Consider the following 115,343-nt stretch of genomic DNA (forward strand, 5'->3'; position numbering starts at 1 on the left):
GCATGGCCAGGTCAGCCTTGCCGGTTTCTGGAAAAAAAGTAAATTCACCGACAAATGGATAGGGGTTTTTATCGACGAAAACCCACATCTTTTTGATATACCGCTCAGGTGTTTGCGGAATTTTACTGATGATTTTTACTGGAACCAGCGCCGGATCTTCTGCCCGGTACGGAGCTTCTATTGCCAACAAATCCGATTCTTTAATCACTTTATCGGCAAAATACTGCGGTTTGATTTCGTTTTCCCAGCGCAATTCATCCTTTGCCGCCAGAGTGACAAGCGGTAATAACAATAAAAAGATAAAGGTAGGTCGTTTTTTCATCATGACTCCAGTTAAAAAGAGTAAAAGTTATTCATCTTCCCATTCCAATTCAGCAAATGCCGACATGACATTACGCTGATGATAGGCATCGAATAATTGCCAATGCGGTTTTTCAGACAAACCGACGGTTTTGACCGCATCTTCAAGATACTTGCCTTGTTTGATTTGTTCCCGGATTTCAGTCAACAGTATTTGTAAATAACGTTTTTCCGGTTGTATCGCCTGCGGCCAGTCAGTTGCCAGCGGCCCGTGGCCTGGCACGACAAACCGATAAGTCTGTTTTTCCAGTTTACTGATTTCATTCAGCCAGCCTTTTAAACTGCCATCTAAGGTCGGAATATGGTCGATAAACAGCAAATCGGCCAGCCAAGCGGTATTGGTTTTTTCATCCCATATGGATAAATCATTATCCGTATGGGCTGTAGGATGCGCGGTTAACAGTAAATACCTTTGTCCTAAATCGATACGCATCTGTTTATGGATATTGAAATCAGGTGGAACAATATCTTCAGCCCTTAATTCGACATCCCACTGCGCTTTAGCCCGGTCGATATCAAACGGCGCGCGTGCCGCCATGGCCCGGGACAGTCTGTAATGGCCAATAAATTTGACACCCGGTTGCTTAAATACACGATTACCATAAATATGATCAGGATGAACATGTGTATTGATGACATAACATACCGGTTTATCGGTCGTGTTCTCGATTGCTTTTTTCAAGGCCTGACCTTGTAGCGGACTGCCACCGGTGTCGATGACAGCGACACAACGCTGCCCGACAATAAAACCTATATTGGCGATATGGTCGTGGTTATGAGGATTGGGAAATTCCTGCCTGGCAAAATGCACAAAAATGCCCGGCGCCACCTCTGTTACCGGTAGAGCCGGTTGCGCCAGCAATAGGGCGGGCCATAATAAAAACAGTATAAAAAGTCTCATCTTATTTCTCATCACAACATAAGGCCAAAAAGGCTTTGGCAACCCGAGATTGCATTACCGCATCCGGACGAATGATATTCAATTCCCATAAAATACCTTGCTCAGAGCCTAGACGTCTAGCGACCAGTCCTTCCAGTTTATGCGCCAAGGCCTGAGCTGAGGCAAAACCGATACCGAGTCCGGCCCGTACAGATTCCATCACCGCCGTCACCCCCATCACCTCAATGCTGACCGGAGCATTGATATCAGCTTGTCGCAAAGCATCTTCAACCGCCTGCCTGGCACCAGAGCCTGGTTCACGCCAGATAATCGGGTATTCGGCAAACACGTCCAAGGGGACAATGTCGGCATACCGCTCGGCAAGCGCATGCCGTTCCGGTAATATCAAAACAATTTCATCAGTTTTCCATTTTACAAGCTGATAATTTATTGGCAAATCACAGGTTTCGACCGGCCCTTCGACAAACCCCAGATCATAGTCATACATTTTATCCAGAATTTCCCGCGTATCACCGGTTTCCATGCTGACATGAACACCTTTATATTGGGTTTGCATCTGCACCAGATATTTTGGCAAAAAATAACTGGTCATGGTCATAGTGGCGCCAATACGCAGATTACCGGTATTAACCTGTTTCAAACAGCGGATATATTCTTTAGCCTGTTTAAAATCCTGTTGCATTTTTTCAGCATACTCGAGCAAGCCTTGCCCTGCCGGCGTCAATTCCAATTTATGGCCACGCCGTTCATACAAAGCCTCACCGACCGCAGCCTGCAATAATTTCAACTGACCTGAAACTGCCGGTTGACCTAAATTCAAATATTGTGCGGCTTTGGTGATGCTTTGCAAGCGTGCAACAATGGCAAAGGTCAACAAATGAGTTGGATTCATGCAGAATTCCTGATATTTTTACTCTGAAATAGTTCCAGTTTTATCATCAAATCTGATGATAAACCAACAAATAATGATTTGAAATATATATTACAATTCGCTAAAGTGGTCAATTGCTAATCGTTGGCAAAGCTTATAACCTGGAGGAGATACGTGTGGCGGTCATAAAAATATCACCCGAACAGATAAAAACCAAAAAACGTCGTGGCCCTAAAGGCCATGCAGTCGATTTATCTGCTCTGGAGGATGTCAGGAACTTACTCGGCGATGAGTCACGGCAACGGGATTTGTTAATCGAACATTTACACAAAATCCAAGATCATTATCACCACATTTCAGCCAAGCATTTAGTCGCTCTAGCTCATGAAATGAATCTTTCTCCGGCTGAAGTCTATGAAGTGGCCTCTTTTTATCATCATTTCGATGTTGTTCCCGAAGGTCAAGCCGCCCCACCAGAACTCACCGTACGTGTCTGTGAATCATTAAGTTGCAGCATGGCTGGCGCCGAAGATCTGATCCAATCGCTTGAGGATGGCCTCGATGGGAAAGTGCGGGTGCAGCGCGTACCCTGTGTCGGTCGATGTCAACATGCACCGGTCGCAGTCGTCGGACAAAATCCAGTCGATCAGGCCACCTGCAACAGTGTTATTGAAACTGTACAAAAAAAGGCCGTGACGGCGCCAGTCAGCGATTATATCAGTATCGAGCAATACAAGGCCGATCAGGGGTATCAAACCCTGAAGAAACTGATGGAAGGCCAAATTAGCGAAGAATCCATTATCAAAAAAATGGAAGATTCAGGTTTGCGTGGCCTCGGCGGCGCAGGTTTTCCAGCCGGTCGTAAATGGCGTATCGTCAAAGGCTTTAAAGGCCCTCGCCTGATGGCGGTGAATATTGATGAAGGCGAACCGGGTACCTTCAAAGATCGACATTATCTGGAACGTGATCCACACCGTTTTCTGGAAGGCATGCTGATTGCGGCATTAACCGTCGGTTGTGACGAAATCTATATCTACTTGCGCGACGAATATGCCGGTTGCCGACAAATTCTGCAACGGGAACTGGCCGCTTTAGCCGCTAACCCGCCTACCGATAAATATCGCTTACCGCCTATTCATTTACGTCGTGGTGCCGGTGCTTATATTTGCGGAGAAGAGTCGGCTATGGTCGAATCGATTGAGGGTAAACGCGGTATGCCACGCCTGCGTCCACCCTTCCTAGCTGAAGTCGGCTTATTCGGCCGCCCCACGCTAGAACATAATATGGAATCGGTTTATTGGGTACGCGATATTGTCGAAAAAGGCCCCGACTGGTTTTCCTCCCATGGTCGTAATGGCAGAAAAGGACTACGCTCTTTTTCAGTTTCCGGCCGCGTCAAAAAGCCAGGTGTTCATCTGGCACCGGCGGGCATTACCGTGAAAGAACTGATTGATGAATATTGTGGCGGTATGCTGGATGGCCACAGCTTTTACGGCTATTTTCCAGGCGGTGCATCGGGCGGTATTCTGCCCGCATCAATGGGCGACATTCCGCTGGATTTCGACACATTGAATCCGCATGGCTGTTTTATCGGCTCAGCAGCGGTCATTATCTTTTCCGACCAAGATAAAGCGCGCAATCTCGCTCTGAATGCGATGAAGTTTTTTGAAGAAGAATCCTGTGGTCAATGTACCCCTTGTCGCGTCGGCACCGCGAAAGCCGCTGAATTGATGCAACAAAAAAACTGGAACCAATCCCTGCTTGAAGAACTCTCCAGTGTGATGGTAGATGCCTCTATTTGTGGTCTTGGACAAGCGGCGCCGAATCCCTTGCGTTGCGTGATCAAATATTTTCCAGAAGAATTGAAATAACACCGAACAGAGAGTAATCATGGCTGCAAATCCTGAATTTATGAACGAAGCGACCGTCAGCTTTAACCTGGACGGTGAATCGGTAACGGCCTATCCGGGCGAAACCATCCTGCAAACGGCACAACGCCTGGGCAAAGAAATTCCCCATTTATGTTACAAAGAAGGACTACGCCCGGATGGCAACTGTCGTGCCTGTGTGGTTGAAATCGAAGGCGAAAGAACCCTGGCTCCATCATGCTGCCGCATGCCAACCGAAGGCATGACTATTCAGACGCAAAGTGAACGTGCCGTAAAATCCCAGAAAATGGTGCTGGAGTTGCTCAAATCTGATATGCCTCAACAAGGAAAGTCACCCTATAAACGTGATTCCGAACTGGATATCTGGGCTGATAAACTCGATGTGGGTACACCTCGCTTTCCGTCACGCAAACAACCGGAAAGTGATCTGAGTCATCCAGCTATCGCTGTCAACTTAGATGCCTGTATTCAATGTACCCGTTGCGTCCGCGCCTGTCGCGAAGAGCAAATGAATGATGTCATTGGTTATGCCAATCGCGGTGCCCATTCTGAAATTGTTTTCGATATGGGCGACCCAATGGGCGCTAGCAGCTGTGTCGCCTGTGGTGAATGTGTTCAGGCTTGTCCAACCGGAGCTTTGATGCCCGCAGGCGGCGTGGGACTGGAAGTGCCGGAAAAAACCGTAGATTCAACCTGTCCTTATTGCGGTGTTGGTTGTCTGATTCGTTACCATGTCAAAGACAATAAAATTCTCTATACCGAAGGCCGCGATGGTGACACCAACCATTTCCGTATGTGTGTCAAAGGCCGCTATGGCTTCAACTACATTCATAATCCATTACGCCTGACCAAACCTTTGATTCGTCGCGAAGGCGTAGCTAAAACTACCGAATTACTAGACCCCAATGATTTGGACAAAGTGTTTCGCGAAGCGAGCTGGGAAGAGGCACTGGAATTTGCCGCTAATGGCCTGAAAAATATCCGCGACAACAAAGGCAAAAAAGCCTTAGCGGGGTTAGGCTCAGCTAAAGGCAGTAACGAAGAAGCGTATTTATTTCAGAAACTGGTTCGTACCGGTTTTGGTTCAAACAATGTCGACCACTGCACCCGCCTGTGTCATGCTTCATCCGTTGTTGCCTTGCTTGAATGCTTAGGCTCGGGGGCAGTATCTAATCCCGTTGAGGATGTTAAAAAGGCCGAAGTGATTATCATCATTGGCTCCAACCCGACCGTCAACCATCCAGTTGCCGCTACGTTTATGAAAAATGCGGCGGCCAATGGCACTAAAATCATTCTGATCGACCCAAACAGAACGGCGATTGCAAAATACGCTACACACGTCTTGCAATTTCGCCCAGACACCGATGTCGCGCTGTTAAACGGCATCATGCATGTCATTCTGGATGAGAATCTACAAAATGACGACTATATCGCCAAGCATACCGAAGACTTCGAAGCCTTACGGATACACTTAAAGCAATACAGCCCAGAAAAAGTAGCACCAATTTGTGGTATTGATCCTGACACCATTCGCGAAGTCGCACGGCTATATGCTACGTCCAAAGCCTCGATGATTTTATGGGGCATGGGCGTTTCCCAGCATATTCATGGCACCGACAATGCACGCTGCTTGATTTCTCTGGCTTTGATGACAGGACAAATCGGTCGTCCCGGTACCGGCTTGCATCCTCTGCGTGGACAGAACAATGTACAGGGCGCATCCGATGTCGGTTTGATTCCAATGGTCTACCCGGATTACGAACCGGTTGACAACCCTGATTATCAAAAGAAATATGAACAGCTTTGGAAGACAACGCTGGATCCAGAGCGCGGTTTGACTACAGTCGAAATGCTGCACGCTATTTTGAATGGCGAGGTTTTTGGCATGTATATCGAAGGCGAAAACCCAGCCATGTCTGACCCAAACCAGAATCATGCGCGCGAAGCGTTGGCAAAACTCGAACACCTGGTGGTGCAGGATATCTTTCTGACGGAAACCGCAGGTTTTGCCGATGTCATTCTGCCCGCATCCGCCTTCTATGAAAAAACCGGTACATTTTCCAATACCGACCGCCGCGTACAAATGGGGCGCCAAGCTGTGACACCGCCCGGAGACGCCAAACAAGACCTGTGGATTATTCAGGAAATAGCCAAACGCTTAGGCTGTGACTGGAATTACTCGGGGCCTAAAGATGTTTTCAACGAAATGCGTCAAGCCATGTCCAGTATTGCTGGCATGACCTGGGAACGGCTGGAGCAGGAAGATTCATTGACCTATCCGCTGGAAAAAGAGGGTGATCCGGGACAACCGATTATTTTTACCGATGGCTTCCCAACTGCATCGGGCCGAGGAAAATTTGTGCCGGCACCGTATATCCATGCCGATGAGATGCCTGATGATGAATTTCCGTGGATTTTCATTACCGGCCGTCAACTGGAACATTGGCATACCGGCAGCATGACCCGCCACTCCCCTACTCTCGATGCCATCGAGCCTGATCCGGTCGTGACGGTACATCCTGATGATCTGGAAAAGATGGGGGTCAAAGCGGGCGAATTGATTACCATTGAATCAAGACGAGGGAAAATTTCTGCCTATGCGCGTGCAGATTTAGGTATTCAACCCGGTTGTCTGTTTATGGCTTTCTGTTATAACGAAGCCAGCGCTAACCTGATCACCAATGAAGCTTTGGATCCGGCGGCTAAAATCCCGGAATTCAAGTTCTGCGCCGTAAAAACCCAGCCCGGTGGACAACTACCACCTAGAATAAATTAAAAAACCTCATCACGGCAACCTGTTCCAGGTTGCCGTGATTTTATTATGATCTGATGTTACGCAGTAACTCTTCCCTCATTCCCATACTCCTGCGTAGGGCCCCATATAGACACAGAGACCACTGAGAACACAGAGAATGAAACCGTGCAGCAAGGATAAACAACAGATATTTCAACAGAGTCGTTGATAACATCATGAATCCAGACCATTCAAGGGCATTAAACGATACAAACGATAACTCTGTGCGCTCTGTGGTCTCTGTGTCGATAAAAGATAGAGACCAGAGATGACTTTTTTCACGGTAATGCTGAACGGCGAATCATGGAAATGAAATTAAAGAGCCACCGCGTAACATAAGTTATGATTACTGAAGAAAAAACCATGAATCATTGCTTATCTGGTATCATATAATATATGGTTATACATATATTACTATCTAATGTTCCGCCTGGAATGACGATTCCTCAGAAACCGCATCCCAATGGGCCGAAAATTTTCGGTCAGTGGTGTTCGAATGGGTCTAATGAATAGACACAGAGAATGGAACCGTGCAGCCAGGATGAACAACAGATATTTCGACATAACCTCATGAATCCAGATTAGTCAATGGAATTTGAATGATACAAACTATAACTCTGTGTACTCTGTAGTCTCTGTGTCGATAAAAACAGAAGCCAGAGATGACTTTTTTCACGGTAATGCTGAATGGAGGATCATGGGAATGAAATTGAAGAATCGCTGCGCAACAACAGTTACTATTTATTACTTATGACACCTGTACAATTTTTTAAATGTTTATCCGATGATACGCGCTTGCATTGTGTCGCGTTGTTACAAAAAGAAGGCAAACTCTGTGTTTGCGAATTGACTGCAGCAATGGCTTTGCCCCAGCCTAAAATATCCCGCCACCTGGCATTATTGAGGCAATGCGGTTTGTTACAAGATAGCCGCGAAGGCCAATGGGTGTTTTATCAAATCAGCGATACTTTACCGGACTGGAGCAAGCCGCTGCTCGACAATGTGCTGAATTCAGTTGAACAAAGCGATGCCTTTAAAAATGCACAGCAGCGCCTGCATCATATGGCCAACCGTCCTGAGAAACTGCTTTGCGGCTAATTTTTTAACCATTTCCAGCTTCTCGTTTCTACACGAATACTGGATGATATATATGTTTATTCATATATAACACTAACCCTATAGGAAAACCATGAAACGCTTACATATCCATCTCGCTGTCGAAGACCTTGAACAAAATATCGAGTTCTACAGCACCCTGTTCGGCTGTCAACCTATCGTCGTTCATGACGATTATGCCAAATGGATGCTTGATGACCCTCGTGTCAATTTCGCCATTTCAAATCGCAGTCAACAAACTGGACTCGATCATCTCGGTATCCAGGCGGAAAACAAGGCTGAATTGCGGGATATAAAACAACATCTCGATGCCACTCAAGCACCGATTGAAGCCCAGCAAGGCGCCGCCTGTTGCTATACCCGTTCTGACAAATACTGGATTACAGACCCACAAGGCATTGCCTGGGAATCTTTCCATTCACTTAACGAAATCCCAACGTTTAACGATGCTAAAGCCCGCTCTGATGGCGAAAACCCATATGCCTGTCGTCCACAGGATGAAAAAAAATCATCGTGTTGTGGCTGATTCCTTTCTACAATTTTAGAGATGCTATCAATGACTCAAAAACCTTATAATGTTTTAGTGGTATGTACCGGCAATTCCTGTCGCAGTGTGATGACCGAAGCCTTGCTGAACCATTATGGCCAAGGGCGTATTAAAGCCTACTCTGCGGGCAGTCATCCTATCGGCAAAATCAATGAAGGTGCCCTGGCTACGTTAAAAAGACATGGTTTACCGACCGAAGGTTATCAAAGCCAATCCTGGGAAGACTTTGAAGCGATTCCGATGGATATTGTCATTACCGTTTGTGACAACGCCGCCGGAGAAACCTGCCCCGCTTATTTAGGCCAGGCAGTGCGTGCCCATTGGGGCGTATCCGACCCAGGCCATGTGGAAGGAACGGAAATGGAAAAAATTACCGCCTTTGAAAAAACCTTTGCCATTCTCGAGCAACGTGTCAAACACATGATGACATTACCCTTTGAGGAAATGTCCGAGCAGGCCCTGACTGAAAAACACAATGACATCGGAAAAATTCAATAGGCATCCCGCCATGAGTTCACAACATAGCAACATCGCAACAGCTGAGCCTAAGCGTTTGAGTTTGTTTGAGCGTTATCTATCCCTCTGGGTCGTATTATGCATGGGCATTGGTATTTTCTTAGGTAAACAATTCCCCGAGATTACAGACGGCCTGCGCAAACTGGAATTTGGCCAGGACAGTCATATCAACATACCGATTGCTGTCCTGATCTGGCTAATGATTTATCCGATGATGCTGAAAATTGACCTTTCCAGTGTGTTGGATGTACGTAAACGACCGCGCGGAATTTTGATTACCCTGTTTGTCAATTGGCTGATCAAACCCTTTTCAATGGCGCTGATTGCCTGGCTGTTTTTTAAACACCTGTGGTTACCATTCATCGGTGCCGAATTGGCCGATCAATATATTGCCGGATGTATTATCCTGGCGGCCGCACCCTGTACAGCAATGGTTTTTGTCTGGTCGTATCTGAGCGATGGCGACCCCGCCTACACCCTGGTTCAGGTCTCACTGAATGATTTACTGATGTTAATCTTGTTCGCCCCGATTGTTGCCTTTCTGATCAATGGTGCAAGTGATCTGACTGTACCTTATGATGTATTGTTTTACAGTGTCATAGCGTTTATTGTTATTCCATTGGCTATGGGCAGCTTAAGTCGGGTTATATTGATCCGTTTGAAAGGCCTGGACTGGTTTGAAAAACGCTTTATCGCTTTTTTTCATCCGATCACTGTACTGGCTTTATTATTAACGCTGATTTTTATCTTCGCCTTTCAGGCCGATAATATCACCGGAAAATTTATACACGTCGTCTTGATTGCGATCCCGATTCTGCTTCAAGTCTATTTTAATTCTTCGTTAGCCTATGGTCTGATGAAGATATTTAAAGTCCCCTTTAATATCGCAGCTCCCGGTGCTCTGATCGGTGCCAGTAATTTCTTTGAACTAGCCGTAGCGACGGCAATTGCCTTGTATGGCCCAGAATCAGGTGCCGCACTGGCAACCGTGGTCGGTGTCCTAGTGGAAGTCCCCGTTATGCTATCGGTCGTTGCTTTTTGTAACCGTACTCGACATTGGTTTCCTGAACAACCCGTAAATGTTGAAAAATAATGCGCCTAGCCCGATGATATTGAAAATAGAAACAGGTAAAAACGCACATAAAAAAACCATGCCTGATTCAGACATGGTTTTTTATGAGACTTTGAGTCTATTCGTTACAAACTCGTGGCATCAGCCTATAGCCGATGAATACGCAAAATCAAATGTTGGGATATGCTTATCTAGCCAGTCTTTTACCATTTCACCCACTTCTGCAGTCACATCCGCCTCACCGGCATGGAATTTCTTTTGTAAATCAGCGCAAATGCCGACTAACGCATCATGTTCTGCTTTATGCGCCGCCAGACCATCGAAGCCTGCTGCTTCCATTTCGCGTTCTTCGTGCGCAAAATGGTCAACGACATATGCGATCAATGCATCCAATGAGGCACCGATAGTCGCACGATCTGCACCACTTGCCACATCATCATAAAGCTTGTTCAACAACCGAAATATTTCTTTATGCTCTTCATCTGCAAAGCCTACTTTAGTGCCGTATTGTTCTTCTGTCCACGTCATTAATGGCATAACGTTCCTCCAGGTTTTTGATTGTTATAATGGAGTGGCCATTATCTCCGCCAGCAAAAAATACGATTTGATCTGGGTCAATTTTTTATTAAAAACCCTTTAAATAGTGTGCCATTTTTTCGGCATCTATTCTTTCCATATAGGGTATAACGCCTAAAAGCGGCGATGCTTTGATAGTCTGCTGAATGTATTGGATATTTTCTTTAGCCAATTGCATTTCCCGATCATTTAAAACCGCAATCCAGCCGATACATTCTGCACCTGATGACTGAATCGCCCGCCAGCTCAGCAATGCCTGATTGATACAACCTAAGCGAATGGCGACCACGAGAATGACTGGAATCCCCAAAGCATGAGCCAACTGACAATTATCCAGCGTTTCCGACAAAGGCGAATACCAGCCTCCTGCGCCTTCAACCAGGATACGGTCAGCCTGTTGTTGAATGCTGTTAAAGCACTCTTCGATTAAGGATAATTCAACATTTTCTCCACAGCAGGCCAGATGCGGCGATACCGGCTGTTTGAATGCGTACGGATTGATAACAGAATAAGGCAACTTAATCGATGCTTGTTGTTGAATCAGTATGGCGTCTTCATTCTGCCATTGTCCCTGTCGCCATTCACAGCCTGCGGCAATCGGCTTCATGCCGGCCACATTAAAACCCTGTTGTTTAAAATAGGCCATCAGCCCTAGTGTAACCCAGGTTTTTCCGACCCCGGTATCCGTTCCGGTTATAAAATAGCTTGATTTCATAGCTGCGCCTGTACGAAAAAAATTTCATAACTGGCGATAATGTCGCCATTGAATTGTTTAGGATAAGCGGCAATCATCTGATTAATGTGTTTACGCGTTATCAACCTTTGTGATTGCCGGCCGTTGACATGCTGCGCACCAATCCCTTTCAGCTCTCGCATCAATGCCCAGACATCCCGATATGACAGCGTATAAAGCCGGCTGTTTAAATGGATTGATGTAAACCCTGTACGTTGCAAGGCCATTTCGATATGATCGGATGGATAAAAATCATTCACATGCACAGCATCATCCACATGCTTCCAGGCCGTTTTAAGTTCCTTTAAGGTGGCAGGGCCAAACGTCGCAAAAGCCAGTTTTCCTGATGCTTTCAAACACTGCTGAACACCCTTAAAGACAGCACTTAAATCGGAACACCATTGCAGAGCCAGGCTGGAATAAATCCAATCGAATTGATTATTGACAAATGGCAAGGCTTCGGCATCCGCACAGATGTGATGACAACGGGTCAATGCCGGCCTTTGCCGCGCTCGATGCAACATGGGCAAGGCTATATCCAGTGCAAACAGGTTTTCAACGGCAACATGATCTGCCAGTTTTTCAGTTAAAAAACCGGTACCACAGCCTAAATCCAAAACCGTTTGTTGAGACGTCGGCATCTCGGATTGATGCAATAAATCAACTGCAACCTGTTTTTGAAGTCGTGCCATGGCATCATAACTTGCGGCAGCGGCTGAAAAGGATTGGCGAATTTTGGATTTGTTATGCGTCATCGACAAATTGAATAATAGCCTGTTGAATGTGTTCGCTATGGGTTAAAAAAGGCGCATGCCCTGCGCCTGCCAACAAACTTATCTGGCAATCGGGTCGCCTTTGTTTAATCACCTTAGCTAATACTGGCGGAATCAGTTTATCGTGATCGCCAAATATGGCTAGAACAGGCTGTGACAGTGCTGCCAATTCGTCCCTTAAATCACAGGTTTGCAGGATTTTCAGCCCGCCTTGTAAGGCTTCAACGGTGGGAGGTGGACAGCTTTCGATAGCGGTTTTGAGTTGTCTCAACAAATGCTTACCCTCTGGCAGACCATTGACTTGCAAGGCCAAAAACCGTACTAAAGTTTGATGGCTATCATGCATCAGATTTTCACTGAAACGCATCAAAACATTGGGATGCACCCCGGGCCAATCGTTTTGTTCAACAAAACATGGATTTCCCGCTAGTGTTATCACACGGCTGACCCGCTTTGGATAGCGCCAAGCCATATCCAGCGCGATACTTGCGCCTAATGACCATCCTAATACCATAAACTGCTCAGTCGGAATCGCCTGCAATAGTATATCTGTCACTGTTTCCAACTGATATGGCGCACATAACCCACTTAAACCATGCCCCGGCAAGTCCAGACAAATGACTCGAAAATGTTGTGCTAGCTGTTCAGCCAAAGTCTGCCAGAGGCCTGAATGCATTGACCAGCCATGTAACATCACTAACGCAGGCTTAGTTTGACCTAATACAGCCTCGTTTTTGTCCGGCTGCGTTAGGGGATATTCTTTGAGATATATGCTCATAAATAGTTAATGAAAGATGGATGTTGTGCAGGCCTAGTGCCACACCTGACTCATTGCAGACAATGAGCAAGCGCATCGAGCAAGGTGTCGATGTGTTGCGTCTGATGTAATGCCGATAAGGTAATGCGTAAACGTGCTTGTCCTTTCGGCACCGTAGGTGGGCGAATGGCGCTGACCCACAAGCCGCGCGCCCATAATTGCTGACTAATCGCCAAAGCCTGCTGGCTATCGCCAATCAAAAGCGGTTGAATCGCCGTATCAGATGGCATGAGTGACAAACCGATCTGCCGGGCAGACTGTTTAAAATAAGCGATATTCTGCTGTAATATCGCCCGTTTATCGGCCCCGATTTCGCCCTGAACAAGACGCAGACTGACTCGGGTTGCCTCACACACGGTTGGCGGCAAGGCGGTTGTATAGATATAACTGCGCGCTTTCTGGATCAGAAGCTCGATCAATGCTTCGGAACCGGCTACAAAGGCGCCAAAGCAGCCAAACCCTTTTCCCAATGTCCCCATTAAAATCGGTACATCTTGTTGTGCCAGTTCAAAATGCTCCACGACACCCGCGCCAGTGCGACCTAAAACGGCCATACCATGCGCGTCATCGATCATCAGCAGACTATTGCGCGTATTTGTCAAGCCTACCATCTCTGGCAATGGTGCTAAATCGCCATCCATGCTGAACACCCCATCGCTAACCAGCAATACATCACCTGGCGCTTTGCTCAATTTAGCCTTCAAATCGGCCATATTCCGATGCCGATAACGTTGCAGCCGAGCCTTAGATAATAACGCACCATCCAGTAATGAGGCATGATTCAGGCGATCTTGCAATACCCAATCGCCACGCTCACACAAGGCCGAAATAACACCCACATTCGCCATGTAGCCGGTGGAGAACAATACGGCTTTTTCACGGCCGGTAAATGCCGCCAGCTCTTCTTCCAAGGCATGATGTGCATGGCTATGCCCACAAATCAAATGCGCCGAACCACTCCCCAAGGGATATTGACTCACTGCGTGCTGCAATGCTGCTTTAAGCTGTGGATGTTGCGACAGGCCCAAATAATCATTACTGCAAAAATTCAGGCAGGGTTTACCATCGACGATAAGTTCCACACCACTGACAGCCTCGACAATACGCCGCCGCCGATACAAGCCTTGTTGCTGCTGCAATGCCAATTCGGCATTAAAATCGGTCAACATCAAATTATGCTTTAGCTGGCGTAACTGGAACCACCCTGATGCAAGCCTAAACGTTCAAACAATTGTAAATCCCGATTGGTCATCGGGTTATCGGTGGTCAGCAATTTTTCGCCATAAAAAATGGAATTGGCACCGGCCAGAAAACACAGTGCCTGCATTTCATCTGTCATTTCATTACGTCCTGCTGACAAGCGCACTCGCGACTCCGGCATCATGATGCGCGCCACAGCGACAGTCCTCACAAATTCCAATGGATCCAGCTTTTCAGTCCCGGCCAATGGTGTACCTTCCACTTGTACCAACATGTTAATCGGCACACTCTCCGGATGTTTCGGCAAATTCGCCAGTTGTTGCAAGAGTTTGGCACGATCATCATCGCTTTCGCCCATACCGATGATACCGCCACAACAAACATTGATGCCAGCGTCACGCACACGCGCCAGCGTATCCAGCCTGTCCTGGTAGGTGCGGGTAGTGATAACCTCAGAATAATACTCTTCCGAAGTATCCAGATTATGATTGTAATAATCCAGTCCACCATCTTTAAGGCGCTTGGTTTGCTCATCGGTTAACATACCTAAAGTCACACACGTTTCCATGCCTAAAGCCTTGACCCCTTGCACCATTTCCACCACCCGTTCGATATCGCGGTCTTTTGGCGCACGCCAGGCCGCTCCCATGCAAAAACGCGATGCGCCTTGTTCCTTCGCACGTTTGGCTGTTTCCAAAACTTCTTCAATCGGCAACAAGGCTTCCGGTTGTAAATCCGCATCATAGCGTGCGCTCTGTGGACAATAGCCACAATCCTCAGAACAGGAACCTGTTTTAATGCTCAGCAAACTGCTGATTTGGATTTCGTTAGGATCAAAATACTGCCGATGTAGGCTTTGCGCCTGAAAGATCAAATCGTTAAACGGCAGATTAAATAAAGCCTTAATCTCATCGAGTTGCCAATCATGGCGGATAACCGACACATCGGCCGGGAATGAAGGGCGCGCGGACATACGAGCAATCTCCTGCAAAAAGGTTAAACTAAGAGCAGCAATATTCAACAAATTTTATCGACTTGTCAACCTACCCTACATCAAATGGCAGGGCAATCGGGTTTAAAAAAGGGTTGAAATTATAATTTAGATAAGGTATTGGTTTTATCATTTTGATTATAAATGACAGTTACCCCAACGGCCTCAATTATCCACCATTTTTCAACGATTGCTGATCCAAGAGTAGATCGGCGAAAGAAGCATCAACTCACTGATATATTTTTCATCACCTTGTGTGCGACTATTTGTGGAGCCGATAACTGGGTGGCCATTGAAAAATTTGGAAAGGCTAAAGAAAGCTGGTTCACTGAACAGCTTGGTTTAGAAAATGGAATCCCTTCACATGATACGTTGGGTGCTGTTTTTGCCGCCATAGATACGGAACAATTTAGTCAATGCTTCTCAAACTGGGTGGCCGATCTAGCGGACTTGGTTGAAGAAGATATTATTGCAATGGATGGCAAATGCTTAAGGCGCAGTATTGATAAAGCCTCAAATAAGTCAGCCATCTATATGGTGAGCGCCTGGTCGCGGAAAAACAGTTTGGTTTTAGGTCAGGCGAAAGTGGATGATAAATCCAATGAAATTACGGCCATACCCAAACTTCTGTCGCGTTTGGATATTGCAGGCGCTTTGATTACAATTGATGCAATGGGGTGCCAAAAGAAAATAGCCAAACAGATTATCGACCAAGGCGGTGACTATGTTTTGAGTTTAAAAGGAAATCATGGCACCTTACATGAGGATGTAAAGGCCTATTTTACATCCGCTTTATCGCCAGAAATTGCCACAAAAACCGTCAATGGTGAGCATGGGCGAATTGAAACGCGTTCTGTTCGTGTCACGGATGAGATTGAATGGTTAAAAAAGGAGCATTCCTGGTCAGGATTAAAAAGTATTATTGCCGTCACAGCAGCACAAGAGAAGTGGATGAAAAAATAACCGAGGAAACACGCTATTTTATAAGCAGTTTAAGCGCAAACGATCCAAACAAGTTAGAGCATGCTGTTCGCGCTCATTGGGCGATTGAAAATAACTTGCATTGGGTTCTTGATCTTGCTTTTGATGAGGATAGCAACCGAACCCGCAAAGGATATAGTGCTTCAAACTTAGCTGTCATTCGACACATGGCCTTAAATTTAATAAAAGCCGAGGAAACGGCCAAAGTCGGTGTAAAAACCAAGCGAATGATGGCAGGGTGGGATAATGATTATTTACTCAAGATTCTTGGTGTAATTTAAACCCGATTGCCCTGCATCAAATGGTAAACAACTGGCTTAAATTTATACAGCACAAGCTGTTTCCACCGAGCTGCATCGTCTGCGATCATGCAGGCTTTGACCATAAAGATATATGCGCCGCCTGTTATGCTGATTTAATATTAAACCTATGTCATTGTCGCCTTTGTGCAACGCCGTTAACCAGTGAGACTAATCATATGCAGTTATGTGGCCAATGCTTAAAAAAACCACCGCGCTATCAACAGGTGAGTGCCCCTTTTTTATATCAACACAGTATACGCTGGCTGATTACCGGCCTGAAATTTCATCGACAAGTCAAAAATGCGCGCTTGTTGGGCCAACTCTTTATCGATTACTTACCTAGCGAACATCCCTGGCCTGATTTTATCGTTCCCGTTCCACTACATCCTAAACGCTATCGTCAAAGGGGCTTTAATCAATCACAGGAAATTGCCACAACGGTCGCTCGTCAGCTCGAGATTCCGCTGCGCCCCAATCTCTGTCAGCGCATCAAATACACCCCACCACAAAGTCTTTTACAAGCTAAACAACGGCATAAAAACATTCGCCATGCCTTTAACGTCAGCGCATTTCCGCAAGGTTCCAATATCGTTATTTTCGATGATGTGATGACAACAGGTGCCACAGTTTCTGAGCTAGCGAAAGTTTTAAAACAAGCCGGAGCCGGCCAGGTCTGGGTCTGGGTTTGTGCGCGAGCTTGATAAAAAGCTTGCATGCACTACTAGGAGGCTGTCGGATTTAGAAAAATTCTACTGCGACAGTGGGAAATCGGTCCATTTTTCCAATCTTTTTCGTTGCGTAGCATCACTATGCGCCTCAAAAGATCGAAAAACTGTCCTCGATTTTCCACTCGTCTCGTTACGAATCCCTAAACCCGACAGCCTCCTAGGAGTCAATGTCCGGTTAAATGATATTTTTGCACTCGATAACGCAAAGTTTCGCGGGTTGTGCCCAGCATTCGAGCGGCTGCGGTGACATTATGGTCGGTTTTCTCCAATACCTTCTGGATAATAAATTTCTCCATGTCCTGTAAACTCAAACTGCCATCTAGCGGTAATAAAATACCCGCATCGCCAGTCGGTTCGACAACCGGCGTATCAGCCGGTAACGCCAGTTGTAGCCACTGCTCCGGAAACTCTTCATCCGTTGCCAATAACACACAACGTTCGATAATATTGCGTAATTCCCGAACATTACCTGGCCAATCATAATTTTCCAGTTTGTACCAGACGCGATCTGGAATATGTCGTACCTGTTTACCTGACTTGGTATTGTTTTCAGCGATAAACTGATGAACCAGGTCGGGTAAATCTTCCATTCTGTCGCGTAAAGGGGGTATCTGTATATTGATGACATTCAGTCGATGGTATAAATCTTCTCTGAACCGGCCTTCTTTTACGCGCTGCCGCAAATCCTGGTGAGTGGCCGCGATAATTTGTACATCGACATCAATTTCCTGTTCGCCGCCAAGCCTACGGATACGCAACTCTTCCACGGCCTTGAGCAACTTACCTTGCAACTCTAAATCCATTTCCCCGATTTCATCGAGAAACAAGGTGCCAGAATGCGCCAGTTCAAACATACCACGACGGCGTTTTTTAGCGCCGGTAAATGCCCCCGCCTCATAGCCGAATAATTCCGCTTCCAGCAATTCATGTGGTAATGCTGCGCAATTGATTTCAATCAACGGCATGTTAGCGCGGCGCCCAGAATAATGTAGTACTTTGGCAATTAGCCCCTTACCGGTTCCGGTTTCACCGGTAATAATCAAACTTGAAAATGGCACTTTTGCCATTTGCTGAACCATTTCTCGTAATCGTTGCATGGCTGGGCTTTTACCGCTCAAAGCACTGAGGGTATAACGGCTGTTTTGACGTTGTGTTTCATTCTCCAATCGGCGCTGAATACGGGCGCTACGCGCTGCACCCTCTACCAGCATATTCAATCGTTCCAGATCACACGGCTTTTCGATAAAATCATAGGCGCCCAGCCGCACGGCACGAACCGAGTCGGAAACACTGCCAAAACCGGTTAAAAAAAGCCATTCGCAACGCGGCAGTCCATCTTTACAGTGCGCCATAAAATCCAGCGCATTACCATCCGGCAAATTCATATCGGACACTATCACCAGCGGATCAAACTGTTGATTTTCCAACATTGATTTAGCCGTCGCCAAATCACGGGCAATCTGAACCTCCCAGCCTTTCTTCTGAAAATAGCGGGCGATTTCATTGCCCAGAAGAATTTCATCTTCAATCAATAGCAAACTGTTTTTCATTGCAAATAGCTTAAGGTCAGGCGCACACAGGCCAAGCCCTGCTCTGTGTTCCACACGCTTAAATCACCGCCATGCGCTCTGGCGAATCGTAATACCATCGGTAACCCCAACCCCGTACCGTGTTTTTTATGACTGGCAAATGGACGAATTCCCTGTTGCAAAAATTCATCAGAAAAACCGGCACCAGTATCGAGTACATCAATAATAAGCTGCTTGTTTTCGATGTTTACCCGCACGGTGACCGTTCCGGCCTGGCTGCCAATTGACTGTATTGCATTCAAAATCAAGTTTAATAATGCCTGGCGCAATTCATTTTTAGGTAAAAACACGTCAATGTCTGGATCGCATTCAAGCTTAATATGGATTTTTTCATCAATTTGATAGTTTAACAAGGTAATTAGATCCTTAATCCAGTCATATAAAATGAAGTGAGTGGGTTGTTCGGGCTGCTGCCTGGAATAGACCAGTAAATCATTCAAACGCCCGGTTAAGCGCTTGATTTCATTATGTACTAATTGCAAGCGTTCACACATATCCCTGTCCTGACAATCTTGACACATATTTTCCAGCGCAACTTGTATACCCGCTAACGGGTTGCGTAATTCATGTGCCGCACTGGCCGCTAACTCGCCAACGGCCGCTAAACGTTCTGCGCGTGCCAGACTATGACTTTGTTCCAATAGGCTATGGGTGGCCTGGCGGACTTCCTGCTCCAGCGAGGCGGTATGTTGCCGATGTTCCTGCTCCAGTTCACGCAAGCGATTGACCAGACGGTTATAGCTATCGAACAAGGCTTTTATGGCCGGATCAGTCTTACCCGGCTCCACAGGTTGCCGACTGCCTTCGGCCAGACGGGTCAACAAGCGCTCCAGGTTATTGATCGGCTCTGTCACGAAACGCTTGAAATAAAACCGTCCCACTAATAAAAACAACAAAACGACACCCGTCGGCACTAAAATAGCCAGCTTCAGTTCCAGTTCGTTATTGGCATAAATCTTGTCGAGCAGGCTTTCTTCAGCTTTGAGTTGAGCCGATAAGGTTTTGTGTAAAACCGGCAGAATGGTGTTTTTATCAATACGACCTGCCTGATGCGACAAGATGTTCTGAAGCTGCTCCAGCAATATTCGGGTTTCGTCCGGTATTTGAGGCTGATTATGCAAAAATGCCTGCAATAATTTTTGTTTGTCGGGCTTACTGGGTGTTTGGTCTTGCAAAATAAACAATAATTGCTCTAATTGATGACTTTGAACAATCTCTTGTTTAAGGCGATCGATACGCTGAAGATTTTTCCAGCTCATTCCACTTAAGGCGACTAATTCACTTAAGGCCAGAACACCCAGTAACAGGCCAATCACGACAACTGGCCTGTAAATTAAACGATTCATCGTTATTTTTGACTGGCAGCCAACGGCTGTGACTGGGTTTTTACGCCGTTTATCAAGCCCAATATGCCTTTGAGCAGCATCTTAGGCGTCGGCGGGCAACCTGGTATGGTCACATCCACAGGAATTACCTTATCGACACCCCCACAGCAGGCGTAACTCTCACCAAATTCACCTCCACACACCGCACAATCACCTGCGGCAATCACCCATTTAGGTTCGGGCGTAGCCTGCCAAGTTCTCAACAAAGCGGTCTGCATATGACGCGACACCGGCCCTGTCACCAATAACACATCGGCATGACGTGGCGAGGCAACAAAATGGACACCAAAGCGTTCAACGTCATATATTGGGTTGTTCAAAGCATGGATTTCCAATTCACAGCCATTGCAGGAACCGGCATCAACCTCACGAATTGCCAAACTGCCTTTAAAATGACGGTCAATCTGCTGTTTAACTTCAATACCTAATTGTTCCAGATCATCAGATGTGGGTTTTTTAACCCGTTCTGTCACAACACCCGTTTTCAGCGTTTTACTAAACAGTCTTAACATGATAATTCCTTATAAATCATGGCCGGAATACGAGCCATTCAATGATTTATTACAAACCGGAAAATCCGGCACGATGTTGTTCAACACAATTTTTTCCAATGCTGGCCAATTCACACAGCTTGGATCCCGCGTATAAAATCGACTGATACAATTATTTTCATCAAAACGAACATAGCTGATAATCTCACCGCGCCAGCCATCAATCATCGCCAGTCCTTCAGCCTGCGCCTGGGGTCTTTTCCAGTCCGCTTTGATCGCACCTTCAGGTAACTGACTCAGCATTTGCCTAAGTAATTTGATAGATGCAAAAATCTCCTTCACTCTGACCCAAACACGCGAAGCCACATCGCCCTGATCTTCCAACACGGCATTAAATTGCAAGGCATGGTACGGGGCATAAGGCTTATCCCGGCGCACATCAAAATCCTGGCCACTAGCGCGGCCAACATATCCCACCACACCAAAATCTTGTGCGGTTTGTGGCGACAAATAACCTGCAGTGTAAAGCCTGTCTTCCAATGAGGAGTTCATATCGATGGCCGGCACAATAACATCCAATTCCTGTCGCAATGTTTTTAATGCCTGTAATTGCTGCTCACAAGCATCAGGGGTAATATCAAGACTAACGCCACCCGGAACGATATAGTCCATCATTAAACGATGTCCAAAATCTTTTAACTGTGGTCTAAGCCACTGTTCCCTGAGTCGTGAGAATTGCATTTGGGCAAAGGCAAAACCAACATCGTTACAAATTGCACCAATATCCCCTAGATGATTTGCTATCCGCTCCCGTTCACAGGCAATGCCACGCAACCAAGCCGCACGCTCTGGAATTTCGACAGATGCCGCCTGCTCCATCGCCTGACAGGCTGCCCAACCATGGGCTACCGTACTATCACCCGAAATCCGCGCCGCCAGTCGCGCCAGTTTTTCAGGACTACGGCCAACGGCCAGCTTTTCAATGCCTTTATGCACATAGCCTAAGCGTTCTTCCAGATTCAAAATGGTTTCACCCACCGCTTGAAAGCGAAAATGTCCAGGCTCAATAATACCCGCATGAACCGGGCCTACCGGAATTTCATACACGCCATGCCCACGGGCTTTGACAAAGGCATAATCCATATCAGGCGGTGTAATGGACTGAGGCTGACCACTTAAAGGAAAGTCCTTTCTCAGTGGATACTCATGTTTGTGCCAGGCTTGATGTTTAATCCAGGGTCTGTGGTCGGGACAATCTGTAAAATGAATCCCTAACAAATCCTGCGTATGCCGCTCACTGCGGTTAGCTGCCGCATAAACGGTTGATTGTGAGGGTAGTTGCGGATGCATTTCAGGAACCGTTGTTCTCAACAACACATAATCACCGTTTTTTTCCAGCAAGGCATTAACATTAAACCCTGCTTCAACCTGCTCAGCCCAACCGGCTACCCAGCGTGCAGACAAGTCCTTAGCTAATCTGGCAGCTTGTTGCCATTGGGATGATTCAATTTGCCATAGCGTTGTATCCTGAATCAAAGATGGCTTATGGCTTATCTGATTGCTCGATAGCATCTGTGAAAACATATCGCGCCATGACTGACTCATAATGGTGCACTCCCTGAAATTAAAATTGTAGCCTGATTAAACCAGTCCGATAACGATTGTGGAATAGAAAGACCTAACCATAAAACCAATACCAAGTGAATAATAACTGGCCATAAATTAGCTTCAACCGCCTGTTGACCTTCCGGACGTTTACCATAAACCATCGGTTGGATATTGCGAAATAAACCGGCACAGGCCAAACCGATACCTAGCAGTAGAAATGGCGTTAACCAGGGATAGCTTTGCATCGTTGCCAACAAAACCAAAAACTCACTGGTGAATACGCCAAAAGGCGGAAAACCGGCAATGGTCAGGGTTCCAATCAACAACCCCCACCCCACACTGGGCTGAGTTTTAATCAATCCGCGGATTTTTTCGATACGCTGAGTGCCTGCAATCTGGGCAGCATGACCGACAGTGACAAAAATAGCCGATTTGGTTAATGAATGCACCGTCATATGCAATAAAGCAGCAAATGTTGCAAATGGCGTACCCATACCAAATGCAAATGTCATCAAACCCATATGTTCGATTGATGAATAACTGAACAATCGTTTGATATCCTGCTGCCGATGCAAAAAAATGGCTGCCACAAGAAATGACATCAAACCGAAGCCCATCATCAAATAGCCTGCGATATGGCTTTGCGTTGCACCATCGACCAACATTTTATTCCGTACAACCGCATACAAGGCATCATTCAACAACAATCCTGACAACACGGCCGACATTGGTGTAGGACCTTCCGAATGCGCATCGGGTAACCAGTTATGCAGTGGTACCAAACCAATTTTGGTGCCATAACCAACCAACATGAAAACAAATGATATTTCCAGAATTTCAGGGTCTAGCTGGCTGGCATTTTGAATCAGTACCGTCCAGGCTAGCGCATTTTCAGCATCGCTGATCTGCATCGCCGCATAATACAGTAAAACTGTACCAAACATGGCCTGGGCGATGCCAACACCGCATAGAATAAAATATTTCCAGGCGGCCTCAATCGATTCTGGTGTCCGATACAAGCTCACCAATAACACGGTAGCCAGTGTTGCCGCTTCCATGGCCACCCATAATATCCCCATATTATTGGTGGTTAGTACTAGGTACATGGCAAACATGAAGCCTTGGTACATCGAATAATACAAGCGTAAACGTTTTTCAGTCAGACGTCCTTTTTGTTGCTCATGCCGCATATAAGGTGCGGAAAAAATCGATGTCGTCAAACCAACAAAAGCGGTCAAAACAATCAAATACACATTGAAAGAGTCAACCAGAAAATAAAGCCCTTCAGATACCAGAGTGCCTGATTCATGCACATTTAACGCCAGCCATAAAGACATCAATAAGGCAAAAGCATTAAATTTTATATTGATCCGGCCAATACGAGGCCTGTGGCCGAACAGGGCGAAAAAAACGACGCCAGCCAAGGGCATCAATAACAATAAATACGCCGCAATCATTGGTCCACCTCATTTAATCGATTCATTTGATCCACATCCAGACTGTCGATACTGCGGCTGATATGCAAAAAGAAAATCCCAAATAAAATAGCCGCCACTAACACATCAAAAGCAATACCTAACTCTACAACCATCGGCATGCCGCGGGTCGATACAATGGCAGCAAAAAACAAACCATTTTCTATCGACATAAACCCCACCACATGGGCAATCGCATGACGATGGGAAATCATCAGCAACATGCCTAACAACACCACAGACAACCCTACGGCCAAGGCGTTTACCAACACGACAGAGGTGTTTTGAATAACCGGGTGCAAAACATAATAGCTGAATACAACAAGCGTCGCGCCGCCCAACATCACGGCCGTATTGTTTTTCAAGGCCTCGACATCACGATGCAGGTTCAATTTGTAAACCTGCTTATGTAGCATCCAGGGAATCAAAAAAACCTTCAACACCAGAGTGATTGAGGCCGAAATATATAAGTGAAAGTTTCCCATGCTATAACCGGCCAGCGCTGTGGCTAACACCAATAACAAGCCTTGTAGTGCGAAAACAAAAATCAACCGCAACAGACGTCCCTGCCCTAACATCAAAAATGAGGTCAGGCCAATCAGAGCTGCTATCGATAAAACGCCTTGTGTATAAAAATCCAGTTTAATGAGTTCCATTAGCGTGATGCCTCCAAAATAATATGACTCAACAAGCCCAACAGCCCCAATAAATAAGCGAAGCTTAGAAATTCCTGGACCCGAAATAAACGCATTTTAGCCAGAGCCGTTTCAGCAATCGCCAGAAATACAGCCAGCACCGCCAGTTTTAACAGCAGCCATAACAGCGCCGCGCCTAATGCTGAGGGCGCAAAATCAACGGCAATACCCCACGGAAAAAAGATATTGCTGATAAGCACGCCATACAACATTAGCTTGATGGCGCTGGCCCATTCAATCAAGGCCAAATGGCGACCGCTATATTCCAGAATCATCGCTTCATGGATCATGGTCAATTCCAAATGCGTTGCCGGGTTATCGACCGGGATACGACCTGTCTCGGCAATAGCTACCAAAATCATTGCAAACAGTGCAAAAACAAACGATGGCCGCAAGACAATGCCCTGATCCAATACATAACCAATGGCACTGGCTAGATTGGTGCTGGAGGCCGTCATGGTCAGGGTAAAAATAGCCATTAACATAGCCGGTTCCGCCAATGTTGAAATAGTCATTTCGCGGGATGCTCCCATGCCACCAAACGCGGTGCCGACATCCATACCGGCCAATGCCTGAAAAAAACGCGCGAAGGCGAAAAAACCAACCAATACAATCACGTCGGCACTGGCCGCAGTAGGTAAATCAATACTGATTAAGGGCACCACGGAAGCGGCCAAAATCATCGCCGAAAACACGATGTAAGGCGTTGCGATAAACAGCCATGATGCGGTATGTGAAACCAAAGGTTGTTTATGGGTTAATTTCAACAAATCTCGGTAAGGCTGTAGTAACGACGGAGCCTTGCGATTTTGTAAGCGACATTTCCACCATTTGACCCATCCCACCAGCAACGGCGCCAATGCAATAAATAACAGTGTTTGTATAAAAGCAAAAATCCAATTCATCAGCTGACCACCCAAAGCAGAAAAATTAAGGTTACAAAGGAATATGCCAAATAAATCCGGATATTTCCGGTCTGAAGTCGGCCGACCATACGCGCTAGCCCATACACCAAGCGTTCAATCGGGTTATAAATCCGTCGCCAGCTATGATCATGTACTTGGAGCTGATAATGGATGTCACTCACTTGCTGGGGAACAGCGCTGGATTTTTTATCAATTTTTTCATCTAATTCCCAAACATTGGCGAAAATACGGCGAAATGGCATCATAAAGGCCACCGAGTTATATTGCATACGATGGTTTAATCCCCCATAACCACAATCCCAGGTTTCGGTACGCTTAAATGCCACCGCAGGATCTCGGCGTAAATACCAAAAACTGACACCACCGGCCAATAGCACACCCAACAAGACCAAAGGTGCGGCATAAGACGCCTGCTCGGCCGAAACGGGTGCCAACCAGAACCAGTTGATGGCGGCTTCATTCGGCAAGGCATGGCCGATAATCTGAACAGAAACATGATTTAGCATGCTGATGACCATACCGGGAATAATTCCCACCAAAAAACACAAACCCGCCAATAATGACAATGCTGCCAGCATCCCTTTATCCTTGATCTCTTCGGCTTTTTCGGCATGACGACTGCGTGGCAAGCCTAAAAACATAACGCCGTAAACATTGACAAAACAGGCTGCCGCCAATGCCGCTGTCAGCGCTAATGCAGCGGCGGCCACTGGAATTAAACTACGCAATACTGCATTATCAATTACATCAACCCGTAAGGCGGTTTGAAATGCCAGCCATTCAGAGACGAAACCATTGAATAACGGTAATGAGGCAATACTCATGCAAGCGACCAAAAACAGTTTGCTGGTATGCGGCATGCGTTTGATTAAGCCACCCATCTCATCAATATTGAGGCTATGCACCTGATGTTGAATAACGCCCGCACCGAGAAACAACAGATTTTTAAACAAGGCGTGATTAAAGGCATGAAATAATGCTGCCATAAACCCTAACGCAGCTATTTCAGGATGTCCCTGGTCGAGAAAAATCATCGACAAACCTAACACCATAAAAATGACACCAATATTTTCAACCGAACTGTACGCTAACAAACGTTTCAGATTATTTTGCATCATGGCATAAAAAATACCGCCCAATGCTGATAAGGCACCAATAATGAGTAACACCACCCCCCATTCCCATTGAATATCGCCCAACAATTCAAAACAAAAGCGAATCAGGCCATATAGGGCAACCTTCAACATCACACCACTCATCAAGGCAGAAATATGTGATGGTGCAACCGGGTGCGCTTCGGGTAACCATACATGGATAGGTACTAAACCGGCTTTCATGCCAAACCCAAGCAATGCTAAAACAAAGGCAACAGACGCCCAGGTGACCGATAAATCAGTATCTCGAAAAGCGTCAAACGTAAAACTGTAATTGGAAGAAAAACCGGCAATGACACCAAACCCCAAAATGATGGCAATCGCCCCGACTTCAGCCATGATCAGATAGAGAAAAGCCGCGCGTCGATTGGCCGCCTCCTGGTGCTGAAAAGATACCAGAAAATAACTGGCTACCGACATCAATTCCCAGGCAATCATAAAAAAGAATGCATCATCTGCCAGCAGCACCATAAATATGCCAGCCACGAAAATGCCGGTAAACAGCCCGAGTATGGCAAATGAATCCTCTTGTTCATCATAGTCCTTAACATACCCTGGCCCAAACAAACTCACAGCCGCTACAGCCAACCCGATAATCAGATAAAAAAAGCCGGATAAACTATCCAAGCGCACATGCCAGGGCAGCCAGGGCAATCCCAAGCTCATCTGATCCCGGATGATGGTTTCTGTGAGTAATACACTAACACCAGCTAAAATTGCCGAGACGCCCGCTAGTCCCAAACACAGAAAAACCAATTGTTGCAACCGTGATTGAAAGCATGTTGGCGACAACGCATCGGCAATAAACTTCTCGGCGGCGGGCGGCAAACTAACCCCTTTGTCCAGTGCCTTGGCAAAACCCGTTGCCAAAACAGCCTGCTGCCGGATCAGCAATGCCAATAGTGCAGAACCCAAGCTCAACACGATGGCCAAATAAGCTAAAAATAAAATCATATGTCCACTCAATACCCTTTAGTTAAAAATAGGAATGAATCAGAACCCCCAACCAGGCGCACATCATCAAGACGAAAAAAACCTGCATCAAACGATAGATACCTGCTTCATCAGACGGGTCGGTATCAGGCATAAAATATTCCACAATACCCATCAATTTTTCGCAGCCTTTCAAGCGTTTATGCTGTTGCGAGATCAAACGACTTAAATATTCAGCTAACGTCCAACCTAACCCGCTTAGCACCACCCCATAAGCTGCAATTTCCCGTCCCCAGGCCCAGTCGCTCATAAACATGCCGATACCTAAAACCAGCATCAAACATAAAAAGCAAAAAATAACCGCAAACAAAACACGTACAAACAACCTGCGGTCACAGGCTGCCTGCCGGTAAATTTCCAGCAAAATCGTTAAATCATTTTTATCGGTGCATTTCATCTGTTATTCCATCGCCAATCGTTTGTACGCTCAACACAAACCTCATTAGCTATTTTCATGCCAGATTTGATGTTACTTGGTTCACCCCGTATAAACCGGGATATTTTTTGTTTTTATCACTCAACACATACGATAAAAAGTGGTGCAAAAAAATAAAAGTGGTTGAAATAAACCAATGGTCATGGTTTATTTCAACCATTTGGACGTATAGAGCGTTAATACAGATGCAGGAGGTAGAGCAACGGCTTTTTGCAACCATACAGCCGTACCCATCCGACAAAACAACATATTTAACCCATTAGCATGATACAAATAGGATGGTTCTGCAAAACATCAAAATTAAATATTGGGTAGCCAGTTTCTTATCGGTTTCAGAAGCGACCGAGTTGGATGAATATCTGCAGAAACATAATCCTGTAATGGCTTGTGGTTGGATTAAGCGTGGTGTGGAATTCACGATTCAGAGTAATACCGGGCGTCAACGTCTCAATGTCAACGGTGCAGTCAATATCGATTCTCTGGATACTGTCTGCCGCTTCTATGACACCATCAATGGCGAGGCAACGATTGATCTTTGTAAGGCGATTGAAGAACGTTACCCGAAGGCTGGGACTATTTACATCATTTGCGATAATGCCACAGCTAACCAATCTGGCACAATTTTTGTTTATAAAATAACGATTGTTTTTAATGGAGATACATAATGACTGAACAAACACTTCCAAAAACCGGCCTGGCAGGCTTGCGCGAAAATTGGCGCAGTGATCTACTCTCCGGTTTTCTGGTTTTTCTGATTGCTCTTCCGCTTTGCTTAGGAATCGCCATGGCTTCAGGGGTTCCACCTATGGCTGGCATCATTAGCGCTGTTATTGGCGGCCTGTTGGTTTCTCGTATCAGTGGTTCCTATGTCACCATCAATGGCCCTGCCGCCGGCCTTATCGTGGTTATCTATGATGCCGTTTATACCTTAGGTAATGGGGATATGATGGCCGGCTACCGTTATGCACTAGCCGCCATTGTCGTCGCCAGTTTGTTTCAGGTCGCCATGGGGCTTATGAAAGCCGGCAAACTGAGTGCATTTTTCCCGGCTTCCGTTGTACATGGCATGCTCGCCGCCATTGGCATCATCATCATGGCAAAACAAATTCATACCGTCTTTGGCGTAAAACCAGACGCTGATTCTCTGTTCGCTACGATTGGCCAGATTCCATCGTCCATCTGGAACATGAACCCGGAAATCGCCATGATTGGCTTATTTGGCTTAATTTTACTGATCATCTGGGATGTGGTGGATAATAAATGGATTAAAATGATTCCTGCACCGATTATTGTCGTGATTGTCGGCATGGCGCTGGGGCAATATTTTGATCTTGACTTGAAGCATCATTATATGGTGTTACCGGATGCTGAATGGTTGCCGCATCATGATTTTACAGTCGGCCCAAAATATCTGGTGGAAGTACCAGCAAACTTTATGGATAGCTTTTATTTTCCGGATTTTGGTAAATTCTTTACCGTTGAATTCTGGGTTGCCGTTGTCAGTATTTGCCTGGTTGGTAGCCTGGAAAGCTTACTCAGTGCCGCCGCTGTGGATAAACTTGACCCTTACAAACGTTGCTCTGATTTAAATAAAGATTTGACGGCTGTTGGCATTGGCAATACAACCGCTGGCCTGATTGGCGGCACCCCTATGATCGCTGAAATCGTGCGGAGTTCGGCTAATGTCAATAATGGTGCTAAGACTGGCTGGGCCAACTTTTTCCACGGCGCATTCTTATTATTATCTGTTGCCTTGTTTCCTCGTCTGATTCACGAAATCCCGATGGCCTCATTGGCAGCACTGCTGGTATACACGGGCTATCGTCTGGCTGCGCCTCGGGAGTTTTACAAGACACTGGAAATTGGGAAAGATAACTTCATTGTCTTTATTGTGACAATTCTCAGTGTTCTGGCTACAGACCTTTTAATCGGTGTGGCTATTGGAATTGTCGTCAAAACCTTGATTCATCTATCGCGCGGCGTCAAGCTGAAAAACTTTTTTTCAATGGCGTTTCATATCAAGCAAACCGATGAAAACACCTACCATGTCCAAATCTCCGGCGCGGCTATTTTTTCTAATTTACTGGGATTAAAAAGCGAATTGGCTGAACTGCCAAAAGGAAAAACCATTTATTTTGACCTCAGCGAAAGCGAGCTGGTCGATCATACCGTCATGGAGTTTTTGCATGATTTTTCTGAAGATTATCAACGCAGTGGCGGTCATTGTGAAATCACAGGACTCGATGAACACGAACCGTTTTCCGACCATCCTCAGGCTGCACGAAAAAAACCTTCGAAACAAAAATAAGCCTATTCCTTTATATCTGGAGAAAGCTGGACACTCCAGCTTTCTTTTCATCTATAGTGAGGTATACATGAAATTTCTGTTACGCATCAGCATCCTTTTTTGTTGTAGCTTAACGGCTGCCTATGCTCAAACAAATGATATATTTGGCGTATGGGGGTCGTTTACGTTAAAAGGTGATTATTCCAAACTATCCCGTTCATTAGATGGCTTTCATTGGCAGATCATGAATCAGGCGCGTACCCGTGATGATTCGGCATCCGGTTCACGCTTGACCGAAAACTTGTTGTTTGTCCAAAGCGGTTATCAACTCAATAAAAATTTCGCCATTGAAATTGGCTATGTTCACGACTGGATTCATCCACTCCATGCTCAGGCATTTCAGGAAAGCCGGGTTTATGAAGACTTGATCTGGAAACAGGCTCTGGGAGAGTTTAAATTCCTGTCTCGCACCCGCATTGATCAGCGCATCAACCAAACCACAGGCAATACCGGTTACCGTGCCCGGCAATTTTTCAAACTCAGTCATTCGGTTCCGCAAATCAAAAACCTGAGTGCTTACCTGGGGGATGAAGTTTTGTTTTATGTGAATAAAAATAATTTTGGCAAACGCGGTTTTTCCGAAAACCGCGTATTAGCAGGCCTGCATTACCAACTGCAACCTGCCCTCGGTATCGACATCGGTTATCTTGGCCAGTACATCGATACAAAAAGTGGTAATAATATATTCACGCACAATCTAACTGCCGGAATAACCTATCGGTTTTAATCCAGCCTATGTGCGAGGCTATGGTATTAGTTTGCGCAATCACTATAGCCTCGTACAATACTAACTAATTTCCAATTATCGTATAATTTCATCAGCCACATTGATGATTTTTCTGCGTTCGGAACGCGCATGTTGCTGCAGCTTTTCAAATGCGGCCTGTAGCCAATAAAATTTCCACCGCCAGACAAATATTCCAACTCTGCGGTAAGCTGTTGTACTAATCTCGACGCGCCGTAAAAATGGCTCTTACCGGCGCGGGCAGCCCTTCTAGTGTTAGATGGGTGTTTTTAGGGTCAAGAAAGTTTTTTAATGAATAAGATGGCATCCAATCAGTGCTGCGTTGTTCCTCAAAACTCGTTTTATTGACATCACATAGCTTGATGTCGTGGAAACCGCTGCGTTTAAGCCAAACTTCCAACGCGGCACAACTGGGAATAAACCAGACATTACGCATATTGGCATAACGCCCGGGCGGTACCAGTACAGTGTTTTCATCACCATTGATGACCAAAGTTTCCAAAACCAGTTCACCGCCTGGGCGCAAGCAGGCTTTCAGTTTCAATAAATGATCAATCGGCGAGCGTCTGTGATACAAAACCCCCATTGAAAACACGGTATCGAACAATTCCAGGCCTGTCGGTAACTGCTCTAGGCCCATCGGCAATACATAGAGCGGTGCTGTGCCATATAGTTTGGCAATGGCCTGAAACTGCATGACATTGAGCAAATAAGGATCGACACCGATCACAAAACGTGCACCCTCACCCAGCATCCGCCAGCAATGGTAGCCATTACCGCAGCCCACATCCAGTACGCGCCGGTTTTTTAAATTTGTGATATGCGGCAATACACGCTGCCATTTCCAGTCTGATCGCCATTCGGTATCGACATGCAGACCGTAAAGAAAATAAGGCCCTTTACGCCACGGGCCAATTTTTTGCAACTGTTGTTTTAACTGCCCCTGCTGCGATTCGGATATATCTTCCATCCGCCCAATCGTAACGCTATCGACAATGTTCTTGTAAGATACCGGAAAAGTAGGCAATTGCTCGACCGTGTGTTTCCACTGCGCCAGATTGCCATGCCGAGCATTGTCCAAGGCATAATCTAATTGATCGGGAAGTTGTTTTAACCAATAGTCAGCACCTTCCTGACGTAAAAACTGATACAGGGCCTGATAATCCATTTATTTCAATGCCAACATAGAGGCGAAATTAAAATATTGAAACCAAACTTCGACGCTGCTGAAACCTGCGTTCAGTAAGCGCTGTTGATGGCTGGAAAAGGTTTCGGCAATCAATACATTTTCCAGTGCAGAGCGTTTTTGGCTAATTTCAAGGTCGCTGTAGCCCTGTGCCTTTTTGAACAAATGGTGCATATCGGTTTGCAACGCGTGTTGCCGAGGATCAGCGTATTTTAATTTTTCTGATAAAATCAAAATTCCACCGGGCAACATACCTTGATATATTTTATGCAAAAAAGCCGCCCGATCAGCAACCGGAATAAATTGTAGTGTAAAGTTGAGTACCACAACCGAGGCTGATTTAATCTCAATATCCCGAATATCCTGACAATGCAGCTCAACCGGGACGGTTGCCGAATCTTGCGCCAGGTTTTGTTGCAAGCCTTCAATCATGGCATCGGAATTATCGACCGCGATTATTTTACAATCGGGCGCACTGATTCGATGCCGCATAGATAAGGTCGCAGCCCCTAAAGAGCAGCCCAAATCATAACAACGGCTGCCTGGTTGCGCAAAACGTTCGGCCAGTAAACCAATTGCCGAGATAATCGTACTGTACCCTGGCACCGACCGTTGAATCATATCCGGGAAAACCGAAACGACAGCTTGGTCGAATTTAAACGCCTCTATTTTTCTTAGAGGCGTAGCATAAAGAGAGTCTTTACGGTCAGACATTCGCTATGAACTTACGCTGACTTTTCTGCATTTGCGCTTTTTTCAAAGGCTTCTTTATTCCGCTTGGCCAAATTTTCGATGATTTTTTTCAACGACCCGGTTTGTTTATATTCATTTTTGAATGTCGTGCGATAATTGGTAACCAAGCTGACGCCGCCAATAATGATGTCATAGACTTTCCAATCGCCGCCTTCTTCTTTATACATCCGGTAATCGACCGGGATTGGCTGTTGTCCAGGCTGTAAAATCTGAGTTCTAACAACCACCTTCTGAATCGTTTTACCGGTTCTGCGACTGGTAAATGTTTTGACTTCTTTTTTCAGATCCAGCGGTAAAAAGTCAATGGACCAGTCTTTAAATTCTACAAATGCGCGGGAGTAGGTTCTGACCAGCAAGGTTTTGAATTGTTCGGTAAAAGCCGCTTTTTCTTCAGGTGTCGCCTTACGCCACAGCTTACCTAAAACACCTCGGGAAATTTTTTCAAAATCCATATGTGGATAAATGACCTCATCCACAAATTCGGTAATCTTTTTAAAATCCTGGGTAAAAGTTTTATCTTGAATACGCTGTTTTAATTTTTTAGACGCATCTTCAATAATTTTCTGCGGCTCGGCCAATGCTTGTGCCTGGCTTGAGTTAACTGTCAGAAAAACAATGCTGAAAACAAAAAATAAAAAATGCGTGTACGACTTGATTTTCATAACCACTCCTAAAACGGTCCTGTTAATTCTTTAAACGTTAATTAAAATACCCTGTTAAAATGACTAACCCGTTAAATCATTTTTAATTATTATATACTTATTTTCTAATATAAGCACCATGGGAAATTTCGACAATAATAACATGCTTTTTCCGCACCTTCGCCTGCGCCGTATGCGCTACCAGTCTTTTTCACGCCGCTTGATGCAAGAAAATAAGCTCACAACAGATGACTTGATCTACCCGATGTTTGTTATCGAAGGCGAAAACCAAAAACAAAGTATTGCTTCAATGCCCGATATCTATCGAATGTCGATAGATTTAGTTCTGAAAGAAGCGCAACAACTGATCGCGTTAGGCATTCCGGCAATCGCCTTGTTTCCGGTAGTTAATGATAGTAGAAAATCAGAAACTGCGGAAGAAGCCTGGAATCCGGAAGGATTAGCCCAACGCTGCGTGCGTGCATTAAAGCAAGACTTCCCGCAATTAGGAGTCATCACCGATGTCGCCTTAGACCCATTTACCTCTCATGGCCAGGATGGCTTATTAAATGAATCGGGTTATGTCATCAATGATGAAACGGTTACAGCATTATGTAAACAGGCCTTATCACATGCTAAAGCCGGAGCCGATATTGTTGCACCCTCCGATATGATGGATGGCCGAGTCGGTGCAATCCGACGTGTGCTGGAGGAAAATGGCTATCTCAATACACGTATTCTAGCTTATTCGGCCAAATATGCCTCTTCATTTTACGGTCCATTCAGAGACGCGGTCGGATCAGCGGCTAACTTAGCCGGTGCCGACAAATACAGTTATCAGATGGATCCGGCTAATTCTGACGAAGCCCTGCGTGAAATCGAATTAGACCTACAAGAAGGCGCCGACATGATCATGATAAAACCAGGTATGCCTTATCTGGACATTATTCGACGCGCAAAAGACCAATTTGGGGTCCCTACATTTGCCTATCAGGTTAGTGGCGAATACGCTATGTTAAAGGCGGCCAGCCAAAATGGCTGGTTGGATGAAAAAAACGTTGTGTTAGAATCTTTAGTTGGATTTAAACGTGCCGGTTGTGATGCAATTTTGACTTATTACGCTAAAAAAGCCGCTGAATGGCTATCAAAATAAGAAGGAGTAATCCATGGGATTTTTAAGCTTAGGCGATGAACGAAAATTTCAAATTGAAGACGCCATTTTAATCTTGCTGCTGCTATTGTCACTCGGTGGCATCATTATCACTGATTTCTCGCCATTAGATGGTTATACCTATTGGATGGTGATGGTCATTGTTTTTGCACTACTCGCCATCCTGATTGCCTGGTTGCAAGACAAGGAACAGGTCGAGGACGAATTCACCTCGATTGTAAAAGAACAAGCCCTGCACTGGCTGTCTTCAATGGCGACGATTGGCGGTGTTTTCCTGCTTGAAAAAGCCGACGTTTTAACCGAAACAACCAGCTCCCCCGTTATGCTGTTAATCCTTGCGCTGGCTACTATTCTCGATGGCATACGAATAGGCTGGCGTTTTAGTCTGGTCGGGGTATATTTAGGAATTGCTGCAATTATTATTGCTTATAGCGATCACTTTTTATTAGTTAACAGCTTGTTAGCGATTCTTATTGTGGCCTTCACTATTGGTCTCGAGATATGGCTAGCCAAAAGAGCGATTTAATCATGTCTATTGATCGCTATGCTGTTTTTGGCCACCCTATCAATCATAGCCAGTCGCCATTTATTCATCGCTGCTTTGCTAAGCAAACCGGACAAACGCTCACCTATGAAGCCATCGATGTCCCACCGGAAAATTTTGACCGCGCTTTGGCAGATTTTCTGGCACACAAAGGTCGTGGCTTAAACTGCACCGTCCCACTTAAAGAACTGGCTTTCCAGAAAATGGACCAATTAACCGAACGTGCCCGTTTCAGCAAAGCCGTCAATACAATTATTGTGCAGCTGGATGGCACACTATTAGGCGACAATACTGACGGAGTCGGTCTTGTAACAGACCTAGTCAATAATCATCAAGTCACACTACACAACGCGCGGATTCTTATACTCGGAGCAGGTGGTGCGGCACGCGGCATTATTGGCCCTATCATGGCACAATTGCCCGCCTCGCTTTATATCGCCAATCGAACGGTAAGCAAGGCTGAGAAATTAGCTCTAGAATTCGCACAGACTGGTTCAATCATAGGGTGCGGCTTTGATGATTTAGCAGGTTTTTCGTTTGACATTATTTTAAATGCCACTTCAGCCAGCTTATCCAACCAACTTCCCCCTTTGCCGGATGACCTGGTTCATTCGGCGAGCTGTTGTTATGATCTGGCGTATGCTAATACTGCCACTGCCTTTGTAAAATGGGCTAAAGCACAAGGTGCGGCACAATGCTTAGATGGCTTAGGGATGCTGGTTGAACAAGCCGCAGAAGCCTTTTATCAATGGCGTCAAATTCGCCCGGATACTCAGAAAGTTATTGCTCAATTAGAAGCTAAACGCAAAATCGGATGACGATATTAAAAGGCTTTGTTGCATAAATCATAAGGATCCCCATATTATAGGGCATGGACAAGAAAAAGAAACAACGCTACAAACTAAAGAATTGGTCGAATTACAATCAAGCCTTGATCAATCGAGGTTCATTAACGCTATGGTTCGAAGAATCCATGATCAAGCAATGGCATCAGCCTGAAAAGACAGGCTATAGAGGAAGCCCGATGACGTATTCTGATACTGCTATTCAATGCGCATTGACCCTGAGAGAACTCTTTAAGCTGCCGTTGAGAGCGACACAGGGATGTTTGTTGTCGTTAGTCCAGTTATTAAAGCTGTCTATCCAGATTCCTCATTACAGTACATTAAGTCGCCGCCAGCAAACTCTGGAGGTTCGGCTGCCTCGTTCAAGCAGTCGAACGCCAAGACACTTAGTCGTCGATTCGACCGGCTTAAAAGTCTACGGTGAAGGCGAGTGGAAAGTTCGCAAACATGGTGCCAGCAAGCGCAGAACCTGGCGTAAACTCCATATCATGGTTGATGCACAAACGCAGGAAGTCGTGGCAGTTGAGATGACGGCTAATTTTGTTGGTGATTCCGAAGTCTTGCCGGATTTATTAGAGCAGCTGGATGAACACGACCAAGTTGCCAGTGTGGCGGCGGATGGCGCTTATGATACGATCCAGTGTCATCAGGCGATTCGTAACAAAGGCGCCGATGCATTGATACCGCCGCGGGAAGGGGCGGTGGAATGGCCGAGTGATGAAGATGGGAGAACTCATCCAAGAACAGCGATTGTTCAACGTTGCGCTGAAATCGGGAGAAAGGCATGGAAACAAGAAAGTGGTTATCATCAACGCAGCCTGGCTGAAACGGCTATGTTTCGCATCAAAACGCTCTTTAGTGGCCAATTAAAAAACCGGACCTTTGCGGCTCAGATGGTTGAGGCGTATCTCCGCGTCGGCGCAATGAATAAAATGACAGGCCTGGGTATGCCTGAAAGTTATTCTGTTTCATGAATAAAGACTGGAATTTAAGAAAAGAGTACGCTGTGGATTATTTATGCAACAAAGCCATATTAAAATAACGTCTATACTGTGTAACATAAACGACTAAAAAAGTTACAACTACTCAACGTATATATACATTTAATTACGCTAAATAGTTACAAAAAGGTAACTAAACACCTTTACCTCATCCGTTTAAATCAATTGACATGGAAATTCTCAAATCCTTTTTTAAAGACCCTAAAAAATCGGCTCCTTCGCAACAAGTTGCGCAAAAGATTTCGCTTGAGAAGTTAAAAAAGCTTATCCCTATCCGAAATTTGAACGACGATATTCTTCAGGCCTTTGCAGATGAAAACCACAGTGAACTGATTAAAGCCAACGAAACCCTGTTCACCTATAACCAACCGGCTGACAGTGCAATTTATTTATTAGAAGGAACTGTCACCATTTCGGACAAAAATGGTTTCAGCCATGATATTGACAGTGAAAGTACTCACTCGCATTTCCCGCTTTGCAGTGGAAAAGCTTATACCACCACAGCAGTTGCCAAAACCGATGTTCGTATTTTGCGGGTTTCACATAAAATCATGTCGATTGACCCTCAAGCGAAACACAACGAACTCATTATTCCCGAACACTTAAAAAACAACCAGATATTACAATTATTCTCGCAACACGTCAGTGAAGAAAAACTCGAGCTTCCAATCTTGCCTCATGTTGCTGTCCGTTTACGTGAAGCCATGCAAGATGATATTTCCATCGCCGATGCGGTTAAAATAATCCAGGTTGACCCGGTGATTACCGCTAAACTGATTGAAGTCGCTAACTGTCCCTTATATCTCACGCTAAACCCAGCCAAAACCTGCCTGGACGCCGTCAACAGAATCGGCTTGAACGCCACCCGCAATCTGGTTATCAGCTTCAGTCTTAGGCAAGTCTTTTCCTGCCAATGCAAACATATTATCAAATATATGGATTATATTTGGAAAGAGAGTCTATTGTTATCATGCTTGAGTTTCATTCTGGCTGAAGACAGCAAACAGCTAAATCCTGAACAGGCTTTACTCGGGGGATTGGTTGCCGACATCGGCAGCATTCCCTTTTTAAATTTTGTCGCAAAACTCCCCAAAGAATTTCATAACACCGATGAGGTGCGTCAGGCCATTCCGGCCATTCGTAGTGTGACTGGCGCAATAGTCTTAAAAAACTGGAATTTTGATAAAGAATTCATTGAGACGGCTCAATTTTCTCATGACTGGTTTTACGATCATGAAGGTGACTTAAACCTGACCGACATTGTCATTCTGTCGCGATTACATTATAGATTAGGGCAAAAAAAACACGCTTCATTACTCCCTCCCATTACATCGATTCCTGCCGCCAGCAAACTGAAAAATATTGCCTTATCACCTGAAAATACCCTTCATACGCTACATAATGCCAAAAGTAGAGTAAGAGAAATCTTCCAGGCTTTCAATCATTAACCGGTACTCGCTACATCGATATAGGCTTGAAATTTTTTAACGTCCGAAAGGCTGCTATTATATATACACTTCACACATAGAGTTTCGTCATCTTAGTCGTTCATTTTCCACATTATCCTTGACAAAAACGACTCCACATATGCCGGAATTTTATATCCAAAGATCATAAAATACTTTTTTACTATCATCGTCGAATAATGAGCAATCCACTTTTAGAAAATCATACACTTCCCCCTTTTTCACGCATCAAACCTGAACATATTAAACCCGCCATTGACCATTTACTGGCCGAGGCCCGTAAAACAGTGGAACATTGCCTTAAAAATAACACAGTCTATGACTGGGAAAACCTTGTCGATCCGATTGATGATGCCGAGGATCATTTGCATAAGACCTGGTCGCCGGTCAGTCATATGAATTCAGTGGTGAACAGCGCAGAATTGCGCGATGCCTATAATGCCTGCTTACCCGCATTATCAGAATATTCAACCGAGATGGGACAAAATAAGGCGTTGTACCAAGCCTATCGTAGCCTGGCTGACAACGAAAATGCACACAAACTGGAAGCAGCACAGAAAAAAGTCATCGACAATACCTTACGAGACTTCCATTTGTCCGGAATTGACCTGCCTGAGGACAAACAACAACATTATAAGGAAATCAGTCAACAGCTTTCCAAACTAGCCAGTCAATATGAAGAAAATGTACTGGACGCCACCAACGCCTGGAGTAAATTGATTGATGATGAATCTGAACTGGAAGGCCTGCCAGAATCAGCGCTGGCTCAAGCTAGACAAAGCGCCGAACAGGTGGGAAAAAAGGGTTGGTTGATCACCCTGCAATTCCCCTCCTATATTGCGGTAATGACCTATGCCAATAACCGCGAACTGCGCCGCGAACATTATCACGCTTTCGCGACACGAGCCTCCGACCAGGGCCCCCATGCAGGCCGCTGGGATAATACTGAAGTCATGGAACAGATTTTAGCCTTACGCCATGAAAAAGCGCAATTATTAGGATTTTCCAATTACGCTGAATTATCACTCGCCACTAAAATGGCTGAATCGACCGATCAGGTCATTGATTTTTTGGAAGAATTGGCAGATAAATCCTGGCGACAAGCCCGTAAAGACCTGGCTGAACTGCGTGAGTTTGCTCGTAGTGAATATGGTATTAAAAATCTCCAAGCCTGGGATATCAGTTATTTTTCAGAGAAAATGCGCCAGCATCTCTATCAACTATCCCAAGAAGAAGTCAAAGCTTACTTCCCTGACCAGCGCGTGATTGAAGGGCTGTTTGCCGTCGTTGAAAAACTTTACGGTATCCATATCACAGAAAAATACGATATTGACAGTTGGCATCCGGATGTACGTTTTTTTGAAATAACGGACTCTCAAGGTCAGTTACGCGGTCAGTTTTACCTGGACTTATACGCCCGACCACACAAACGCGGCGGTGCCTGGATGGATAACTGCGTTGACCGGCGCAAAACCAAACAAGGCATCCAAACACCCGTGGCCTTTTTGACTTGCAATTTTACACCACCGGCTGGTAACCAACCCGCTTTATTGACACATGATGAAGTTCAGACGCTATTCCATGAATTCGGTCATGGCCTGCATCATTTACTCACCCAGGTCGATTATTTGGGCGTTTCCGGCATTAACGGTGTCGAATGGGATGCTGTAGAGTTACCCAGTCAGTTTATGGAAAACTGGTGTTGGGACAAACAAGCGCTGGATTTGATTTCCGGCCATTATGAAACCGGCGAAAAATTACCGGATGAATTATTCAACAAAATGCTGGCAGCGAAAAACTTTCAGGCTGGCATGCTCATGGTCCGGCAACTGGAGTTCAGCCTGTTTGATTTTCTCATTCATCAACAATATGACCCCAACAAAGGCGGGCGCATTTATCAAACGTTGGAAAAAGTGCGTGAACAAGTCGCCGTCATCCGGCCGCCTGAATTCAATCGCTTCGCACATAGTTTCTCGCATATTTTTGCCGGTGGTTATGCTGCAGGTTACTACAGTTATAAATGGGCCGAAGTGCTATCTAGCGATGCCTTTTCCTTATTCGAAGAAAACGGCATTTTTGATCGACAAACCGGTGAGTCTTTTTTACACAATATTCTGGAAAAAGGCGGCAGCGACAATGCGATGAACCTGTTCAAAAAATTCCGTGGACGAGAACCTAAAATTGACGCTCTCCTCAGACACACAGGAATTGGTGTATGAAATATAACGACCTGCGCGACTTTATCAAGCAACTGGAAAAACAGGGTGAACTAAAACGCATTACCACGGAAGTTGACCCTTATCTGGAAATGACCGAAATTTCCAACCGGGTCCTCAAACAACAAGGCCCTACCCTGCTGTTTGAAAACCCCAAAGGTGGCAATATTCCGGTACTGACGAATTTATTTGGCACGCCACATCGCGTCGCTATGGGCATGGGGGCAGATTCTGTCACCGAACTTCGTGGTATCGGCGAATTACTGGCTTATTTGAAAGAACCAGAACCGCCCAAAGGCATGAAAGACGCCATGGAAAAAATTCCGGTTTTCAAACAGGTCTTGAATATGGCCCCCAAGGTGATCAAAAACCCGCCCTGCCAGGAAATTATACGGCGAGGCGATGAAATTGACCTGAGTGATTACCCAATCCAAACTTGCTGGCCAGACGACGTTGCCCCCTTAATTACCTGGCCTTTGGTCATTACCAAAGGCCCGAATAAAGACCGGCAAAACTTAGGTATCTACCGGCAACAAGTGATCGGCAAAAACAAGGTCATTATGCGCTGGCTGGCGCACCGGGGCGGCGCTTTGGATTTCAAAGAATTTCAACAAAAATATCCTGATAAACCTTATCCGGTTGCCGTTGCACTTGGTGCAGATCCCGCCACTATTTTAGGCGCGGTAACGCCGGTTCCCGATGCCTTGTCTGAATATGCTTTCGCCGGATTATTGCGCGGTAGTAAAACCGAAGTGGCCGATTGCATTCTGCATGATCTGCAAGTCCCGGCCAGCGCGGAAATCGTGCTGGAAGGCTATATCTATCCTGGCGAAACCGCCCCGGAAGGCCCTTACGGTGACCACACCGGCTATTATAATGAAGTCGATGAATTTCCGGTATTCACTATCGAATGCATCACGCAACGTCAGGCGCCTATTTATCACAGCACCTACACCGGGCGCCCGCCCGATGAACCCGCCATTTTAGGCGTTGCGTTGAATGAAGTGTTTGTGCCGATTTTACAAAAACAATTTCCTGAAATTGTCGATTTTTATTTACCGCCAGAAGGCTGTTCCTATCGCATGGCGGTGATCAGCATGAAAAAACAATACGCCGGTCATGCCAAGCGCGTCATGCTGGGTACCTGGTCCTATCTGCGTCAGTTTATGTACACCAAATTCGTCATTGTTGTTGATGAGGATGTCAATGTCAGAGACTGGCAGGATGTTATCTGGGCCATGACCACTCGAATGGATCCGGCCCGCGATTGCACCATTTTAGAAAATACACCGATCGATTATCTGGATTTCGCCTCACCCGTTTCCGGTTTAGGCTCAAAAATAGGCTTCGATGCCACTAATAAATGGCCCGGCGAAACCAGCCGGGAATGGGGCCGCATCATCACCATGTCCGATGATATTATTGAAAAAGTCGATCAGATGTGGGCGAGTCTCGGATTGTAAAGAAAAGGCTTTGTTGTATAAAGACAAAAAAACTCTAAATCACTATTTTTGAAATCATTTTTTTGCAAACAAGTGGTTGAAAAAAATTATGCTGTGTTAGTCAAATTTCATAATCCATGTCATTAAGGCAGACAGGAATTGTGAATGAATTTAATGCAACGTGACTTTCTGCTGACCACTTAATTATGCAACAAAGCCTAAAGAAAATAGCCAATAACTTCCGTATTTTTCACTCCAAAAAATAATCCCCCGCTATACTTAAGCTATCCGATTTAACTGATATATCGGTTATTAGATTTCACATATAAAGGTAGCATGCATGACAATCCGTAATAAACTCATTGCTGGCTTTTCCAGCCAAGTTTTTATTTTATTAACCTTTGGGTTTCTGACCTGGCAGTCGATCAATTGGCTGCATAAAGACATCGACACTATCGTCAACTGGAAAATACCTGCTGTTAAATTAGCCGTAGATGTCCATGCTGGCGCTTATGATGCCACGATAGAACAATTAAATTATCTATTATATGAAAAACCTGAAACCTACCAACGGGCCAAACAAGTTTTAGACGAAATGGATCATGACCTTGATGCGGTCGATCAACTGGCCCGACAATTCAACGATCAACCCTTATTGGCTCAATCAGCTTCAGTTCGAAAAAATGTCGCTGACTTCCGCACCTTATATGATCAAGGCGTTGCTAGCCTAAAAGATAACCAACGTGCAGCTCAAGTTATGGCCAATACCGGCAAACAGGTTCTTGCCGAAGCCGACGCATTCGCCTTAGAGCAAGAACGGCAATATACCATGCTGTTAAGAAACAACGCTCCGGCTGAAACATTGAATGACAAAGTACAAAAATATATTTTGGTTAACAAAATAAAATCGTTGGCCTATACCATCATTCAACATGAAAAACAGGAACGTTTGCATAAAAACCGACAGTTTTACAAACAAATGCAAACAGAACTGCCGGCTTTAATGACGCTGTATGACAAACTCGAACGCATCACCCGAAAACAATCGAATCTCAACCGAATTGCAATTGCGCGTGAGGCTACGAAAAAATATGCTCAAGCTGCCGCACAATGGATACATAACGACGACCAACTCAAAAGCATTATCAGCCAAATGGATTCGATTGCGGCACAAGCACGAGAATCTGCAGCCGCTGCCGAAAACGATGGCTGGACAAAAGCGCGTGAAGTCGGACAGCAAACCATAGCATTAGTCAACAAAGCCAATATCACTATTTTAATTGCCCTGCTATTTGGCTCTCTCATTGGCGGTGCCCTAGCTATTACCTTACCTAAAAACATTATTGCTTCCATTAATGCGCTATCTGATTTTTCAAAACGCTTAGGTGCGGGAGATTTAACGGCTCGAACTCACTTCAAACCCACTGATGAAATTGGCATCATGGCACAGAATTTTGACCAAGCCTCATCAAGCCTGCAAAACCTATTACAACAAGTGAATATTAATGCGGATGCCCTGACGCAGTATTCAACAACATTAGATGAAGCTGTCAACAAAACAACCACAAACATCCAAAAACAAAAAGAAAACACGGAACAAGTGGCAACCGCCATGACTGAAATGGCAGCGACGGTTGTAGAAGTGTCAAAAAATGCAGCGCAGGCGGCTGAATCGGCAACAGAAGCCGATCGACAAGCCCAGGAAGGTGGGCGAGTGGTTTCTGAAGCCGTAAATTTTATCCATTCGTTGGATAATGAGATCACGCAAGCTTCCCAAGTCATCGCCCAACTGGAAAATGATGTCGGTGATATCAGCAGTATCCTGGAAGTGATTCGGAATGTCTCCGAGCAAACCAATCTGCTGGCGCTCAATGCTGCAATTGAAGCGGCCAGAGCCGGTGAACACGGACGCGGATTTGCTGTTGTTGCCGATGAAGTCAGAACACTGGCCAGCAGAACCCAAAAATCGACCGATGAAATCCAGAATATGATTGAAAAACTGCAATGCGGTGCCAAACAAGCGGTTAAAGCAATGCAAAGTAGCCAGGAAACGGCCGCTAAAAGTGTCGATCAGGCCACTAAATCAGGTAACGCACTTACCGCGATCACGACTGCCATTTCAACCATCAATGAAATGAATATGCAGATTGCAACCGCCTCAAAAGAACAAACGGCGGTTGCCGAAGAAATCAATCAACGCATCATCACCATCAACCAAATTACCGAGGAAGGTGTTGTCGATGCCGATAAGACAGCTTCTGCAACCCATAAGCTCAATCAAATGGCTAAAGAATTGAAACAAGCGATAGAGCGCTTCAGAGTTTAAACAATTTGATCAGTAGCTTATTACAATAAACAACCGCCATTCGATTTGAATGGCGGTTGTTTATCAATAGTTATCCGGAAACTTAGGTGCCGAAATTCCTGGAATACCGGGTAATACAGGTTTATCTTTAGTACCGGAGCCTACTACCAGCTGTGCCTTCATGCCTTTTTCAGTATGTTGTGCAATATCGCAATGCACAAGGTAGGTAAAGGGTGTGCTGGGAACGATAAAGGTGCCTGTTTTACTAAATTTCCCATTGACCTCAATATGAAACATGCCTTCAGGGTATAAATACTTCGGCAAACCATGCACCATCCATTGATGACGAATTTCATCGGTGTTTTCAAAAGTTACCCTGATTCGGCTACACGGCTTCACTTTCCATTCGTGTGCATCATAGCCAAATACCGTACCAGGATACGCCTTGGCAAACTGGGTGCCCGCTTTCACTGTGATTGTCACATCCTCACTGATCTTTGGGCAATCTTTGGGCAATTGGTCCTTGTTTTCATTCATCACCATCCCTTCCATATCCATGTGCATCGCCATCCCATGATGATGGGCGTGCATCGAATTTTCCGCCACGGCGAATGAAGAAAACATAAGCGGTAACAGCTTAATCCATAGTTTTTTCATGTTGTTTTTTCTGTAAGCGTTTTAACAGCACAATCATATAAATCAGCACCAAGATCTGGAGTGCTAAAATACTCAGTTGTAACGGATCGAGTTTTGGCCAGGAAAAGCCTGATTTTTTCGCTGCGTTGTTGTGCTTTATCGCCGCGTAAAAGCCGTTTTTATCCGATTGCATCCAGACAGGATATTTTTTCTGATAAAACTCTTGAGTAAAAAACGGCGATACATCCACGCCCTGCAACTTCGGCATGCCGTTTTCGCCTAGAAACGATCTGAACACTACACTACTGATGTGGCCACCGGGATAAATGCCATTGGTCGTCACCGCTTTTTCATGGTGATCATGATAGGTCCAGATGCCGGCCCCCATATTGTTCAGCCCATCATTATGTGCATACAGCGATAAATCTGCCCGTTGCGCCGCGCCTAGCGTAAAAACATCACGCTGGATACGTTGCTTTTCTGTTAGCTTCACACCATCGAGATGCGTGATAGTCGGTTTAAATCCGTGCATATGCAATGCCAACGGCTCTTCACCGGCGTTAAAAACTCTAAGTTTTACTTTTTCATCCGGTTCCAGCACGACTAACGATTCACGCAAGGTATAGGGAAACGAACGACCATTCAAAATAAAAAACTCTGCCGTTCTTTGGGTAATGTTGTAATCGCGATTAATCGATTTTGCCAGCAAACGTGTATCATTGTGTTGCTGAATCCGCTCATTAAGCTGCTGATCCAAATCTTGATAGACCAGATCGTATTCCTGGCTGTATTCTTCACGCACAGCTTTTGATGGATGCCGCACTTTACCGGCACCGATATTGAAGGTTTGCACCCAATTATTAGGTTTGTTCTCCTCCACCACAAACAGACCGATCAAGCCCATCAAAATATGTGTATGCGCCTGAACATGACAATGATAAATCATACTGCCCGATTGCCTTGGTTGCAGTTCATAGCTAAAAATATGCCCCGGCATTATCAGTTTGTTACTGGTTTGTGGCACACCATCATTTCCTTGGCCATCGGCACGTTGAAACGGATGATCCACGCCATGAAAATGAATGCTGTGTGGAAAATAATGCGAATTTTCCAGCGTGACGATCACTTTATCCCCCTGCTCCACCCGAATCGTCGGCGAGGGTGCGCGTAATAACGGATTGGCGACGATACTGGCAAAACTTAAGGTCGACATGCCTCGGCTTTTGGGCGCAAACACCCACAGGCCTGGCTGAATGCCTGGCGCAATGTCAAAGGTTGCCACAGGCTTGCCTAGATCCGGCGAATAACCATTCAGTTCGATGACTTCTAAGCGAATATGAATTTCATCCGGGTCGCCGTCACCATCGATGTCGTTTTTTTTAATTAACGCATCTTCTGCGAGATGTGTTTTCATCAAGGTCGCCATGGAAATATTGTTGGTACCTTTAACAAATGTGGCTACCGCATAAGGATTATCGGCCTGACATACCGGCGATGCCGCAATCTCGACACCTTCGATAGTAAAACTCTTACGCCATTCTGCATTGGCTGATTCTGGACAAAAAGGCTCGACCTTACCCAGAAATGTTTCCGCATTTTCAGGGGGGGCGGTATAGCCGGCCTGTGCGACAGAAACCAGGCTCAGCAATCCCGTTAATCCGAATACGGCACCGAATCGTTTAAAAATCAATGCCAGCCTCCATATTGCTTGGTCGGATCACCGCGAAAACCGGTTGATGTTTTATTCGCGTCAGGTACATGCACCATACTTTCCGAAGCTAATACTATATTGCGGTGGCTATAACCCCCTAATTCCTTAGCTTTTTTAGCAATGCGGGTGGTTAAATCATTGATGTCGTAGCCTGTCATCGAAGCATAGGCGACAACTGAGATCATTTCCTCTGCATCCTGGGTATTTACATCGGGATAATATTTCAATTCAATCGGTAATACCGTACCCGCAGGAATATCAATCGTATATTGGCCATCATTCTTGACCTCGGTACTGGCCAGTACATTGCCTTTTAAATCAACTGCCTTAATGGTGCCAGATTTTATCAAGCCTTTTTCATTGCTGACTTTGCCGGATAATGTAGCTTTTTGTTTAAAAACCTGTGCTTTTGTCTGCGTGTAGGCTTTCATAGCGCTGGATTTTTCATCACCACCACAGGCCGCAAGCACAAATACCATCAAACTAAGTAAAAAAAATGTGGATTGTTTTTTCATTGTCCTTCCTCTTTATTTTTATAGACTAAAACGATGCGTTTAAGTCTTTACAAGTTAAGATGGGTTTCGCTGTCGCGCCCATCCTAGTATTTTTATTATATTCTAATATTCTTTATCATAAATCTGAAATTTCCGCTTCGGTTAAATAACAGCCTGGATCTTCCTGCCACGGGTCACCATAAACCTGCTCCGCACGTACTCGGGTATTACCATTACAAATGGCTTGCCAGGCGCACGTGCTACAACGACCTTTAAGTGGGCGGGGTGAGGCTTTCAAACCGGCTATCAAAGGATCGGACAAATCTTGCCAGATTTCAGAAAATGGCCGTTGTTTGACATTGCCCAGATCATAATGCCACCAAAATGTATCGGGGTGCACATGTCCTAGATTATCGATATTGGCCACATTGACACCGGAGGCATTGCCGCCCCACTGCTGCAAACGTTGTTGCATAACTTGTGCCTGCTGTGGAAATTTTCGGTGCACCCAATGTAAAAAATAAACCGCATCCGCATCATTATTACCAGTCACAATCTCCTTGTGTAGGCCCTGCTGTTCCCAGCGTAAACCTGTTTCAAACAACAGATCCATCACCTCGCGGGTCATATTGAAAAAGGCATCATCCTTACGGTTTCGATTACCCCGTCCCCCATAATTTAAATGTGATAAATAAAATTTATCAATCTGTTCCTGTTCAACCAACTGCAAAATGGCCTGAAAGTCATCCGCATTATCCTGTGTCAAGGTAAACCGAACGCCTGCTTTAATACCGTGTTCACGACACAAGCGAATACCCGCCATGGCCGCCTTGAATGAACCTTCCTTCTGGCGAAACTGATCATGGGTAGCACCGATACCATCGAGACTGATACCGATATATTGATAACCTATCTCGGCAATACGTTCAATATTCTGCGTATTGATCAATGTGCCATTGCTGGATAAGGCAACATAAAAGCCCATGGATTTGGCGCGTTTGGAAATGGCAAAAATATGCGGATGTAACAGCGGCTCACCCCCGGATAAAATCAGTACCGGCACCTGAAAATCGTGCAAGTCATCCATGACCTGATAAATTTCGTCAAGACTCAGTTCGCCGGGAAAATCAATATCGGCCGAGGTGGTGTAGCAATGTTTGCAGGTTAAATTACAACGCCGGATCAGATTCCAGATAACGACAGGCGCTTTGGGTTTACGGGCAGGTTTTAGTGGCGTTGGCTGCAACAATTCGCGTATATAATGGCTTAACCGAAACATCAGCGTATCCTCAGCCCGGTTTTTTTCAAGATGCGCGTACTATAAAGGATTTCATGTCCACGATTATAATCCCCCAGTAAGGCGGCGATTTCAGCGACTTGTCGTTCAACGCCGGATTGTTCGGTGCTATGCACCATGGCGAAAAAATTATACGGCCATTCCGGTAAATGGCGAGGGCGTTGATAACAATGACTGACAAAGTCCAGTCGCCCGATACGCTCACCTAAGCGATCGATATGCGCATCCTCGATATTCCAAACCGACATACCATTGAAACGATAGCCCAATTTATAATGATTCGGCACAGCGGCGATACGGCGAATAATGCCATCGTTTTTCATCTTTTCAAGCCGTCGCATCAGCTGTTCGGCTGAAATATCCAGTTGCTGAGCCAGCCATTGATAAGGCTCTGGCATCAAGGGTAAACCGGCCTGAGTCAATTTGATGATTTGTCTGTCCAAACTATCCATTACACGGGAAGCCTGAGGCCGACGAAATATTCTTTCTTCTTAGGCATGTCATACACCTTAAGCCCTGTTTTTTCACTGATTTCCTCTAATATGCGCTGAATCTGTTCAGGACTTTCCGTAGCCAGGACAAACCACATATTAAAGTGGTGTTGACGGGCGTAATTATGTGCGACTTCAGGAAAGGCATTGACCATTTCGGCAACCTCATCGAAACGCTGCTCGGGAACCTGCATGGCCGCCAAGGTCAAACCGCCGCCCATTTTTTCAGCATGAAACATCGGCCCGAATCGACTCAGCACACCTGTTTGCAGCAGGCTTTCCAAGCGTTGCAATAGCTCATCCACACCGATGCCCAGCCGTTCCGCCACTTTTTTGTACGGTGCATCACAAATTGGAAAATCGTCCTGTAACAAATTGATGATCGCTTTATCCTGTTTATCCATCAGTCTTTTCCGTTTGCAAAACAGGATATAAGGCACCCCGTTGCTTAAAACAGCGCGTACTAAACAAAATCTGATAAGAAAAATCCTCTAATTGACAGCGCCCGATCAATTCATCAATCTGCTGCAATACCGTACTCCGATCTTTACCATATACCATACAATAGAGATTATAAGGCCAGATGCCCGGTTTACGCGGCCTTTGATAGCATAAAGAAACATACTGAATCTGACTGAGCGCCTGCCCTATCGTCTCGACTTTTGCATCCGGTACATTCCAGACAATCATCGCATTAGCACGATAGCCCAGTAAACGATGGTTGACGATAACCCCAAAGCGCTTGATAACGCCAATCTGCTTCAAATGCTGAATACGTTCGAGCAAAGCCTGTTCGGAAAGCGCCAAAGTTTCGGCCAATTGCGCATAAGGCTCAGGGCATACCGGCAAGCCTTGTTGTAACAACTCCAGTAATTGATAATCCTGCTCATCCATCGCTCAAGTCCAATTCAAAGCCCAGGTCGATAAAATAGTCTTTCAGCAGCGGAAATTGCAGCACAGGGAAACCCGTTTGCTGTTCAATATCCGCAATAACCGCATCCAGGTGAGCCTGATTTTCACCAATCAACACAAACCACAGATTCAGCTTGTTTTCCCGTTCATAATTATGATTGACTTCCTGAAACTGATTGATTGTTTCAGCGACCTCCGTTAATACCGATGTTGGCACGGCCATTGCGGCCAGCATGCTTTTGCCGATTTTATTGACTTGAATCACGCTGCCGATACGATGAATCAGTTTTTGATCATCCAATGCCTGCATTGCCTCCAACACAGCTTGCTCACTGACACCTAGCCGCTCGGCAATGGCTCGGTATGGTCGGGGTTCCAAGGGAAAATCATGCTGAAAATCATTCAGCAGTTGTTTTTCGAGTGGGGTTAAGGCCATTACAAGCCCATCTGATAAGCGCGTGAGGTAAAAAAAATGCCACTTGGCTTTGCAGCCGGCAAGCGGACTAATTCTTTAAAACTGGCTGTATCATAAACGACCAACTGATTATCATCACGGACAGATATCCAAACCTGCTCTCCTCGTGGGGTAAACTCCATATGCAAAACAGCCTTGCCCGGCTGTAAATGTTTAATAATGGAAAAATCCTTAACATCAATCACCTGAATATGTGCATTATCCGGAAACGCAAAATTAACCCAAATATGTCGCCCATCGGGGCGCGCCATGACAAAAACAGGCTGTCCCAGGACTGGAATAGTTTTAATCAACTGCCAGCTTTGCTTATCAACCACCCAAACTTCATGCTGACCAATTGCTGGTAAAAACAACAGATTGCCAGTATCGGCCCAACCTTCCAGGTGCGGCATTTTATACACCGGCAGCTTGTCGTCATTTTTAGCAAAATCCGGCAGCAAGCGTTTAACGCCCTGCTCTGTCTGCCATAAATCTAGTAACGCCAAACCCGGCTCGCCAAACAAACCGGCAATATAGTAACGACCATTTTCCGATAACAAGGCATCATAAGGTTTACGACCGATGCCTTTGAATTTGTGTACAACAGGGTGTTTGATATCCTGCACATTCAATAGCCATATTTCTCCCGCATCAAACAGGCTGAAGGCAAACCCCTGCCCCGGTATATCGACTAACCCAACCACACGTGACGACTTACCCTGTTCATCTATAGCTGGAATATCGGCCAACAATTCCAAGGTTTCGCTGGAAAAAACCTTGACGCCACCAGGCGCATAATTAGACACCGCAATCAAGTGACCATCCTGCGAAATAGCCCCGCCAATACTGTTTTTGGCCTGTACAATGCGTTTTTTGATTTTATTTTGCAATAAATCGATTTTGGTCAACCCGCCATCGCGCCCAAACACATAGGCATAGCGTTGATCTCGGGAGAAAACGACCGATGCATGGGATAAATCGCCTAGACCCTCAATTTTCGCCAGAATTTCCCGGCGACTCGTATTGACCAGTAACACGCTGCCCTGCGCCCTTTCGATAACGACGCCCAAATCGCCCGTCGCACGAAGCTCAGCAACAGCAGATAAAGAAAAAGCGATCAGAATAAAAAAGACGCTGCGGATAAACATTTTCAGTCAACGTAAAATCAAAACATTTATCCTATCATAAAGATAAAACATTCTATTCAGCAATCATGTCAAGCGACAGAAACCGAAAACCCCAAGCGTTCGATTTTTTGGGCAAACGCATTCATTTCAGTTGGCGTTAAAGCGCGTAACTTTTTTGCTTCAGGCTGTAAAGAAGGCCTGGCCAGGGTGTAAAGCATTACCTCCCGGATATTGCATTGTGTCTTGATCTGCTGAAAAAATCGCACAAAATCCTGCTGCGCCTGTTCATCCCAGGGGAATCTCGAATAATCGAACAAACAGGTTTGAATCTTACTATGACAAAGCTGACTGCTACGCTGTAATTTTTCAATAATCCGATCATTATCATCCCGGCAATCATTGATTTGTTTCCGTCCTTGCAGACTAGCGCTATCAATCTTGAACCAGACTTCCCCGCCATAATGCTGCAGACGCTGCAAACCCTGCTGAACATTTTTTTGATGTACGAGACTACCGTTAGTAATTAACACAAAATGACAATCGGGCAGAATCTGATAACTCAGCGCTGTTTCAGCAACCAGGTCAATTGCTCGCGCGAATTCCTGCACACTAGTCGGCTCACCATTCCCCGACAAGGCAATATCTTTAATCTGTTGCAAAGCTTGCGGCACATTGAATTGTGTGTAAAACGCACCGGCCTGCAGATGTTGAAAGAAATAATGCAATTCGTTTTCTAACAATGTGAAATCAATCAATGGCGCAACACCACGTTGTAAATCGGGTACCTGACAATAAACACAATGCCAGTTGCAGGCATTATTGGTATTGAAGTTGATGCCGATCGACACACCTCCAGCGCGCCGGGAAAGTACAGGATAAATATATTTAAGCCCAGCAATATCGCGACTATGATCGGTTGTAGATAATTGTTTCATATTTTTGATAAAAGTTTTTCTCAATACAGCATACATTTTTTAGCATGATGTCTAAAGTCTAAACAACACATACAAATCACACTTCAAAGACTTTTAGAACGGACTCAAAACATGATATTCTTAAAGCTTCGAGTGGTTACTCACTAGTTTTAGATTTTTTGGAGTTTAAAAATGAGCGAAAGAATTGTTATGAGAACGGGTGAAGCATTAGTTGCCGGCGGCCCTCCTGGAACTGCGGCGGAACCTGAAATTGTTATCGGCGAACTGGATGGCCCAGTAGGCACGGCACTGGCAACGCTGACGGGTGATCAAGCAAAAGGCCACTCCAAGGTTTTTGCTATTTTAAATACCGACATTCAGGTGCGACCTGTGACCTTGATGGTCAGCAAAGTCACGGTCAACAATAACCGCTATACCAATATCTTGATGGGTACCGTGCAAGCCGCAATCGCCAATGGTGTTCTCGATGCCGTTCGCGCTGGTGATATTCCAAAAGAAAAAGCCAATGATTTGGGGATTATCTGTTCGGTTTGGTTAAACCCCAGCGTTGCTACCGATGACAACTTAGATCACCAAATCCTGTTCGACATCCATCGTAAAGCGATGGCCCAGGCCATTCATAAAGCGATGACCAATACACCGGATATCAACTGGTTATTGGAAAACCAGGACAAGATTACCCATAAGTATTTTCAAATGGGTCTGGATGGAAAGATCTAAACCTTTGCTTTACTAAAAGCACAAAAAACCCCGCTTCTGCGGGGTTTTTTTGTGGCAGACGTCTATACCTTATCCATTCTATTTTTCTGATATTTACGGTAATTTATCGATATTTTCAAACCGGCAAAACGTCCTGCCATCTTGATCATTTCATGCGTTTTTTTATCAAATGTCAGTTTTAATTCACTTAACGCCCGGTCTTCATAACCTTCTTCGATATCATGCGCCTCAAGTTGAAAATGATAGAGATATATCTCCTGGTCGCCCTGATCTTCAATACTCAATGGCTCACCTAAATGGGCCACGACAGTTTGTTTTAAAGGCAATGGTGCAGCTATTTTTTTGATTTTACTGGTATCGACTTTTAACTGTTTATCCCCGGTATTGATATCGGCGCTGCCTAAAGAGCGAAACGACATTTCCAGAAAAGCAGGTGGTGCGATTTGTAAAAACAAAGACGAAAATACCCAGTGACTGATTCTGTCGTCCTTATTGAAAATTAAATCAAAATAAAAGCTAACTTCGGGTTTGATGACATGGCCTTTAGCATCAATTTTTCGAAAGATATAGCGAAATATCTTGCCATCTTCAGTCATTATTTCCTGACTGGGTCGAAGCTTGGCTAATTGTACAAAGTCATCGCTATAAAGAATTGGATCTTTAAAATCGACAACAAAGTTTTTATCGGCGTGAATGGCAAAATAATCATCAAACTCGTCCATTTGCAGATAAGTTTGATAGGCGCGCACCCAGTAAAAACATCCGGTCATGGACATTAACAGGCTAAAGACTAAAATCAGACGCAGCAAACGCCCTGCCCGGTTTTTCATTATGGTTTCCTAATGGCGTGTTTCAGGGTTTTCGAGTGTTGCCGAAACTTTCTCTAATAAAGATTCCAGCGCCTGTCGATCAAAATGATAGGTCTGCCCGCAAAATTGACAGCCCACCGTCACCTCGCCCTGCTCTTTCAACAGACGTTGCAATTCATCCTGGCCTAAAGTCACCAGGGTTTCAGCGGTTTTATCTTTAGAACAGGAGCAATAAAACTGCACAGGTTCAGGCTCGAACACTCTGACTTGTTCCTCATGGAACAAACGATGTAATATTTCTTCAGAATCCAGCGACAGCATTTCCTGTTCAGTAATGGTATGCGCCAGCACCGAAATCCGTTCCCAATCTTTCTGATAGTTTTCCTGGTCAGGAAGTTCCTGAATCATTAACCCCGCCGCATGGGTGTCGTTGGCAAACAGCCACAATCGCGTTTCGAGTTGTTCGGATTGTTTAAAATAGGTTTCCAGCAAGCCGGCCAATGTCGGTTGTTCCAGCGGTACGATGCCTTGATACGGCTCACCAATCTCAGATTCAATCGTGATTACCAAATGCCCTTGCCCCATCATCTGTTGGAGCGTTTCACCGCTGACTTCATCGGTACTGCGCACTAATGCACGCACTTTTCGATCATGCGTTGATTGCGCCACCAAGGTTTTTAAATCGCCATCCCCTTGCGCTTGTAAAATCAATGCGCCTTTGAATTTGATCGTTGCTGACAATAACACTGCTGCCGCCAAAGCTTGGCCAAGTTGAGACTCTACCGCCGAATTGACAATTTTTTGATACTGTTTAGCTTGGCTCCAGCTTTTTTCCAAACGTACCCATTCGCCCCGCACACCGGCATTTTCAAACAAAAATCGCCTTAGCTGGTCTTGTTGTTTCATTTTTTCTTACCAAAGTTTTGAAAGATTGCGTCTATAATAAGCGGCTTTTTTCACCCTAATCAATACCCAAGGCTCGAAATCCTTTATGTTATTACTTTCAAAGAAACAGGACTGGCTCGGCAATGTTCGTGCCGATGTTCTCGCCGGCACGGTCGTCGCGCTGGCGTTAATTCCTGAAGCCATCGCGTTTTCCATCATCGCAGGGGTCGATCCTAAAGTCGGTCTCTATGCGTCCTTCTGTATTGCCGTCATCACAGCCTTTCTTGGCGGCAGACCCGGCATGATTTCAGCGGCAACCGGCGCTATGGCATTGCTGATGGTCACGCTGGTTAAAGAGCATGGCCTGCAATATCTGCTGGCGACGACCTTATTAACCGGCGTTATACAAATTATTTTTGGCTATCTGAAACTCGGAAAACTCATGAGTTTTGTCGCCAAATCGGTCGTCACAGGCTTTGTAAATGCTTTGGCTATTTTGATATTTATGGCTCAACTGCCCGAATTAACCGATGCACCCTGGCAGGTTTACGCGATGACAGCCGCAGGTCTTGGCATCATTTACCTGTTTCCCTATGTTCCTATCATCGGCAAAATGCTACCTTCGCCGCTAGTATGTATTATCACCTTGTCAGCCGTTGCTATTTATTGGCAAATCGATATTCATACCGTTGGTGATATGGGCGAATTGCCTGATACATTGCCGATGTTCTTGTTGCCCGATGTTCCACTTAACTTTGAGACTTTGAAAATCATTTTGCCGTATGCCCTGCCGTTAGCCGTCGTCGGCTTGCTGGAGTCATTGATGACAGCCACCATTATCGACGACTTAACTGATACCGACAGTGACAAAAACCGCGAATGTAAAGCACAAGGATTTGCCAATATCGGCGCCGGTTTATTAGGTGGTATGGCAGGTTGCGCCATGATCGGACAATCGGTTATCAATGTAAAGTCAGGGGGACGCGGACGCCTGTCCACTCTGGTAGCCGGCGTTTTTCTGCTCATTATGGTGGTGTTTCTAGATGAATGGATACGACAAATTCCAATGGCTGCCCTGGTTGCGGTTATGATTATGGTATCAATTGGTACTTTCAGCTGGAGTTCTATTATCAATCTGAAAAATTATCCGCTCTCAGCAAATATTATTATGCTATCTACCGTCATCGTCGTAGTTTGGACCCATAACCTAGCGCTGGGCGTTTTGGTTGGCGTTTTATTTGCAGCGCTGTTTTTTGCCAATAAAATCAGTCATTTTATGTATGTAAATTCGGAGCTCGACGCACCGGCTAATACCCGTATTTATCACGTGCATGGGCAGGTATTTTTTAATTCCGCCGACAAATTTATTCGCTTCTTTGATTTTAAAGAAGCCCTCGATAAAGTTATTATTGACCTTAACCACGCCCATTTCTGGGATTTATCTGCCGTCGATGCCCTGGACAAAGTTGTTCTGAAATTTCGCCGCGAAGGGGCGGATGTTGAAGTCACAGGCTTGAACGAGGCCAGTTCAACCATCATTGACCGATTCGGGGTTCACGAAAAACCTGAAGATATTGAAAAAATTATGGGAGGTCATTAAATGACAACATCAACACCACAGGTCATCGCCTGTATCGACGGCTCAAAGCTGACCGAATCAGTTTGTGATTACGCCGCCTGGATTGCAAAAACAACGGCTGCGCCGCTCAATCTGCTACATACCATCAACCATCATCATGAAGCCGCATTAAAAACCGATATCACAGGAAATATCGGCCTCGGCAGCCAGGAACAATTGCGTGATGAAATTGCCCGGTTAGAAGCCGAGCAGAGCAAATTAAAATTGAAACAGGGGAAACTGTTATTGGAAGCGGCTAAAAAACGAGTACAGGCTGCCGGCATCGAAGCACCTATCTGCACCAAACGACATGGTGACTTGATTGAAGCTGTTATCGAAATGGAGCCATTGATTCGTGTTTTGGTATTGGGATTAAGAGGCCAGGTGCATCAAGACCAACCCAAGCAGATCGGTGCAAAACTGGAAGCCATCATTCGCTCACTGCACAAACCGATTTTCATCGTAAATCAACCCTTCAAGCAACCCCAACGCATCATGCTGGCCTATGATGGCGGCAAGGCTGCCGAAAAAGCCGTTGATATGGTCGCGACCAGTCCGCTCTATAAAAATAGGGTTTGTCATCTGGTTTGCGTCAATAAAGATGAAACGCTGCTGCAAAAAGCGGTGGAAAAACTCAAAGCCACTGAACTTGCCGAACTGATCCCCGTGCAACTCAATGGTAAACCGGAAATCGTCTTATGGGACTATCAGCAGCAACATAACATCGACCTTGTTGTGATGGGCGCATTCAGCCATACCCGCTTTCATGAAATGCTACTTGGCAGTTTCACGCACAAAATGCTAATTAAGGCACAAAAACCGTTATTATTGCTACGTTAATTCTCCATAAGCCATAACACCACACGTTGACTATACTCTCCACCCATAATGCAATTGCCGTTCATTTCCAAAAATACGTCTGAACAGTTACAATTGCAGGATTAACTCGACATTCACTGAATTTCATTAGGGCGAATAATGAATAAAAGCTTAAACACCGACATCTCGACCCACACCGACATCGATCCTGAAGAAACACGGGAATGGATTGAGGCGCTGGAATCGGTTATTGCCAATGAAGGTAAAGAACGCGCAGGTTATCTGATCGAAACACTGGTCAATGCCGCGCGTAAAGCCGGAACCGACATCCCATTCAGCGCAACGACACCCTACATCAATACCATTCCGGTCGATCAGCAGCCTAAATATCCCGGTAAAACCGATATTGAACGCACCATTCGATCCTATATTCGCTGGAATGCGATGATGATGGTGCTACGCGCTAATAAACATACCAACGTTGGCGGACATATTGCCAGTTTCGCCTCAGCTATCACACTATATGATGTCGGCCAGAACCATTTCTGGCATGGTGCAAGCGACAATCACGGCGGTGATTTGATTTTTATTCAAGGCCACTCAGCACCCGGCACCTACGCTCATGCCTTTCTATTAGGGCGACTGGACGAAGAACAACTGGATAATTTCCGCCAGGAAGTCGGCGGCAATGGCTTATCCTCCTATCCACATCCCTGGCTGATGCCGAAATTCTGGCAATTTCCTACCGTTTCGATGGGCTTAGGCCCCATCATGGCGATTTATCAGGCCCGATTCATGCGCTACATGCAAGATCGCGGCATGGCAACAACCGAGGGCCGTAAAGTCTGGGCATTTTTAGGCGATGGCGAATGTGACGAACCTGAAACATTAGGCGCCATCGGTCTGGCCGGTCGTGAGCAACTGGATAATCTGGTTTTCGTCATTAACTGTAACCTGCAACGCTTAGATGGCCCGGTACGCGGTAACGGTAAAATCATCCAGGAATTGGAAGGCGTCTTTCGTGGCGCAGGCTGGAATGTCATCAAAGTCATTTGGGGGCGGCGCTGGGATCCTTTATTGGCGCGAGATAAAGACGGTCTGATCGTAAAACGCATGATGGAATGCGTGGATGGCGATTATCAAACCTTCAAATCCAAAGATGGCGCTTATGTGCGTGAAAAATTCTTCAACACGCCTGAGCTTCAAGCACTGGTTGCCGACTACACCGACCGCGACATTTGGGAGCTGAATCGGGGCGGTCACGATCCGCTGAAAGTTTTTGCCGCTTACAAAGCAGCGGTTGAACATGAAGGTCAGCCGACCGTAATTCTGGCAAAAACCATTAAAGGCTATGGCATGGGGGCGTCAGGACAGGCACAAAATACCAGCCATCAGCAAAAGAAAATGAGCATGGAATCCATTCGTAATATCCGGGACCGCTATCAACTCCCGGTAAGTGATGAAGAACTGGAAGATTTGCCGTATCTGAAACTGCCGGAAGACTCCAAAGAACTGACCTATCTGCGTCAACGCCGGGTCGATTTAGATGGTTATCTTCCGGCCCGACGTGAAAAAGCCTACCCACTGGAAATTCCACCACTGGAAACCTTTAAAGCGATGCTAGAAGGCCCAGGTGAAGGCCACGAAATCTCAACGACCATGGCGTTTGTCCGCATACTCAATCAGTTGGTTAAAGATAAACAAATCGGTAAACGCGTGGTGCCCATCGTACCGGATGAATCCCGAACTTTTGGCATGGAAGGTATGTTCCGTCAGCTTGGTATATGGTCTCATGTCGGACAGCTTTATACCCCGCAAGACGCCGAACAATTGCTGTTTTACAAAGAGGACCAGCATGGCCAGGTCTTGCAGGAAGGTATTAACGAAGCCGGCGGCTTATGTGATTTTATTGCCGCAGGTACGGCCTATTCCACTCATGGCGTACCGATGATTCCGTTCTTCATCTATTACTCCATGTTCGGTTTTCAGCGTGTTGGTGATTTAATCTGGGCCGCGGCTGACCAACGCACGCGAGGCTTTCTGTTGGGCGGAACGGCTGGACGCACCACCCTGAACGGTGAAGGCCTACAACATGAAGATGGCCATAGCCATTTAATGTCAGCATCTGTCCCCAACTGTTACAGCTATGACCCAACCTTTGCGTATGAAGTGGCCGTCATTATTCATCACGGTCTGCAACGCATGTATGTTGATCAGGAAGACGTGTTCTATTACATCACCCTGATGAATGAAAATTATGAACATCCATCAATGCCTGAAGGTGTCAACGACGATATTTTGAAAGGCATGTATCTGTTCAAAAAAGGTGGCGGTATTCGCAGTAACAAGCCGCGCGTTCAATTGCTGGGTTCGGGCACCATTTTCTGTGAAGCGATTAAAGCGGCCGATTTGTTACGCGAAGACTGGGGCGTTGAAGCCGATTTATGGAGCTGCCCAAGCTTTACCCAACTGGCACGTGATGGTCAGGCCTGTGAACGCTGGAATCGCCTGCACCCCACTGAAAAACCGCGCCAGCCGCATGTCAGCCAATGTCTTGAAAAAGCCAAAGGTCCGGTTGTTGCGGCGACCGACTACATGCGTCTGTTTGCCGAACAGATAAGGCCTTATATCAAGCAACCTTATCGGGTGCTGGGCACCGATGGCTTTGGCCGCTCCGATACGCGTGAAAACCTGCGTAAATTCTTTGAAGTCGATCGTTATCATATCACGGTCGCTGCGCTCTACAGCCTGGTTGAACAAGGCGAATTGGAAGCGAACACCGTAGAGGTCGCACTGGCAAAATATAATATCGACACGGACGCTCAGTCGCCGTGGTTAAAATAAAGGAAGGTGACTATGGCAACGCAAGAAATTAAAGTGCCCGACCTGGGTAACGTTGACAATATTGACGTTATCGAGGTTCTGGTGCATCCGGGTGATAAGGTCGAATTGGAACAAACACTTGCTGTTCTGGAAACAGACAAAGCCACCATGGATCTGCCGGCTAGCGCCACAGGCGTTGTGGAACAAGTCCACATTAAGGTGGGTGATAAAGTCAGCGAAGGTACGCTGGTCGTAACATTAAACAGTAGTGAAACCAGCAGTACGCAGGAAACCGAGGAAAAAACCGAAACCAAGGTTGAAACGCCTGAAACTCAGCCAACTGAACCACCCGCAGCGACTGCGGCCGAGCCTGTGAAAACAGCAACGCAGCCGACAAGCGATCGTCCTCCGTTAACACCGATGAGCAATGCGGCGCATAAAATTCATGCGACACCGAGTGTACGCTTGTTTGCACGTGAACTCGGCGTCGATATTCATCAAATTCCCGAAGGCAGTGGTCGAAAGGGGCGCATTTTAAAAGACGATGTTAAAAAATTCGTTAAAAGCCTGATTCAATCTGACAGTGCAAAAACCGGCACAGGCATCTCGCCGATTCCAGCCGTTGATTTCAGCCAGTTTGGTGAGATCGAAGAAAAGCCCCTCAGTAAAATTAAAAAGCTGACCGGGCAAAACATGACTCGGGTGTGGCTGAACTTGCCAATGGTAACCTACCATGATGAGGTTGACATTACTGAGCTGGAAGCCTTTCGGAAAGCCACGAATGCGGATAAAAATAATGACATCCGGCTGACGGCGCTGGTTTTCATCATGAAAGCGCTGGTAGCGGCGATGAAACAATTCCCGGCCTTTAACAGCTCGCTTTCTGCTGATGGCGAAAGCCTGATTTTCAAACACTATTTCCATATTGGCATCGCTGTCGATACTCCAAATGGTTTGGTTGTCCCGGTAATTCGCGATGTCGATAAAAAAGGTATTTTTCAATTATCCGAAGAACTGGCTGAAAAAAGTGCTCTCGCCCGTAAAGGCCGATTGATGCCACAAGACATGCAAGGTGGCTGCATGACAATTTCCAGCTTAGGCGGCATTGGCGGCACCGCCTTCACGCCGATCGTCAATGCCCCGGAAGTCGCTATTTTGGGTGTCACCCGCGCTAAAATGCAGCCAGTCTGGGATGGTGAGCAGTTTATTCCACGATTAATGCTGCCACTTGATCTGAGCTATGATCACCGCGTGATCGATGGCGCTGAAGGCGCACGCTTTATGGAAGCGGTTAAATCCTATCTCGGCGATATCCGCCGTTTAATTCTTTAAATAAGGAGTCAGCGTATGTCTGCTAATTCATCACTTAACGCAGAAGTTCTGGTACTGGGCGGAGGCCCGGGTGGCTACACGGCCGCCTTTCGAGCCGCTGACTTAGGTAAACAAGTCGTTCTAGTCGAAAAATATCCAGTATTAGGCGGTGTTTGCTTGAATGTCGGCTGTATTCCATCAAAAGCACTGCTGCATATCGCACAAATCATTCATGAAGCCGATGAAATGGCTTCACATGGTGTCAGTTTTGGCAAGCCTGAAATAGACCTGGATAAAATCCGCCACTTTAAAGAAAGCGTCACCAAGACATTGAATCAAGGCTTGGACGGTCTGGTCAAACAACGCAAGATCACCCGATTGCAAGGCACGGGTCAATTTACATCGGCCAATACACTTGACCTCAATACCGAAGATGGCGTCCAAACCATTACCTTTGAAAACGCGATTATTGCCGCCGGCTCCAGCCCAACCCGAATTCCGGTTTTTCCAAATGATGATCCTCGCTTGATGGACTCTACCGACGCCTTGGCGTTAGAAGATATTCCAGAAAAGCTACTGATTGTCGGCGGCGGCATTATTGGCCTTGAAATGGCCACTGTCTATCACGCCCTTGGCTCAAAAATCAGTATCGTGGAACTGATGCCGCAAATCATTCCCGGCTGTGACAAAGACTTGGTTTTGCCACTGCAAAAACGGATAAAAAAACAATACGACAACATCTGGCTTAAAACCAAAGTCAGCGCCATCGAACCGACCGATGCCGGCCTTAAAGTCAGCTTTGAAGGCGATAAAGCGCCTGAATCTGAAGTCTTCGATAAAGTTTTGATTGCGGTCGGTCGTCGACCGAACGGCCTTAAAATCGGTGCAGATAAAGCCGGTATCAAGTTTGATGAAGCCGGTTTTATTCCGGTCGATAAGCAGCAACGCACCAATATCCCACATATTTTTGCCATCGGCGATATTGTTGGCAATCCGATGCTCGCACACAAAGCTGTACACGAAGGCAAAGTCGCCGCCGAAGTTATTTCCGGACAAAAATCTGCCTTCGATGCCTTAACCATTCCTTCCGTAGCCTATACCGATCCTGAAGTCGCCTGGATGGGCATAACCGAAAACCAGGCTAAAGAACAAGGTATTGATTATGAAAAAGGCGCTTTTCCGTGGGCTGCTAGTGGTCGTGCGTTAAGCTTAGGTCGCAATGAAGGCCTCACTAAAGTATTATGTGATAAAGAAACGGGTCGTATCATTGGCGCCGGCATGGTCGGCCCTAATGCTGGTGAATTGATTGCCGAAGCGACACTGGCATTGGAAATGGGCGCGGATGCCGAAGATGTGGGTTTGACTATTCATCCACACCCCACACTATCAGAAACCTTCGCCTTTGCAGCGGAAATGATTTCTGGCAGTATCACCGATCTTTATATCAAGAAAAAATAACGCATACTGATTTTTCTAACTCTTAAGGAGAAAAAAATGACTGAAAACTGGATTGCCCCATCAATTTTATCAGCTGACTTTGCCCGTTTAGGCGAAGAAGTTGATAACGTTCTGGCCGCTGGCGCTGATGTTGTTCATTTCGACGTCATGGACAACCATTTCGTCCCTAATCTAACGATTGGGCCTTTGGTCTGTGATGCGCTGAGAAAACACGGCGTCACAGCCCCCATCGACGTACATTTAATGATTGAACCGGTAGACCGCATCATCCCTGATTTTGCTAAAGCCGGCGCAAGCTATATCACCTTCCATCCGGAAGCCTCTGTCCATATTGACAGAACATTGCAATTGATTAAAGACAATGGCTGTAAAGCCGGTCTGGTATTCAACCCGGGCACGCCGCTTGATCATCTGGACTATGTGATGGACAAACTGGATATGATTCTGTTGATGTCGGTCAACCCCGGCTTCGGCGGCCAGTCCTTCATTCCATCGGCATTGGATAAACTGCGTCAGGTCAGAAAACGTATCGACGACAGTGGTCTCAATATTCGTCTTGAAATTGACGGCGGCGTAAAGGTCGACAACATCCGTGCCATTAAAGAAGCCGGTGCCGACACCTTTGTCGCAGGTTCCGCCATTTTTGGCCAGCCTGACTACAAAAAAGTTATCGATGATATGCGTTCTGAAATCGCAAAAGCAGGATAAATCTTCACTATTCTCAACCGTATTCTCGCGCGATGCGTGGGAATACGGCTATGGCGATATTTAAGCGCCTTTATTCATGCTAAATAAGCCACTAACACAGCCAAATCTACAACGATCAATTATCTTTTGATCACGCCATAGCTGCTCACAGTATCTGAATTAAGTTTCTAGCCTCCAAGCATCAATTCATATAGAAATTAGCCTGACACATCGTCGCACAGAGAAGTCACGATAAAGTTAATTCTGGTATAGTAACAGGTTATTTGACCCTTTATTTAAGTGATATGAGTATTTTGATCAAAACAGCGGACGAAATCGAAAAAATGCGGGTGGCTGGCAAGCTGGCGGCGGAAGTTTTGGAGATGATTGAGCCTTATGTCGTCGCCGGCGTGACAACAAATGAACTTGACCGCTTGTGCCATGATTATATTGTCAATGAACAACAGGCCATTCCAGCACCACTGAATTATCGCGGTTTTCCAAAATCGATTTGCACATCCATTAATAATCAGATTTGTCACGGTATCCCGAGTGATAAGAAATTAAAAAATGGTGATATCGTCAATATCGATATTACGGTGATTAAAGACGGTTATCATGGTGATACCAGCAAGATGTTTTGCGTAGGCAAGGTCTCTCCACATGCTCAACGACTGGTTAATGTGACGCGTGAAGCATTATTTTTAGGTATTGAACAAGTCAAACCCGGAGCCACCTTAGGCGATATTGGTCATGCGATTCAAACCCATGCTGAAAAAAACCGCTATTCCGTCGTGCGCGAATTTTGTGGTCACGGCATCGGCAAAAATTTTCATGAAGACCCCCATGTGATGCATTTTGGCACTCCCGGCGAGGGCATGACTATTGAGGCGGGTATGATTTTTACCATTGAACCGATGCTTAATATTGGCAAACGCCACATGAAAGTTTTAAAAGACGGCTGGACGGCTGTAACCAAAGACCGCAGCCTGTCAGCCCAATGGGAACATACAATTCTAGTCACCGATACCGGTCATGAGATTTTGACATTACGCCAGGAAGAACGTTAATTCAATGGTCACGCCCATATTTTTAGATTTATTCGAACAAGATAATCCGGCTCAAGCGTTTTGCGAAAAGATTGCACAAAACCAGCTTACCCTAAAGCAGCAATTTGACCCTGAACAAGCACCCTATCCGTTGTTGAAGGCCAATTCCGATTTTATCGATACCGTACTGGTATCGTGTTGGCGGCATTTTTTTACCGACAGCGCTGCTCGGCATTGTTTAATCGCCACAGGTGGTTATGGACGTCAGGAACTTTTCCCCTTTTCTGATATTGATATTGCCATTTTAGTACAGACGCCACCCGATGCTGCATTTAAACAAGCCCTGTCAGCGTTCAATAATTTTCTGTGGGATATTGGCTTGAAACCGGGCATGGCTGTCCGCAATTTGGAACAATCAATCAGCGAAGCACAAAACGATCAAACCATTCTGACCAACTTAATGGAGCTGCGCTTTATTGATGGCGAGCAAAGTTTAGCGAGCACATTACGGCAACGATTAGATGCGGAATCGTTATGGTCGTCCGAAGATTATTTTTTGGCGAAAATGGCCGAACAACGAAAGCGTTATGAAAAGTATCATGACACCGCGTATAAACTTGAACCGAATATCAAAGAAGGCCCCGGTGGTATTCGCGATTTGCAGATCATTTCCTGGGTATTCAAACATCATTATCACAGTAAGACTTTACGTGAGTTAGTCAAATACCGTTTTTTACTGGCCTCTGAATATGAAGAACTGATTCATGCCCGCGATACACTGTGGCGTTTGCGTTTTGCGCTTCATGTTTTAACCGGTCGTTGTGAAGATCGCCTGTTGTTTGATTATCAGCGCGACCTGGCAAAACAATTTGGTTTTTTGACGGCACAAGGCGAAAGTGACGTTGAAGCTTTAATGCAATTTTATTTTAAAACTGTGGTCAACATTGAGCAACTCAACGAGATGTTATTACAGTTGTTCAATGAACGCTTTATTCTCAAACATAAAAAACGCAAATTAATCCCTATTTCGCAGGCGTTTTCAGTAATTAATGGCTATGTTCAGGTCAGCCATAACAAAGTCTTCGAAGAAAACCCACTAACCTTGCTGGAGATTTTTTTATTACAACAACAGTTACCGAGTATTAAAGGTATCCGAGCCAGTACTCTGCGTTTAATCCGAAAAAATATTAGTCTCATTGATGACGATTTTCGTCATGACAAAAAAGCCAATCAACTTTTTTTGCGTTTTTTTTCCCAAGGTAAAGGCCTGACACATCAACTCCGGCGCATGAACCGCTACGGTATTTTAGGCGCCTATTTACCCGAGTTTGCACATATCGTAGCGCGTATGCAATATGACCTGTTTCATATTTATACGACGGATGAACATACGCTTTTTGTGATCCGCAATTTAAGACGCTTTGCGCTAGAAAAGCATAATGATGAATTACCCTTCTGTAATAATATTTTTATGCTGATTCCAAAACCCGAGCTGCTGTATCTAGCGGGTTTGTTTCATGATATTGGTAAAGGCCGGAACGGTAATCACTCGATTATCGGTGCAGATATTGCCCGTCAATTTTGCCAACAGCATCAGTTGAGTGAATCTGATACGAATACCATTGTCTGGCTAGTTAAAAATCATCTGTTGATGTCGATAACCGCACAAAAAAAAGATATCAGTGACCCGGATATCATTTTTGAATTCGCAAGCCAGGTCGGAACCATTAAAAAGCTGAATTATCTGTATTTATTGACTGTCGCCGATATTCGCGCAACCAACCCTGAACTCTGGAATGACTGGAAAGACCACTTGCTTCGCGATTTATATATCGCCACCCACAATGCCTTGCACCGCGGCCTCGATAATCCGGTTGAACGCTCGGAAATTTACCAGCAAAACAAGCAGGAAGCCATAAAAGGTCTGCTGCAAGCAGGCTTTCCCGAGCATAAAATCCAGGCTTGCTGGGAAAATTTTGCGGTGGAAGATGATTATTTCATCCGTTATCCAGCCGAAGAAATCATCTGGCATACCCTGGCCATCGCCGGCGTCAAAAAGGATGATTTACCCTTGGTTTTACTGCGCCCACAAACGCAACGCGGCAGTGTGGAAATATTTGTCTATGCACACAACGATGAAGGCATTTTTTCGATCTGCGCCTCAACCCTGGATCAGTTAGGCTTGAATATTCTGGATGCACGCATTATTACCACTACCCATCAGCACGTTTTAAACAGTTTTCAGGTCTTAGAGCAATCAGGCGCGGCGATTGATGATCTTTACCGAGAAACTCAAATCGCTAACACCCTGAAAAAAAACCTGCAGCAGAAAAAATTAGTCCAGCCTAACCGTTTTAAACGCCAATCCCGTCAGGCGCGCTATTTCCCGATAAAAACACGTATTTCATTTTTACCGGATCGCAGTGATAAATATACCGTCATGGAAATTGTAACGACCGACCGCAGTGGTTTATTGACACTGTTTAGCCAAGTATTCATGCAGTTTGGCTTACAAATTCATGACGCTAAAATCACAACAATCGGTAGTCGGGTTGAAGATGTTTTTTATCTGACCGATACAGAAGATCAGCCGATTGTCCGTGAAGATATCAAACAAGAACTCAGTCAAGCCATTATCACGATTCTGGATCAACAAAATTAAAGCCTTGTGAAGCCCTCCTTTAACGAATACCCAGGTAATGGGCAAACCACTTAAATAAAATGGCTCTTGAATAGAATATTGAATTTAAAGGGGCTTGCACTTGCCATAAAACGTATGGCTTTTAACGTTATCATGACGCGCATTGGCTAAAGGCATTATGCTGTAACATCGAATCAATAAAATGCAATAAACGCTGATAAGCACCCTGTTCCAGATCAATATAGCGTAAACCCAGCATACAGCGATTGCTGGCAACTCTACGCGAAAAACTCACATGGCAGCGCGCCTGAATGTGTGTCTTCGAGCCATTTTCATTCGGCAAATCAAGTTCTACAAACAATTCAACAGGCTTACCATCATCACGCACAAATCGACCATGAGGTGTCACCAAATCGCGTTCGATGGTATTGCATTCCATGCAAAGCCCATCACCGGAAATATCACTAACCAATGCCCTGAGCTGTACGCCTTCTTCACTCATGACTATCGCAGGTAATCGGGTCGCAACCCGTGGATAAATTCTTCTTTCCATCCCTACTCCCCCATTAACTTAAAAACGCCAAGGTGTTTATAAGCCTAGCTGATAAATAGATTTTTTCAATATAAATATTGACTTAACTGGAACTTATTATGTGATTTATCACTTAAACTACGCTTAAAATGAAGGCAAATCGTAACTGCTCACCCGGTTGTGTTTTAGCCGGAGTAGGTCATTGATTTATCAGGACACGTGAATACATCCATGTAGTTCTGCATAACATCCCTGTTATGCAAGCCTGATAAATCAACAACCTACACCTGCTTTTTAGAGGGGGTGAGTAGATACGGCAAATCATGCACTCTATCACGTAAAAGTCATATCAGCTGCGTTTTCTTTCAATACGCTTCTGCCGCACTTTTTGCCACAGCTTTCGACTATGCGGGTTTTTATTAGAAAGGCGTATCACACGACGTTTAACCTTGTCTGATGCTTTAAACATCAAGGCTAAGCCGATCAACATAGTGGGTAAGCCAAAAGGAACCGGCAATGGAAATAGAATCATTCCGATCACAAACAGGACACTGCCCGAAACCATATAAAGTGATTTTGTAAGCATTTCAGCTCGCTTTTTCGGCTTTTACAGATGTTTCCAACTGTGTTTGTTCCAAAAGCTGAAAACTTTGATCCGACCAATGAATAATCTCCAGTTTTCCTGAAAAATCTTCTACCAGAGCCGTACAACTTTCCACCCAGTCGCCGGTATTGCAATACAACTTTCCGGAATCCATTTTCGTCATGTCGGCATGGTGAATATGCCCACAAATAATACCATCCACCTGTGCTTTATCCGCTTCCAAACTCAAAACATATTGATAATTATCAATAACTTGTATAACATTTTTGACTTTATGTTTTAAATAAGCCGACAAAGACCAATATTTAAAACCCAGCATTTTTCGTAAATTGTTATACCAGCGGTTGATTACCAGCAATATTTCATAGGCTTCACCACCAATATAGGCCAAGCTACGATTATGACAGACAATGTTATCGAATTCATCACCGTGCAAAACCAGAAAACAACGCTTATCGGCAGTCGTATGGATATGTCTTAACTGAATTTCAATGCCGTTAAATTCTATCCCGGCATGCTTTCGCAAGGCTTCATCATGATTTCCTGGAATATAAATCACTCGTGTGCCTTGCCTGGATTTATTGATGACTCTTTGTACGATATCGCTGTGCAATAATGGCCAATAAAAACCCGACTTAACATTCCAGCTCCACAAGTCGATAATATCGCCAACCAAATACAAAGTATCGCATTCCACATGATCGAGAAAATCACGTAAATATTCCGCCTTGCAGCCTTTTGTACCCAAATGGGTATCCGAAATCCAGACTGTACGATAATGAAGCGTCATTTATCCCCCTTCGAATAAATCTGTAGCTATTAGATGTCTTAATCAGAAAGGAGATTACGCTTGCTTTATGTCTTCATCGTGACAGTCCGATGAATTTTTGATGTCAAAAAAAACCGGCATTACGCCGGTTTTTATGTGAAGTGTATGGAATAAAATATTAAGCCATATTATCCAAAATAGCCTTTTTAACCGCATCTAGCGATGCATCTATCGTGACCGGATGTGTTTCCTTGCATTGCATAATGGCGCTATCCGGGTCTTTCAAGCCGTTACCGGTCAAAGTACAGACGATGGTACTGCCTTCTGCGATTTTACCATTGCCGATATCCTGCAACGCACCCGCTAATGAGGTGGCGGAAGCCGGTTCACAGAAAATACCTTCATATTGCGACAACATTTTCTGCGCCGCCAAAATCTGCTCATCGGTCATGGCATCAAACCAACCGCCGGATTCTTTCTGCGCATTCCAGGCTTTATCCCAAGATTGGGGATGACCAATACGGATTGCAGTCGCCACGGTTTCCGGTTCGTCCACCATTTCACCTTTTATAAACGGCGCAGCACCCGCTGCCTGATAACCACACATCACCGGACGATTTTCACAAACGCCATCGGCGGCATATTCGCTATAGCCTTTCCAATAGGCGGTGATATTGCCGGCATTGCCAACTGGCAAACAATGATAATCTGGCGCTCTGCCCAATTCATCGACAATTTCGAAAGCAGCGGTTTTTTGCCCTTCGATACGGAATGGATTGATGGAATTGACAATCGTTACCGGCGCATGGTCGGCAACTTCTTTAACCAAAGACATACCGGCATCGAAATTACCGTTAATCTGGATGATTTCAGCACCATACATTAAAGTTTGTGCCAATTTACCAAGCGCGATTTTCCCTTCTGGAATCAATACAAAGGCTTTGATACCGGCGCGCACGGCGTAAGCTGCAGCGGCCGCCGAGGTGTTGCCGGTCGAGGCGCAAATAATAGCCTGGCTGCCGTCTTCAACCGCTTTGGTGACGGCCATGGTCATGCCGCGGTCTTTGAATGAACCGGTCGGGTTCAAGCCTTCGTATTTGACATAAATATCCACATTTTTACCTATCAGGCGCGGGATATTCTGTAATTGAATCAGCGGCGTATTACCTTCACCTAGGCTAATGAAGCGTGTACTGGATGCTACGGGTAAGCGATCTTGATAACGGGCGATAAGCCCTGTGTAACGTGTTTGTGTTGTCATGTTATTTCAATGTTTCCAGACGAATGCGGCTGATAGAGCCTGTGACAGAGGATAATGCTTCAATCTCGCTGATTGCCGCATTCATTTCTTTTTCTTGCGTGCGCTGCGTCAATAAAATTAATGGCAGCAAGGTTTCATGTTGTTTGGGTTCTTTTTGAATCAATGCTTCGATACTGATTTGATGAGTTGCCAAAATTCGCGCAATATCAGCTAAAACACCGGGTTTGTCTTCCACTGTCAGCCGTAAATAATACGCCGTTTCGATATCATCTGCAGACAACAACGGAATATCGACCAGTGCATCGGCCTGAAAAGCCAGATGCGGCACTCGATTTTCGGGATCGCTGGTCATCGCTCTGACGACATCGACAACATCGGCTACCACCGCCGACGCTGTCGGCTCTGCGCCTGCACCGGCACCATAATACAAGGTTGGACCTACGGCATCGCCTTTAACCAATACGGCATTCATCACCCCATCGACATTGGCAATCAGTCGGCGCTCTGGAATCAGCGTCGGATGCACACGTAACTCAATACCTTTGTCGGTTTTACGGGCAATGCCGAGGTGTTTGATGCGATAGCCGAGTTCTTCGGCATATTCCACATCTTCCCGGGTAATCCCAGTAATCCCTTCGGTATAAGCCTTTTCAAATTGCAGCGGAATACCAAAGGCAATCGAGGCCAGAATGGTCAATTTATGTGCCGCATCAATGCCTTCCACATCGAAAGTTGGATCGGCTTCGGCATAGCCTAAGGCCTGTGCTTCAGCCAATACGTCAGCAAAATCACGGCCTTTGTCGCGCATTTCAGTCAAAATAAAATTGCCGGTGCCGTTGATAATGCCCGCCAGCCATTCAATCTGATTACCGGCAAGGCCTTCCCGGATGGCTTTGATGATAGGAATCCCCCCGGCAACGGCGGCCTCAAATAAAACCATAACGCCTTTCTCACTGGCACACTTAAAAATCTCGTTACCGTGCAACGCAATTAAAGCCTTGTTAGCCGTGACGACATGCTTACCGTTTTCGATAGCCTGAAGAACCAGGTCTTTAGCCAGTGTATCGCCACCAATCAATTCCAGCACGACATTGATTTCAGGGTCGTTAACAATTTCGAAAGGGTCTGTTGTCAGCGCAATATCACGGGTATCGCAAATACGCTCACGATCCAGTGTTCTGGCCGAAGCACGGGTGACAATAATTTTTCGCCCAGCCCTGCGGGAAATTTCTTCCGCATTCCGTTTCAGTACATTGACAGTACCCCCACCAACTGTTCCCAGCCCTAAAATGCCTATGTTTACCGGTTTCAAATGTAACTCCTGACAATCAAGTAATCTTGGCCGTGTATTATACAACGTTGTCTTTCCTCAGCATATTACGAATGCCACGCAAAGCCTGACGGGTGCGATGCTCGTTTTCAATCAAACTGAATCGGACATGGTCATCGCCATGCTGACCAAAGCCAATCCCCGGCGACACAGCAACTTTGGCGTCTATAATCATTTTTTTGCAAAATTCGACCGATTTCATATCGCGATAAGGCTCTGGAATCGGCGCCCAGACGAACATGGTCGCTTTCGGTTTTTCCACCGTCCAGCCCATGGCATTGAGTCCGTCGCACAACACATCGCGGCGCCTTTTATACATGGCGCAGATTTCGGCGACGCAATCTTGCGGCCCTTCCAGTGCGGTAATCGCGGCAACCTGAATCGGCGTAAATGTGCCGTAATCCATATAGGATTTAATCCGCGTCAATGCCGCCACCAAAGTTGGATTACCACACATAAATCCCACTCGCCAGCCAGGCATGTTATAGCTTTTTGACAATGAGAAAAATTCAACCGCAATATCTTTAGCACCTTCGACTTGCAGAATGGACGGCGCTTTATAACCATCGAATACAATATCGGCATAGGCGATATCATGCACCACCCAGATATTATGCTCTTTAGCAATGGCGACGACTTTTTCAAAAAAATCCAGTTCGATGCATTGAGTGGTTGGATTGGCCGGAAAATTCAAAATCAACATCTTAGGTTTAGGCCAGGAGTCGATAATCGCTTTTTGCAACTCCTCGAAAAAATTGACACCGGGCACCAGCGGCACATGTCGCAAATCGGCGCCAGCGATTACCACACCATAGGGATGAATCGGATAAGCCGGATTGGGAACCAAAACCACATCGCCCGGCCCTAATGTCGCCAACGCCAAATGCGCCAGACCTTCTTTTGATCCAATCGTGACAATCGCTTCCGTTTCAGGGTCCAGACTGACATCGTAGCGCTCCTGATACCAGTTACAAATGGCGCGGCGCAACCGTGGAATCCCTTTCGACACAGAATAGCGATGAGTATCACCCCGTTGCGCCGCTTCGACTAATTTGTCGATAATATGTTTTGGTGTGGGCTGATCAGGATTCCCCATCCCAAAATCGATAATATCTTCACCTGCGGCGCGCGATTTGGCTTTTAATTCATTGACAATGTTAAAAACATAGGGAGGCAAGCGTTTGATGCGATCAAATTCTTCCATTCAGGGCTCTTTGGGCTAAATGTTGGCAAACCTGCTAAATTACTAAGATTACTCAATATTGTCAATACAGGAATGACGGCTTGTTATTGCCCAAACACATCGGCGCCTTCTGGAACCACAAAATCAAAGATCTTTTCAGGTAATTTTTGATTGATTTTAATATTTAAAAAATAAATACGGGTTAATTGGCCAAAATTGTCACTGAGTTCCATACCTGCAAGCTTGTCTTTGTGCATGCCAATCAGAATTCTTTTGTAATTACTTTGTTCTGATTTTGGCGTTAACCGGATCCAGCTCAAGTCTTCATCCACACCCTGCTGTTGCAGTATAAAATTCTGTTCTAGGTTGACCTTGCCGCTGAGTAACAAAGCCGGCGTCGAGCCTAGCGACTCATCTAATGTCTTTATCGTCACTTGCTCAAGATCAGCATCATAAAACCAGACCTTATCGCCGTTAGCGACAATTTCCTGAACAAAGGGCTGAGTGTAATTCCAGCGAAACTTGCCCGGACGTTGTAGATAAAACATGCCAGAACTGATCTGCGCCGGATTGCCATGCTCATCCATGCTGACTTGTTTGAAATTGGCTTGCAAGGTTCGGGTATTGTGCAGAAATTTTTTAAGCTGTTGAATAGGTGTTTGTTCAGCATAACTTACCGAAAGATTTAAAAAAAACAACACTACTAATTTAATCATCATTTTCATTGAAAGGTATCCTGTAAAAAATCATTCAGCCAATGTTTGGCCCGGTCTAGCTCGGTTCCAATACAATCGGCGTTTTCTGTAGGCTCTGAGCCTTTGATAAAAGGAAATTTTTGTGCGCCTTCGCAGCTTTCATCGGCCAGCAATCCCGTTTCCGGATCAATCCACACCCAGACCACATTATCCGGCGGGATTAAATTGACCGGCTGCGAGGTGATTTGTCGCATTAGCCGAATCCAGATCTGCAAAGCACCACTGGCGCCGGTCAGACCAGATGGCTTGTTATCGTCACGACCAACCCAGACAACCGAAAGATAATCGCCACTAAAGCCTGCAAACCAGCTATCACGCAAGCCATTGGTGGTACCAGTTTTTCCGGCTAAACCCAATGTTTCGGGTAAATATAAATAGGCCGATCGCGCTGTGCCTTCCCTGACGACCTCCTGCAGAATCGTATTGGTCAAATACATGGCCGCAGAATCTACCGTTTGCCGAATGGTAAATGGATAACTTTGCAATCGTTCTCCCTGTTGTGAAATCACGGCCCGAATTGAACGTAATGGGGTTGCAAAGCCATCACCTGCAAAAGTTTGGTACATTTGCGTCACATCCAGTGGCGTCAATGGTGTCGCACCCAGCAATAATGACGGATACAGTTTAACTTCACGCTTAACGCCCAAACGACGCAAGGTTTTGGCAATCCGAGCAATGCCAATATCCATACCAACATGGACGGTCGCCAGATTATAGGAATGGCTGAGCGCTGTATGTAATGGGACGTCACCATGTTCAATATTGTCATAATTTTTAGGTGTCCAGTTTTTACCTTTTGGTCCCTTAACGGTAATCGCTGTATCACTAACCGGGGTGATGACAGTATAACGCTCTGGATATTCCAGCGCCGTCAGATAAATCGCCGGTTTCATCAGAGAGCCAATCGGCCGCAACGCATCGAGCGCACGATTGAATCCTGCAGCCGAGGCATGACGGCTACCCACCAGCGCTACAATTTCGCCATTTTCCCGTCGCGTGACGATAGCAGCAGATTCCAGTTTTTTAACCCGAGGGCGTTTTTCAAGCTGCTTTAATTTAGTGCTGACTGTTTTTTGTAAAATATCCTGCGTTTGCACATCCAGCGTAGTAAAAATTCTCAAGCCTTCAGAGGTCAGATCGCTTTCCTTATATTCCTGTCGAAGCTGTCGTTTGACCAGATCGATAAATGCCGGATAGCGGTTAGAGGGTCGATGCACCCTGGAAACCACATTCAATTTTTTTGACTGTGCCGCTAACATTTGCTTTTTGGTGATGTAGCCCTGTCGATGCATTTCACTCAACACCAGATTACGACGTTTGATCGCGCGTTCGGGATAACGTCGAGGATCGTAATAAGATGGGCCTCTAACCAGCGCCACCAGGGTTGCAATTTGATCCAATGACAAAGTTTGTAACGGCCGTCCAAAATAAAATTCACTGGCCAGGCCAAAGCCATGCACCGAACTAGCGCCATCTTGCCCTAAGTAAATTTCGTTTAAATAGGCTTCGAGGATATCGTCTTTTTCAAACCGGTATTCAAGAATCAATGCCATCAAGGCTTCATTGATCTTTCGCCATAAACTTCTTTCCGGTGTCAGATAAAAGTTTTTCACCAGTTGTTGCGTTATCGTGCTGCCGCCTTGCACAAAAGCACCTGCCCGAATATTGGCCCACATCGCACGTGCAATCGACTTCAGTGACACACCATAGTGTTGATAAAAATTCCGATCTTCGGTAGACAGCAAAGCTTGAATTAAATAATCAGGTGTGTTTTCCAGTTTGATCAGAATACGGTCTTCTTTTCGGGTTGGATAAAAGCTGCCGATCTGTACCGGTTCCATCCGCACAATGGCTAATGTTCCACGCGTTTTAAGGTCGGTAATATTTTTAACCCTATCCGACTGAAAGGTGATCTTGATTTTTTTACTGTCTTCCAGCACATCCCAAAACTGAAACCGGCGGGTTTTCAGATAAAAGCTGCTGCCCTTACGGTAATAACTGCCTGGCGTCGATAAATGATAATCGCGTCGATAGTTCAGCCGAGACAGCAAGTCTTCAAATTGCTGGTGCTTTAATGGAAAGCCTGTGAAAAATTCGACAGGATTGGCGTAAACATAGGCCGGCAGTGCCCAGCGTTTACCGGCAAATTGATGTCTGACGGTATAGTCTAAATAACCAAGATAACTAAAAAAAACAAAACAAAACAAAACCGTAGTGAGTACTAGCGCTTTTTTCCACCATTTCATTTTGACTGGTTTTTTCGTACGCCTTTTTTTCTGTGGGGTTTGCTTATTAGATTTTGTTTTTTTAGCCATGTCAGGTTAAAACGTGGTGTAAGGCTCAAGAACAGCGTGAGGATTGTCGCTATTTTATAACGGATTGGTTTTGATTACCGGCATTTATGAAAAGCGGAACCACTAAAATTGAAAGATTATAATAAGGTCGGATTAATCTCGCCTGAACATGCTGTTTATCATTCAAATCGTGCAGTCAGTACCCTCCTGTGCTTTTTTTACCTCATGGTGACAATAAAATTCAGTAAATATATCAGCCGACATCGGTTTGCCAAAATAATAGCCCTGACAGGCATAACAACCGATTTGATTGAGCATCTGGTATTGCTCCAGCGTTTCCACCCCTTCGGCTAGCGTTGTAAGCCCTAGCGCGCTCGCTAAATCAACAATAGCTTTAACAATCGCCGCATCATCGGAATCATGCGCCATATCCATTACAAACGAGCGATCAATCTTTAACAAATCAACATTGAAGGATTTTAAGCGACTCAAAGAGGAATAATCGGTACCAAAGTCATCAATGGCCAACCTGAACCCGGCTTCCCGCAAACGAGCCAAGGCCGCTTCAATATGCTGCGGATACTGCGCCAACCCACCTTCTGTGATTTCCAGTTCCAGGCGATGGTTAGGTACACCTGTCATTTTGCAAACATTGATAATATCATCGACAAATTCTTCTTTAATGATTTGATGAATGGAGACATTCAACGCCACATAGTTCAGAATAACCTGTTTTTCCTGATCCCATCGTTTGATTTGCTTGCAAACCTGCTCGGCCACCCATAGCCCAATATCATAGATCAAGCCAATTTCTTCCGCTAAGCTGATAAATTCAAGTGGCGAAACGCGCCCTAATTTAGGGTTGCTCCAGCGTATTAACGCTTCAGCGCTAGTAATTTCCTGGTCGCCTGTTATTTGAGGTTGAAACACGAGCGAAAATTGATTTCGGCTTAAGGCCATTTTCAACTCGTGAATCATTTCTACACGTTTTTTAACCATCGACCCCATATCATCTGAAAAAACACAATATTGATTGCGACCGGCATTTTTAGCCTGATACATTGCGGTATCGGCACGTTGAATCAATTCGCTAAAGTCTTGAGCATGATCGGGATAAAGGACAATACCAATACTGGCACCACCATAAAATATCTGACCATCAAAATCATGGGCTAACGATAATTGATAAAGGATGTCTTTGGCTATTTTTTGGCACACCTTCTCAGGTGTTAATAAAATACCTGCTTTTAATTCTGGCAAAATCACGACAAACTCATCGCCACCCAAGCGTGCCAAGGTGTCGGTTTGCCTTAAACAGGTCGTAATACGCTTGGCCACAGTTTTGAGTAGTTCATCACCGGCCTGATGCCCGAGGGTATCATTGACTTCTTTAAATCGATCCAAATCGATGAATAACAAACCTGTCTTCGTCTGATTTCTGTCGGCACTTTTTAAGGCTTGTTTCATGCGATCATAAAATAATGCACGATTTGGCAATCCTGTCAGCTCGTCATAAAATGCCAATGCATGAATACGCTCTTCGGCTTGTTTATGCTCGGTGATATCAGCAAAGGCGGACACATAATATTGAATGGTTTGTTGATGATCACGAACTGCCGTAATACTTAGCCATTCGACAAATTCTTCGCCATTTTTGCGTCGGTTCCAAACCTCACCTTGCCATTGATTGTGCTTCTCAAGGTGTTTCTGAATGGCGACAAAATCTACGCTGTGCTCTTTTGGTTGAAGAAACTCGGGGGTTTTTCCCAACACTTCGTCAACTTGATAGCCCGTTATTTTGCTAAACATTGGGTTGACATTGAGAATTCTGTGTTGCCTATCGGTGATCATCAAACAGTTCAGATTGTATTCAAACACCTTTTCGGCCAGATTTAAGGCATCTAAAGCCGTTTTTAGCGCGATTTGTTCTGAAATAGTGGCCGCAATAGCCTGTAAAGTATTTTGTTCAAATGCCGATAGCTTCGATTTAGGCGATAAATACAAACACAACACCCCAATCACCTGCTCTTCTGCCTCTAACGGTAACGCAAAAATGCTCTGTCCAGTACATTGACTCAATTCGGAAAAGGGTGATTCTGCTAATTCAGGAATATAAACAGCCGTTTTTTGTTGCGCCGCCTGTCCGCAATAGCATTTATCGAAGGCAACTTCTTGGCAATATTTTTTAACATCCTCGGCATGAAAATGGGTCTCTAAACGCAACACATCCTTGTTTTTGTCCTTTAAAAACAATGCGCCTTTCGGCTCTAGCTTCAACCAGGACAACGAGAAAATCTCTTGCAAGATCTGCTCAAACCACTCACCCATATCCATCTCATGCACGGGTAATTTAAGAATCGCATTGTTGACACGCTGAACGTCCAGGTTTTTTTCTAGCTGTTGATGACTTTCTCTTAAGGCACGTGATATCTCATTCATTTGCCAGGCGATAGGCGATACAAACAAAGTTAGCAAGGTTACATCCCAAAAGGCTTCCATTTCAGGTGTGGCATTCTGTCCTAACAGGACAGGCAACAACATCATGATGGTGGATTCAGATAGCACAACAATCAACAATACTTTCCATATTTGGATCGTAGTACCTTGCAAGCCTACAAACAATGACATCATCAAGACTAACAATGTCGCGCTGACAATGGCGTAAACCAAAACATGGCCACTCAATCCCCCTTCTAATGCAGCTAATGAAACGCTTTCAACAGAAAAACGCGCGGCTGCCATAGCCGTATAATGCATGGCACTGACGGCGAAGCCTAACACTATGCCGCCAAGCACTAAAAAGCCAAGCTTTTTAATTTTACTTTTTTCCCAGGCTTCCATAATCAGCAAGCCACAATAAGAAGCGGAGAATGCAATAAGCAGCGATAACCCAAACAGAAGATTGTCATATTCGATTGCCGGTTGCATGCGTAACGAAGCCATGCCGGTATAGTGCATACCAGCGACGGCAATACTCAAAATGCCGGCAACTACAAATCGCCTCCTCGTATTCAAGCGTCGCCAGCCAATCATAATCATGGCGGGAATAGCGCCGGCAAGCGCCATTAAATACGAATAGCCGGTAATTGACTTATCGTAAGCAATCGGTATGGGCATTTTACAGGCCAACATGCCGATAAAATGCATCGACCAGACACCGGTCGCAAAGGCGATACCGGATGCAACACAGCGAATATAACGACGGCGCTTATCTAATTGCCATAAATTATCAAGCATATAAAGTGCAACGCCCGAACTGAACATCGCAATCAGAACAGAGAGGACGACAATAGAAATTTGATAATCAGGCTTCATAAAAATACTTACATCGCTTTTAGAAAAACACTTCAGGTGCATTTTTCAGTATAGCTGAAAAAGAAACTGTTATGCTTTTATTTGGTTTGACAGGGCTGTATGTCGAAAACAACGAATTAAATGATCATTGACCCGTCCTGTCGCTTGCATAAAGGCATAGCAAATAACCGGCCCTACAAACTTGAATCCATGTTGTTTTAGATCATGACTTAATTGACGGGAAATAGCGGTTTCAGAGGGGACTTGTTCAGGGACTTGCCAGTGGTTTTGAATCACCTCACCGTCGGTAAAATGCCACAGATAATCATTGAAACTATCCACCTTCTCCAGTAAATTGAGATAGGCCCGAGCGTTTTGGATGATAGCCTGCGTTTTCAGGCGATTACGGATCAGCGCTGGATTTTGGAGTAATTCGGCCTGTTTTTTCTCATCATAACGGGCAATTTTTTCGGCATTAAAGCCATCGAGGGCACAGCGATAGGTATCCCGTTTTTGCAGAATGGTTCGCCAGCTTAAACCGGCCTGCAGCCCTTCCAGCAGTAAAAACTCAAACAACCGAGCGTCATCATGCAACGGCACACCCCATTCCTGGTCATGATAATGTTCCTCAAGCGTTGATTGCAGTGCCCAAGGACATTTCTGCTGGGTGTTCACTTATTTCATCATATCCTTCAGATTAGCGAAGGGATTGAAGGTTGCCTCATTATCCGATTTATTTGCAGAATCATTGCCGCCATAACGAATTTGATGTTCATAGCGCTGATGCTCGTTATCATGGCAATATAAACACAACAGCTCCCAGTTACTGCCGTCCAGGGGATTGTTATCATGGTTATGGTCTTTATGATGTACCGTTAATTCCGATAAATTTTTATGATTAAATTCGCGAGCGCAACGACCACAAATCCACGGAAATAATTTTAAGGCCCGCTCACGATAGCCTTGCTCTCGCTCTTCTTTATACCGCCGTGCTTCAGCAATCAGTTTTTCAGTTTTAGATTGAGTCATTTTCACCTCCTGTCATTTCGGGTTTGGTATAAATTCCGGTCAGCTTGCGCTGAAATTCATTGGTAATCAAACGCGCATTTTGCCTGTCTCTGACTACGCGTGGAGTTATCAGAATAACCAGTTCGGTACGTTCTTTATTTTTAGTCGTTTCCCCAAATAGAGGGCCTATCAAAGGTAATTTATGCAGCCAGGGAATACCGCTTTTATCATTCGTATTTTTTCACTGATCAAACCACCTAAGACGATGGTTTGTCCACTTTGTACCGCCACCGAGCTTTTAATCTGGCGTTGCTGAAATGATGGCGAATTGATGCCACCGGTAGTCGTTGAAATCACATCATCCGCTTTTGGTCAATGTCCATAATCACTAAGCCATTGGCATTCACACGCGGCTTGATGGTTAAGGTAATGCCGGTATCGCGCATTTGAATCGTATTGGTAACCACGGTGCCCGTGTTGGTCGTGGAATTGGTATTGGTCGATTGTGACGATAAAATGGGAACTTGCTTGCCCACCTGAATCGAGGCTTCCTGATTGTTCAACACCATTAGCGAAGGTGCTGAAATGACATTGGTTTTGTTATCGCTGGCATTAGCTTCCAGCACGGCGCGGATATCGCCGGAATTGCTGACAAAAGCATAACCAAAACCACCGGTTGCCGCACCTACAGCGATATCGGAGGCTGTTTGAGCTAAATTGAATCCACCCGAGCTGGCTGCATGTTGACCACCATTTTGATGTTGCAAGAACCACTTGATGCCATATTTTAATTTATCGCTGAGCGTCACTTCGACAATCGTTGCATCAATTAAAACTTGTAATGGCATAACATCCAGTTTTTTTATGATGCGGTGCACCACTGCATAATCCTGCGCACTGGCAACGACAATCAGCGCATTATTCGGCTCATCAGGAATAATTTTAACCTCACCGATATTAGGGGCTGTTGCCATTTCACATAGGTAACCATAAAAGGCGCAAGCCAGAGCGATAGAGCCTTCAAAATTTCGTTTGAGTTTGTCATATCGCGTGGCGATCGCTCTGAAATGCTTAAGTCTTGCAAACACATTTTCAACGAGATGGCGATATTTGTAGAGACACCAATCCATTTCATCATTTCCCCGAGTTGAATTCTTTTTCTTGGCGCCTGTCACTGAGAAATGAATAGGAAGACCACAGGCATCAACGGCCATATGAATTTTACTGGTGTTCCCGGCGACAGATTTCCCTATCGCTGTTTCTTGTTCACAGGCCGCACCACTACTATGCTGATGTGCTTTCACAATACTCCCATCAATAAATTCCCATTCCAGGTCTGGATCAACAACCAAGGCGTTAAAAATACCCATCAGTTTTTCTTTACGAGACCAGTCATTGAATCGTTTATATACCGCATTCCAATTACCAAAAGCCGTGGGTAAATCTCTCCAGGGACAACCTACTCGCAAGCGATAAAAAATACCTTCGACTGTTTTTCGAAGACAAGGTTTGTCATAAATTCCCATTTTCAACATAATTATCTTCAGTTTCTCCCAAAGTTCATCCGTAAGCATTTGTCGGGGCATAGTTTGCTTGTTTTTGAGTCAAAATAAACAATCTATGTGGCGGAGTTATTGAATTTCAAGGGGGATTTTCAAAACGGCAACAGCCCCTATTTAAATTGACCTTTTTTCGTGCTGTTATCGTCGTTTTTTGGTCTGTCTTATTGGTAATCTGAATCATTTTACGACCAGATGCAATACTAGCTGCCTGTTTACGGTTGTTACCTATCTGGCTGAAAATATCATTCAGCGTTTCTGCTAGTTTGGTCGCATCAGCATGTTGTACCCGATAAACATTTACACCGCCGCCTGAAGTAACATTGGCACGATCCAGCCTTAGAACCCAACGTTTAATTTGCTGTAACAAAGCAGCCTTAGGCGTAATCGCCAATACCGCATTCATGCGTTCGATGGGAATAAACTGAATGAAACGCTGGCCTTCCTGATGATTAAAAACCTGTTCTAACTCTTGAATCATTTTATCGGCATCAACGCTGCGCAATGGAAACAAGCCAAAGGATCGCCCTTTCAGGGTATCGACATCAAAACTCTGCGCCATTTCCATTACTCGCGCTAGCTCGTTTGCGGTTCCAGCCGCTAAAATAATATTGCGGTAACCATCCACATGCAGAATGGTCTTATCCTGCAATAGCGGTTTGATGATGTCAGCCAGTGATTCAGCCGCCACATTGCGCACTGGAATAATACGCACTTGATAACCTGCCGGTAATTTTTTGTTAAAGCGGTTATAGGCGTTAAATGCACTATTTCCCAAAGCCTCTGATTTAGGTTGAATCTGATACACCCCATCCTGAAAAATCAATGCGGCATTATTGATGTCGAGCAGCATTTCAAGGGTCGGCAATAACTCCTCACGGGTCAAGGGTTTTGTCGTCTGTAAGGTCACACTGCCAGCAACTTTAGGACTCAACACATAATTTTCGTGCAAAATATCGCTCAGGATAACCTTACTGACTTCCCCTAAATCGGCATCATCAAAATTTAAATTAAATTCATCAGATGCTGCAACGACAGAAGGTTTCGCAGCTCTAGTTGGTTGTCTGAAGAAACGTCCATTCCCGGGATATAACTCGGCTTGCAAAACGTTCTGTTGTTTGCTTTCGCTGATGTCATTGCGCAATGATTGCAATGCATTAGTATCTTCCTGGGGGTTACCTTCTGCTTCGGCCTCAAGCGGTTGCAAAGGTATTTTATGATGTAATTCCGGGCCGAGTAATTCACAACCGGATAAAAATAGGGCTAACGCAAAATAAGAGTGACAGATTTTCATAAAGTTTGACGTTTTTATAGGCTATTCAGTGGATTCGGTTTTGTTGGCAGCCGGCGCCCTGTTTTATTTGCCGGCAACCGGAATGGATGTTTTATAGATTTCAGTTTTCTAGGCTTCGGTTTTCTGAGTTCAATTTCCTGCGTTTGTCCTGAGCGTTCAATAATTATTCGGTCGGTAAGAATCTGTTTGATCGTCCAGCCTGCGATCTCATCACCTACCGATTTTTTCAGATAGTGATCCGCATTAGTTTGGTCTTTTATTAACGCGATGAGTTTATTCTCAATCGTGTAAACGCCCATCAATGCAAATTGCTTAATATCATTGGATATCGCAGCAATGCTATCATCATCACTGCCACCTTCTATCGGCCGCCGACCTTCAATGAACAGCGGTCGCATAACAATTTCCTGATAATTGTCGAACGGCAATTGAGTAAACTCACTGTCAGGCAGCCGAATCTGATTTTCCATACTTGCCGGTTGAATAATTGCCTTATCCTCTTCAACGTGGTTTAGCCAGAACCATTCTAATAGCAATAACCCCAGCAACATAACTGAAACCAGCGATAATAGTTTAATCAGGCTGTTTTTCATGACTGTTGCCTCAGAAAGCTGACAACCTGAAAACGGATATTTAATTGATTACTCGGTTCAATTTTTCGGGTTTTACGGTTACGCTTGCCTCGAACAGGTCGAATATCAAGCTGTTTAATCATCTTTACCGGAATTGACGTTTCAATTCCATGCAAAACATCGCGCAATACCTTAATATCACCTTTCATTCTGACTTGTACTACGATTTCAGTTAAGTCGTCTCGTTCACGCATGGGTAAAACCTGAGTGCTATTTAACTGCCCCCCGGCATCGGCAACCAATGTTTTGACAAATTTCTGTAAGCCGGCGGAGGCCAAGGCCGCCGTCTCATAGTGCCCGAAATAACCTTGTTGTTTGAATTGCTGATGTAATTGTTCGAGTTGAGCTTCAATCGTACTTTCTTTAGCAGCAATTTGATGCATTTTTTGCAACCGGAAGATTAACTCCTGTTTTTGCTCCTGATAAGCTAAACCTTGTGACAACAATGGAATGACCACCACAAAGCTCAACACCGCTAAAACCAAAATCAATAAGCCCAGCGCCAGCCAGCGTTGTATTGCGGTGTCCCTATTCATCTGTGAAGCTCCTTTGTGTTACCTGCGCGCTGATCTGAAAACGCTCTTTGCCCGTTCGTTTGTCTTGGGTTAAGGGGGAAATAAACCGTACATTTTCAAATACAGGTGAGGATTCCAGGATTTCTATCAGATTGGATGCTGTTCCTGACTGCCCTTGAATCTGGATTGAATTATCTTGCAATTTGAAATGCGTTAGCCAGGTGTTATCTGGTAATAGATGAGTCAAATGAAATAAAATCTCATTCAATGTGGGAATTGATTGTTTTAACGCGACAAGCTTCTGCGTTTCCGCCAATAAGCGGTCAATTTCTTGTTGTTGCAGCTGTACCTTTTGAATTTTCTTTTGTAACGGTTTCAATTGTTGGCGAAGCGCTTCGACCTGTCCTTCGCCCACTAGAACAGGCAAGATAAATAATCCCAGTGCAAGTGACCCCGTTATAACGACCAGTCCACCGACTAAGCCACGCATGAAACGGTTCTTTGTCCGTTGTTTATCTTCGGGCAACAAATTATAACGATAGTCCCTATCCGGATGATAGTTACATTCGACCCAATCAATCGGAATGTTTGCGGCAATAAGTTGTGAATAGAGAGTGTCGAAGCTTGAGCGTGGTGTTAAGGCTAACAATACGGTGATATTTTCCGGTGTTTCTTGCCGTAAAACCTGCGCGCTAAAATATACCTGTTCTGCGCTAAACGGCGTATATTTATCCAGTTCAAATTGCATGACCTGCATCAGGTTAGGCTTGACTGCCGCCGGCAATATCAGCTCTTTTTCCAACGCTTGCCCGCTATTCAATGACAAAATAAAACGCGCTTTATCCAGTTCTGGAAATTTCTGCTTTAATTCGACATATTGCTGAGCCAGATGATTCAGGTCAAGCTGTGCCAGGCGTTGTTTTTTACCGGCTTTAAAGCGATAAATTACCAGCTTTTCCGGTTCGGACTGTAAAACAATATCTTCAGCCTGCTCAAACAGCCTGGATTTAATGTTTTCGGGAACCCAGGCCAACAGCCCCTGCCCCCACCAACGAAAAAAAGCTTTCAGGTCGAATTGAATTTCTTTATTCAGATTCATAATTTATGACTAAACTGTCCATGTTGTCGTTGAAAAATCCAGGATAATCATAAAGATCTTCCCAATCCACTACTTGAAACGGTTTTTCCGCCGATTGATTTTTTTGCATAATAACACTGATGCCACCTTCCAAACCTTGAGCAGTTTTCGCCTGCACGATAACCTGAAAGGTATTGGACGCCGGCGAGCCAGAACTGGCGCTATTGTTGATTGAATTGCCGGGTAATAGTGGAGGCGGTAACCCTTGTCGGTAATTTTCGGCCCGTTGTCTGAGATAATCATCGATGGTTTTACCATCCAGTCCCGTCACGATGGATAATACCGCTTTATCGGCTACGGCCAGATTGACCTTGCCTTGTGTATTATACAGACTGAATAGCTTTTTCAGTTGCCGATAAACCGTCGGCGTCATGCCTAGAACTTGTTGCAATTCCTGCATAGATCTAAATGGTTGATTGGCTGGGCCATAGGGCAATCCAGCCACCTTGTATTCCTCTTTTTCCGCGCCATTGATACGCACTAGGTCATCGGCATCACGCCAATCCAGAATAGCACTAATCAGAGCCTGCTGAGCGGCCTGACTAAGGGGGGTCTGTACCATAATCTGTCCCAGCGTCACTGGATCCACTTTATTCAAACTGAACTTCCCTGCTTCTGACAAAATTTTCACCCGAATGGTGGCATTTTGTAAGCTAAACTGATAAAGACTGCCATCATCACGCCATTGTTTGTTTTTATCTGTGTGTAACAGCATTTTTTGCGCCATACTGACGCCACTTTGTGCCAATGCCTGAATCACTGCATGATCGCGCATCGAAACTACCACCGCAGTTTCCCGACGCATAGTCAACGCAAAACTAGCCGCCATCAGAGTCAATAAGGAAAGCACCCAAATGACAATAACCAAAGCGACACCGGAACAGGATTTTTTCATAACCCCAAATTCGGTATTCGGTTGTCATTCTGCATGCCAGCACGCTTCAAGGCAAAAATCATCGGCGGCCAGGGACTGCCATCCGCCAGTTCAATACTGATTTTGACCAGTGCAGGTAAAGCCTCTTTATCCTGCCATTGCTGCGCCCACTCTTGTACTTCAGCATCAAAATAATGTATTTTGAACGAGGTTATCTGTACCAATAAAATTTGCGGCTGTGCTTTAATTTCGCTGTTTTCCTGAAAAGAAAAGGGTTTTACCGACACCATCAAGCGTTGACTATCATTGTGTTTATCCAGATACAGTTCAAACTGTTGCAAGCCTTTATAGGCAGAACTTAATGGCATATCAGACACAAATTTCACTGTGTGTCTCTGCCCTTGAAACATAAAGACACGTTGCCCATCATCACGCCCCCAAAGCGGCCTCGCATTACCTAAATAGCGTTTTAAAAAACCATAGGTCACCGCTTTTTCATTAACTTGGGCAATCTTCTGTTCCCCCAGGCTCCAACTTCGGGCACTGGTACTTAAACTGGCAAATAACAACACCATCATGATGCTGAGCAGGGACATCGCCAACAACACTTCAAGTAGGGTAAACCCTCGTTGTTTACAAAGCATTATTCCGGGGGCGGGTTTTAAGTTCAGTCAATAGCAGTTGACGACCCTCGTCGCCCCAGCTGACGCTGACATGTACGGCATACAAAAGCAGACTGGATTCGTTGTCGGCAAATACCTCTTCAATCTTGACTCGCCAATGAAAACGGTCCAGCACGACACCATCTCTTTGCCCGGTCTCAAGCGCTGTTTCTATACCGGTTGAAGCCAATAATGACTCAGCTAACTGTGTCGCCAGGGTATAATTTTCAGCCACACCTGCATTATTGACGCCTTGTGAAAATATAGTCAGACACACACTCAAGGCAATCGCCATAATATTAAAGGCAACGAGTATTTCCAGTAACGAAAAACCCTTGTTTTTATTCATCGACGACTGTCACATTGCCATTTATCCAATTGATATCAATGCGCTGATAAAAACCGCCTTGTTCCAGCTCGATGCGACCGCCGCTAGAAGAGCTGTCTGGATAAAACACCACTCGCCCCTCCTCATTTTTAACCGTATTCTCAGCCAGCGTTAAAGTTAAGCGTATTGATTCAGGCAAGATAAATTTTTTTTCCCGATCACTGATCCGATAACTGTTATCAATCAGGTTTATGCTGACCCAGACCCGCTTGCGACTTATCAAGGCTTGCCCTCGCGCATAGCGCAATGCCGACGCCATATCTCTGGCAGCGGCCTTGATTTGTGATGCTGGATTACCGTTAGCAATATTGATACTGATAGCGCCTACGGCCAAAACGACGATAAACAAAACAATCATCAGCTCCAGCAGGGTAAATCCTTTTATACTGCGAGCAGCTTTCATTCCCAGCTATTGATATCCTGGTCTTCACCTTCGCCGCCCGGTTTGTTATCTGCACCCAAAGTATAAAGGTCAAATTTTCCGTGCTCACCCGGCGATGTATAATGATAATCTTGTTGCCACGGATCTTTGGGAATTTTTGCTTTGCGTAAATACGGACCATTCCAGGATTTACTGTCGGCAGGTTTTGTCACCAAAGCCGCCAAACCTTGCTCGGTTGTTGGATAGCGGCCATTATCCAGCTTGTACATATCCAAGGCAGCTGACAGATCTTCAACCTGTACCCGCGCGGTTTTACTTTTAGACGCACCCATGTGCTTCATCACTTGCGGCCCAACGATACCTGCTAACAGAGCAATAATGCCTAGTACCACCAATAACTCCAGCAAGGTAAAGCCTGCCTGTTGTTTATTTTGCCAATTTTTCATTCATGCCTCTCAAATAACCAAATCATTTACACTCAGGATTGCCAATAAAATAGACACGATAATACCGGCAATCATTAGGGGCTGTTGCCATTTCACATAGGTAACCATAAAAAGGCGCAAGCCAGAGCGATAGAGCCTTCAAAATTTCGTTTGAGTTTGTCATATCGCGTGGCGATCGCTCTGAAATGCTTAAGTCTTGCAAACACATTTTCAACGAGATGGCGATATTTGTAGAGACACCAATCCATTTCATCATTTCCCCGAGTTGAATTCTTTTTTCTTGGGATAACAGGAACAGCCCCTTTGTCTTTAATTTGAAGACGTAATGCTTCACTGTCATAGCCTCTGTCAGCAACTATATAGTCACCTTTTGGGAGCTCTGCAACTAATTTCGGTGCTTCTTTACAGTCATGAACTTCGCCGCCTGTCACTGAGAAATGAATAGGAAGACCACAGGCATCAACGGCCATATGAATTTTACTGGTGTTCCCGGCGACAGATTTCCCTATCGCTGTTTCTTGTTCACAGGCCGCACCACTACTATGCTGATGTGCTTTCACAATACTCCCATCAATAAATTCCCATTCCAGGTCTGGATCAACAACCAAGGCGTTAAAAATACCCATCAGTTTTTCTTTACGAGACCAGTCATTGAATCGTTTATATACCGCATTCCAATTACCAAAAGCCGTGGGTAAATCTCTCCAGGGACAACCTACTCGCAAGCGATAAAAAATACCTTCGACTGTTTTTCGAAGACAAGGTTTGTCATAAATTCCCATTTTCAACATAATAAACCTAAAATTATAATCAACGCCGGCTCCAACAACGCCAGCATCCGTTCAATCGCTGTCCGCAGATGTTTGTCGTAATTATCTGCCAGTCGCAGCAGCATTTCGTCCAACCGACCGCTTTCTTCCCCCATGCGAATCATCTGCACCGCAAGTTGAGGAAAAAACGCGCTTTCTGCCAATGCCGCCGACAGACTTTTGCCCTGTTTCAGATGTAATAACGCCGTATCTAGAGTATCGGCAACTGCACTATTCGAAACTGTTTCCCGAACAATCGACAGCGCCTTTAGCATGGAGACGCCATTGCCTAACAATGTTCCCAGCGTGCGAGATAAATTAGCCATTTCTTTCTGCACCAGGATTTCACCTAATAATGGCCACTTTAAAAAACGGGCATCCCATATTTTTTTTTGCTCAGGGTCAGTCCATTGCTGTCTGAAATAAACACCCATAGCCACCAGAAAAAACAGTAGCGCACCCCACCATCGCTGTAAAAAATCGGCTAATGCAACAACAATTTGTGTCGGCAAGGGCAATGCTTTTCCGGCCGATTCAAACATTTCACTGAACTGCGGCACAACAAAGGTAAGCATAACAAACAAAGATGACAACGACATGATTAGCAAAATTGCAGGATAAATCAGTGCTGTTGCCACACTGTTTTTTAACGCCTGATTTTGTTCCAAATAAACCGCCAACCGCTTTAGGACTTCGGCCAGATCGCCACCCGTTTCTCCGGCCCGGATCATATTCAGATAAAAACGACCGAATAAACCAGGCTGTCGTTCCAGTGCATCAGCCAAGGAAGCCCCGCTTTTTACATCGTGCAAAACCTGGCCAATGATCCGATTCAATATTTTATTGTCCTGGGTCAAGTCCATTAAAATCCGTAACGACCGATCCAATGGTAACCCCGATGACAGCAGTGTCGCGAGTTCGTCGGTAAAAACCAGAATATCCTTGTCAGACAGTTTAATCGCGGCGTCAGAAAACCGGATACCTAAGAATTTTTGTTCACCCTGCTTGTGAATTTCGAGCGGAATCCAGCCTTTTTGCTGTAATTGCTCCAGCATGGCTTGTTGGTTGCTCGCATGACTTTGGCCGTGTTCAATTTCGCCCTGCGTATTGACGGCCTTATAAGAATACAACGGCATTATTTTTCCGATGTCACCCGCAGAACTTCTTCTAATGTTGTCACACCTTGCACAACTTTCATCAGACCATCTTCATACAAGGTTCGCATACCCTCATTGATGGCTTGTTGCTGAATAATTCTGGCTTGTTCATGTTGCATGACTTGTTGTTTGATTGTCACCGACATTGGTAAAAATTCAATAATCGCCTGCCGTCCCCGGTAGCCGATGTTTCCACAATGCTGACACCCCGTTGCCTTATATAACATAGCTTCTTGTTGTTCAATCAACCCTTTTCGCTGTAATTCTTCAATTAATTTTCCGGGTGCAGGATAAGGCTGTTTACAATGTTCACAGAGTACTCGGACTAGGCGCTGGGCTAAAATCCCATTGACCGTTGAGCTGATCAGATATTCTTCCAGTCCCATATCCAACAACCGTGTTACCCCGCCCGCCGCATCGTTGGTATGCAGTGTCGATAATACCAAGTGCCCGGTCAGCGCCGATTGCACGGCAATGCGTGCCGTTTCTAAATCACGCATTTCGCCAATCATGATGACATCCGGGTCTTGTCTGACGATTGACCGCAAAGCAGAGGCAAAGCTAAGCCCGATTTGAGGTTTAACCTGAATCTGATTGACACCTTCTAGTTGATATTCAATAGGGTCTTCAACTGTAATAATCTTTCGCTCGGCCGTATTCAGCTGTTTTAAGGCGGTATAGAGCGTAGTTGATTTACCACTACCGGTTGGCCCGGTAATCAGAATAATGCCATGCGGCTGAGCCAAAGCTGAAAAAAATTGCGCCGAATGTTGACCGGAAAACCCGAGTGCCGAAAAATCCAGCACAATATTTTCCTTATCTAATAAACGTAACACCACACTTTCGCCATACAGGGTAGGAATGGTTGAAACCCGTAAGTCCAGTTCCTTACCCAGCATTTTCAGCTTGATTCGCCCATCTTGCGGCAAACGGCGTTCGGCGATATCAAGCTTTGCCATAATCTTGATGCGCGACAAAACAGCTGCGGCCGAAGAGACTGGAAACTCCTCGATATTTTGTAACACACCATCAATCCGAAGCCGGACTTTTAAGGACTGCTCGAACGGTTCAATATGAATGTCGGATGCACGCAGTTCTATCGCTTTTTGTAAAACCAGGTTCACCATTCTAACGACGGGGGCTTCACTGGCGAGGTCTTTCAAATGCTCAAGGTCTTCACTGTCGACATCATCGTTTTCCTCCTCTGCCAGCAGTTGATCCATTTCTGATCTTTGTTCACCAAATTGTAAAGCAATCGCCTTATCAATATCGGACTGCAGCCCTATCTTTAAAAATAATGGTTTTCCAAGAGCCAATGCAATGGCATCCAAAACAAAATCATCCAGTGGATTCATCGTAGCAATGGTGACGCCTTGTGCGTCATCTGATAACAAAACCACATGATATTGCAGCAAAAAACGCTTTGGAATACAGTCTGGTAAAGGATTATCTAATGGATATTGTGCACTAGTTAGCTTTTCCAATCCGGTTACTGAACATAAGGCATCGGCCACATCGCCTTCCGAACATAATCCCAACTTGACTATCAATTGAGGAATGGCCTCATCAGTACTTTGCTGTAAATGCTCTAGTCGCTTAAGTTCGTGTGGGCTTAACTTTTCATGGCTGATGAGATAATTCAGAAAATCATCATAGCACCGAGCCTGCGCCTGAATTACGGCATTCATTGAAAACAGAGTTCCTTTACATTAAGCTAAATCACAGAACATAGCACATTCTACTCAAATGTACTGAATTTATTCACACAATTCTTTCAGGCATAAAAAAATCGTGCCTCTTATGATGTTAAGCATAAAAGTACACGATTTTTTGTTATAGAATCTGTTTACTAATACAGATTCAGTTCAGTTTTTTAATGTTTTATCTGATCTAATTTTTTAGAGGCTTCCTGATAGGATTGACTCGCTTCCTGAAACGATTTCAACGCATCTTCAAACGATTCCGATGCTTGACTAAAGCCATTTTTATCGGCACTTAATTTTAGCGTATAACCCTCTGTTTTGGCTAAATTTTCTTGTTCAGCAGGTTTTGCATTATCAGCGTCCATCCTATCTGTTGTTTCTACCACACCAAAACTTTCTTCTTCATCCTCATAAAAAGCATCTTCTAAATCCGCCACATCATGGCTGACTTCGATTTCACCATCTTTAATCAAATATTTTCGATGCTGTAAATAAGCTTCCCGTGTAAAAACATAAGGATCAAGCGCCGCCTCATCAATAAATTTCAATGATCCTTCAGCATTTGCCCGACTGTTCAACAAAGATAATACCTGAACAGGATAACCCACATAGCTTACCGGATTAGTGGCAGTATCCACAACGACTCCTGGTACGCTGCGTGTCGTTGCAGGACCTAATACAGGCAGAACCAGATAAGGTCCTTCAGGAACTCCCCAGACAGCCAGCGTTTGAGCAAAGTCTTCCTGATGTTTTTCCAAGCCCACTTCCTTAGCGACATCAAAAAGACCGGCCAGCCCCACGGTAGAGTTCAGCAAAAAACGACCGGTGTCTTCTGCTCCTTTCTCAAACTTGCCTTGCAAGGTATTGTTCAAAATCACACTGATATCGTTCAAATTATTAAAAAAATTGGCAATCCCAGTCTGAACAAATTGCGGTGTCACCCATAAATAAGCATCAGAGACCGGTTTAGCAACATATTTATCCAGCTTGTCATTAAAGCCATAAATTTTACGGTTGATATGCTCATAAGGATCTGCCGGGTTTTGCTGTTCGGCAGCGACTTCAGCTGCACTAGCTTCCGTTTTTGCAACATCGGTTGATGCACAACCAGCCAATAGAATGCTGCTAAAAAGAAATGTTAAAACACAACCTTTTTTAAATTGAATATGTAGATTTGAATAATACATCATAAAAAAACCTATTTATTGTTTCGCGTAATTTTCTATTTTTTCATTCATTTTTGCAATTAAAACATCAAATCCCTGATTTTTCAGTAAACTGGTATATTCTGATCGCCTGACCGCTAAATCGCTCACACCATCAGCAATAATATTGATGATTTTCCAATCACCATTGATTTTTTTCAACATATAATCAAATTTAACATCATTATCATCAGGAATCACTAATAGGTTATGGATAATTTTCCCACCTCGCGCGGTTTCTTCTTCTGAAACAAACTCAAATTTCTCACCCGAATACTCTTTAAAGTTATAGGCATATGCCGAAATACTCAAGCGAGTAAATGTATCAACCAGTTCTTTTTGCTGTTCTTCGGTTAATTTTTTCCATTCCCGCCCAACCACAATACGGGCAATCTTGGTCAATGCATGACTTTTCTTAACCGCCGGTGCCAATTTTTTATAGCGCCCTTCAAAACCTAATTCAGAACCATGCTGCATAACGTCAAGTAATGTCTTCTGGAATTGCTCGACAACTTGGCGCGCCGACTCCGGTCTAGTCTCTGTTTCTGTCGAGATATTTTCCGTCGCTTGGACGTTATACCCGAAAGCAAAGCTAAGCAATACTACGAATAATCGAAAACTGTTTTGTATATTAAGCATATTTCTTAAACTCATCTGTCAATTCTGCCCTGTCAAATAACGACGCCCTTTCCAGCGAGATCTTTCTCCGCGCCAATAACGAATAGCCGAAGTCCATGTCATCATCAAATATAATGCGGCCACAATAGGCATCGTTAAAGCCCAAAGTGGACTTAGTCGATAAAAAAATAATGTCGGCAAATAAAGACTTATCATAATCGATAAGGATAAACCGTTTATGAAAAGTTCTATAGGCGTTTCTACCCAAAAAACAGCCATCAAAGGCCACCAATACATCAATAACATTATCATGGTACACAACAGCAACAATATCCGTGAATAATGAAGTTGAGTATATGCCGTTCGGGCAACCATTTGCCAAATCTCACTCAAACCAACATATGGTCTTTGACTAATAACGCCATGCGTCAATCCAACCCAGATTTTATAGCCTTTAGACTTAATTGTTTTTGCTAGAGTGCAGTCATCGATTACCGCATCTTTAATCACTGCCATTCCGCCTATATCTTTTAGTACGGCTGTTTCAAGAAAAATACAACCACCAGCTGCGGCCGCCATTTTTGATTTTGGATTGTTAGCCAGCGCAAACGGATAAATCATTTTGAAAAAATAAATAAACGCCGGCATCAATAATTTTTCCCAAAATGATTGAAACCGTAACACCGCCATCAAAGAAACAAACTGTAAACTATTTTTTTGTTGTTTTTGTTTAAGCGCCTTTAACATACCGGGCTTTAATGCAATATCGGCATCTAGTAATAGCAACAATGGCGTCTTGACGACTTTCAAGCCTTGTTCTTGCGCCCATAATTTTCCTGTCCAGCCCGGTGGCAAGCTTTTCGATTCAATAATGGTCAGGTTTTCAAGCCCGGTAGTACGAGCAATATTAACCGTCTCATCATTTGAATCATCATCGACCAAAACAACCTGCAAACCACGCCCCTGTTGCTTCAATGACTGTAATGTTCCAGCAATCACTTCCGCCTCATTACGCGCTGGAATCAGCACCGTAACATCATGTAAATCAAAATCCGAAAAATCAGTTTCCGCTTCCAATACTTCCCGATTACGCCAGGGTTGCCATGGCAAAAGCAAAGTAATTAACCAAACAACCCCGGCTAAAACGGATAAATACCCACCCATAGTGCCTAACATACCATTTAGGATTCTATTTTTATCGGAATATCTTTCAGGTTGTTACCTGCAGTTTCAGTCGGAACTTTTTCCGGCACCATATCCCCCGTCGTTTTAGGACCGCGGATTGTCGCCCACAATGCTTTTAATGGGTGCTGTAATGTATCTTCCACAGCTGTAGCTTCATAGCCGCAATGCGCCATACAATTCGCACACTTTGGGTTCTTCGCGGTACCGTATTTTTCCCACGGCGTTTCTTCAAGCAAGGCTTGAAAACTATCGGTATAGCCCTCATCGCTCAAGAGGTAACACGGTTTTTGCCATCCAAATACATTACGGGTCGGGTTGCCCCACGGCGTACAATCATAAGCCTGATTGCCTGCCAGATAATCCAGATATAATGAGGAATGATTCAAGCGCCAGTTACGTTTGCGTTTTTTACCCAAACCAAATATGCCACGAAACAGCTCTTTGGTTTCCCGCCCAGAAATAAAGACGTCTTGTTGTGGCGCATGTTCATAACTAAAACCCGGCGCTATAGTGATGCCTTCTACGCCTAACTCCATGGCATAGTCTAAAAATTCTGCCACTTCTTCAGGTGTTTCACCCTGAAACAAGGTGCAGTTGACCGTAACTCGAAAACCTTTGCTTAACGCTAATTTAATTGCATCAACAGCAATATCAAACACCCCCTCTTGACACACGGAAGTGTCATGACGCTCTTTGTTGCCATCTAAATGAATAGAGAATGTCAGATAAGGCGATGGTGTGTAATCGTTAATTCTTTTCTTCAGCAGCAGCGCATTGGTACAAAGATAAACAAATTTCTTACGCTCGATAATGCCCTTGACGATTTCCGGCATTTCTTTATGAATCAACGGCTCACCGCCGGGGATGGAAACCATTGGTGCATCACACTCATCCACGGCATCAAGACATTCTTTTACTGACAGGCGCTTATTGAGAATATCATCCGGGTATTCAATCTTACCGCAACCGGCGCAAGCCAAATTACATCGAAACAAAGGCTCGAGCATCAAAACCAAAGGGTATTTTTTATTGCCCTTCAACTTCTGCGTTAATAAATACTTACCTACTGCAATTTGTTGTCGTAAAGGAACGCCCACTTGCCTATCTCCCAAAATATGTACATTATTGAACATTCAAGACCCATCGTTGCTACAAAACAACAACACATTTAACAACCTTGATGCTCTAACTCTTTGTATTAGAATAGAAAAAACCTTATCAATCTAATACAATTCAAAACAATGTACAAAGAATACTACTTTTCCGCATCAGACTCCAGTAAAAAAGCCCATAAAAACGATTTTTCAGCCATTTCATTTTGAAAAAAGTCATGAAATTAACAAAAATACAACAACATCAACACATTCCCCAAAACAACTTAAGCAATTGTTTTTAAGGATTATTTAAGCCAAATCATGATTCCCGAGAATTTTTTAAGGAAAACACACAAAAATATTTTGCTATAAAACAACATTACTTTGCAAAACCCCAACAAACCGACTATCATTGACACTCACTGATTTGATAACTGCGCGCATTTTTTATGACTGAAGCAAACGTTTCAATTAACGACCAGAAAAACCTTCTTTCTCTGCCTGAGCAGGACTTTCAGTCCATACTGCTTGAAGGCGTTTCGAGAACGTTTGCCCTGACCATACCGCAACTGCCCGAAGGCCTGTATTCTCCAGTTGCCAATGCCTATTTATTATGTCGAATTGTCGACACCATTGAGGATGAAGTGTCCTTGTCAGTCAACCAAAAAAAGTACTTTTGTGACTTATTTATCGACGTCACACGGACAGGCCAGCATGCCGAAAAGTTCAGCCAGGAATTAGCACCATTACTTTCAAACCAGACCCTTCCAGCAGAACACAGCTTGATTGCGGTGACACCACGGGTAATTGAAATCACCCATTCCTTTGATAGGGAACAGATTGACGCTTTAGCCGATTGTGTCACTACCATGGCACAAGGCATGCCAAAGTTTCAGGCACTGGATTTGCACGCCGGCCTGAAAACCCTGGCCGACCTGGATGACTATTGTTATTACGTTGCCGGCTGTGTCGGCGAAATGCTGGCCCGATTATTCTGTCATTATTCTCCTGAAATCAATCAGCACCGGGAACAACTTTTAGAGTTGTCTGTGTCCTTTGGACAAGGCCTACAGATGACCAATATTTTAAAAGATATCTGGGATGACGCTAAACGTGGCGTCTGCTGGTTACCGCAAGATATCTTTACCGAAACCGGTTTTGACCTGGCAACACTGACCCCTGAAACAGATGATAAAAATTTCCGCAAAGGCCTAGAACACCTGATCAGCATTGCCCAACAACATTTGGACAACGCGCTGACCTATACCAAACTAATTCCCTCTCACGAAACAGGCATCCGTAATTTTTGTCTCTGGGCGCTTGGTATGGCGGTTTTGACATTACGCAAAATCCATGAAAACCTGGATTTCAATGATTCAAGTCAGGTCAAAATTACTCGGAAAAGTGTTAAGGCTACTATTTTCGCAACTAATTTAACCGTCCGCAGTAATTTAATGCTGACACTTTTATTCAATTTTTTCAGTCGACCTCTGAAAACGCCGGACTGGCATTATCAACCTGCCAGCCAGGCTAAACAATAAGGAATAACTATGTTTACAGAAGCCGAATCAATCCCCGTATCAACATCTAGCCCGGCATCCAGTATGCCGGCCATCAATAACGCTGCACTGGAACAGGCCATCAGCAAAGCCGAAAAATACCTGCTGAATTTACAGGATAAAGACGGCTATTGGCTGTTTGAGCTGGAAGCTGATTGTACGATTCCAGCCGAATACATCATGATGATGCATTATCTGGATGATATTGATGAAACCTTACAGTCTAAAATTGCCGTTTATTTGCGCAGTCGTCAGGCTGAGGATGGCAGTTATCCTCTGTTTACTGGCGGACCAGGCGATATCAGTTGCAGCGTAAAAGTCTACTATGCCTTGAAAATGGCCGGCGATGACATCAATGCGCCGCATATGGTTCGATTGCGTAATTATATATTAAGCCAAGGCGGTGCCGCCCGCGCCAATGTCTTCACCCGTATCGCACTGGCGACTTTCAAGCAGCTGCCCTGGCGCGGAGTGCCTTATATTCCGGTTGAAATCATGCTACTCCCTAAGTGGTTTCCTTTTCATATCGATAAGGTATCCTATTGGTCACGTACGGTTATGGTGCCGTTATTTATCTTATGTACTCTGAAAGCTACGGCAAAAAACCCACACAATGTCGATATTCTGGAATTATTTGTCGTCCATCCGGATGAGGAAAAACACTATTTCCCAGAACGCAGCTGGCTCAACAAAGCATTTTTAGCACTGGATCAATTAGGCCGACTGACCGAGCCGTTTATCCCCAAAAAAATGCGTCAAAAAGCCATCGACAAAGCACTGAACTGGTTTACTGAACGCCTGAATGGCGAAGATGGTCTAGGCGGTATCTTCCCTGCAATGGTGAATGCGTATGAAGCCATGTTGCTCCTCGGTATGCCACACGACCATCCTAATGTTGTCATTGCCCGCAAGGCAATTGATAAACTGTTGGTGATTAACGAAAACGATGCCTATTGCCAACCTTGTTTGTCACCGGTTTGGGATACGGCATTGACTGCACTGGCTTTGCAAGAATCCAATAAGGCCAACAACCAAGCCGCCCTGAGTCAAGCTTATGACTGGTTAAAATCCAAACAATTGATTGACCAGCCCGGTGACTGGCAAATCCAGCGCCCTGATTTGCCAGGTGGTGGCTGGGCATTTCAGTTTGAAAACCCGTACTACCCGGATGTCGATGACACTGCCGTGGTCGCTTTTGCCATGGCTGACTCTGGCTACCCTGAACTAGAGGAATCCATCCACCGGGCGACTCGCTGGATCGTCGGTATGCAATCGGAAAATGGCGGTTATGGGGCCTTTGATGTGGATAATACTTATTATTATCTCAACGAAATCCCTTTTGCCGATCACGGGGCATTACTTGATCCACCGACAGCCGATGTCAGCGCACGCTGTGCCATGCTGATGGCAAAAGTCGCTCAAGGTCATGATGAATATCGCCCAGCGCTGCAACGCACTATCGACTATCTCCGTGCCGAACAAGAAGAAGATGGCTCCTGGTTTGGTCGCTGGGGCACCAATTATATTTACGGCACTTGGTCAAGCCTTCTGGCACTGGAACAAACCGACCTGCCCAAATCAGACCCGATGTACCGCAAAGCGGCGGCTTGGCTAAAAAGTGTACAGCGTGAAGATGGCGGCTGGGGTGAAGATAACTTAAGCTACCATGACGATAAAAAATATCGAGGCCGCTATCACTTCAGCACCGCATTTCAAACGGCCTGGGCTCTACTGGCTTTAATTGCCGCAGGTGAAACACACAGCCCTGAAGTCAAAGCCGGTGTTGAGTTTTTGTTGAAAACCCAATTAAACGATGGCCGCTGGGATGACCCTTGCTTTACCGCACCGGGTTTTCCTAAGGTGTTCTATCTGAAATACCATGGCTATGACAAAATCTTCCCGTTGTGGGCCTTAGCCCGATATCGCAACGCGATTCAAGCATCGTGACGACTGGAATCATCGTTGCCCTGCCGGAAGAAATCAGCACACTGACATCCGCTTCGCTTCAGCAAGGTGAAATCATTCGACTGAATAACAACACCTTGCTGATGCTGGCAGGAGCAGGTCCTGAAAATGCCGCGCATGCCGCTTATCAACTGATAAAATATGAAGGTGCCAGTCGCCTGATCAGCTGGGGCTGCGCTGCGGCATTGGTTGATTATTTAACCCCAGGTGACTTGATCCTAGCGGAAAATCTGATCGCCGAAGATCAAGAAATACTTAAGTGTGACCCGAACTGGCTATCTTATACCCGTGAAATTTTGAAACATTTGTCTTTGTTTCAAGAACCTCTGACGACAAGTCAGCATATTGTCGACACAGCAGAAGCAAAACAACGATTGCATATCGAAACTCAGGCGGTTGCCGTCGATATGGAAAGTGCTGCGATCGCACGCATTGCAAAACAGCATCACTGTCCCTTTTTACTTATTCGCAGCATTGCAGATACTGCCAACATGAATCTTCCACAGGCTATTGCTCGTGCCATGAATGCCGAAGGCCGTGTTGATATTTCAAAATTACTACTTTTTATCCTAAAAAAACCGAGTGAAATTCCAAGCTTGATTCATCTCGGGCTATGTTTTTCGTCCGCAAAAAAAACATTAACCGCTATCGCTAAACATCTTGATAAAATAGTGGGTTTTGAATCTAAAACACTTAATACTTAAATCGCTGCATGTCTGAATCTTCTTCCGCCACATTACTGGAATCTTTTCTTGTCCACTGGAGCCGATGGGTATTATGCTTTCCGGTAACCTTGATTGTCTTCTTTACCTTACTGACCGGATATAGCCTGTACTATACCGTCAACAACTTAGGCGTAAATACCAATACCGCCGATATGCTGGCACAGGATTTACCCTTCCAAATCAATCGAAATCGCTTGGACGATGCTTTTCCACAAGACAAGGCCGCCATTATTTTTGTTGTGGAGGCCAAAACGCCAGAAGAAACATCCATCGCAGCCAATCATTTGCGTGAAAAGTTGCAACACGATGATCATTTCCTGTCGGTTTATATCCCGACCGACAATCCCTTTTTCAGACAGCAAGCCCTGTTGTATCTGGATATTGATGAACTCGAAGACCTTGCGACGAAGCTGACAGATGCGCAGCCCTTTATTGGCTATTTGTCCGAACATTACAGCCTTGATGGTCTTTTCACCATTATTACCAAGGCACTTGAGAAACAAAACAGCGACGAATTGCCGATGGATATGGCTCCGTTACTCAAAGCCATCAATCAAACGGTAAACGCGCAATTAAACGACACACCACAACGGATGTCCTGGCAAACATTATTGGCTGCCACCCGTTTGAATACCGATAGCAATCGTACCTTGGTCATTGCTCGGCCAAAAATGAATTTCAATGAAATCATGCCCGCCGAAGCCGCTTTTCTAGCCGCCCGGTCACTGGTGAAACATATTCTTCAGGAAAACCCTTCAGTAAAAATACGTATTACAGGGGAAACGGCTCTAGAGCATGAAGAGCTTGAAAGTGTAACCCGTGGCGCTGAAATTGCGGGCATTGTGTCGCTAATTTTGGTCTGCACGTCTCTCCTGGTCGGATTACGCTCTTTCAAGCTGCTTCTTGCAACCTTTATAACCCTAATCGCTGGGCTTATTTTAACGGCTGGTTTTGCCACTTTTGCCATCGGCCACCTCAACCTGATCTCCATTGCCTTTGCCGTTTTATATATTGGGCTCGGTGTCGATTACGCCATTCACATCTGTCTTCATTATCGTGAATTAAAAGCTCAGGGCACACCGAATGATGCCGCTATTATTAAAACCATTAAAACCATAGGTGTCTCCATATTTTTATGCGCCTTTACGACATCTATTGGTTTTTTTGCTTTTATCCCGACGGACTTCGTTGGCGTATCGGAATTAGGTATCATCTCCGGTGTCGGTATGTTTATCGGCCTGGTGATTTCGCTGACCTTGTTACCCGCCTTGCTTAAAATCGTGCCGGTCAACAACATCAAACCCTTCAAGCGACATTGGGCACCGACCTTCCTGGTTGAATTACCTTACCGTCAGGCACCGCGCATCAAAGTCTATTCCATTGTTTTCGCACTGGCATCGGCTGCGATTCTGACTCAGCTTGTGTTTGATTCAAACCCGATTAACTTAAGAGACCCGGAAAGTGAATCGGTGTCTACCATTAAAGATTTATTGAAATCTAAAGACGATTCACCGTTCGCTTTGTCTGCATTAGAACCCGACCTAGATAAAGCTGAAGCCTTGGCTGAAAAATTAAAACAATTGCCCTCCGTGCATGAAACAATCATCCTGAGCGATCTGGTTGCCAAAAATCAGGACGAAAAACTCGCGATAATTGATGACCTAGCCATGATTCTGGGTTCTCAACTGGACCGTTTCAATCAGCCCTTACAAAATACCCAGCCTTTGTCGGCCATTAAAAAACTCATAAGCAATATCGACAGACTGTTACAGGATCAACCCGACAACCCCTACCGAGATTTGCTCCTGAGTTTACAACAAAACCTGCGGACATTGATTGCCAGTGATAATGCTGAACAAAATGCTTACGAATTGGAACGTAATATTCTGGATTTACTGCCCTATACCATGCAGCGACTTAAAACCAGTCTGCAGGCTTACCCTTATACTATTCAGGATTTACCTGATTACTTAAGTCAACACTGGCTCAGCAAAAAGGGTTTATACCGCGTCATGATTTTGCCAGAATATGATTTGAATGATCCACGCCATCTCAAGCAATTTGTGGCAGATGTCACTGCCGTCGCCCCTACGGCTAGCGGCCTGCCGGTTGCTGACCAAGCCTCAGGCGATGCTGTTGTCAATGCGTTTATTGAAGCCTTCAGCGCTGCATTAGTCGCAATATTTATACTCCTTTTGCTGATTTTCAGAAATCTGAAGCATACCTTGCTTATTATGGGTCCTTTATTGTTAGCGGGATTACTGACCGGTGCCGCCAATGTGCTGCTGCATAACAGCTTCAATTTTGCCAATATCATTGCACTGCCCTTGCTATTGGGAATGGGCGTCGATAGCGGCATTCACATTCTGCAACGCTTAAAATCGGGCCACGCCAATATTCTGGAAAGTAGCTCCGCCCGTGGTGTATTTTTCAGCTCGCTGACGACACTATGCAGCTTCTCTAGCCTGGCATTCACCCCCCATCAAGGCACAGCCAGCATGGGCATATTGTTAGCTATCGGAATCACCTTTACCCTACTCTGTACGCTGATTGTGTTACCGGCTTTTTACGGTAAACCACGTTTATAAATTGAGGTTTTTTCATGTCATTGAGTATCGCAAAGCTGTTTGAGCAACATTTTGATCAAAAATTTGATTTACATGAACAGCATTTAAACAATCAAATGGTTCGCGTCTTAAGAACCATCGGCTATGACCGTAACTACAAACGTGCCCTCGGCCAATATCTATACGATGAAGATGGCCAAGAATATTTGGATTTGCTGAGCGGTTTCGGCGCTTTCGCGATCGGTCGTAATCACCCGACGGTAGTCAGCGCATTAAAAGAAACACTGGAACTGGAATTGCCGAATCTGGTACAAATGGATGTATCATTACTCAGCGGTCTGTTGGCGGAGCGTATTCTGGCCACAACACCTGACAACCTGAGCAAAATGTTCTTTTGTAATTCGGGTACCGAATCGGTGGAAGCGGCGATTAAATTTGCCCGTTACACCACTAAACGTGAAAAAATTGTCTTCTGTGAACACAGTTTTCACGGCTTGACCTTAGGCTCATTATCATTAAATGGTGAACAGATTTTCCGAGAAGGATTCGGCCCTCTGCTACCAGGCTGTGAATCTGTCCCCTTTAACGACTTAGCCGCTCTTGAAAAAGCCTTGAGCCAGAAAGATGTTGCCGCCTTTATCGTTGAACCGGTACAAGGCAAAGGCGTGAATGTGCCGGATAACAATTACCTGCCCGAAGTGCAAAAATTGTGTAAAAAATATGGCACCTTGTTTGTCGCCGATGAGGTGCAGACAGGCCTCGGCCGTACCGGTAAATTCTGGGCAATCGAACATTGGGGCGTTGAACCGGATATGATTTGTATGGCGAAAGCACTGTCTGGCGGTTTTATTCCAGTAGGCGCCGTAGCCATGACCCAGAAAATCATGGATACCGTGTTTAACCGTATGGATCGTGCCGTCGTTCATGGCTCCACCTTCTCTAAAAACAATATGGCGATGGCCGCCGGTTTAGCCACGCTAGACGTTATTGAACAAGAAAAGCTGGTTGAAAACAGCGCTAAAATCGGCGAAGAAATTATCACTTCTATCAATGCTATGGCCGATAAATACGAGTTTCTGAAAGAAGCACGCGGCAAAGGCATGATGATCGCTATTGAATTTCATGCCCCCAAAAGCCTGAAACTGAAAGCCGCCTGGGCCATGCTTGAGGCCGCTAACAAAGGCCTGTTTTGCCAGATGGTCACCATTCCTCTGTTTAAAGACCATCACATCCTGACCCAGGTCGCAGGACACGGTATGAATGTTGTTAAATTATTGCCGCCTTTAAACCTGACCGAAAAGGATAAAAACTGGATTATTGATGCATTCGATAAAACCATTGCCGACACGCACCAGATTCCAGGCTCTATTTGGGATTTAGGTAAAAATCTGGCAGGCCATGCTTTAAAAAACAAAAAGTGACACCTAGTGGATTATGAAAAAAATTCATTTACTTATCACATTTTTTTTAGTTGTTTTTTCAAGCCAAATTTTGTCTCACGCTGTGGTGACGCATTCCTCGCTTGATGTGACCGAGATCAAAGCCAATCAGCCGACCCAGGTTAGATTGACTTTCAATTCACGTGTTGAACTGGATTTGTCTCAAATTTTTCTAGTCAGTCGCGGGGATAAAATGCAGCTTGTCAATGCTTCATTGGGGCAAAATCCAGGTCAAGTCGTTATCGATTTGCCGGCCTTGCAACCGGGTGAGTACGCATTGAAATTGAGTATTTTCGCCGCTGATGGCCATTTAAGCGAAGACATTGTTCGCTTTCATGTTTTACCCGAAACTGTCACCAAGTAATCGTTTATGGAAGGTATAGCTGATTTTATGGATGCCTTAATTGGCGGCGTCGATTTATCCTTTTACTGCATGACAATCGGCGGCTTGCTATGGGGATTTTTTGTCTTAAAGCCGTGGGAGCATCACCCGTTATATAACGATGCCTTATTAACCACATCGGTCAAACTGATCCGAATTGGCGCTTATGCCGTCGCCATCACCCAGGTTTTTAAAATTATCTTAAAAATTTGGCTCATGACAGCAACCCTAGAACGCTGGCCATTTCCAGCATTTGCTGAAACCGTTCAGTTTCAGGCCGGTATCGTTCGTGCTTTATTTGCTGTCGTTCTAGGTTATTATGCCCATAAAACATTATCCTACAACACCCACTCTCATTATTATTGGACCAACGCCGTCCTGCTCTCTTTACCCGTTATCATTGCCAGTGCCTGGTTAGTGCATGGCGCCAGCCGTCTTGACAATCGCCTGCTGCTGATGACACTAGCATCATTACATCAGGTTGCCGCAGCAGCCTGGGTAGGTAGTATTTTTCAAATTCTGGCCGTATGGCACTTAAAACAAAAAAATAAAATTAATGCGGAACTGTGGCCAGCTCTGCTGTGGCGATTTTCACCGATGGGCATGATCTCGGTTTTAGCTATTTTAGCCACCGGCATTCCCATCGCACTCAATTACATCGATAGCTGGAATGGGTTTATCGGAACCGGATATGGCAATTTATTATTAGTGAAAATATTCATGCTAATCATTGCGCTAGGCTTTGCTTACGTGAATCATCGTAATGTACATGCCTTTTTTCTAAATGGTAGAAATCACAATCTGGAATGCCGGGTACCGTATTATATTGAAACAGAATTGTTAGTTTTGATTACCCTACTGTTTACGGCCGCAAGCCTGGCATCACAACCGCCTGCGGTCGATATTCCAACACTCACGGCAAGCTGGCAGGAAGTCTTACACACTTTTGCACCGCGTATACCACGCTTACAATCACCTAGCCATGAAGCCTTATTGGCAGGTGAAGCAGGCCGCGTCGCCATCGTAGGCCAAATTCCATCAGAAGCCGCAACAGCCTGGTCAGATTACAACCATAATATTTCAGGTATTTTTTTGACGGTCATGAGTCTTTTCGCCATGCTGTCCTATAACACAAAATACGCTTGGGCAAAATACTGGCCGGTCGGTTTCATTTTATTAGGCATTTTTCTATTTTTCCGCAGTGATGCTGAAACCTGGCCACTCGGTCCAATTGGGTTTTGGGAAAGTACATTTAATAATGGCGAAGTCTTGCAACATCGTATCGCCACCCTATTAGTCTTTATGCTTGGTGTCATGGAAGTCAAAGCCCGCATGACAACAGACCCAAACAGTAAACTACCCTATGTATTCCCCGTACTATCTGCCTTTGGCGGATTAATGTTGCTGGCACACTCGCATGTTGGCTTTCAGCCCAAAACTGCTTTTCTGATTCAAGTCGGCCATACCTTAATGGGGTTGTTTGCATTAATTTTAGCCTGCGGTCGTTGGCTGGAACTCAAACTGGATTCTCCGGTTAAAGAATGGGCCGGATTCGTGTCTGTTTTTGCCTTGTTTCAAATCGGCATCATACTGATGTTCTACCAGGAACCATTGTATTAATATGACAAATTTTCAAAATACCCCGTTATTAAACACTATCAACTTCCCCGCCGACCTGCGTGCCCTGCCCGCCGATCAACTGCCGCAGGTTGCCGAAGAGCTGCGCCGCTATCTGACCCATACCGTCAGCCAGTCGGGCGGCCATTTTTCGGCAGGACTCGGCACGGTCGAGCTGACGGTGGCCTTGCATTATGTATTTAATACCCCTTATGACCCGCTGGTATGGGATGTCGGCCATCAGGCGTATCCGCACAAGATTCTGACCGGGCGCAAGGATAAGATGCCGACGATTCGAACGTTGAACGGCATTTGTGCGTTTCCGAACCGGGCGGAGAGTGAGTATGATGCCTTTGGTGTGGGCCATTCGAGTACCTCAATCAGTGCTGCATTGGGAATGGCGATTGCGTCTCAGCTTAAAGGGGAGAAACGGCATTGTGTGGCGATTATCGGCGATGGCAGTATCACGGGTGGCATGGCATTTGAGGCGATGAATCATGCCGGTGATATCGGCGCGAATATGCTGGTGGTGTTGAATGATAATGATATGTCGATTTCGCCGAATGTCGGGGCGTTGAATAAGTATTTGACCAAGGTGATTTCGTCGCGCTTGTATTCGTCGGTGCGGGAAGAAAGCAAGAAAGTGTTGAGTGTGATGCCGAATGTGTGGGAGTTGGCTCGGCGCACGGAGGAGCATGTCAAGGGCATGATTGCACCGGGAACGCTGTTTGAGGAGCTGGGGTTTAATTATATCGGGCCGATCGATGGTCATGATGTGGAGACCTTAGTGTCGACTTTGGAGAATATCAAGGATTTGTCGGGGCCTGTGTTTTTGCATGTGGTGACGCAAAAGGGAAAGGTTATGAGCCGGCTGAGAAGGATCCACTAGCCTATCACGGGGTGCCGGCTTTTGATCCGAAGCAGGACTCGCTGCCGAAGGCGGCGGCGAGTGTGCATCCGACTTATACCCAGGTATTCGGAAAATGGTTGTGTGATATGGCGGCGACCGATGAGCGGTTGTTGGGCATTACGCCGGCCATGCGGGAGGGTTCGGGACTGGTGGAATTTTCAAAACGGTATCCGGCCCGTTATTTTGATGTGGCGATTGCTGAGCAACATGCGGTGACGCTGGCGGCAGGCCAGGCGTGTCTGGGAATGAAGCCGGTGGTGGCGATTTATTCGACTTTTTTGCAACGGGCTTATGATCAGTTGATTCATGATGTGGCGATTCAAAATTTGGATGTGTTGTTCGCCTTGGATCGTGCCGGTTTGGTCGGACCCGATGGGCCAACCCATGCCGGGGTGTTTGATATCAGCTTTTTGCGCTGTATTCCGAATATGGTGTTGATGGCACCGGCCGATGAGAATGAATGCCGGCAGATGCTGACAACAGGTTTTGAATACAAGGGGCCTGCGGCGGTGCGTTATCCGCGTGGTAAAGGCCCGGGTGTGCCAGTAACCGAGGATTTGAGCGCCCTGCCCTTAGGCAAAGCCGAGGTACGTCATCAGGGCGGCCGCATGGCGATTCTGGCTTGGGGGTCTATGGTGGCGCCGGCATTGGTGGTCGGTAAACAACTCGGTGCCACGGTGGTCAATATGCGTTTTATCAAGCCATTGGATGAGGATTTGATTCTGTCGCTGGCCAAAAGCCATGACATGCTGGTTACGGTGGAGGAAAACGTCATCGCTGGCGGCGCCGGCAGTGCGGTCAATGAGTTTTTACAGCAACAGCAAATCCTGATGCCGATATTGAATATCGGCTTGCCGGATCAGTTTATCGAACAGGGTAGCCGCGAGGAGTTGTTGGCACTGACCGGGCTGGATGTGGAGGATATTCGGCGGCAGATTGAGGCGTTTGGGGGCTAACAATATATGTTAGATATCATCCAAATTCCAGTTTTAAACGATAATTATATCTATCTTCTGCACGATTCATCGTCAGGCGAAACAGCCGTAGTAGACCCGACTGAAGCAGCTCCTGTTTTACGCGCCCTAGCCGAAAAAAACTGGACATTAACACATATATTCAATACCCATCATCATTGGGATCATGTGGGTGGCAATCTAGTGCTCAAGGAAAAAACCGGTTGCTGTGTGATTGCATCCGCTTATGACCAGGATCGTATTCCAGGCATTGACAAACCAGTCATAGATGGCGATACCCTACGGCTCGGTGATGAAACTATTGATATAATCGCCACACCTGGACATACACTGGGACATATTGTTTATTTCTGTCGTCAGCAACATGCTTTATTTTGCGGTGATACCTTGTTTTCGCTAGGGTGCGGACGACTATTTGAAGGTACACCCGAACAGATGTGGCATTCATTGCAAAAAATACGAGCCCTGCCAGATGATACTAAAATCTATTGTGCTCATGAATATACAAAAAACAATGCGCGTTTCGCCTTATCGGTCGATCCCGATAATGCTGCATTAAAACACTATAACGAAACCATCCTCAGGCTTCGAGCGAAAAATCAACCGACAATTCCAACCACATTAGCGCAGGAAAAAGCCTGTAATCCTTTTCTGCGTCCTGAATCTATCACTATTCGTCAAACACTGAATATGCCCGAAAGCGAGAATATTGAAGTCTTCACCCGCTTACGGCAAATGAAAGACCAATTTTAAAACATGAGCCGGAGAATACTCCCCGGCTCCAGAACATTACCGGTTTAAAACATCATCCCGAGTGCTTTCTGCCAATGCCGCCGCTTCTGCAATTAAATCATCAGGGACATTCAATTCTTTTAAAGTGGCACCAAGATTTTCCATGACAGCATCGAAATCATCATCGTTCAATCCTAATTTCACCAAACGGGCATGCGCGGTACGCATATCTTCACCGGTATACTCATTCGGACCACCAAAAACCATGGTGAAAAATGCCTTTTGTTTGGCGATTTGTTTATCCATATCCATGCCTTCAAACCAACGATTGATTCGATAATCTTCCAGGACCTTTTTATAAAATAACTCAACTGCTGCATTAACAGCAGCTTCACCACCAATTCTTTCATACAATGTTGCTTCTTCTTTTGAATCGCTCATTTTTTTCTCCTCTAGGTTTTTTAATATCTTTAACAGCATGTTATTCGCATGCCGTTAAATTATGTGTAAAAATAACATATCGACCTAACTTATACAACTAATACCTGTTAAAAGAAATATTATGCTTAATCCTGTTTCAGCTCGCCAAAATCAAATCCTGAAAATCCTGCTTACCAATCGAGATGGCTTAACGATTGACGAAGTCAGCCAGGCTCTGGATATTTCACGTTCAGCCATTCAGCAGCATTTTTCCGTACTGGAAAGCAACCACATGATCACACCTGTTTCTTTTAACAAAACGGCCGGCAGGCCAGTCAGAGTTTACGTGATTTCTGAAAAAGGAATCAATCATTTTCCAAAACAATATGCCTGGTTCTCAGAGCTGATTTTAGATGAATTGAAACATGAATTAGGCGATGAAGGCTTTCAACGCTATATGACAAAGCTGGGAGCCAAACTAGCCGAAAAATTTTTACCTGAATATGTTAATCAGCCTTTAGGTGTGCGTTTACATAAAGTCACCGCACTCATGGATGATTTAGGCTTTCATGTCAATTTGAATAAAGAGGAAAATAAATACACGATTGAGGCATGCAATTGCATCTATCATGATATTGCACAAAAACATCCCGAAGTGTGTGAATTTGACAAGGCTTTGCTGAATGGCCTATTAGGTACAGAAGCCACGTTAGGCGAGTGCGCGGCAAGAGGTGGACGTCTGTGCCGCTTTAATATAAAAAATGACACAGACGACTGAGTTTTCAGAGATTAATATAAAACAGCATGATGGAATACATAATCGGTATCTTTCGCTATGACATGACAGCCAAAACATTTTGCCGATGTCTCAGCATCATGCATTTCCAGTTTGCCGTTTACCCAGTGCCCAAATCCCCAGCCACCTGATTTAGCAAATTTTTTACTGTCTTTAATCATCGCTTCGGCACGCATAAACTCACCTGGAACAAAAGCTTGTGACCATTTATCGTGGCGGCTTTCTTTCCACAACACTTTCGCCAGAATCGTACCATCCTGCCAGGTTTTATGTTTCCCTGACTGTGCTGATTTAATTGCAATATGATTACCTAAAATGGCACGCATAGTTTTATTATCTTCGCGATGCGCGATAGAAATTAAACGCCAGTTTTTATATTCCCCTTCTGCTTTGTTCGATTCAGCCTGAAGAGTGGGCACAACAGAAACAAGACTGACCGCTAATAATAAAGATTTGATATGTTTTGACATACATTTTCTCCGTAAAAAAACATTATGATAGCAAGCAAATCAAAAAACCACTTTCCTTTTTTATTCGAAATGCTTCTGAAAACGTAATCTCCAAAATAAAAGGGACCCGAAGGCCCCTTTTCTATGTGCAGACGATTAATCTTCTGCAACCACGTTGATTTTTTTCGGCTGTGCTGTTTCCCGTTTAGGAATCACTAGCTCTAATACACCATGCTTGGATTTCGCGGTAATACCATTGGGGTCAGCGGTATCAGGCAGCGCAAATCGTCTATAGAAACTACCATAAGTACGTTCTACCCGTTTATAACCGTTTTCTTCGGTTTTACTTTCAGATTGCTTTTCACCTTTAATCGTCAATACGCCATCTTCCATATTGACATCAATTTCTTCGGGTTTAACCCCTGGAATATCCGCATAAATCACAAAACGATCCGGTTCTTCCTTGATATCGACCGTTGGCGACCATTGCGCAGTGGCAATATTGCCGCCGACATCACTGCCTTGATAGGCTTTTTCCAGTTCGCGTTGAAATTGTGATAATAAACTCCAGGGTTCATATCGTGTTAATTCAGCCATAATACACCTCCACATTTTTTGCCAAAAATCATTAACTGCAAAACGATAATGAGGGTGCTGTTTTAAATTTCAAGTTTTCATTCAAAAAAATTTATCCGACCCAAACTCTGGCATTACGAAACATGCGCATCCAAGCCCCATCTTCCTGCCAGTCAGCCGGATGCCAGGAATTCTGAATAGCTCTGAAACAACGTTCCGGATGCGGCATCATAATGGTAAAACGCCCATCTTCGGTCGTCAGTCCGGTAACGCCCTGCTCGGATCCATTTGGATTCATCGGAAAGTCCGTCGTAACCTTGCCATAATGATCGACATAACGCAGCGCCACCTGGGCCTTATCCAGCGCACCGGGTTCAAACACCGCACGGCCTTCACCATGCGCAATCACCACCGGCATCACTGAACCTTCCATGTCACGTAGAAAAATAGAAGCCGATGACTGAATTTCAACCATTGCAACCCGCGCTTCAAATTGTTCGGAAAGATTACGTTTAAACGCCGGCCAATGTTCAGCACCCGGAATGATGCTTTTCAAGGCACTAAGCATTTGACAGCCATTACAGACGCCTAAAGCAAAGGTATCCGTTCGCTGGAAAAAAGCACTGAATTCGGCCAAGGCACGTTGATTAAATAAGATTGATTTGGCCCAACCACCGCCCGCACCGAGAACATCACCATACGAAAACCCCCCACAGGCGATAAGGCCAACAAATTCCTGCAATGAAACACGTCCGAAAATAATGTCGGTCATGTGTACATCAATCGACTGAAATCCGGCGCGATCGAATGCGGCCGCCATTTCCACGTGCCCATTGACGCCTTGCTCCCGGAGAATAGCGACTTTTGGCCGAGTCGTGTTAATCAACGGTGCACAAATATCCTCATTCACATCAAATGTCAGTTTCACATTGCGCCCCGGATCATTATCATCAGCGATGCGCTCAAACTCCTGTTTGGCACAATCGGGATTATCCCTCAGAGCCTGCATCTGATAACTGAGTTGGGACCAGCTTTGCTGTAATTTCGCCCGGCTAGCCTGATAAACCAGGCGCCCCTGATGCATGATTTTCAATTCCTGTGCTGGCATCACACAACCGATTTGATGACAGCACTGTGCTAAACCTGCATTGGCCAAACACTGTGCAACGGCCTCCAGGTTATCCGGAGAAATCTGAATGACAGCACCTAATTCCTCATTAAACAAGGCGGCCAAAATATCATCGCCTAAAGAATCCAGTTGCAAATGGACACCTTGCCGTCCGGCAAACATCATTTCGCTGACCGTAGCCAATAAACCGCCATCGGAGCGATCATGATAGGCCATGATCAACTGTTGGCGATTTAGTGTTTGAATAGTCTCAAAAAAGGCTTTTAGCAGACCGGCATCATCAACATCTGGACATTCCTGACCCAACTGTCGATAAACTTGCGCTAATACCGACCCCCCCAGACGGTTTTTACCTTGGCTTAAATCAATCAGCAGCAGCAAACTTTCTTCATTTTTCAGTTCTGGTGTCAGTGTTTGTCGGATATCGACGACCGGTGCAAAGGCGGTAATAATCAATGATAAGGGCGAGGTCATGGTTTTTTCACCCGACTCATCACGCCACACGGTTTTCATCGATAATGAATCCTTACCAACTGGAATAGCGATACCTAATTCAGGGCACAGATCCATCGCAATGGCTTTTACAGTATCGAACAATGCCGCATCTTCGCCCTCGCTGCCGGCTGCCGCCATCCAGTTAGCCGATAATTTAATCTTGCCAATGCTTTCAATACGACTGGCGGCAAGATTAGTCAGTGCTTCGGCAATCGCCATGCGACCAGAAGCTGGCGCATCAATTAAAGCCAGCGGCGTGCGTTCACCCATCGCCATCGCTTCACCGTGATAGGTCTGGAAACCTGTCGCAGTTACGGCAACATCGGCAACCGGTATTTGCCAAGGCCCGACCATCTGATCACGCGCCACCAGTCCAGTCACTGAACGGTCACCAATATGAATTAAAAAACTTTTATCGGCAACGGCTGGAAACGATAAAATCCGATCAACCGCCTCCGCCAATTCAATACCTTTAAAATCAAGTTTCGGCAGATTTTTTTCAACATGTTGAACATCACGATGCATTTTCGGCGGCTTGCCAAATAATACCGACATCGGTAAATCGACAGGGTTACCCCCTAACCATTCATCACTTAACCGCAAATGCTCTTCATCGGTGGCATGACCAATAACCGCAAAAAGACAGTGTTCACGCTGACAAAAGGATTCAAACAAAGGTAATGATTCAGGGCTGATCGCCACAACATAGCGTTCCTGGGCCTCATTACACCAAATCTGCATCGGTGACATGCCCTTATCGGCCGTGTGAACATTCCGTAATTCAAATTCCCCGCCTCGATTGCAGTCGTGAATGATTTCAGGCACGGCATTGGATAAGCCGCCCGCGCCAATATCATGAATCGAGATGATTGGAGTATCTTCGCCCAAGGCGTTACAGTGATTGATCACTTCCTGACAACGACGTTCCATCTCCGGGTTTTCCCGCTGTACCGATGCAAAATCCAGTTGCTCAGCACTTTCGCCCGAGGTTTGTGAGGAAGCCGCTCCCCCACCCAATCCAATCAGCATGGCAGGGCCGCCGAGGATAATAATTAATGAACCCGCTGGAATCGGATTTTTATTGACCAGCATCGGCCGAATATTACCCATGCCGCCGGCAATCATAATCGGTTTGTGATAACCGCGATAGTGGTTTTCGACGCCATTTTCCGAAGGCTGTTCAAAGCTACGGAAATAACCAGCAATATTAGGCCGACCGAATTCATTATTAAATGCCGCACCGCCAATCGGGCCTTCCAGCATAATATCTAGCGCTGACGCAATCCGCGAGGGTTTGCCAAAATCATATTCCCATGGCTGCCTGAAGCCTGGAATATTAAGATGTGATACCGAAAAGCCAGTCAACCCGGCCTTAGGTGTAGAGCCCCTACCTGTCGCACCTTCATCACGAATTTCCCCCCCAGAACCTGTCGCCGCACCAGGATGCGGTGAAATAGCCGTTGGGTGATTATGGGTTTCGACTTTCATCAATAAATGCGCATGCTCTTGTTGATACGCATATTCACCCGTTTTCGGATGACGAATAAAAACCTGTGCCGGACTGCCTTCGATCACCGAGGCATTGTCACTATAGGCCGATAAGATGCCAGCCGGGCTTTTTTCGGCTGTATGTCGAATCATCTTGAATAATGTCATCGCCTGATCGACACCATCAATGGTCCAACGGGCATTGAAGATTTTATGACGACAATGTTCTGAATTAGCCTGGGCGAACATCATCAGCTCGACATCGGTCGGATTTCGACCCAGTTGGCTAAAGCTATCGTTCAGGTAATCAATTTCATCATCAGACAAGGCCAGTCCAAGTGCCTGGTTGGCGTCAACCAGAGCCTCTCGCCCTTGCTCCATTAAAGGAATGGTTTCCAGTGGTGCTGGGTCATGTTCAGCAAAAAGATCAAGCAAGTCCGATTCATTTTCAAGTACCTTTTCGGTCATCCGGTCATGAATTTGCGCTTTTATCTGCTCTAATTGCGACAAGGTCAAATCTGTTGCACTGATAATCTGATATTCGATACCCCGTTCCAGACGTTTGATTTTGTCCAGACCACAACGTTCGGCGATTTCTGTCGCTTTGCTCGACCAGGGTGAAATGGTTCCTGGCCTCGGCGCAACCCATAATTTACGGCCTCCAATAAGGCCTTCCCGTAGCGGATAGCCATACGACAAGAGCCGTTGAAGAATCTCAGTATCAGACATTGACAGCTCGTCTTTAACATCAACAAAATGCACATAATGCGCATCGACAGCAGTCACGTCAGGTGCAATGCATTGAAGATCGCTTAAAAGCCGCGCCATCCGAAAATCAGAATACGCGGGTGTTCCAGAAAATTTCAGCATGATTAGTCAATGAAGTAATAGGAGTCTATCGGGTATGACGCGCCAGATCGTTATTAATCGTTGTTTTTAGTAATTTAAGCAATTTCAAACCATCGCCTTGC

General features: G+C 45.2%; 102 protein-coding genes and 4 pseudogenes (2 of these 106 running past the window's edge). 38 read left to right on the forward strand and 68 right to left on the reverse strand.

Features of this window, described 5'->3' with window-relative positions; all coding sequences use genetic code 11:
• The 3 genes in view from JEU20_RS01865 to JEU20_RS01875 are tightly spaced (at most 27 nt apart) and all read right to left on the reverse strand, a layout consistent with a single transcriptional unit that may run on beyond the window.
• A protein-coding gene (locus tag JEU20_RS01865) for a quinoprotein dehydrogenase-associated SoxYZ-like carrier (protein WP_198245789.1) crosses the window boundary here: on the reverse strand, positions 1–322 show its 5' portion. It extends 497 nt beyond the left edge of the window; 322 of the gene's 819 nt are visible here — the first part of the coding sequence; its start codon is at positions 320–322; its stop codon lies beyond the left edge, outside the window.
• Between the two features lie 27 nt (positions 323–349).
• Positions 350–1,261: a quinoprotein relay system zinc metallohydrolase 2 gene (locus JEU20_RS01870; protein ID WP_198243423.1), complete on the reverse strand. Its 912-nt coding sequence runs from the start codon at positions 1,259–1,261 to the stop codon at positions 350–352.
• Position 1,262: 1 nt separating this feature from the next.
• Complete coding sequence (locus JEU20_RS01875) at positions 1,263–2,153, reverse strand: LysR family transcriptional regulator (protein ID WP_198243424.1); 891 nt, start codon at positions 2,151–2,153, stop codon at positions 1,263–1,265.
• Between the two features lie 155 nt (positions 2,154–2,308).
• Here JEU20_RS01875 and JEU20_RS01880 point away from each other — a divergent pair, with 155 nt between their 5' ends.
• The 6 genes from JEU20_RS01880 (at position 2,309) to arsB (ending at position 10,087) form a co-directional block, all read left to right on the forward strand.
• The gene (locus tag JEU20_RS01880) at positions 2,309–4,003 is read left to right on the forward strand and encodes an NAD(P)H-dependent oxidoreductase subunit E (protein WP_198243425.1); all 1,695 of its coding nucleotides are present in this window, start codon (positions 2,309–2,311) and stop codon (positions 4,001–4,003) included.
• A gap of 19 nt (positions 4,004–4,022) precedes the next feature.
• The gene (gene fdhF / locus JEU20_RS01885) at positions 4,023–6,797 is read left to right on the forward strand and encodes a formate dehydrogenase subunit alpha (protein WP_198243426.1); all 2,775 of its coding nucleotides are present in this window, start codon (positions 4,023–4,025) and stop codon (positions 6,795–6,797) included.
• Between the two features lie 768 nt (positions 6,798–7,565).
• Positions 7,566–7,913: a metalloregulator ArsR/SmtB family transcription factor gene (locus JEU20_RS01890; RefSeq protein WP_198243427.1), complete on the forward strand. Its 348-nt coding sequence runs from the start codon at positions 7,566–7,568 to the stop codon at positions 7,911–7,913.
• 91 nt (positions 7,914–8,004) lie between these two features.
• Positions 8,005–8,457: an ArsI/CadI family heavy metal resistance metalloenzyme gene (locus tag JEU20_RS01895; RefSeq protein WP_198243428.1), complete on the forward strand. Its 453-nt coding sequence runs from the start codon at positions 8,005–8,007 to the stop codon at positions 8,455–8,457.
• A gap of 30 nt (positions 8,458–8,487) precedes the next feature.
• Entirely contained in the window at positions 8,488–8,976 is a 489-nt protein-coding gene (locus tag JEU20_RS01900; protein WP_198243429.1) for an arsenate reductase ArsC, read from the forward strand.
• A gap of 10 nt (positions 8,977–8,986) precedes the next feature.
• Positions 8,987–10,087 (forward strand): ACR3 family arsenite efflux transporter, encoded by a 1,101-nt coding sequence (gene arsB / locus JEU20_RS01905; protein WP_198243430.1) that lies wholly within the window; start codon positions 8,987–8,989, stop codon positions 10,085–10,087.
• A gap of 120 nt (positions 10,088–10,207) precedes the next feature.
• Here the strand turns inward: arsB and JEU20_RS01910 are convergent, their stop codons facing one another.
• The 6 genes from JEU20_RS01910 to bioB form a co-directional block, all read right to left on the reverse strand.
• A complete protein-coding gene (locus JEU20_RS01910) occupies positions 10,208–10,603 on the reverse strand; it encodes a bacteriohemerythrin (protein ID WP_198243431.1) in 396 nt (131 codons plus the stop codon).
• 88 nt (positions 10,604–10,691) lie between these two features.
• Complete coding sequence (bioD, locus tag JEU20_RS01915; RefSeq protein WP_198243432.1) at positions 10,692–11,357, reverse strand: dethiobiotin synthase; 666 nt, start codon at positions 11,355–11,357, stop codon at positions 10,692–10,694.
• Positions 11,354–12,130 (reverse strand): malonyl-ACP O-methyltransferase BioC, encoded by a 777-nt coding sequence (gene bioC, locus JEU20_RS01920; protein ID WP_198243433.1) that lies wholly within the window; start codon positions 12,128–12,130, stop codon positions 11,354–11,356. The genes bioD and bioC overlap by 4 nt, the downstream gene beginning before the upstream one ends.
• Positions 12,120–12,926, reverse strand: coding sequence for a pimeloyl-ACP methyl ester esterase BioH (gene bioH, locus JEU20_RS01925; RefSeq protein WP_198243434.1), 807 nt, complete (start codon positions 12,924–12,926; stop codon positions 12,120–12,122). Before bioH ends, bioC begins: the two co-directional genes overlap by 11 nt.
• A 50-nt stretch (positions 12,927–12,976) precedes the next feature.
• Positions 12,977–14,134, reverse strand: a complete 1,158-nt coding sequence (gene bioF / locus JEU20_RS01930) for an 8-amino-7-oxononanoate synthase (protein ID WP_198243435.1) — start codon at positions 14,132–14,134, stop codon at positions 12,977–12,979.
• A gap of 11 nt (positions 14,135–14,145) precedes the next feature.
• The gene (gene bioB, locus JEU20_RS01935; protein WP_198243436.1) at positions 14,146–15,138 is read right to left on the reverse strand and encodes a biotin synthase BioB; all 993 of its coding nucleotides are present in this window, start codon (positions 15,136–15,138) and stop codon (positions 14,146–14,148) included.
• A 162-nt stretch (positions 15,139–15,300) separates the two neighbouring features.
• Here bioB and JEU20_RS01940 point away from each other — a divergent pair.
• Both JEU20_RS01940 and JEU20_RS01945 read left to right on the forward strand, forming a co-directional pair.
• A pseudogene (locus JEU20_RS01940) lies at positions 15,301–16,418 on the forward strand (ISAs1 family transposase).
• Between the two features lie 20 nt (positions 16,419–16,438).
• Positions 16,439–17,140, forward strand: a complete 702-nt coding sequence (locus JEU20_RS01945; protein ID WP_198243437.1) for a ComF family protein — start codon at positions 16,439–16,441, stop codon at positions 17,138–17,140.
• Between the two features lie 191 nt (positions 17,141–17,331).
• On the opposite strand, the gene JEU20_RS01950 is transcribed toward JEU20_RS01945, so the two are convergent.
• From JEU20_RS01950 to JEU20_RS01990, 9 genes are read right to left on the reverse strand one after another with little or no spacing between them, the layout of a single operon-like run.
• Complete coding sequence (locus tag JEU20_RS01950; protein WP_198243438.1) at positions 17,332–18,717, reverse strand: sigma-54-dependent transcriptional regulator; 1,386 nt, start codon at positions 18,715–18,717, stop codon at positions 17,332–17,334.
• Positions 18,714–20,102, reverse strand: coding sequence for a sensor histidine kinase (locus JEU20_RS01955; RefSeq protein ID WP_198243439.1), 1,389 nt, complete (start codon positions 20,100–20,102; stop codon positions 18,714–18,716). The genes JEU20_RS01950 and JEU20_RS01955 overlap by 4 nt, the downstream gene beginning before the upstream one ends.
• 2 nt (positions 20,103–20,104) lie before the next feature.
• Complete coding sequence (locus JEU20_RS01960; RefSeq protein WP_198243440.1) at positions 20,105–20,653, reverse strand: NADH-quinone oxidoreductase subunit B family protein; 549 nt, start codon at positions 20,651–20,653, stop codon at positions 20,105–20,107.
• A 9-nt stretch (positions 20,654–20,662) separates the two neighbouring features.
• The gene (locus tag JEU20_RS01965; protein WP_198243441.1) at positions 20,663–22,237 is read right to left on the reverse strand and encodes a hydrogenase large subunit; all 1,575 of its coding nucleotides are present in this window, start codon (positions 22,235–22,237) and stop codon (positions 20,663–20,665) included.
• The gene (locus tag JEU20_RS01970) at positions 22,234–23,697 is read right to left on the reverse strand and encodes a hydrogenase 4 subunit F (RefSeq protein WP_198243442.1); all 1,464 of its coding nucleotides are present in this window, start codon (positions 23,695–23,697) and stop codon (positions 22,234–22,236) included. The genes JEU20_RS01965 and JEU20_RS01970 overlap by 4 nt, the downstream gene beginning before the upstream one ends.
• Complete coding sequence (locus JEU20_RS01975; protein ID WP_198243443.1) at positions 23,694–24,371, reverse strand: formate hydrogenlyase; 678 nt, start codon at positions 24,369–24,371, stop codon at positions 23,694–23,696. The genes JEU20_RS01970 and JEU20_RS01975 overlap by 4 nt, the downstream gene beginning before the upstream one ends.
• A complete protein-coding gene (locus JEU20_RS01980; RefSeq protein WP_198243444.1) occupies positions 24,371–25,315 on the reverse strand; it encodes a respiratory chain complex I subunit 1 family protein in 945 nt (314 codons plus the stop codon). Before JEU20_RS01980 ends, JEU20_RS01975 begins: the two co-directional genes overlap by 1 nt.
• Positions 25,315–27,444: a hydrogenase 4 subunit B gene (gene hyfB / locus JEU20_RS01985; RefSeq protein WP_198243445.1), complete on the reverse strand. Its 2,130-nt coding sequence runs from the start codon at positions 27,442–27,444 to the stop codon at positions 25,315–25,317. Before hyfB ends, JEU20_RS01980 begins: the two co-directional genes overlap by 1 nt.
• A gap of 22 nt (positions 27,445–27,466) precedes the next feature.
• Positions 27,467–27,880, reverse strand: a complete 414-nt coding sequence (locus JEU20_RS01990; protein ID WP_198243446.1) for a hypothetical protein — start codon at positions 27,878–27,880, stop codon at positions 27,467–27,469.
• 317 nt (positions 27,881–28,197) lie between these two features.
• Here JEU20_RS01990 and JEU20_RS01995 point away from each other — a divergent pair, with 317 nt between their 5' ends.
• The 3 genes from JEU20_RS01995 (at position 28,198) to JEU20_RS02005 (ending at position 30,993) form a co-directional block, all read left to right on the forward strand.
• Complete coding sequence (locus tag JEU20_RS01995) at positions 28,198–28,584, forward strand: transposase (protein WP_198243447.1); 387 nt, start codon at positions 28,198–28,200, stop codon at positions 28,582–28,584.
• Positions 28,584–30,227 (forward strand): SulP family inorganic anion transporter, encoded by a 1,644-nt coding sequence (locus JEU20_RS02000; RefSeq protein ID WP_198243448.1) that lies wholly within the window; start codon positions 28,584–28,586, stop codon positions 30,225–30,227. The genes JEU20_RS01995 and JEU20_RS02000 overlap by 1 nt, the downstream gene beginning before the upstream one ends.
• 67 nt (positions 30,228–30,294) lie before the next feature.
• Positions 30,295–30,993 (forward strand): DUF2490 domain-containing protein, encoded by a 699-nt coding sequence (locus tag JEU20_RS02005; protein ID WP_198243449.1) that lies wholly within the window; start codon positions 30,295–30,297, stop codon positions 30,991–30,993.
• Positions 30,994–31,210: 217 nt separating this feature from the next.
• Here the strand turns inward: JEU20_RS02005 and cmoB are convergent, their stop codons facing one another.
• The 3 genes from cmoB to JEU20_RS02020 are packed head-to-tail and all read right to left on the reverse strand — an operon-like array spanning position 31,211 to position 33,612.
• Complete coding sequence (gene cmoB / locus JEU20_RS02010; RefSeq protein ID WP_198243450.1) at positions 31,211–32,179, reverse strand: tRNA 5-methoxyuridine(34)/uridine 5-oxyacetic acid(34) synthase CmoB; 969 nt, start codon at positions 32,177–32,179, stop codon at positions 31,211–31,213.
• Positions 32,180–32,911: a carboxy-S-adenosyl-L-methionine synthase CmoA gene (gene cmoA, locus JEU20_RS02015; RefSeq protein ID WP_198243451.1), complete on the reverse strand. Its 732-nt coding sequence runs from the start codon at positions 32,909–32,911 to the stop codon at positions 32,180–32,182. It abuts the gene before it with no gap.
• Between the two features lie 11 nt (positions 32,912–32,922).
• Entirely contained in the window at positions 32,923–33,612 is a 690-nt protein-coding gene (locus tag JEU20_RS02020) for an MlaC/ttg2D family ABC transporter substrate-binding protein (RefSeq protein ID WP_198243452.1), read from the reverse strand.
• 142 nt (positions 33,613–33,754) lie between these two features.
• Between JEU20_RS02020 and hemB the strand changes: the two genes are divergently transcribed.
• The 8 genes from hemB (at position 33,755) to JEU20_RS02060 (ending at position 44,602) form a co-directional block, all read left to right on the forward strand.
• Complete coding sequence (gene hemB / locus JEU20_RS02025; RefSeq protein WP_245395056.1) at positions 33,755–34,744, forward strand: porphobilinogen synthase; 990 nt, start codon at positions 33,755–33,757, stop codon at positions 34,742–34,744.
• Between the two features lie 13 nt (positions 34,745–34,757).
• The gene (locus tag JEU20_RS02030; RefSeq protein WP_198243454.1) at positions 34,758–35,288 is read left to right on the forward strand and encodes a hypothetical protein; all 531 of its coding nucleotides are present in this window, start codon (positions 34,758–34,760) and stop codon (positions 35,286–35,288) included.
• Positions 35,288–36,124: a shikimate dehydrogenase gene (aroE, locus tag JEU20_RS02035; RefSeq protein WP_198245791.1), complete on the forward strand. Its 837-nt coding sequence runs from the start codon at positions 35,288–35,290 to the stop codon at positions 36,122–36,124. Before JEU20_RS02030 ends, aroE begins: the two co-directional genes overlap by 1 nt.
• 53 nt (positions 36,125–36,177) lie before the next feature.
• Positions 36,178–37,125 carry an IS5 family transposase gene (locus JEU20_RS02040; RefSeq protein ID WP_198242941.1) on the forward strand — a complete coding sequence of 316 codons (948 nt, stop codon included), beginning with the start codon at positions 36,178–36,180 and terminating at the stop codon, positions 37,123–37,125.
• A gap of 197 nt (positions 37,126–37,322) precedes the next feature.
• A complete protein-coding gene (locus tag JEU20_RS02045) occupies positions 37,323–38,600 on the forward strand; it encodes an HDOD domain-containing protein (RefSeq protein WP_198243455.1) in 1,278 nt (425 codons plus the stop codon).
• Positions 38,601–38,797: 197 nt separating this feature from the next.
• A complete protein-coding gene (gene prlC / locus JEU20_RS02050) occupies positions 38,798–40,837 on the forward strand; it encodes an oligopeptidase A (RefSeq protein WP_198243456.1) in 2,040 nt (679 codons plus the stop codon).
• The gene (ubiD, locus tag JEU20_RS02055; protein WP_198243457.1) at positions 40,834–42,297 is read left to right on the forward strand and encodes a 4-hydroxy-3-polyprenylbenzoate decarboxylase; all 1,464 of its coding nucleotides are present in this window, start codon (positions 40,834–40,836) and stop codon (positions 42,295–42,297) included. The genes prlC and ubiD overlap by 4 nt, the downstream gene beginning before the upstream one ends.
• A 319-nt stretch (positions 42,298–42,616) precedes the next feature.
• Entirely contained in the window at positions 42,617–44,602 is a 1,986-nt protein-coding gene (locus tag JEU20_RS02060; protein WP_198243458.1) for a HAMP domain-containing methyl-accepting chemotaxis protein, read from the forward strand.
• A gap of 63 nt (positions 44,603–44,665) precedes the next feature.
• Here the strand turns inward: JEU20_RS02060 and JEU20_RS02065 are convergent, their stop codons facing one another.
• The 10 genes from JEU20_RS02065 to JEU20_RS02110 form a co-directional block, all read right to left on the reverse strand.
• Positions 44,666–45,238, reverse strand: coding sequence for a multicopper oxidase domain-containing protein (locus tag JEU20_RS02065; protein WP_198243459.1), 573 nt, complete (start codon positions 45,236–45,238; stop codon positions 44,666–44,668).
• Positions 45,219–46,907, reverse strand: coding sequence for a multicopper oxidase domain-containing protein (locus JEU20_RS02070; protein ID WP_245395057.1), 1,689 nt, complete (start codon positions 46,905–46,907; stop codon positions 45,219–45,221). The genes JEU20_RS02065 and JEU20_RS02070 overlap by 20 nt, the downstream gene beginning before the upstream one ends.
• Positions 46,904–47,443 carry a hypothetical protein gene (locus tag JEU20_RS02075; protein WP_198243460.1) on the reverse strand — a complete coding sequence of 180 codons (540 nt, stop codon included), beginning with the start codon at positions 47,441–47,443 and terminating at the stop codon, positions 46,904–46,906. The genes JEU20_RS02070 and JEU20_RS02075 overlap by 4 nt, the downstream gene beginning before the upstream one ends.
• 115 nt (positions 47,444–47,558) lie before the next feature.
• Positions 47,559–48,701: a heme d1 biosynthesis radical SAM protein NirJ gene (gene nirJ / locus JEU20_RS02080; RefSeq protein ID WP_198243461.1), complete on the reverse strand. Its 1,143-nt coding sequence runs from the start codon at positions 48,699–48,701 to the stop codon at positions 47,559–47,561.
• Positions 48,701–49,171, reverse strand: a complete 471-nt coding sequence (gene ahbB, locus JEU20_RS02085) for a siroheme decarboxylase subunit beta (RefSeq protein WP_198243462.1) — start codon at positions 49,169–49,171, stop codon at positions 48,701–48,703. Before ahbB (JEU20_RS02085) ends, nirJ begins: the two co-directional genes overlap by 1 nt.
• Entirely contained in the window at positions 49,171–49,614 is a 444-nt protein-coding gene (locus JEU20_RS02090; RefSeq protein WP_198243463.1) for an Lrp/AsnC family transcriptional regulator, read from the reverse strand. The genes ahbB (JEU20_RS02085) and JEU20_RS02090 overlap by 1 nt, the downstream gene beginning before the upstream one ends.
• Positions 49,607–50,104, reverse strand: a complete 498-nt coding sequence (ahbB, locus tag JEU20_RS02095) for a siroheme decarboxylase subunit beta (protein ID WP_198243464.1) — start codon at positions 50,102–50,104, stop codon at positions 49,607–49,609. Before ahbB (JEU20_RS02095) ends, JEU20_RS02090 begins: the two co-directional genes overlap by 8 nt.
• Positions 50,097–50,558, reverse strand: a complete 462-nt coding sequence (locus JEU20_RS02100; RefSeq protein WP_198243465.1) for an Lrp/AsnC family transcriptional regulator — start codon at positions 50,556–50,558, stop codon at positions 50,097–50,099. The genes ahbB (JEU20_RS02095) and JEU20_RS02100 overlap by 8 nt, the downstream gene beginning before the upstream one ends.
• A complete protein-coding gene (locus tag JEU20_RS02105) occupies positions 50,558–51,724 on the reverse strand; it encodes a cytochrome D1 domain-containing protein (RefSeq protein ID WP_198243466.1) in 1,167 nt (388 codons plus the stop codon). The genes JEU20_RS02100 and JEU20_RS02105 overlap by 1 nt, the downstream gene beginning before the upstream one ends.
• Positions 51,725–51,792: 68 nt before the next feature.
• A complete protein-coding gene (locus JEU20_RS02110; RefSeq protein ID WP_198243467.1) occupies positions 51,793–52,638 on the reverse strand; it encodes a radical SAM protein in 846 nt (281 codons plus the stop codon).
• 171 nt (positions 52,639–52,809) lie between these two features.
• Between JEU20_RS02110 and fae the strand changes: the two genes are divergently transcribed.
• Positions 52,810–53,358 carry a formaldehyde-activating enzyme gene (fae, locus tag JEU20_RS02115; RefSeq protein WP_198243468.1) on the forward strand — a complete coding sequence of 183 codons (549 nt, stop codon included), beginning with the start codon at positions 52,810–52,812 and terminating at the stop codon, positions 53,356–53,358.
• 62 nt (positions 53,359–53,420) lie between these two features.
• Here the strand turns inward: fae and JEU20_RS02120 are convergent, their stop codons facing one another.
• Both JEU20_RS02120 and hslO read right to left on the reverse strand, forming a co-directional pair.
• The gene (locus JEU20_RS02120) at positions 53,421–54,188 is read right to left on the reverse strand and encodes a hypothetical protein (protein ID WP_198243469.1); all 768 of its coding nucleotides are present in this window, start codon (positions 54,186–54,188) and stop codon (positions 53,421–53,423) included.
• 9 nt (positions 54,189–54,197) lie between these two features.
• Positions 54,198–55,073, reverse strand: a complete 876-nt coding sequence (gene hslO / locus JEU20_RS02125) for an Hsp33 family molecular chaperone HslO (RefSeq protein WP_198243470.1) — start codon at positions 55,071–55,073, stop codon at positions 54,198–54,200.
• An 85-nt stretch (positions 55,074–55,158) separates the two neighbouring features.
• Between hslO and JEU20_RS02130 the strand changes: the two genes are divergently transcribed.
• The 8 genes from JEU20_RS02130 to glnD all read left to right on the forward strand — a co-directional run bounded on the left by JEU20_RS02130 (position 55,159) and on the right by glnD (position 67,479).
• Entirely contained in the window at positions 55,159–56,652 is a 1,494-nt protein-coding gene (locus JEU20_RS02130) for a SulP family inorganic anion transporter (RefSeq protein WP_198243471.1), read from the forward strand.
• The gene (locus tag JEU20_RS02135) at positions 56,653–57,510 is read left to right on the forward strand and encodes a universal stress protein (RefSeq protein WP_198243472.1); all 858 of its coding nucleotides are present in this window, start codon (positions 56,653–56,655) and stop codon (positions 57,508–57,510) included.
• Positions 57,511–57,648: 138 nt separating this feature from the next.
• Complete coding sequence (gene aceE / locus JEU20_RS02140) at positions 57,649–60,333, forward strand: pyruvate dehydrogenase (acetyl-transferring), homodimeric type (RefSeq protein ID WP_198243473.1); 2,685 nt, start codon at positions 57,649–57,651, stop codon at positions 60,331–60,333.
• A 12-nt stretch (positions 60,334–60,345) separates the two neighbouring features.
• On the forward strand, positions 60,346–61,644 hold the full coding sequence (gene aceF / locus JEU20_RS02145; protein WP_198243474.1) for a dihydrolipoyllysine-residue acetyltransferase: 1,299 nt from the start codon (positions 60,346–60,348) through the stop codon (positions 61,642–61,644).
• Between the two features lie 15 nt (positions 61,645–61,659).
• On the forward strand, positions 61,660–63,081 hold the full coding sequence (gene lpdA / locus JEU20_RS02150; RefSeq protein ID WP_198243475.1) for a dihydrolipoyl dehydrogenase: 1,422 nt from the start codon (positions 61,660–61,662) through the stop codon (positions 63,079–63,081).
• A 36-nt stretch (positions 63,082–63,117) separates the two neighbouring features.
• On the forward strand, positions 63,118–63,789 hold the full coding sequence (rpe, locus tag JEU20_RS02155) for a ribulose-phosphate 3-epimerase (protein ID WP_198243476.1): 672 nt from the start codon (positions 63,118–63,120) through the stop codon (positions 63,787–63,789).
• A 263-nt stretch (positions 63,790–64,052) separates the two neighbouring features.
• On the forward strand, positions 64,053–64,838 hold the full coding sequence (gene map, locus JEU20_RS02160; protein WP_281066770.1) for a type I methionyl aminopeptidase: 786 nt from the start codon (positions 64,053–64,055) through the stop codon (positions 64,836–64,838).
• A 4-nt stretch (positions 64,839–64,842) separates the two neighbouring features.
• A complete protein-coding gene (gene glnD / locus JEU20_RS02165; RefSeq protein ID WP_198243478.1) occupies positions 64,843–67,479 on the forward strand; it encodes a [protein-PII] uridylyltransferase in 2,637 nt (878 codons plus the stop codon).
• 130 nt (positions 67,480–67,609) lie between these two features.
• Here glnD and JEU20_RS02170 read toward each other — a convergent pair whose 3' ends face one another.
• From JEU20_RS02170 to hpnH, 30 genes and pseudogenes are all read right to left on the reverse strand, one after another.
• Entirely contained in the window at positions 67,610–68,011 is a 402-nt protein-coding gene (locus tag JEU20_RS02170; RefSeq protein WP_198243479.1) for a PilZ domain-containing protein, read from the reverse strand.
• Positions 68,012–68,339: 328 nt separating this feature from the next.
• Entirely contained in the window at positions 68,340–68,576 is a 237-nt protein-coding gene (locus JEU20_RS02175; protein ID WP_245395058.1) for a hypothetical protein, read from the reverse strand.
• Position 68,577: 1 nt separating this feature from the next.
• Positions 68,578–69,384: a UDP-2,3-diacylglucosamine diphosphatase gene (locus JEU20_RS02180; protein WP_198243480.1), complete on the reverse strand. Its 807-nt coding sequence runs from the start codon at positions 69,382–69,384 to the stop codon at positions 68,578–68,580.
• Positions 69,385–69,541: 157 nt separating this feature from the next.
• On the reverse strand, positions 69,542–70,624 hold the full coding sequence (gene thrC, locus JEU20_RS02185) for a threonine synthase (protein ID WP_198243481.1): 1,083 nt from the start codon (positions 70,622–70,624) through the stop codon (positions 69,542–69,544).
• 1 nt (position 70,625) lies between these two features.
• Positions 70,626–71,936, reverse strand: coding sequence for a homoserine dehydrogenase (locus JEU20_RS02190; protein WP_198243482.1), 1,311 nt, complete (start codon positions 71,934–71,936; stop codon positions 70,626–70,628).
• 37 nt (positions 71,937–71,973) lie between these two features.
• On the reverse strand, positions 71,974–73,158 hold the full coding sequence (alaC, locus tag JEU20_RS02195) for an alanine transaminase (protein ID WP_198243483.1): 1,185 nt from the start codon (positions 73,156–73,158) through the stop codon (positions 71,974–71,976).
• An 83-nt stretch (positions 73,159–73,241) separates the two neighbouring features.
• Positions 73,242–73,862, reverse strand: coding sequence for an outer membrane lipoprotein periplasmic chaperone LolA (gene lolA, locus JEU20_RS02200; protein ID WP_483446970.1), 621 nt, complete (start codon positions 73,860–73,862; stop codon positions 73,242–73,244).
• On the reverse strand, positions 73,859–76,207 hold the full coding sequence (gene mrcB, locus JEU20_RS02205; RefSeq protein ID WP_198243484.1) for a penicillin-binding protein 1B: 2,349 nt from the start codon (positions 76,205–76,207) through the stop codon (positions 73,859–73,861). Before mrcB ends, lolA begins: the two co-directional genes overlap by 4 nt.
• A gap of 162 nt (positions 76,208–76,369) precedes the next feature.
• The gene (locus JEU20_RS02210) at positions 76,370–79,501 is read right to left on the reverse strand and encodes an EAL domain-containing protein (protein ID WP_214657277.1); all 3,132 of its coding nucleotides are present in this window, start codon (positions 79,499–79,501) and stop codon (positions 76,370–76,372) included.
• 69 nt (positions 79,502–79,570) lie between these two features.
• Complete coding sequence (locus tag JEU20_RS02215) at positions 79,571–80,155, reverse strand: DNA-3-methyladenine glycosylase I (RefSeq protein ID WP_198243486.1); 585 nt, start codon at positions 80,153–80,155, stop codon at positions 79,571–79,573.
• The gene (locus JEU20_RS02220; protein WP_198243487.1) at positions 80,156–80,509 is read right to left on the reverse strand and encodes a YajD family HNH nuclease; all 354 of its coding nucleotides are present in this window, start codon (positions 80,507–80,509) and stop codon (positions 80,156–80,158) included. It abuts the gene before it with no gap.
• Positions 80,496–80,845 (reverse strand): annotated as a pseudogene (locus JEU20_RS15755) (type II secretion system protein GspD). The gene JEU20_RS02220 and the pseudogene JEU20_RS15755 overlap by 14 nt, the downstream one beginning before the upstream one ends.
• A complete protein-coding gene (locus tag JEU20_RS02225; protein WP_281066819.1) occupies positions 80,842–81,462 on the reverse strand; it encodes a type II secretion system protein GspD in 621 nt (206 codons plus the stop codon). Before JEU20_RS02225 ends, JEU20_RS15755 begins: the two are co-directional and overlap by 4 nt.
• Position 81,463: 1 nt before the next feature.
• Positions 81,464–82,074: pseudogene (locus JEU20_RS02230) on the reverse strand (IS5 family transposase).
• A gap of 55 nt (positions 82,075–82,129) precedes the next feature.
• On the reverse strand, positions 82,130–83,341 hold the full coding sequence (locus JEU20_RS02235) for a secretin N-terminal domain-containing protein (RefSeq protein ID WP_198243488.1): 1,212 nt from the start codon (positions 83,339–83,341) through the stop codon (positions 82,130–82,132).
• Between the two features lie 14 nt (positions 83,342–83,355).
• On the reverse strand, positions 83,356–83,934 hold the full coding sequence (locus JEU20_RS02240) for a hypothetical protein (RefSeq protein ID WP_198243489.1): 579 nt from the start codon (positions 83,932–83,934) through the stop codon (positions 83,356–83,358).
• Positions 83,931–84,509: a type II secretion system protein GspM gene (gene gspM / locus JEU20_RS02245; protein ID WP_198243490.1), complete on the reverse strand. Its 579-nt coding sequence runs from the start codon at positions 84,507–84,509 to the stop codon at positions 83,931–83,933. Before gspM ends, JEU20_RS02240 begins: the two co-directional genes overlap by 4 nt.
• Entirely contained in the window at positions 84,502–85,587 is a 1,086-nt protein-coding gene (locus JEU20_RS02250) for a PilN domain-containing protein (RefSeq protein WP_198243491.1), read from the reverse strand. The genes gspM and JEU20_RS02250 overlap by 8 nt, the downstream gene beginning before the upstream one ends.
• Positions 85,574–86,521, reverse strand: coding sequence for a type II secretion system minor pseudopilin (locus tag JEU20_RS02255; RefSeq protein WP_198243492.1), 948 nt, complete (start codon positions 86,519–86,521; stop codon positions 85,574–85,576). The genes JEU20_RS02250 and JEU20_RS02255 overlap by 14 nt, the downstream gene beginning before the upstream one ends.
• On the reverse strand, positions 86,518–87,144 hold the full coding sequence (locus JEU20_RS02260; protein WP_198245799.1) for a prepilin-type N-terminal cleavage/methylation domain-containing protein: 627 nt from the start codon (positions 87,142–87,144) through the stop codon (positions 86,518–86,520). Before JEU20_RS02260 ends, JEU20_RS02255 begins: the two co-directional genes overlap by 4 nt.
• Positions 87,134–87,511, reverse strand: a complete 378-nt coding sequence (locus JEU20_RS02265; RefSeq protein WP_198243493.1) for a type IV pilus modification PilV family protein — start codon at positions 87,509–87,511, stop codon at positions 87,134–87,136. The genes JEU20_RS02260 and JEU20_RS02265 overlap by 11 nt, the downstream gene beginning before the upstream one ends.
• Positions 87,504–87,953 (reverse strand): GspH/FimT family pseudopilin, encoded by a 450-nt coding sequence (locus tag JEU20_RS02270; protein ID WP_198243494.1) that lies wholly within the window; start codon positions 87,951–87,953, stop codon positions 87,504–87,506. Before JEU20_RS02270 ends, JEU20_RS02265 begins: the two co-directional genes overlap by 8 nt.
• Complete coding sequence (gspG, locus tag JEU20_RS02275) at positions 87,950–88,378, reverse strand: type II secretion system major pseudopilin GspG (protein WP_198243495.1); 429 nt, start codon at positions 88,376–88,378, stop codon at positions 87,950–87,952. Before gspG ends, JEU20_RS02270 begins: the two co-directional genes overlap by 4 nt.
• 92 nt (positions 88,379–88,470) lie before the next feature.
• Positions 88,471–89,169: an IS5 family transposase gene (locus tag JEU20_RS02280; RefSeq protein ID WP_198243496.1), complete on the reverse strand. Its 699-nt coding sequence runs from the start codon at positions 89,167–89,169 to the stop codon at positions 88,471–88,473.
• Positions 89,163–90,323 (reverse strand): type II secretion system F family protein, encoded by a 1,161-nt coding sequence (locus JEU20_RS02285; protein ID WP_198243497.1) that lies wholly within the window; start codon positions 90,321–90,323, stop codon positions 89,163–89,165. Before JEU20_RS02285 ends, JEU20_RS02280 begins: the two co-directional genes overlap by 7 nt.
• Positions 90,323–92,032, reverse strand: a complete 1,710-nt coding sequence (gspE, locus tag JEU20_RS02290; protein ID WP_198243498.1) for a type II secretion system ATPase GspE — start codon at positions 92,030–92,032, stop codon at positions 90,323–90,325. The genes JEU20_RS02285 and gspE overlap by 1 nt, the downstream gene beginning before the upstream one ends.
• Positions 92,033–92,217: 185 nt before the next feature.
• Positions 92,218–93,237, reverse strand: coding sequence for an MlaA family lipoprotein (locus JEU20_RS02295; RefSeq protein ID WP_245395060.1), 1,020 nt, complete (start codon positions 93,235–93,237; stop codon positions 92,218–92,220).
• A 12-nt stretch (positions 93,238–93,249) separates the two neighbouring features.
• Positions 93,250–93,906 carry an ABC transporter substrate-binding protein gene (locus JEU20_RS02300; RefSeq protein WP_245395061.1) on the reverse strand — a complete coding sequence of 219 codons (657 nt, stop codon included), beginning with the start codon at positions 93,904–93,906 and terminating at the stop codon, positions 93,250–93,252.
• A 3-nt stretch (positions 93,907–93,909) separates the two neighbouring features.
• Positions 93,910–95,034: a glycosyltransferase gene (locus JEU20_RS02305; protein ID WP_245395062.1), complete on the reverse strand. Its 1,125-nt coding sequence runs from the start codon at positions 95,032–95,034 to the stop codon at positions 93,910–93,912.
• Positions 95,035–95,051: 17 nt separating this feature from the next.
• Positions 95,052–96,152: an adenosyl-hopene transferase HpnH gene (hpnH, locus tag JEU20_RS02310; RefSeq protein WP_198243501.1), complete on the reverse strand. Its 1,101-nt coding sequence runs from the start codon at positions 96,150–96,152 to the stop codon at positions 95,052–95,054.
• Positions 96,153–96,598: 446 nt separating this feature from the next.
• Here hpnH and JEU20_RS02315 point away from each other — a divergent pair, with 446 nt between their 5' ends.
• The 9 genes and pseudogenes from JEU20_RS02315 (at position 96,599) to gloB (ending at position 109,040) form a co-directional block, all read left to right on the forward strand.
• Complete coding sequence (locus JEU20_RS02315; RefSeq protein ID WP_198243502.1) at positions 96,599–97,690, forward strand: phytoene/squalene synthase family protein; 1,092 nt, start codon at positions 96,599–96,601, stop codon at positions 97,688–97,690.
• 9 nt (positions 97,691–97,699) lie between these two features.
• Positions 97,700–99,655: a squalene--hopene cyclase gene (shc, locus tag JEU20_RS02320; RefSeq protein WP_198243503.1), complete on the forward strand. Its 1,956-nt coding sequence runs from the start codon at positions 97,700–97,702 to the stop codon at positions 99,653–99,655.
• Positions 99,652–100,377, forward strand: coding sequence for a phosphorylase family protein (locus tag JEU20_RS02325; protein ID WP_198243504.1), 726 nt, complete (start codon positions 99,652–99,654; stop codon positions 100,375–100,377). The genes shc and JEU20_RS02325 overlap by 4 nt, the downstream gene beginning before the upstream one ends.
• Positions 100,378–100,385: 8 nt before the next feature.
• Positions 100,386–102,986: an MMPL family transporter gene (locus tag JEU20_RS02330; RefSeq protein WP_198243505.1), complete on the forward strand. Its 2,601-nt coding sequence runs from the start codon at positions 100,386–100,388 to the stop codon at positions 102,984–102,986.
• Between the two features lie 14 nt (positions 102,987–103,000).
• Entirely contained in the window at positions 103,001–104,386 is a 1,386-nt protein-coding gene (locus JEU20_RS02335) for an aspartate aminotransferase family protein (RefSeq protein ID WP_198243506.1), read from the forward strand.
• A gap of 82 nt (positions 104,387–104,468) precedes the next feature.
• Positions 104,469–104,768, forward strand: a complete 300-nt coding sequence (locus JEU20_RS02340) for a copper resistance CopC family protein (RefSeq protein ID WP_245395063.1) — start codon at positions 104,469–104,471, stop codon at positions 104,766–104,768.
• Positions 104,769–104,774: 6 nt separating this feature from the next.
• Positions 104,775–106,406, forward strand: a complete 1,632-nt coding sequence (locus JEU20_RS02345; RefSeq protein WP_198243508.1) for a copper resistance D family protein — start codon at positions 104,775–104,777, stop codon at positions 106,404–106,406.
• Between the two features lies 1 nt (position 106,407).
• Positions 106,408–108,269 (forward strand): annotated as a pseudogene (dxs, locus tag JEU20_RS02350) (1-deoxy-D-xylulose-5-phosphate synthase).
• A gap of 6 nt (positions 108,270–108,275) precedes the next feature.
• Complete coding sequence (gene gloB / locus JEU20_RS02355; RefSeq protein ID WP_198243509.1) at positions 108,276–109,040, forward strand: hydroxyacylglutathione hydrolase; 765 nt, start codon at positions 108,276–108,278, stop codon at positions 109,038–109,040.
• 36 nt (positions 109,041–109,076) lie between these two features.
• Here gloB and JEU20_RS02360 read toward each other — a convergent pair whose 3' ends face one another.
• Complete coding sequence (locus tag JEU20_RS02360; protein ID WP_198243510.1) at positions 109,077–109,460, reverse strand: group I truncated hemoglobin; 384 nt, start codon at positions 109,458–109,460, stop codon at positions 109,077–109,079.
• Positions 109,461–109,581: 121 nt separating this feature from the next.
• Here JEU20_RS02360 and JEU20_RS02365 point away from each other — a divergent pair, with 121 nt between their 5' ends.
• Entirely contained in the window at positions 109,582–110,217 is a 636-nt protein-coding gene (locus tag JEU20_RS02365; protein WP_198243511.1) for a helix-turn-helix transcriptional regulator, read from the forward strand.
• 11 nt (positions 110,218–110,228) lie between these two features.
• On the opposite strand, the gene JEU20_RS02370 is transcribed toward JEU20_RS02365, so the two are convergent.
• The 4 genes from JEU20_RS02370 to bamC all read right to left on the reverse strand — a co-directional run.
• The gene (locus tag JEU20_RS02370; protein WP_198243512.1) at positions 110,229–110,705 is read right to left on the reverse strand and encodes a cytochrome P460 family protein; all 477 of its coding nucleotides are present in this window, start codon (positions 110,703–110,705) and stop codon (positions 110,229–110,231) included.
• Positions 110,706–110,840: 135 nt separating this feature from the next.
• Positions 110,841–111,281 carry an Hsp20/alpha crystallin family protein gene (locus tag JEU20_RS02375; RefSeq protein WP_198243513.1) on the reverse strand — a complete coding sequence of 147 codons (441 nt, stop codon included), beginning with the start codon at positions 111,279–111,281 and terminating at the stop codon, positions 110,841–110,843.
• Between the two features lie 91 nt (positions 111,282–111,372).
• Positions 111,373–115,242: a phosphoribosylformylglycinamidine synthase gene (purL, locus tag JEU20_RS02380; protein WP_198243514.1), complete on the reverse strand. Its 3,870-nt coding sequence runs from the start codon at positions 115,240–115,242 to the stop codon at positions 111,373–111,375.
• A gap of 25 nt (positions 115,243–115,267) precedes the next feature.
• A protein-coding gene (bamC, locus tag JEU20_RS02385; protein ID WP_198243515.1) for an outer membrane protein assembly factor BamC crosses the window boundary here: on the reverse strand, positions 115,268–115,343 show its 3' end. Its footprint extends 602 nt past the window's final position; 76 of the gene's 678 nt are visible here — the last part of the coding sequence; its start codon lies off the right edge, out of view; the stop codon is at positions 115,268–115,270.

The sequence above is a fragment of the methane-oxidizing endosymbiont of Gigantopelta aegis genome, assembly GCF_016097405.1.
Taxonomy (GTDB): domain Bacteria; phylum Pseudomonadota; class Gammaproteobacteria; order Methylococcales; family Methylomonadaceae; genus Methylomarinum.

What these genes read in the sequence shown, in the direction of transcription:
- JEU20_RS01870 (WP_198243423.1), bottom strand. Translation starts at nt 1,261, where the DNA reads ATGAGACTTTTTATACTGTTTTTATTATGGCCCGCCCTATTGCTGGCG.
- JEU20_RS01875 (WP_198243424.1), bottom strand. Translation starts at nt 2,153, where the DNA reads ATGAATCCAACTCATTTGTTGACCTTTGCCATTGTTGCACGCTTGCAA.
- fdhF (WP_198243426.1), top strand. Translation starts at nt 4,023, where the DNA reads ATGGCTGCAAATCCTGAATTTATGAACGAAGCGACCGTCAGCTTTAAC.
- JEU20_RS01890 (WP_198243427.1), top strand. Translation starts at nt 7,566, where the DNA reads ATGACACCTGTACAATTTTTTAAATGTTTATCCGATGATACGCGCTTG.
- JEU20_RS01895 (WP_198243428.1), top strand. Translation starts at nt 8,005, where the DNA reads ATGAAACGCTTACATATCCATCTCGCTGTCGAAGACCTTGAACAAAAT.
- JEU20_RS01900 (WP_198243429.1), top strand. Translation starts at nt 8,488, where the DNA reads ATGACTCAAAAACCTTATAATGTTTTAGTGGTATGTACCGGCAATTCC.
- arsB (WP_198243430.1), top strand. Translation starts at nt 8,987, where the DNA reads ATGAGTTCACAACATAGCAACATCGCAACAGCTGAGCCTAAGCGTTTG.
- JEU20_RS01910 (WP_198243431.1), bottom strand. Translation starts at nt 10,603, where the DNA reads ATGCCATTAATGACGTGGACAGAAGAACAATACGGCACTAAAGTAGGC.
- bioD (WP_198243432.1), bottom strand. Translation starts at nt 11,357, where the DNA reads ATGAAATCAAGCTATTTTATAACCGGAACGGATACCGGGGTCGGAAAA.
- bioC (WP_198243433.1), bottom strand. Translation starts at nt 12,130, where the DNA reads ATGACGCATAACAAATCCAAAATTCGCCAATCCTTTTCAGCCGCTGCC.
- bioH (WP_198243434.1), bottom strand. Translation starts at nt 12,926, where the DNA reads ATGAGCATATATCTCAAAGAATATCCCCTAACGCAGCCGGACAAAAAC.
- bioF (WP_198243435.1), bottom strand. Translation starts at nt 14,134, where the DNA reads ATGTTGACCGATTTTAATGCCGAATTGGCATTGCAGCAGCAACAAGGC.
- bioB (WP_198243436.1), bottom strand. Translation starts at nt 15,138, where the DNA reads ATGTCCGCGCGCCCTTCATTCCCGGCCGATGTGTCGGTTATCCGCCAT.
- JEU20_RS01945 (WP_198243437.1), top strand. Translation starts at nt 16,439, where the DNA reads ATGGTAAACAACTGGCTTAAATTTATACAGCACAAGCTGTTTCCACCG.
- JEU20_RS01950 (WP_198243438.1), bottom strand. Translation starts at nt 18,717, where the DNA reads ATGAAAAACAGTTTGCTATTGATTGAAGATGAAATTCTTCTGGGCAAT.
- JEU20_RS01955 (WP_198243439.1), bottom strand. Translation starts at nt 20,102, where the DNA reads ATGAATCGTTTAATTTACAGGCCAGTTGTCGTGATTGGCCTGTTACTG.
- JEU20_RS01960 (WP_198243440.1), bottom strand. Translation starts at nt 20,653, where the DNA reads ATGTTAAGACTGTTTAGTAAAACGCTGAAAACGGGTGTTGTGACAGAA.
- JEU20_RS01965 (WP_198243441.1), bottom strand. Translation starts at nt 22,237, where the DNA reads ATGAGTCAGTCATGGCGCGATATGTTTTCACAGATGCTATCGAGCAAT.
- JEU20_RS01970 (WP_198243442.1), bottom strand. Translation starts at nt 23,697, where the DNA reads ATGATTGCGGCGTATTTATTGTTATTGATGCCCTTGGCTGGCGTCGTT.
- JEU20_RS01975 (WP_198243443.1), bottom strand. Translation starts at nt 24,371, where the DNA reads ATGGAACTCATTAAACTGGATTTTTATACACAAGGCGTTTTATCGATA.
- JEU20_RS01980 (WP_198243444.1), bottom strand. Translation starts at nt 25,315, where the DNA reads ATGAATTGGATTTTTGCTTTTATACAAACACTGTTATTTATTGCATTG.
- hyfB (WP_198243445.1), bottom strand. Translation starts at nt 27,444, where the DNA reads ATGATTTTATTTTTAGCTTATTTGGCCATCGTGTTGAGCTTGGGTTCT.
- JEU20_RS01990 (WP_198243446.1), bottom strand. Translation starts at nt 27,880, where the DNA reads ATGAAATGCACCGATAAAAATGATTTAACGATTTTGCTGGAAATTTAC.
- JEU20_RS01995 (WP_198243447.1), top strand. Translation starts at nt 28,198, where the DNA reads ATGGTTCTGCAAAACATCAAAATTAAATATTGGGTAGCCAGTTTCTTA.
- JEU20_RS02000 (WP_198243448.1), top strand. Translation starts at nt 28,584, where the DNA reads ATGACTGAACAAACACTTCCAAAAACCGGCCTGGCAGGCTTGCGCGAA.
- JEU20_RS02005 (WP_198243449.1), top strand. Translation starts at nt 30,295, where the DNA reads ATGAAATTTCTGTTACGCATCAGCATCCTTTTTTGTTGTAGCTTAACG.
- cmoB (WP_198243450.1), bottom strand. Translation starts at nt 32,179, where the DNA reads ATGGATTATCAGGCCCTGTATCAGTTTTTACGTCAGGAAGGTGCTGAC.
- cmoA (WP_198243451.1), bottom strand. Translation starts at nt 32,911, where the DNA reads ATGTCTGACCGTAAAGACTCTCTTTATGCTACGCCTCTAAGAAAAATA.
- JEU20_RS02020 (WP_198243452.1), bottom strand. Translation starts at nt 33,612, where the DNA reads ATGAAAATCAAGTCGTACACGCATTTTTTATTTTTTGTTTTCAGCATT.
- hemB (WP_245395056.1), top strand. Translation starts at nt 33,755, where the DNA reads ATGCTTTTTCCGCACCTTCGCCTGCGCCGTATGCGCTACCAGTCTTTT.
- JEU20_RS02030 (WP_198243454.1), top strand. Translation starts at nt 34,758, where the DNA reads ATGGGATTTTTAAGCTTAGGCGATGAACGAAAATTTCAAATTGAAGAC.
- JEU20_RS02040 (WP_198242941.1), top strand. Translation starts at nt 36,178, where the DNA reads ATGGACAAGAAAAAGAAACAACGCTACAAACTAAAGAATTGGTCGAAT.
- JEU20_RS02045 (WP_198243455.1), top strand. Translation starts at nt 37,323, where the DNA reads ATGGAAATTCTCAAATCCTTTTTTAAAGACCCTAAAAAATCGGCTCCT.
- prlC (WP_198243456.1), top strand. Translation starts at nt 38,798, where the DNA reads ATGAGCAATCCACTTTTAGAAAATCATACACTTCCCCCTTTTTCACGC.
- ubiD (WP_198243457.1), top strand. Translation starts at nt 40,834, where the DNA reads ATGAAATATAACGACCTGCGCGACTTTATCAAGCAACTGGAAAAACAG.
- JEU20_RS02060 (WP_198243458.1), top strand. Translation starts at nt 42,617, where the DNA reads ATGACAATCCGTAATAAACTCATTGCTGGCTTTTCCAGCCAAGTTTTT.
- JEU20_RS02065 (WP_198243459.1), bottom strand. Translation starts at nt 45,238, where the DNA reads ATGAAAAAACTATGGATTAAGCTGTTACCGCTTATGTTTTCTTCATTC.
- JEU20_RS02075 (WP_198243460.1), bottom strand. Translation starts at nt 47,443, where the DNA reads ATGAAAAAACAATCCACATTTTTTTTACTTAGTTTGATGGTATTTGTG.
- nirJ (WP_198243461.1), bottom strand. Translation starts at nt 48,701, where the DNA reads ATGTTTCGGTTAAGCCATTATATACGCGAATTGTTGCAGCCAACGCCA.
- ahbB (WP_198243462.1), bottom strand. Translation starts at nt 49,171, where the DNA reads ATGGATAGTTTGGACAGACAAATCATCAAATTGACTCAGGCCGGTTTA.
- JEU20_RS02090 (WP_198243463.1), bottom strand. Translation starts at nt 49,614, where the DNA reads ATGGATAAACAGGATAAAGCGATCATCAATTTGTTACAGGACGATTTT.
- ahbB (WP_198243464.1), bottom strand. Translation starts at nt 50,104, where the DNA reads ATGGATGAGCAGGATTATCAATTACTGGAGTTGTTACAACAAGGCTTG.
- JEU20_RS02100 (WP_198243465.1), bottom strand. Translation starts at nt 50,558, where the DNA reads ATGGCCTTAACCCCACTCGAAAAACAACTGCTGAATGATTTTCAGCAT.
- JEU20_RS02105 (WP_198243466.1), bottom strand. Translation starts at nt 51,724, where the DNA reads ATGTTTATCCGCAGCGTCTTTTTTATTCTGATCGCTTTTTCTTTATCT.
- JEU20_RS02110 (WP_198243467.1), bottom strand. Translation starts at nt 52,638, where the DNA reads ATGAAACAATTATCTACAACCGATCATAGTCGCGATATTGCTGGGCTT.
- fae (WP_198243468.1), top strand. Translation starts at nt 52,810, where the DNA reads ATGAGCGAAAGAATTGTTATGAGAACGGGTGAAGCATTAGTTGCCGGC.
- JEU20_RS02120 (WP_198243469.1), bottom strand. Translation starts at nt 54,188, where the DNA reads ATGAAAAACCGGGCAGGGCGTTTGCTGCGTCTGATTTTAGTCTTTAGC.
- hslO (WP_198243470.1), bottom strand. Translation starts at nt 55,073, where the DNA reads ATGAAACAACAAGACCAGCTAAGGCGATTTTTGTTTGAAAATGCCGGT.
- JEU20_RS02130 (WP_198243471.1), top strand. Translation starts at nt 55,159, where the DNA reads ATGTTATTACTTTCAAAGAAACAGGACTGGCTCGGCAATGTTCGTGCC.
- JEU20_RS02135 (WP_198243472.1), top strand. Translation starts at nt 56,653, where the DNA reads ATGACAACATCAACACCACAGGTCATCGCCTGTATCGACGGCTCAAAG.
- aceE (WP_198243473.1), top strand. Translation starts at nt 57,649, where the DNA reads ATGAATAAAAGCTTAAACACCGACATCTCGACCCACACCGACATCGAT.
- aceF (WP_198243474.1), top strand. Translation starts at nt 60,346, where the DNA reads ATGGCAACGCAAGAAATTAAAGTGCCCGACCTGGGTAACGTTGACAAT.
- lpdA (WP_198243475.1), top strand. Translation starts at nt 61,660, where the DNA reads ATGTCTGCTAATTCATCACTTAACGCAGAAGTTCTGGTACTGGGCGGA.
- rpe (WP_198243476.1), top strand. Translation starts at nt 63,118, where the DNA reads ATGACTGAAAACTGGATTGCCCCATCAATTTTATCAGCTGACTTTGCC.
- glnD (WP_198243478.1), top strand. Translation starts at nt 64,843, where the DNA reads ATGGTCACGCCCATATTTTTAGATTTATTCGAACAAGATAATCCGGCT.
- JEU20_RS02170 (WP_198243479.1), bottom strand. Translation starts at nt 68,011, where the DNA reads ATGGAAAGAAGAATTTATCCACGGGTTGCGACCCGATTACCTGCGATA.
- JEU20_RS02175 (WP_245395058.1), bottom strand. Translation starts at nt 68,576, where the DNA reads ATGCTTACAAAATCACTTTATATGGTTTCGGGCAGTGTCCTGTTTGTG.
- JEU20_RS02180 (WP_198243480.1), bottom strand. Translation starts at nt 69,384, where the DNA reads ATGACGCTTCATTATCGTACAGTCTGGATTTCGGATACCCATTTGGGT.
- thrC (WP_198243481.1), bottom strand. Translation starts at nt 70,624, where the DNA reads ATGACAACACAAACACGTTACACAGGGCTTATCGCCCGTTATCAAGAT.
- alaC (WP_198243483.1), bottom strand. Translation starts at nt 73,158, where the DNA reads ATGGAAGAATTTGATCGCATCAAACGCTTGCCTCCCTATGTTTTTAAC.
- lolA (WP_483446970.1), bottom strand. Translation starts at nt 73,862, where the DNA reads ATGAAAATGATGATTAAATTAGTAGTGTTGTTTTTTTTAAATCTTTCG.
- mrcB (WP_198243484.1), bottom strand. Translation starts at nt 76,207, where the DNA reads ATGGCTAAAAAAACAAAATCTAATAAGCAAACCCCACAGAAAAAAAGG.
- JEU20_RS02210 (WP_214657277.1), bottom strand. Translation starts at nt 79,501, where the DNA reads ATGAAGCCTGATTATCAAATTTCTATTGTCGTCCTCTCTGTTCTGATT.
- JEU20_RS02220 (WP_198243487.1), bottom strand. Translation starts at nt 80,509, where the DNA reads ATGACTCAATCTAAAACTGAAAAACTGATTGCTGAAGCACGGCGGTAT.
- JEU20_RS02225 (WP_281066819.1), bottom strand. Translation starts at nt 81,462, where the DNA reads ATGGCAACAGCCCCTAATATCGGTGAGGTTAAAATTATTCCTGATGAG.
- JEU20_RS02235 (WP_198243488.1), bottom strand. Translation starts at nt 83,341, where the DNA reads ATGAAAATCTGTCACTCTTATTTTGCGTTAGCCCTATTTTTATCCGGT.
- JEU20_RS02240 (WP_198243489.1), bottom strand. Translation starts at nt 83,934, where the DNA reads ATGAAAAACAGCCTGATTAAACTATTATCGCTGGTTTCAGTTATGTTG.
- gspM (WP_198243490.1), bottom strand. Translation starts at nt 84,509, where the DNA reads ATGAATAGGGACACCGCAATACAACGCTGGCTGGCGCTGGGCTTATTG.
- JEU20_RS02250 (WP_198243491.1), bottom strand. Translation starts at nt 85,587, where the DNA reads ATGAATCTGAATAAAGAAATTCAATTCGACCTGAAAGCTTTTTTTCGT.
- JEU20_RS02255 (WP_198243492.1), bottom strand. Translation starts at nt 86,521, where the DNA reads ATGAAAAAATCCTGTTCCGGTGTCGCTTTGGTTATTGTCATTTGGGTG.
- JEU20_RS02260 (WP_198245799.1), bottom strand. Translation starts at nt 87,144, where the DNA reads ATGCTTTGTAAACAACGAGGGTTTACCCTACTTGAAGTGTTGTTGGCG.
- JEU20_RS02265 (WP_198243493.1), bottom strand. Translation starts at nt 87,511, where the DNA reads ATGAATAAAAACAAGGGTTTTTCGTTACTGGAAATACTCGTTGCCTTT.
- JEU20_RS02270 (WP_198243494.1), bottom strand. Translation starts at nt 87,953, where the DNA reads ATGAAAGCTGCTCGCAGTATAAAAGGATTTACCCTGCTGGAGCTGATG.
- gspG (WP_198243495.1), bottom strand. Translation starts at nt 88,378, where the DNA reads ATGAAAAATTGGCAAAATAAACAACAGGCAGGCTTTACCTTGCTGGAG.
- JEU20_RS02280 (WP_198243496.1), bottom strand. Translation starts at nt 89,169, where the DNA reads ATGTTGAAAATGGGAATTTATGACAAACCTTGTCTTCGAAAAACAGTC.
- JEU20_RS02285 (WP_198243497.1), bottom strand. Translation starts at nt 90,323, where the DNA reads ATGCCGTTGTATTCTTATAAGGCCGTCAATACGCAGGGCGAAATTGAA.
- gspE (WP_198243498.1), bottom strand. Translation starts at nt 92,032, where the DNA reads ATGAATGCCGTAATTCAGGCGCAGGCTCGGTGCTATGATGATTTTCTG.
- JEU20_RS02295 (WP_245395060.1), bottom strand. Translation starts at nt 93,237, where the DNA reads ATGATGTATTATTCAAATCTACATATTCAATTTAAAAAAGGTTGTGTT.
- JEU20_RS02300 (WP_245395061.1), bottom strand. Translation starts at nt 93,906, where the DNA reads ATGAGTTTAAGAAATATGCTTAATATACAAAACAGTTTTCGATTATTC.
- JEU20_RS02305 (WP_245395062.1), bottom strand. Translation starts at nt 95,034, where the DNA reads ATGGGTGGGTATTTATCCGTTTTAGCCGGGGTTGTTTGGTTAATTACT.
- JEU20_RS02315 (WP_198243502.1), top strand. Translation starts at nt 96,599, where the DNA reads ATGACTGAAGCAAACGTTTCAATTAACGACCAGAAAAACCTTCTTTCT.
- shc (WP_198243503.1), top strand. Translation starts at nt 97,700, where the DNA reads ATGTTTACAGAAGCCGAATCAATCCCCGTATCAACATCTAGCCCGGCA.
- JEU20_RS02330 (WP_198243505.1), top strand. Translation starts at nt 100,386, where the DNA reads ATGTCTGAATCTTCTTCCGCCACATTACTGGAATCTTTTCTTGTCCAC.
- JEU20_RS02335 (WP_198243506.1), top strand. Translation starts at nt 103,001, where the DNA reads ATGTCATTGAGTATCGCAAAGCTGTTTGAGCAACATTTTGATCAAAAA.
- JEU20_RS02345 (WP_198243508.1), top strand. Translation starts at nt 104,775, where the DNA reads ATGGAAGGTATAGCTGATTTTATGGATGCCTTAATTGGCGGCGTCGAT.
- gloB (WP_198243509.1), top strand. Translation starts at nt 108,276, where the DNA reads ATGTTAGATATCATCCAAATTCCAGTTTTAAACGATAATTATATCTAT.
- JEU20_RS02360 (WP_198243510.1), bottom strand. Translation starts at nt 109,460, where the DNA reads ATGAGCGATTCAAAAGAAGAAGCAACATTGTATGAAAGAATTGGTGGT.
- JEU20_RS02365 (WP_198243511.1), top strand. Translation starts at nt 109,582, where the DNA reads ATGCTTAATCCTGTTTCAGCTCGCCAAAATCAAATCCTGAAAATCCTG.
- JEU20_RS02370 (WP_198243512.1), bottom strand. Translation starts at nt 110,705, where the DNA reads ATGTCAAAACATATCAAATCTTTATTATTAGCGGTCAGTCTTGTTTCT.
- JEU20_RS02375 (WP_198243513.1), bottom strand. Translation starts at nt 111,281, where the DNA reads ATGGCTGAATTAACACGATATGAACCCTGGAGTTTATTATCACAATTT.
- purL (WP_198243514.1), bottom strand. Translation starts at nt 115,242, where the DNA reads ATGCTGAAATTTTCTGGAACACCCGCGTATTCTGATTTTCGGATGGCG.